The 115,343-nt window shown below is 59.4% G+C and carries 98 protein-coding genes and 1 pseudogene (1 of these 99 running past the window's edge); 68 read left to right on the top strand and 31 right to left on the bottom strand.

Annotated features, from left to right (window positions below):
• Positions 1–58: 58 nt before the first annotated feature.
• On the top strand, positions 59–1,270 hold the full coding sequence (gene fabB / locus VGC33_RS12110) for a beta-ketoacyl-ACP synthase I (protein ID WP_331121012.1): 1,212 nt from the start codon (positions 59–61) through the stop codon (positions 1,268–1,270).
• A gap of 167 nt (positions 1,271–1,437) precedes the next feature.
• Here the strand turns inward: fabB and flk are convergent, their stop codons facing one another.
• Positions 1,438–2,472: a flagella biosynthesis regulator Flk gene (flk, locus tag VGC33_RS12115; RefSeq protein WP_331121013.1), complete on the bottom strand. Its 1,035-nt coding sequence runs from the start codon at positions 2,470–2,472 to the stop codon at positions 1,438–1,440.
• 132 nt (positions 2,473–2,604) lie between these two features.
• Positions 2,605–3,507 (bottom strand): DMT family transporter, encoded by a 903-nt coding sequence (locus VGC33_RS12120; RefSeq protein ID WP_331121014.1) that lies wholly within the window; start codon positions 3,505–3,507, stop codon positions 2,605–2,607.
• Positions 3,508–3,726: 219 nt separating this feature from the next.
• Between VGC33_RS12120 and pdxB the strand changes: the two genes are divergently transcribed.
• The 14 genes from pdxB (at position 3,727) to hisP (ending at position 17,312) form a co-directional block, all read left to right on the top strand.
• The gene (gene pdxB / locus VGC33_RS12125) at positions 3,727–4,863 is read left to right on the top strand and encodes a 4-phosphoerythronate dehydrogenase PdxB (RefSeq protein ID WP_331121015.1); all 1,137 of its coding nucleotides are present in this window, start codon (positions 3,727–3,729) and stop codon (positions 4,861–4,863) included.
• A 205-nt stretch (positions 4,864–5,068) separates the two neighbouring features.
• Positions 5,069–6,079: an aspartate-semialdehyde dehydrogenase gene (locus VGC33_RS12130; protein WP_331121016.1), complete on the top strand. Its 1,011-nt coding sequence runs from the start codon at positions 5,069–5,071 to the stop codon at positions 6,077–6,079.
• Positions 6,079–6,900, top strand: a complete 822-nt coding sequence (gene truA, locus VGC33_RS12135) for a tRNA pseudouridine(38-40) synthase TruA (protein WP_331121017.1) — start codon at positions 6,079–6,081, stop codon at positions 6,898–6,900. The genes VGC33_RS12130 and truA overlap by 1 nt, the downstream gene beginning before the upstream one ends.
• A 40-nt stretch (positions 6,901–6,940) precedes the next feature.
• Complete coding sequence (locus tag VGC33_RS12140; RefSeq protein ID WP_331121018.1) at positions 6,941–7,594, top strand: DedA family protein; 654 nt, start codon at positions 6,941–6,943, stop codon at positions 7,592–7,594.
• 232 nt (positions 7,595–7,826) lie between these two features.
• The gene (gene accD, locus VGC33_RS12145; RefSeq protein WP_331121019.1) at positions 7,827–8,747 is read left to right on the top strand and encodes an acetyl-CoA carboxylase, carboxyltransferase subunit beta; all 921 of its coding nucleotides are present in this window, start codon (positions 7,827–7,829) and stop codon (positions 8,745–8,747) included.
• A gap of 11 nt (positions 8,748–8,758) precedes the next feature.
• Positions 8,759–10,027, top strand: a complete 1,269-nt coding sequence (gene folC / locus VGC33_RS12150; RefSeq protein ID WP_331121020.1) for a bifunctional tetrahydrofolate synthase/dihydrofolate synthase — start codon at positions 8,759–8,761, stop codon at positions 10,025–10,027.
• Positions 10,017–10,847, top strand: coding sequence for a cell division protein DedD (gene dedD, locus VGC33_RS12155; RefSeq protein ID WP_331121021.1), 831 nt, complete (start codon positions 10,017–10,019; stop codon positions 10,845–10,847). The genes folC and dedD overlap by 11 nt, the downstream gene beginning before the upstream one ends.
• A gap of 317 nt (positions 10,848–11,164) precedes the next feature.
• Positions 11,165–11,665, top strand: a complete 501-nt coding sequence (gene cvpA, locus VGC33_RS12160) for a colicin V production protein (RefSeq protein WP_331121022.1) — start codon at positions 11,165–11,167, stop codon at positions 11,663–11,665.
• Between the two features lie 21 nt (positions 11,666–11,686).
• Positions 11,687–13,204 (top strand): amidophosphoribosyltransferase, encoded by a 1,518-nt coding sequence (purF, locus tag VGC33_RS12165; RefSeq protein ID WP_331121023.1) that lies wholly within the window; start codon positions 11,687–11,689, stop codon positions 13,202–13,204.
• A gap of 131 nt (positions 13,205–13,335) precedes the next feature.
• Positions 13,336–13,914: a UbiX family flavin prenyltransferase gene (locus VGC33_RS12170; protein WP_331121024.1), complete on the top strand. Its 579-nt coding sequence runs from the start codon at positions 13,336–13,338 to the stop codon at positions 13,912–13,914.
• Between the two features lie 351 nt (positions 13,915–14,265).
• Complete coding sequence (gene argT, locus VGC33_RS12175) at positions 14,266–15,048, top strand: lysine/arginine/ornithine ABC transporter substrate-binding protein ArgT (RefSeq protein WP_331121025.1); 783 nt, start codon at positions 14,266–14,268, stop codon at positions 15,046–15,048.
• Between the two features lie 75 nt (positions 15,049–15,123).
• Positions 15,124–15,810, top strand: coding sequence for a histidine ABC transporter permease HisQ (locus tag VGC33_RS12180; RefSeq protein ID WP_331121026.1), 687 nt, complete (start codon positions 15,124–15,126; stop codon positions 15,808–15,810).
• Positions 15,807–16,514 carry an ABC transporter permease gene (locus VGC33_RS12185; RefSeq protein ID WP_331121027.1) on the top strand — a complete coding sequence of 236 codons (708 nt, stop codon included), beginning with the start codon at positions 15,807–15,809 and terminating at the stop codon, positions 16,512–16,514. The genes VGC33_RS12180 and VGC33_RS12185 overlap by 4 nt, the downstream gene beginning before the upstream one ends.
• A gap of 24 nt (positions 16,515–16,538) precedes the next feature.
• Positions 16,539–17,312: a histidine ABC transporter ATP-binding protein HisP gene (gene hisP / locus VGC33_RS12190; RefSeq protein ID WP_331121028.1), complete on the top strand. Its 774-nt coding sequence runs from the start codon at positions 16,539–16,541 to the stop codon at positions 17,310–17,312.
• Between the two features lie 1,063 nt (positions 17,313–18,375).
• On the opposite strand, the gene VGC33_RS12195 is transcribed toward hisP, so the two are convergent.
• Both VGC33_RS12195 and VGC33_RS12200 read right to left on the bottom strand, forming a co-directional pair.
• Positions 18,376–19,278, bottom strand: coding sequence for a TIGR01777 family oxidoreductase (locus tag VGC33_RS12195; RefSeq protein ID WP_331121029.1), 903 nt, complete (start codon positions 19,276–19,278; stop codon positions 18,376–18,378).
• Between the two features lie 184 nt (positions 19,279–19,462).
• Entirely contained in the window at positions 19,463–20,095 is a 633-nt protein-coding gene (locus VGC33_RS12200; protein WP_331121030.1) for a glutathione S-transferase N-terminal domain-containing protein, read from the bottom strand.
• A gap of 212 nt (positions 20,096–20,307) precedes the next feature.
• On the opposite strand from VGC33_RS12200, the gene yfcE reads away from it, so the two are divergent.
• Together yfcE and yfcD are read left to right on the top strand one after the other, a co-directional pair.
• Positions 20,308–20,859, top strand: coding sequence for a phosphodiesterase (yfcE, locus tag VGC33_RS12205; protein ID WP_331121031.1), 552 nt, complete (start codon positions 20,308–20,310; stop codon positions 20,857–20,859).
• A gap of 90 nt (positions 20,860–20,949) precedes the next feature.
• Positions 20,950–21,522 carry an NUDIX hydrolase YfcD gene (gene yfcD, locus VGC33_RS12210; RefSeq protein WP_331121032.1) on the top strand — a complete coding sequence of 191 codons (573 nt, stop codon included), beginning with the start codon at positions 20,950–20,952 and terminating at the stop codon, positions 21,520–21,522.
• A gap of 884 nt (positions 21,523–22,406) precedes the next feature.
• Here the strand turns inward: yfcD and pta are convergent.
• Both pta and ackA read right to left on the bottom strand, forming a co-directional pair.
• Positions 22,407–24,557, bottom strand: coding sequence for a phosphate acetyltransferase (gene pta, locus VGC33_RS12215; RefSeq protein WP_331121033.1), 2,151 nt, complete (start codon positions 24,555–24,557; stop codon positions 22,407–22,409).
• A 79-nt stretch (positions 24,558–24,636) separates the two neighbouring features.
• A complete protein-coding gene (gene ackA / locus VGC33_RS12220; RefSeq protein WP_331121034.1) occupies positions 24,637–25,839 on the bottom strand; it encodes an acetate kinase in 1,203 nt (400 codons plus the stop codon).
• Positions 25,840–26,212: 373 nt separating this feature from the next.
• Between ackA and yfbV the strand changes: the two genes are divergently transcribed.
• The 4 genes from yfbV (at position 26,213) to VGC33_RS12240 (ending at position 29,970) form a co-directional block, all read left to right on the top strand.
• On the top strand, positions 26,213–26,668 hold the full coding sequence (gene yfbV, locus VGC33_RS12225) for a terminus macrodomain insulation protein YfbV (protein WP_331121035.1): 456 nt from the start codon (positions 26,213–26,215) through the stop codon (positions 26,666–26,668).
• A 187-nt stretch (positions 26,669–26,855) separates the two neighbouring features.
• A complete protein-coding gene (locus VGC33_RS12230; RefSeq protein ID WP_331121117.1) occupies positions 26,856–27,350 on the top strand; it encodes a YfbU family protein in 495 nt (164 codons plus the stop codon).
• A 23-nt stretch (positions 27,351–27,373) separates the two neighbouring features.
• Positions 27,374–28,033 carry a sugar phosphatase gene (locus VGC33_RS12235; protein ID WP_331121036.1) on the top strand — a complete coding sequence of 220 codons (660 nt, stop codon included), beginning with the start codon at positions 27,374–27,376 and terminating at the stop codon, positions 28,031–28,033.
• A 104-nt stretch (positions 28,034–28,137) separates the two neighbouring features.
• The gene (locus tag VGC33_RS12240; protein WP_331121037.1) at positions 28,138–29,970 is read left to right on the top strand and encodes an SLC13 family permease; all 1,833 of its coding nucleotides are present in this window, start codon (positions 28,138–28,140) and stop codon (positions 29,968–29,970) included.
• A gap of 40 nt (positions 29,971–30,010) precedes the next feature.
• On the opposite strand, the gene yfbR is transcribed toward VGC33_RS12240, so the two are convergent.
• On the bottom strand, positions 30,011–30,610 hold the full coding sequence (yfbR, locus tag VGC33_RS12245) for a 5'-deoxynucleotidase (protein ID WP_331121038.1): 600 nt from the start codon (positions 30,608–30,610) through the stop codon (positions 30,011–30,013).
• A gap of 101 nt (positions 30,611–30,711) precedes the next feature.
• On the bottom strand, positions 30,712–31,926 hold the full coding sequence (locus VGC33_RS12250; RefSeq protein WP_331121118.1) for a pyridoxal phosphate-dependent aminotransferase: 1,215 nt from the start codon (positions 31,924–31,926) through the stop codon (positions 30,712–30,714).
• A 1,034-nt stretch (positions 31,927–32,960) separates the two neighbouring features.
• On the opposite strand from VGC33_RS12250, the gene lrhA reads away from it, so the two are divergent.
• From lrhA to VGC33_RS12400, 30 genes are all read left to right on the top strand, one after another.
• Positions 32,961–33,896 carry a transcriptional regulator LrhA gene (lrhA, locus tag VGC33_RS12255; protein WP_331121039.1) on the top strand — a complete coding sequence of 312 codons (936 nt, stop codon included), beginning with the start codon at positions 32,961–32,963 and terminating at the stop codon, positions 33,894–33,896.
• Positions 33,897–34,566: 670 nt separating this feature from the next.
• Positions 34,567–35,004 (top strand): NADH-quinone oxidoreductase subunit A, encoded by a 438-nt coding sequence (locus VGC33_RS12260; RefSeq protein ID WP_331121040.1) that lies wholly within the window; start codon positions 34,567–34,569, stop codon positions 35,002–35,004.
• Between the two features lie 15 nt (positions 35,005–35,019).
• On the top strand, positions 35,020–35,706 hold the full coding sequence (locus tag VGC33_RS12265; RefSeq protein ID WP_331121041.1) for a NuoB/complex I 20 kDa subunit family protein: 687 nt from the start codon (positions 35,020–35,022) through the stop codon (positions 35,704–35,706).
• A gap of 91 nt (positions 35,707–35,797) precedes the next feature.
• On the top strand, positions 35,798–37,597 hold the full coding sequence (nuoC, locus tag VGC33_RS12270; RefSeq protein WP_331121042.1) for an NADH-quinone oxidoreductase subunit C/D: 1,800 nt from the start codon (positions 35,798–35,800) through the stop codon (positions 37,595–37,597).
• Between the two features lie 2 nt (positions 37,598–37,599).
• Complete coding sequence (nuoE, locus tag VGC33_RS12275) at positions 37,600–38,136, top strand: NADH-quinone oxidoreductase subunit NuoE (protein WP_331121043.1); 537 nt, start codon at positions 37,600–37,602, stop codon at positions 38,134–38,136.
• Positions 38,133–39,482 carry an NADH-quinone oxidoreductase subunit NuoF gene (nuoF, locus tag VGC33_RS12280; protein ID WP_331121044.1) on the top strand — a complete coding sequence of 450 codons (1,350 nt, stop codon included), beginning with the start codon at positions 38,133–38,135 and terminating at the stop codon, positions 39,480–39,482. The genes nuoE and nuoF overlap by 4 nt, the downstream gene beginning before the upstream one ends.
• 108 nt (positions 39,483–39,590) lie before the next feature.
• Positions 39,591–42,320, top strand: a complete 2,730-nt coding sequence (gene nuoG / locus VGC33_RS12285) for an NADH-quinone oxidoreductase subunit NuoG (protein WP_331121045.1) — start codon at positions 39,591–39,593, stop codon at positions 42,318–42,320.
• Positions 42,317–43,294, top strand: coding sequence for an NADH-quinone oxidoreductase subunit NuoH (nuoH, locus tag VGC33_RS12290; RefSeq protein WP_331121046.1), 978 nt, complete (start codon positions 42,317–42,319; stop codon positions 43,292–43,294). The genes nuoG and nuoH overlap by 4 nt, the downstream gene beginning before the upstream one ends.
• A gap of 14 nt (positions 43,295–43,308) precedes the next feature.
• Positions 43,309–43,851 carry an NADH-quinone oxidoreductase subunit NuoI gene (gene nuoI / locus VGC33_RS12295; protein ID WP_331121047.1) on the top strand — a complete coding sequence of 181 codons (543 nt, stop codon included), beginning with the start codon at positions 43,309–43,311 and terminating at the stop codon, positions 43,849–43,851.
• Between the two features lie 10 nt (positions 43,852–43,861).
• Positions 43,862–44,422, top strand: a complete 561-nt coding sequence (gene nuoJ, locus VGC33_RS12300) for an NADH-quinone oxidoreductase subunit J (protein WP_331121048.1) — start codon at positions 43,862–43,864, stop codon at positions 44,420–44,422.
• Complete coding sequence (nuoK, locus tag VGC33_RS12305; protein WP_331121049.1) at positions 44,419–44,721, top strand: NADH-quinone oxidoreductase subunit NuoK; 303 nt, start codon at positions 44,419–44,421, stop codon at positions 44,719–44,721. The genes nuoJ and nuoK overlap by 4 nt, the downstream gene beginning before the upstream one ends.
• A complete protein-coding gene (gene nuoL, locus VGC33_RS12310; RefSeq protein ID WP_331121050.1) occupies positions 44,718–46,562 on the top strand; it encodes an NADH-quinone oxidoreductase subunit L in 1,845 nt (614 codons plus the stop codon). The genes nuoK and nuoL overlap by 4 nt, the downstream gene beginning before the upstream one ends.
• A gap of 112 nt (positions 46,563–46,674) precedes the next feature.
• Entirely contained in the window at positions 46,675–48,219 is a 1,545-nt protein-coding gene (nuoM, locus tag VGC33_RS12315) for an NADH-quinone oxidoreductase subunit M (RefSeq protein WP_331121051.1), read from the top strand.
• A 6-nt stretch (positions 48,220–48,225) separates the two neighbouring features.
• Positions 48,226–49,683 carry an NADH-quinone oxidoreductase subunit NuoN gene (nuoN, locus tag VGC33_RS12320; protein ID WP_331121052.1) on the top strand — a complete coding sequence of 486 codons (1,458 nt, stop codon included), beginning with the start codon at positions 48,226–48,228 and terminating at the stop codon, positions 49,681–49,683.
• A 229-nt stretch (positions 49,684–49,912) separates the two neighbouring features.
• The gene (locus VGC33_RS12325) at positions 49,913–51,847 is read left to right on the top strand and encodes an FTR1 family iron permease (RefSeq protein ID WP_331121053.1); all 1,935 of its coding nucleotides are present in this window, start codon (positions 49,913–49,915) and stop codon (positions 51,845–51,847) included.
• 94 nt (positions 51,848–51,941) lie between these two features.
• Positions 51,942–52,418 (top strand): iron transporter, encoded by a 477-nt coding sequence (locus tag VGC33_RS12330; RefSeq protein WP_414636926.1) that lies wholly within the window; start codon positions 51,942–51,944, stop codon positions 52,416–52,418.
• A 109-nt stretch (positions 52,419–52,527) separates the two neighbouring features.
• Complete coding sequence (locus tag VGC33_RS12335) at positions 52,528–53,919, top strand: Fe-S-containing protein (RefSeq protein WP_331121055.1); 1,392 nt, start codon at positions 52,528–52,530, stop codon at positions 53,917–53,919.
• Between the two features lie 3 nt (positions 53,920–53,922).
• Positions 53,923–55,212, top strand: a complete 1,290-nt coding sequence (locus tag VGC33_RS12340; protein ID WP_331121056.1) for an ABC transporter permease — start codon at positions 53,923–53,925, stop codon at positions 55,210–55,212.
• Positions 55,202–56,362, top strand: a complete 1,161-nt coding sequence (locus tag VGC33_RS12345) for an ABC transporter permease (protein WP_331121057.1) — start codon at positions 55,202–55,204, stop codon at positions 56,360–56,362. Before VGC33_RS12340 ends, VGC33_RS12345 begins: the two co-directional genes overlap by 11 nt.
• Positions 56,363–56,365: 3 nt before the next feature.
• Positions 56,366–57,091, top strand: coding sequence for an ABC transporter ATP-binding protein (locus VGC33_RS12350; RefSeq protein ID WP_331121058.1), 726 nt, complete (start codon positions 56,366–56,368; stop codon positions 57,089–57,091).
• Positions 57,069–57,572, top strand: coding sequence for a TlpA family protein disulfide reductase (locus tag VGC33_RS12355; protein ID WP_331121059.1), 504 nt, complete (start codon positions 57,069–57,071; stop codon positions 57,570–57,572). Before VGC33_RS12350 ends, VGC33_RS12355 begins: the two co-directional genes overlap by 23 nt.
• Entirely contained in the window at positions 57,569–57,907 is a 339-nt protein-coding gene (locus VGC33_RS12360; protein ID WP_414636925.1) for a c-type cytochrome, read from the top strand. Before VGC33_RS12355 ends, VGC33_RS12360 begins: the two co-directional genes overlap by 4 nt.
• Positions 57,908–58,002: 95 nt before the next feature.
• The gene (gene elaB, locus VGC33_RS12365) at positions 58,003–58,323 is read left to right on the top strand and encodes a stress response protein ElaB (protein ID WP_331121060.1); all 321 of its coding nucleotides are present in this window, start codon (positions 58,003–58,005) and stop codon (positions 58,321–58,323) included.
• A 189-nt stretch (positions 58,324–58,512) separates the two neighbouring features.
• A complete protein-coding gene (locus VGC33_RS12370) occupies positions 58,513–59,901 on the top strand; it encodes an isochorismate synthase (RefSeq protein ID WP_331121061.1) in 1,389 nt (462 codons plus the stop codon).
• A 158-nt stretch (positions 59,902–60,059) separates the two neighbouring features.
• Positions 60,060–61,739 carry a 2-succinyl-5-enolpyruvyl-6-hydroxy-3-cyclohexene-1-carboxylic-acid synthase gene (menD, locus tag VGC33_RS12375; protein ID WP_414636927.1) on the top strand — a complete coding sequence of 560 codons (1,680 nt, stop codon included), beginning with the start codon at positions 60,060–60,062 and terminating at the stop codon, positions 61,737–61,739.
• Positions 61,736–62,737: an alpha/beta fold hydrolase gene (locus tag VGC33_RS12380; protein ID WP_331121063.1), complete on the top strand. Its 1,002-nt coding sequence runs from the start codon at positions 61,736–61,738 to the stop codon at positions 62,735–62,737. Before menD ends, VGC33_RS12380 begins: the two co-directional genes overlap by 4 nt.
• 10 nt (positions 62,738–62,747) lie before the next feature.
• Positions 62,748–63,605 carry a 1,4-dihydroxy-2-naphthoyl-CoA synthase gene (gene menB, locus VGC33_RS12385; RefSeq protein ID WP_331121064.1) on the top strand — a complete coding sequence of 286 codons (858 nt, stop codon included), beginning with the start codon at positions 62,748–62,750 and terminating at the stop codon, positions 63,603–63,605.
• The gene (gene menC, locus VGC33_RS12390) at positions 63,605–64,624 is read left to right on the top strand and encodes an o-succinylbenzoate synthase (RefSeq protein ID WP_331121065.1); all 1,020 of its coding nucleotides are present in this window, start codon (positions 63,605–63,607) and stop codon (positions 64,622–64,624) included. The genes menB and menC overlap by 1 nt, the downstream gene beginning before the upstream one ends.
• A gap of 15 nt (positions 64,625–64,639) precedes the next feature.
• Positions 64,640–66,031, top strand: a complete 1,392-nt coding sequence (menE, locus tag VGC33_RS12395) for an o-succinylbenzoate--CoA ligase (RefSeq protein ID WP_331121066.1) — start codon at positions 64,640–64,642, stop codon at positions 66,029–66,031.
• Between the two features lie 64 nt (positions 66,032–66,095).
• Positions 66,096–67,370, top strand: a complete 1,275-nt coding sequence (locus VGC33_RS12400; protein WP_331121067.1) for a nicotinamide mononucleotide deamidase-related protein YfaY — start codon at positions 66,096–66,098, stop codon at positions 67,368–67,370.
• A gap of 119 nt (positions 67,371–67,489) precedes the next feature.
• Here the strand turns inward: VGC33_RS12400 and VGC33_RS12405 are convergent, their stop codons facing one another.
• The gene (locus tag VGC33_RS12405) at positions 67,490–68,389 is read right to left on the bottom strand and encodes a LysR family transcriptional regulator (RefSeq protein WP_331121068.1); all 900 of its coding nucleotides are present in this window, start codon (positions 68,387–68,389) and stop codon (positions 67,490–67,492) included.
• A gap of 113 nt (positions 68,390–68,502) precedes the next feature.
• Here VGC33_RS12405 and VGC33_RS12410 point away from each other — a divergent pair, with 113 nt between their 5' ends.
• Positions 68,503–69,708 (top strand): epoxide hydrolase family protein, encoded by a 1,206-nt coding sequence (locus tag VGC33_RS12410; RefSeq protein WP_331121069.1) that lies wholly within the window; start codon positions 68,503–68,505, stop codon positions 69,706–69,708.
• Between the two features lie 185 nt (positions 69,709–69,893).
• Here VGC33_RS12410 and VGC33_RS12415 read toward each other — a convergent pair whose 3' ends face one another.
• The 5 genes from VGC33_RS12415 to ubiG all read right to left on the bottom strand — a co-directional run bounded on the left by VGC33_RS12415 (position 69,894) and on the right by ubiG (position 76,546).
• Positions 69,894–71,399, bottom strand: coding sequence for an MFS transporter (locus VGC33_RS12415; protein WP_331121070.1), 1,506 nt, complete (start codon positions 71,397–71,399; stop codon positions 69,894–69,896).
• Positions 71,400–71,747: 348 nt separating this feature from the next.
• The gene (gene yfaE / locus VGC33_RS12420) at positions 71,748–71,996 is read right to left on the bottom strand and encodes a class I ribonucleotide reductase maintenance protein YfaE (protein WP_331121120.1); all 249 of its coding nucleotides are present in this window, start codon (positions 71,994–71,996) and stop codon (positions 71,748–71,750) included.
• A gap of 24 nt (positions 71,997–72,020) precedes the next feature.
• Positions 72,021–73,151: a class Ia ribonucleoside-diphosphate reductase subunit beta gene (gene nrdB, locus VGC33_RS12425; RefSeq protein ID WP_331121071.1), complete on the bottom strand. Its 1,131-nt coding sequence runs from the start codon at positions 73,149–73,151 to the stop codon at positions 72,021–72,023.
• Between the two features lie 49 nt (positions 73,152–73,200).
• Positions 73,201–75,486, bottom strand: a complete 2,286-nt coding sequence (gene nrdA / locus VGC33_RS12430) for a class 1a ribonucleoside-diphosphate reductase subunit alpha (RefSeq protein ID WP_331121072.1) — start codon at positions 75,484–75,486, stop codon at positions 73,201–73,203.
• A 316-nt stretch (positions 75,487–75,802) separates the two neighbouring features.
• Positions 75,803–76,546, bottom strand: coding sequence for a bifunctional 2-polyprenyl-6-hydroxyphenol methylase/3-demethylubiquinol 3-O-methyltransferase UbiG (gene ubiG, locus VGC33_RS12435; protein ID WP_331121121.1), 744 nt, complete (start codon positions 76,544–76,546; stop codon positions 75,803–75,805).
• A gap of 239 nt (positions 76,547–76,785) precedes the next feature.
• On the opposite strand from ubiG, the gene gyrA reads away from it, so the two are divergent.
• Together gyrA and rcsC are read left to right on the top strand one after the other, a co-directional pair.
• Positions 76,786–79,455: a DNA topoisomerase (ATP-hydrolyzing) subunit A gene (gyrA, locus tag VGC33_RS12440; RefSeq protein ID WP_331121073.1), complete on the top strand. Its 2,670-nt coding sequence runs from the start codon at positions 76,786–76,788 to the stop codon at positions 79,453–79,455.
• A 144-nt stretch (positions 79,456–79,599) separates the two neighbouring features.
• Positions 79,600–82,464, top strand: a complete 2,865-nt coding sequence (gene rcsC, locus VGC33_RS12445; protein ID WP_331121074.1) for a two-component system sensor histidine kinase RcsC — start codon at positions 79,600–79,602, stop codon at positions 82,462–82,464.
• A gap of 76 nt (positions 82,465–82,540) precedes the next feature.
• On the opposite strand, the gene rcsB is transcribed toward rcsC, so the two are convergent.
• The 4 genes from rcsB to VGC33_RS12465 all read right to left on the bottom strand — a co-directional run bounded on the left by rcsB (position 82,541) and on the right by VGC33_RS12465 (position 87,643).
• On the bottom strand, positions 82,541–83,191 hold the full coding sequence (rcsB, locus tag VGC33_RS12450) for a response regulator transcription factor RcsB (protein WP_331121075.1): 651 nt from the start codon (positions 83,189–83,191) through the stop codon (positions 82,541–82,543).
• Between the two features lie 8 nt (positions 83,192–83,199).
• Positions 83,200–85,911: a phosphotransferase RcsD gene (gene rcsD, locus VGC33_RS12455; protein ID WP_331121076.1), complete on the bottom strand. Its 2,712-nt coding sequence runs from the start codon at positions 85,909–85,911 to the stop codon at positions 83,200–83,202.
• A gap of 25 nt (positions 85,912–85,936) precedes the next feature.
• Positions 85,937–87,088: an MFS transporter gene (locus tag VGC33_RS12460; protein ID WP_331121077.1), complete on the bottom strand. Its 1,152-nt coding sequence runs from the start codon at positions 87,086–87,088 to the stop codon at positions 85,937–85,939.
• A 177-nt stretch (positions 87,089–87,265) separates the two neighbouring features.
• Positions 87,266–87,643: a DUF4186 domain-containing protein gene (locus VGC33_RS12465; protein ID WP_331121078.1), complete on the bottom strand. Its 378-nt coding sequence runs from the start codon at positions 87,641–87,643 to the stop codon at positions 87,266–87,268.
• Between the two features lie 781 nt (positions 87,644–88,424).
• On the opposite strand from VGC33_RS12465, the gene VGC33_RS12470 reads away from it, so the two are divergent.
• The 3 genes from VGC33_RS12470 to VGC33_RS12480 all read left to right on the top strand — a co-directional run bounded on the left by VGC33_RS12470 (position 88,425) and on the right by VGC33_RS12480 (position 92,573).
• Complete coding sequence (locus VGC33_RS12470) at positions 88,425–89,558, top strand: porin OmpC (protein ID WP_331121079.1); 1,134 nt, start codon at positions 88,425–88,427, stop codon at positions 89,556–89,558.
• 468 nt (positions 89,559–90,026) lie between these two features.
• Positions 90,027–91,142, top strand: coding sequence for a porin (locus VGC33_RS12475; protein ID WP_331121080.1), 1,116 nt, complete (start codon positions 90,027–90,029; stop codon positions 91,140–91,142).
• A 429-nt stretch (positions 91,143–91,571) separates the two neighbouring features.
• The gene (locus VGC33_RS12480) at positions 91,572–92,573 is read left to right on the top strand and encodes an ABC transporter substrate-binding protein (RefSeq protein ID WP_331121081.1); all 1,002 of its coding nucleotides are present in this window, start codon (positions 91,572–91,574) and stop codon (positions 92,571–92,573) included.
• An 11-nt stretch (positions 92,574–92,584) separates the two neighbouring features.
• On the opposite strand, the gene VGC33_RS12485 is transcribed toward VGC33_RS12480, so the two are convergent.
• The 4 genes from VGC33_RS12485 to VGC33_RS12500 form a co-directional block, all read right to left on the bottom strand.
• Positions 92,585–93,679 carry an iron-containing alcohol dehydrogenase family protein gene (locus tag VGC33_RS12485; protein ID WP_331121082.1) on the bottom strand — a complete coding sequence of 365 codons (1,095 nt, stop codon included), beginning with the start codon at positions 93,677–93,679 and terminating at the stop codon, positions 92,585–92,587.
• Positions 93,680–93,740: 61 nt separating this feature from the next.
• Positions 93,741–94,607, bottom strand: coding sequence for an ABC transporter permease (locus tag VGC33_RS12490; RefSeq protein ID WP_331121083.1), 867 nt, complete (start codon positions 94,605–94,607; stop codon positions 93,741–93,743).
• Between the two features lie 39 nt (positions 94,608–94,646).
• On the bottom strand, positions 94,647–95,495 hold the full coding sequence (locus tag VGC33_RS12495; RefSeq protein ID WP_331121084.1) for an ABC transporter ATP-binding protein: 849 nt from the start codon (positions 95,493–95,495) through the stop codon (positions 94,647–94,649).
• 32 nt (positions 95,496–95,527) lie between these two features.
• Positions 95,528–96,532 (bottom strand): ABC transporter substrate-binding protein, encoded by a 1,005-nt coding sequence (locus tag VGC33_RS12500; RefSeq protein ID WP_331121085.1) that lies wholly within the window; start codon positions 96,530–96,532, stop codon positions 95,528–95,530.
• A 292-nt stretch (positions 96,533–96,824) separates the two neighbouring features.
• On the opposite strand from VGC33_RS12500, the gene VGC33_RS12505 reads away from it, so the two are divergent.
• The 4 genes from VGC33_RS12505 to cbl all read left to right on the top strand — a co-directional run bounded on the left by VGC33_RS12505 (position 96,825) and on the right by cbl (position 100,711).
• Entirely contained in the window at positions 96,825–97,859 is a 1,035-nt protein-coding gene (locus VGC33_RS12505) for a malate/lactate/ureidoglycolate dehydrogenase (RefSeq protein WP_331121086.1), read from the top strand.
• 35 nt (positions 97,860–97,894) lie between these two features.
• A complete protein-coding gene (gene cuyA, locus VGC33_RS12510; protein ID WP_331121087.1) occupies positions 97,895–98,905 on the top strand; it encodes a D-cysteate sulfo-lyase in 1,011 nt (336 codons plus the stop codon).
• Positions 98,902–99,621, top strand: coding sequence for a cysteate racemase (gene cuyB, locus VGC33_RS12515; protein WP_331121088.1), 720 nt, complete (start codon positions 98,902–98,904; stop codon positions 99,619–99,621). Before cuyA ends, cuyB begins: the two co-directional genes overlap by 4 nt.
• A gap of 133 nt (positions 99,622–99,754) precedes the next feature.
• A complete protein-coding gene (gene cbl, locus VGC33_RS12520) occupies positions 99,755–100,711 on the top strand; it encodes an HTH-type transcriptional regulator Cbl (RefSeq protein ID WP_331121089.1) in 957 nt (318 codons plus the stop codon).
• Here the strand turns inward: cbl and VGC33_RS12525 are convergent.
• The 4 genes and pseudogenes from VGC33_RS12525 to VGC33_RS12540 all read right to left on the bottom strand — a co-directional run bounded on the left by VGC33_RS12525 (position 100,699) and on the right by VGC33_RS12540 (position 104,321).
• Positions 100,699–101,103 (bottom strand): type II toxin-antitoxin system VapC family toxin, encoded by a 405-nt coding sequence (locus VGC33_RS12525; protein ID WP_331121090.1) that lies wholly within the window; start codon positions 101,101–101,103, stop codon positions 100,699–100,701. The genes cbl and VGC33_RS12525 overlap by 13 nt on opposite strands.
• Positions 101,100–101,330: pseudogene (vapB, locus tag VGC33_RS12530) on the bottom strand (type II toxin-antitoxin system VapB family antitoxin). The gene VGC33_RS12525 and the pseudogene vapB overlap by 4 nt, the downstream one beginning before the upstream one ends.
• Positions 101,331–102,144: 814 nt before the next feature.
• Positions 102,145–103,314 (bottom strand): M20 peptidase aminoacylase family protein, encoded by a 1,170-nt coding sequence (locus VGC33_RS12535; protein WP_331121091.1) that lies wholly within the window; start codon positions 103,312–103,314, stop codon positions 102,145–102,147.
• 155 nt (positions 103,315–103,469) lie between these two features.
• Positions 103,470–104,321 (bottom strand): oxidoreductase, encoded by an 852-nt coding sequence (locus VGC33_RS12540; protein ID WP_331121092.1) that lies wholly within the window; start codon positions 104,319–104,321, stop codon positions 103,470–103,472.
• A 537-nt stretch (positions 104,322–104,858) separates the two neighbouring features.
• Here VGC33_RS12540 and VGC33_RS12545 point away from each other — a divergent pair.
• The gene (locus tag VGC33_RS12545; protein WP_331121093.1) at positions 104,859–106,142 is read left to right on the top strand and encodes an MFS transporter; all 1,284 of its coding nucleotides are present in this window, start codon (positions 104,859–104,861) and stop codon (positions 106,140–106,142) included.
• An 81-nt stretch (positions 106,143–106,223) separates the two neighbouring features.
• Here VGC33_RS12545 and VGC33_RS12550 read toward each other — a convergent pair whose 3' ends face one another.
• Positions 106,224–106,841, bottom strand: coding sequence for a hypothetical protein (locus VGC33_RS12550; RefSeq protein WP_331121094.1), 618 nt, complete (start codon positions 106,839–106,841; stop codon positions 106,224–106,226).
• A 283-nt stretch (positions 106,842–107,124) separates the two neighbouring features.
• Here VGC33_RS12550 and VGC33_RS12555 point away from each other — a divergent pair, with 283 nt between their 5' ends.
• From VGC33_RS12555 to VGC33_RS12580, 6 genes are all read left to right on the top strand, one after another.
• The gene (locus VGC33_RS12555) at positions 107,125–107,526 is read left to right on the top strand and encodes a YidH family protein (RefSeq protein ID WP_331121095.1); all 402 of its coding nucleotides are present in this window, start codon (positions 107,125–107,127) and stop codon (positions 107,524–107,526) included.
• On the top strand, positions 107,523–107,879 hold the full coding sequence (locus tag VGC33_RS12560; RefSeq protein WP_331121096.1) for a DUF202 domain-containing protein: 357 nt from the start codon (positions 107,523–107,525) through the stop codon (positions 107,877–107,879). Before VGC33_RS12555 ends, VGC33_RS12560 begins: the two co-directional genes overlap by 4 nt.
• 507 nt (positions 107,880–108,386) lie before the next feature.
• Positions 108,387–108,908 (top strand): sigma-70 family RNA polymerase sigma factor, encoded by a 522-nt coding sequence (locus VGC33_RS12565; RefSeq protein WP_331121097.1) that lies wholly within the window; start codon positions 108,387–108,389, stop codon positions 108,906–108,908.
• On the top strand, positions 108,905–109,687 hold the full coding sequence (locus tag VGC33_RS12570; protein WP_331121098.1) for an anti-sigma factor family protein: 783 nt from the start codon (positions 108,905–108,907) through the stop codon (positions 109,685–109,687). The genes VGC33_RS12565 and VGC33_RS12570 overlap by 4 nt, the downstream gene beginning before the upstream one ends.
• Before the next feature lie 321 nt (positions 109,688–110,008).
• On the top strand, positions 110,009–110,530 hold the full coding sequence (gene pagP, locus VGC33_RS12575) for a lipid IV(A) palmitoyltransferase PagP (RefSeq protein WP_331121122.1): 522 nt from the start codon (positions 110,009–110,011) through the stop codon (positions 110,528–110,530).
• A 197-nt stretch (positions 110,531–110,727) separates the two neighbouring features.
• Positions 110,728–110,955 carry a YgdI/YgdR family lipoprotein gene (locus VGC33_RS12580; protein WP_331121099.1) on the top strand — a complete coding sequence of 76 codons (228 nt, stop codon included), beginning with the start codon at positions 110,728–110,730 and terminating at the stop codon, positions 110,953–110,955.
• A 118-nt stretch (positions 110,956–111,073) separates the two neighbouring features.
• Here VGC33_RS12580 and VGC33_RS12585 read toward each other — a convergent pair whose 3' ends face one another.
• The 4 genes from VGC33_RS12585 to VGC33_RS12600 all read right to left on the bottom strand — a co-directional run.
• Entirely contained in the window at positions 111,074–111,904 is an 831-nt protein-coding gene (locus VGC33_RS12585; protein ID WP_331121100.1) for a helix-turn-helix domain-containing protein, read from the bottom strand.
• Between the two features lie 117 nt (positions 111,905–112,021).
• Entirely contained in the window at positions 112,022–112,441 is a 420-nt protein-coding gene (locus VGC33_RS12590) for a PTH2-like family protein (protein WP_331121101.1), read from the bottom strand.
• A gap of 225 nt (positions 112,442–112,666) precedes the next feature.
• Positions 112,667–114,256, bottom strand: coding sequence for a rhodanese-like domain-containing protein (locus tag VGC33_RS12595; RefSeq protein WP_331121102.1), 1,590 nt, complete (start codon positions 114,254–114,256; stop codon positions 112,667–112,669).
• Positions 114,257–114,287: 31 nt separating this feature from the next.
• Positions 114,288–115,343 carry the 3' portion of an LLM class flavin-dependent oxidoreductase gene (locus tag VGC33_RS12600; protein WP_331121103.1) on the bottom strand. 90 nt of this gene lie beyond the right edge of the window, so 1,056 of the gene's 1,146 nt are visible here — the last part of the coding sequence; the start codon falls outside the window, past its right edge — the gene reads right to left on this strand; the stop codon is at positions 114,288–114,290.

A 115,343-nucleotide genomic window follows, 5' to 3' on the forward strand; every position in this document is an offset into this window, starting at 1 on the left:
TACAACTGTACGCTAAAGTGCGTCACAGAATCTCATATATAAATACAAGAGGTATTAAATGAAACGTGCAGTGATTACCGGCCTGGGGATCTTATCGAGTATTGGTAATGACCAGAAAGAAGTCCTGGCATCTCTGCAACAAGGCCGCTCCGGAATCACGTTTTCCCAGGAATTAAAAGATTCCGGCATGCGCAGCCACGTTTGGGGCGATATTAAACTCGATACTACCGGGCTGATTGATCGTAAAATTGCGCGCTTCATGAGTGATGCTTCCATTTATGCTTATCTCTCCATGGAACAGGCAATCAAGGATGCCGGGTTAAGCCCGGAACAGGTTTCCAACGATCGCACCGGACTTATCGTCGGCTCCGGCGGCGGCTCGCCGCGCAACCAGGTCGCCGGCTCCGACGGCATGCGCGCGCGCGGCCTGCGCGGCGTTGGTCCCTATATGGTCACCAAGGCCATGGGGTCCGGCGTGTCCGCCTGCCTGGCGACGCCGTTCAAGATCCGCGGCGTCAACTATTCCATCAGTTCCGCCTGCTCCACCTCCGCGCACTGCATCGGCAACGCGGTGGAAATGATCCAGCTGGGCAAGCAGGACGTGGTGTTCGCCGGCGGCGGCGAGGAGCTGTGCTGGGAAATGGCCTGCGAGTTCGATGCCATGGGCGCGCTGTCCACCCATTATAATGAAACCCCGGCTAAAGCATCCCGCACCTATGACGTCAACCGCGACGGTTTTGTTATCGCCGGCGGCGGCGGTATCGTGGTGGTGGAAGAGCTGGAGCACGCGCTGGCCCGCGGCGCGCATATCTACGGTGAAATCATCGGCTACGGCGCCAACTCCGACGGCGCGGACATGGTGGCGCCATCCGGCGAAGGGGCCATCCGCTGCATGAAGATGGCGCTGAAAGACGTCGATACGCCTATCGATTACCTGAATGTGCACGGCACCTCCACGCCGGTGGGCGATGTGAAGGAACTCTGGGCCATCCGCGAAACCTTCGGCGACAGCCAGCCGGCGTTTTCCTCCACCAAGGCCATGACCGGCCATTCGCTCGGCGCGGCGGGGGTACATGAAACCATTTATACGCTGCTGATGCTGGAGCACAATTTCATCGCGCCGAGCATCAATATAGACCAGCTCGATCCGCAGGCCGAAGGCATGAACGTCATCACCGTCCCCACCGAGCGCAGGTTGACCACGGTCATGACCAACAGCTTCGGTTTCGGCGGCACCAACGCCACGCTGGTAATACGCAAATACGACTAAGCGGCTTAACGGGACGGTGAAACGGGTATAAACGTCTCCGTCATGCAGAGGCGCGCTTGCCGGCGCTCATCAGCCCCGAAGTACGGGTCTTCCCGAAGCGTTGATTTAAAACCATCCCGCCGGCTTATCCGGTCCGGGATGGTTTTTTTTGCGCGCGTCTTCCGGGTTTACATCAAAATCCAGATCAGCAGCAAGGCACCGGCCACGGCCAGCGCCACGATCCAGCGCGAGCGGGTGATCCTGGCCGCGGGGGTGATAGGCTCGGTTGCGATAAGCGGACTCATCGCCGGCTGCAGCAGCCGGGCGTCGGGAGTCTGGTGCTGGCTTTGCGTGCGGGCAAGGCGATAGATAAACAGGAATTGCATCACCGCGCCCACCTGCGCCGGCGTCAGCACGCTCTGGGGCGGTGCGTTGAAATGCTGCTGGCAGTATGCTTCTATCGCCTGCTGTTCCTCGCTGCTGGTCGGCTGTTTCAGGGTGGCCTGCACCGATGCGAGCGTAGGGGACGCTTGTTGCGACAGCGTCACGTGTCCCTGCAGGAATTGCATCAGCAGCTGGAAGTGGCGCGCCGGAATGGGATCGCCCGATTTCAGGCCCATCATGATCATCAGGCTTTGCCAGATTTCCGCCGGGGATTCGCCGGTCACCGCCGCCAGGCGGATGATTTGCTGGTTCAGGGCATGGTGCTCGGCCGGCAGCAGCGTGCGATCGGTAATGGGCGACTGCTGCGGCTGTGGAATATTCAGCTGGCCGTTTTGCAGTAACGCCACCACCTGCACCAGCTGCTCGGGGTTAAGCTGGCTTAACACGGTATGGCCATATTCCCGGCGGATAAAATCACTGACCGCCTGGCGGTTGTTGCCCTGGGGCAGCAGTTCGGTCAACTGCTGCATCAACTGGCGCCCGGCGTGGGTTTGCTGCGCCTGGTCCAGCCTGTTTTGCAGCAGCTGTTCGGCGGGCTGGAAATGACGCGCGGTCAGCTCGCCGTCATTGGCGATATTTAACTGGTGGCGCAACGCGGCCCAGATTTCGGGCGCTTTGCTGTTGCTCAACGCCATGATCTTGATAATCAGCCGTTCCAGGGCGGTACGCTGCGCCGTGGTCAGCGGCTTCTCGCCCTCTTGCCCTAAAGGTGCGCTGCCCGCGGTAGCCAGGGGCGGATCGCCCTGCAATGGTGTACCGGGGCCACTTACAGGTTGCATATGACTCATCCTTTAGCGTGAAGGGCGCTGTCGTCCAGCCCGGCCATAGCTTCGGCGCTATGACATCGTGCGCTCAGATCAACAATGCGGCGAATGATAACAAGCCGCCATGGCCTGCGGTAGCGTCTGGCGTCAGGAAGGCATTTTCTGCTCTTTACCCCGCCGGCGGATCAGGGGCGTGCGCAGCCGTTGTGCCAGTATCACTCCCAATAGTGTAATACCACCGCCGACGACGTGATAGCTGTGCAACTGTTCATGGAGAAAAAGTACCGCAATGGCGGCGGTAAACAACGGCGCCAGGTTCATGAAAATCGACGCGGTATTGGCCCCCAGCCTCATTACGCCCTGGATCCACAGATATGGCGCCACCAGGGACGCGGCGATGCCGGCGAACATCACCAGCGGAATATTGCGCGCCGTCAGACCAACATCCGGCGCCAGCAGGAACCCCGGCAGCAGGAGCAGCACGCCGAACGCCACCTGGATATAGAGCGATTGCCAGTTGGGCAGCGGTATCGCCCAGCGACGGGTCAGCACGCCGTACAAGGCGTAGGAGGCGGACGCGCCGATCATCATCAGCTCGCCGCCGCCCATCCCGTGGCTCAGCAGCGACCGGGGATGGCCCGCGCTGACCAGCCAGACCAGGCCGCCGAACGAGAGCAGAGTCCCCAGCAATACCCCGACCGTCGGCACGGCGCGCAGCAGCAGGATGCTGAACAATACCGTCAACAGCGGTATCAATGAATTCAATATCCCCATAAACAGCGCGCTCACGCTATGCGCGGCGTAATAAGCCAGGCTTTGGTATAATACCATGCCCAGCAGTCCCAGCACCAACAGGCGCCAGCCTTGGGCGCGCACGATACGCCGGTTGCGCAGCGCGCCGGGCAGGACAAACGGCGTCAGTATCACCAGGGCCACCAGCCAACGGTAAAATGAGATTGCCGCCGGATCGATGGCGCTGGCGGACATCTTGCTGACAATGGCGTTAACCGACCAAATCAGCACGGCCAGCAGGGGATAAAAAATAGTCATTCAGCGATCCTGTTGATGTCAATGCGCCATTATACGGAGCCAGCAGCGCGGTGACGGTAAATAATTTAAACAACGCATCCTAAACATAAGCGGGCAATATTAATACGGTATTAACAGGTTGTGCCAATCGCATGCGCGATAGCATTGGGATTTTCCCGCGTTCGGTGGCAAAATATTCCCCCTTTTTATCATGCGGGCCATTAGCCGCCGGAGTTGGATGTGAAAATCCTGGTCGATGAAAATATGCCCTATGCCCACCAATTATTCAGCCGGCTGGGCGAGGTCAGGCCGATCGCCGGGCGCCAGCTGTCGTCCGCCGCGCTTGCCGGCGCCGATGCGTTGATGGTGCGCTCGGTAACCAGGGTCGATGCCGGGCTATTGGCCGCAAGCGACGTGAAATTTGTCGGCACGGCGACCGCGGGCACCGACCATGTGGACCGCGCCTGGCTGGATGAGGCCGGTATCGCCTTCGCCGCCGCGCCGGGGTGCAACGCGGTGGCGGTGGTGGAATACGTGTTTTCTTCGCTGCTGATGCTGGCGGAGCGCGACGGCTTTTCCCTGCGGGATAAAACCGTCGGCATTATCGGCGTGGGCAATGTGGGTGGGCGGCTCGATCGTCGCCTCAAGGCGCTGGGCATCCGCACGCTGCTGTGCGATCCGCCCCGCGCCGATCGCGGCGATGGCGATGATTTTCATTCGTTGGCAACCCTGGTGCGCGAAGCGGACGTGCTGACGTTCCATACGCCGTTGAACAGGTCCGGCCCGTATCGCACCTGGCATCAGGTGGATGCGGATCTGCTGGCGGCGCTGCCCGGCGATCGTATTTTAATCAATGCCTGCCGCGGCGCGGTGGTGGACAATGCCGCGCTGCTGGACGCCCTGGAGCGGGGTAAAAAATTGCGCGCCGTGCTCGACGTGTGGGAACCGGAGCCGGCGCTGTCGCTGCCGCTGCTCGCGCGGGTCGATATCGGCACGCCGCATATTGCCGGTTATACGCTAGAAGGCAAGGCGCGCGGCACCACCCAGGTTTTCGAGGCCTATGGCGCCTTTCTCGGCTTGCCGCAGCGCGCGCCGCTCGGCGAGCTGCTGCCCCGTCCGTCCGTCGAGCGGATAGAATTGCACGGCCCGTTGGATGAGGCGATGCTCCGGCAATTGGTCCATCTGGTGTATGATGTGCGCCGCGATGACGCATCCCTGCGCCGGGTGGCGGCCATGCCGGGAGAATTCGACCGGCTGCGCAGGGGGTATCACGAGCGCCGCGAATGGTCCTCGCTGTGCGTGGCCTGCGATGACGCCGCGGCGGTGGCGGCTCTGCGCGACCTCGGCTTTAACGCCGTGGCGGCCGGCGCCCGTTAGACACCCGGCGGTATATACCCTAAATACTTCAAGTTGCAGGAAGGCGGCAACGCAGCGAATCCCCAGGAGCTTACTACGGTAAGTGACTGGGGTGAGCGAGGAAAGCCAACACACCTGCAACTTGAAGTATTTAGGGTATAACTCTTATTGCGCGGGCAGGCCCAGGCCTCCCCGCCCCGATGATGCATTGCTTTGGAGAGATGTTATGTCTGACGGCTGGAATATCGCCCTTTTGGGCGCAACAGGCGCGGTCGGTACGGCGCTGCTGGAGTTGTTACAGGAGCGGCAGTTCCCGGTGGGCGAGCTGTTTCCGCTGGCAAGCGACCGCGGCGCCGGTGAAACGCTGCGTTTTGACGGCAAAAGCATCCTGGTCACCGACGCGGCGCAGTTTGACTGGACCCAGGCGCAACTGGCCTTTTTTGTCGCCGGCGGCGCGGCGAGCGCCTTGTATGCGGAACCGGCCGCCGCCGCGGGCTGCGTGGTTATCGACTCCAGCGGCCTGTTTGCCCTGGAGCCGGACGTGCCGCTGGTGGTGCCCGGCGTCAACGATGCGGTGCTGGCGGATTATCGCAACCGCAGCCTGGTGGCGGTGGCCGACAGCCTGACCAGTCAACTGCTGCTGGCGGTGCGGCCGCTTACCGATCTGGCCGGCCTGACCCGGCTGCATGTCGTCAACCTGCTCAGCGCCTCGGGGCAGGGCAAGGCGGCGGTGGACGCGCTGGCGGGCCAGAGCGCCAGGCTGCTGAACGGCCTGCCCACCGAGCCGGGCTTCTTCAACCGTCAGCTGGCCTTTAATCTTCTGCCGCTGGTGGCGGATGAACTGGGCAGCGTCCAGGTTGAGCGACGCCTGGTGGATGAAGTGCGCAAGGTATTGCAGGACGAGGGATTGCCGATCGCGGTCAGCAGCGTCCAGACCCCGGTGTTTTACGGCCATGCCCAGATGGTGCATCTGGAAACCCAGCGGCCGATGGGGCCCGAGGAAGCGCGCGATGCGTTGACCGCGGGCGAAAGCATCAACGTCAGCGAGGAAGGGGAGTATCCCACCCAGGTCGAGGATGCGTCCGGACAGGCGCATCTCAGCGTCGGTTGCCTGCGCAACGACTACGGCATGCCGGATCTGCTGCAATTCTGGTCGGTGGCGGATAACGTGCGCTTCGGCGGCGCGCTGATGGCGTTGCAAACCGCGGAACTGCTGGTGGCGGAGTACTTTTATTAATGTCCCGGGATGTTTACGCCGGCCAAGCGGCAACGGCCAGGATTGCCTTGGGCATTGAGTATGACGGCAGCCGCTTTTACGGCTGGCAGCGACAGTCGGAAGTCGTCAGCGTTCAGTCCTGCCTGGAACAGGCCTTGTCCAAAGTGGCCAACGAGCCCATCGCGGTGCAGTGCGCCGGCCGCACCGACGCGGGCGTGCACGCCACCGGCCAGGTTGTGCATTTCGACACCAGCGCGCGGCGGGAAGACTCCGCCTGGACGCTGGGGGTTAACGCCAACCTGCCGCCGGACGTGGCGGTTCGCTGGGTGCGGAGCGTCGCGGATGAATTTCACGCGCGTTTTAGCGCCACGGCGCGTCGTTACCGCTATATTATCTATAATCATCCTTATCGCCCGGCGATTCTGTCCCGGGGCGTGACGCATTATTACCATCAGCTGGATGCGGATATCATGCAGCGGGCGGGACAATGCCTGCTGGGCGAGCATGATTTCACATCATTCCGCGCTTTGCAGTGCCAGTCGCGCACGCCCTGGCGTAATATGAAACACCTCACCGTCACGCGCTACGGCGCGTATATCGTGGTGGATATCAAGGCCAATGCGTTCCTGCACCATATGGTGCGTAATATCGTGGGCAGCCTGATGGAAATAGGCTGCGGCAACCGTCCTGCGGAATGGCTGGACGAATTACTGGCAGCGCGGGATCGCGCCCTGGCCGCCGCGACGGCCAGGGCTGAAGGACTTTATCTGGTGGCGGTGGACTACCCCGCACCGTTTGACTTGCCGTATCCTCCCATGGGACCGTTATTCCTGCTGGATTGATGGTACTGAACATAACATTGGCGTTGCCGGGATTCTGAACATGGAATTTATTAGATTCATTATTGATTTTATTTTGCATATTGATGTCCATCTGGCGGAACTGGTGGCCCAGTACGGCATCTGGGTGTACGCCATCCTGTTCTTGATTTTGTTTTGTGAAACCGGACTGGTGGTGACGCCCTTTTTGCCCGGTGACTCCCTGCTGTTTGTCGCCGGCGCCCTGGCGGCCTTGCCGACCAACAGCCTGGATGTGCATCTGATGGCGCTATTGATGGCCTGTGCGGCGATCCTGGGCGATGCGGTCAATTACACCATCGGGCGGCTGTTCGGTGAAAAACTGTTCAGCAATCCCAATTCCCGCATTTTCCGCCGCAGCTACCTGGACAAGACCCACCAGTTTTACGCGCGCCACGGCGGTAAAACCATTATTCTGGCCCGGTTTGTGCCGATTGTCAGGACCTTCGCGCCTTTCGTCGCCGGCATGGGGCATATGTCCTATCGCCATTTCGCCCTGTTCAATATTACCGGCGGCATAATCTGGGTCGTACTCTTCACCTATGCCGGTTATCTGTTCGGCGATCTGCCCGTGGTGCAGGAAAACTTGAAATTACTGATTGTCGCCATCATTTTGCTGTCTATCCTGCCCGGCGTGATTGAGGTCTGGCGCCACAGGCGCGCCGCCGCCCGCAGGTAAACGCACGGCATTTGCCGCGCCATGGCTGAATTGTGAGCAACGGGCAGAGTTTTCTATCCCAACTCGTTGGCGGTTATGGTTTAATGGGCGACATTTTCAATGACCCTTCCCCGCGCCGCCCAGGCGTGGGGAATCAGGCGACGGCAAGACAGCGGCGAGCGTCGTGCCGGCGCCGCGGTCAAGGTATGAATAGCGGACTGGCGCTTGCCAGGTTCAAACAGAAAGGTTATCGATGAGCTGGATTGAACGAATACTCAATAAGAGCACTATCACCCCGGCGCGCAGGGCGAATATCCCCGAAGGCGTATGGACCAAGTGTGATAGCTGCGGACAGGTACTCTACCGTGCCGAGCTTGAGCGCAACCTCGAGGTCTGCCCCAAATGCGATCATCATATGCGCATGACCGCCCGTGCCCGCCTGCATGCCTTTTTGGATAAAGGCAGCGAGGTGGAACTGGGCAGCGAACTGGAACCCCGGGATATCCTGAAGTTCAAGGACTCGAAAAAATACAAAGATCGCCTGGCGGCGGCGCAAAAAGCCACCGATGAAAAAGACGCCCTGGTGGTCATGAAAGGCACGATTTACGATATGCCGGTGGTCGTGGCCGCCTTTGAATTCGCCTTTATCGGTGGTTCCATGTCGTCGGTGGTCGGGGCGCGTTTCGTCCGCGCCGTCGAGCAATCGCTTGAAGACGAATGTCCGCTGGTCTGCTTCTCCGCCAGCGGCGGCGCCCGTATGCAGGAAGCGCTGCTGTCGTTGATGCAGATGGCGAAAACCAGCGCCGCACTGGCAAAACTGCGGGCGCGTCGCTTGCCCTATATTTCGGTGCTGACCGATCCGACCATGGGCGGCGTATCGGCGAGCCTGGCCATGCTCGGCGACCTGAACATCGCCGAACCCAAAGCCCTGATAGGCTTTGCCGGGCCGCGCGTCATCGAGCAAACGGTACGGGAAAAACTGCCGGCCGGATTCCAGCGCAGTGAATTCCTGTTGGAGAAAGGCGCCATCGACATGATCATCCGCCGGCCGGAGATGCGCCTGAAACTGGCGAGCCTGCTGGCCAAGATGACCGACCGGCCGCAGCCGGAGGCGATACATTCCCATGAAGCCAGGCCTGAGACGATCCCCGAAGAGCGTCCGGACGAGGTCTGAGGACGGGACGCATGGAAAACCTTATGAGTCCACAGGCCGCATCGCCCCTGGCGGCGTGGCTGTATTATCTTGAACGCCTGCACGCCAAGACCATCGATCTCGGCCTGGATCGGGTGGGCCGGGTGGCCGCCGATATGGGCCTGTTGCGCCCCGCGCCCCGGATTATCACCGTCGCCGGCACCAATGGCAAAGGCACCACCTGCCGTCTGATCGAGGCGGTGCTGCTGGCCGGGGGATATAGGGTCGGCGTCTACAGTTCTCCCCATCTGCTGCGCTATACCGAACGGGTGCGTGTCCAGGGCAATGAATTGCCCGAGGCGCGGCACAGCGCGGCCATGGCGGCGGTGGAAGCCGGGCGCGGCGCCACGTCCCTGAGTTATTTTGAATTCGGCACCCTGGCGGCTTTTTGGCTGTTTATGCAGGCGCAGCTGGATGTGGTGGTGCTTGAGGTCGGACTGGGCGGACGGCTGGACGCCACCAATATCGTCGATGCCGATGTGTCGGTCATCACCAGTATCGCCCTTGACCATACTGAACTGCTGGGACCGGATCGCGAGAGCATCGGCCGGGAAAAAGCCGGTATCCTGCGCGCCGGCCGGCCCGCGGTGGTCGGGGAACCGGATCGGCCCGCCTCGATCGACGACACGGCGCTCGCCGTGGGCGCGCAGCTGTACTGCCGCGATCGCGACTGGCATTTCAGCCTGGACGGCGATACCTGGAGCTGGCGCGACCCGCACTTGGCCCTGACCGGACTGCCGCTGCCGCTGATCCCGCTGGAAAACGCCGCCACCGCCCTCGCGGCGCTCAGGCGTTTTCCCCTGCAGGTCCCCGAACGGGCCATCCGCCAGGGGCTGGCCCAGGCGTCGCTGCCGGGCCGTTTCCAGGTGGTCGGCCAGCGGCCGTTGCGCATCCTCGACGTGGCGCATAATCCGCACGCGGCCGGATACCTGGCGCAACGGCTGGCAAAACAAAACATCCCGGGTAAAGTGCGCGCCGTCGTCGGCATGCTGGCGGACAAGGATATTGCCGGCACCCTGGCCTGCCTGCGCGGGCAGGTGGATGAATGGTATTGCGCCACCCTGCATGATGCGCGTGGCGCCAGCGCATCGCAGCTGGCGCTGCATCTTGATCATGCCCGCCGGTTTGACGACGTGGCCGCGGCCTGGCGCCAGGCGCTGGCCGATGCCGATGCCGACGACTGCGTGCTGGTTTTTGGTTCATTTCATACCGTGGCGCCGATCGTTGCGATAACAGACCCGGAGAAACAACGTGGCGAGTAAGTTTCAAAACCGCTTGGTGGGAACCATCATCATCGTTGCCCTGGGGGTTATCGTGCTGCCCGGACTGCTGGATGGCAAAAAAAAGCACTATCAGGACGAATTCGCCGCAATCCCACTGGTGCCCAAACCCGGTGACAGCGACGAGGCGGACGCCTCCCCGCAGGCTAACCAGGCCCTGCCCAGCCAGCCGCCGGAAGGGGCCGGAGCGGCGGTAGAGCAGGCAAACCAGGCGCCGGACGCGGACGACTCCGACACGCCGGATGCCCCGCAGCCAGCCGCGCCGCCGGTGAAGGCCGCGCCCAAGGCCGCGCCGCGCGAGCCGGTCAAAGCCGCACCGCCTAAACCGGTGGTGGCGCGCCAGGAGCCGGTAAAACCTGTCGCGCGACCTGAGCAAGCCAAACCGGCCGCCGCGCCCGCGCCGCGCGTGGAACCGGCCAAACCGGCCGCGAAACCCGAGGCGCGCGTGGAAATCACTGAGGCCAAACCCGTCGCGCCGCGCGCGGAAGCCGCCCCTGAAGCCAAACCGGTTGCCGCGCCCAAGCCGGCGGAAAAGGAAACCCCGGAACAGGCGCCACAGGGACAAGCCTGGGTGGTGCAGTTGGGCGCGCTGAAAAACGCGACCAAGGTAACGGAAATCGTCGGCAAGCTGCGCGCGTCCGGTTACCGGGTCTACACCGTACCGTCGACGCCGGTGGCGGGGCAGATCACGCGCATTTTCGTCGGACCGGACGCATCGAAGCAAAAGCTGCAAAGCTCGCTGCCTGAAATGAACCAGCTCAGCGGCCTGAGCGGCCAACTGCGAACGTACCAGACGCGATGATGTTTACCCTGGCACGCCAACAGGGAACGTAAAGCCGACGTGTTGAAGGGAAAGCGTGCCGATGGGGTCGAATCGGGCGTGGTTTTCCCGCCCGACCGAGCGCCCATGGCTCGCTAGGCCCGCTAACGCCGTGCTTGCAAAGGGTGTGTGAAAGGGAGAGCGCGCCATCGGCGGCCTATCTTCCTGCGGCGATTGGCTTTTTTTAATCGCCGTTATTTATTTAACTTTGGGCAGGAATTCCGCTGCGCAAACGTTTTCGTTTTCTGATAGAATTCGCCGCGAACCAGCTTCGGGGCGGATGACCAAGGGATGCATGCATGATCTGGGTTGATTACGTCATTATTGGCATCATTGTATTTTCTGCTCTGATAAGTCTGATTCGCGGGTTTATACGTGAAGCGTTATCATTAGTGACATGGGCATGTGCGTTTTTTGTCGCCAGCCACTATTATGTTTATCTCGCTGTCTATTTTACCCGCTTTGAAGATCAGCTGGTTCGTAACGGTATCGCGATTGCCTTGCTGTTCGTGGCTACCCTGATAGTCGGGGCAATCGTCAATTACGTGATTGGCTCTCTGGTGGAGCGGACCGGCTTATCCGGCACCGACCGCGTGTTGGGCGTCTGTTTCGGCGCACTCAGGGGCATACTGGTCGTCTCGGCCATGCTATTCTTCCTGGATACCTTCACCGGCTTCTCCCAGAGCGCGGACTGGCAACAGTCCCAGCTGATACCGCAGTTCAGCGGTATTATCAGATGGTTTTTCGACTATCTGCAAAACACGTCGAGTTTCTTACCCAAGCATTTAACGCTTCGGTAACGCTGATGAGGAAATGACACTATGTGCGGTATTGTCGGTATCGCCGGATTTATGCCGGTCAACCAGTCGATTTATGACGCGTTAACGGTGCTTCAGCACCGTGGGCAGGATGCCGCGGGCATCGTCACCATTGATGCATTGGATTGCTTTCGCCTGCGCAAAGCCAATGGCCTGGTGAAGGATGTATTTGAAGCACGGCACATGCAGCGTTTGCAGGGCAACATGGGCATCGGCCATGTGCGCTACCCCACCGCCGGCAGCTCCAGCGCCTCCGAAGCGCAACCCTTCTATGTCAATTCCCCGTTCGGCATCACCCTGGCGCATAATGGCAACCTGACCAACGCCCACGAACTGCGTAAAAAATTGTTCGAAAAGGGACGTCGCCATATCAATACCACGTCCGACTCGGAAATCCTGCTTAATATCCTGGCAAGCGAGCTGGACCGATTCCCGGATTATCCCCTGGAAGCCGACGATATTTTCGCGGCGGTCGCGGCCACCCATCAGCAGATCCGCGGCGCCTACGCCGTGGTCGGCATGGTTATCGGCCATGGCCTGATTGCCTTTCGCGATCCGAACGGCATCCGCCCCCTGGTTATCGGCAAACGCACCCTGGCCGACGGGCGCAACGAATACATGGTGGCCTCCGAAAGCGTGGCGCTTGATACCCTGGATTTCGAGTTCCTGCGCGATGTGGCGCCGGGCGAAGCGGTGTATATCACCGAGGCGGGCCAACTGTTCACCCGCCAGTGCGCCGAGAACCCGCAAAGCCATCCCTGCCTGTTCGAATATGTCTATTTCGCCCGTCCGGACTCGTTTATCGATAAAATTTCGGTCTACAGCGCCCGGGTACGCATGGGGCAAAAGCTGGGCGAAAAAATCGCCCGCGAATGGGAAGATCTCGACATCGACGTGGTTATCCCCATACCGGAAACCTCCTGCGATATCGCGCTGGAAATCGCCCGCATCCTCAACCTGCCCTATCGCCAGGGTTTTGTGAAAAACCGCTACGTGGGCCGCACCTTTATCATGCCCGGCCAGCAGGTGCGCCGCCAGTCGGTACGCCGCAAGCTCAATGCCAACCGCGCCGAGTTTCGTGATAAAAACGTGCTGCTGGTGGACGACTCCATCGTGCGCGGCACCACCTCCGAGCAGATCGTGGAAATGGCGCGCGAAGCCGGTGCGCGTAATGTCTACCTGGCTTCCGCCGCGCCGGAAATCCGCTTCCCCAACGTCTACGGCATCGATATGCCCAGCGCCACCGAGCTGATTGCCCACGGCCGCGAAGTGGACGAAATCCGCGCGCTGATTGGCGCCGACGCGCTGATTTTCCAGGATCTCGGCGATCTTGAGGCGGCGGTAAGGGAAGACAATCCCGATGTGGTACAATTTGAATCCTCGGTATTTAATGGTATCTACGTTACCAAGGACGTCGACCAGCGTTATCTCGACTATCTCGAATCGCTGCGCAACGACGACGTAAAAGCCGTCCAGCGGCAAACCGAGGTCGAAAACCTGGAGATGTATAACGAAGGGTGATCGGCGCGTTTCGCCCTCACACTCCGGCGGTTAAACGCTAGACGATATGCACCCGGGCGGTAACACGCGTCGGGTGTTTTTTATTATGGGCGGCGCTTATCAGCAAGGCGCGCGCGACAGGGAGAATCAACATGAAACGTCTGATAGTCGGCATTACCGGCGCCAGCGGCGCCATCTACGGCATAAGACTGTTGCAGGTGCTCAGGGCGGTAGAGGGCGTTGAAACTCATTTGGTGCTGAGTAACGCCGCGCGCCAGACGCTGGCGCTGGAAACCGACTACAGCGTGCGCGATTTGCAGGCAATGGCCGATGAATTCCATGATTGCCGCAATATTGCCGCCACCATCAGTTCAGGCTCATTCAACACCGCCGGCATGGTAATACTGCCCTGTTCAATGAAAACCCTGTCGGCCATCGTCAACAGCTACAGCGACAGCCTGCTGACGCGCGCGGCCGACGTGGTGCTAAAAGAGCGGCGCACCCTGGTGCTGGGAGTGCGCGAAACGCCGCTGCACCTGGGACATCTGCGGCTGATGACCGCCGCGGCGGAAATGGGCGCCGTCATCATGCCGCCGGTACCGGCGTTCTATCACCGTCCCGTTACCGTGCATGACATTATCGACCAGACCGTCAACCGGGTATTGGACCAGTTTGATATCGGGCTGCCGCAGGATTTGTTTCAGCGCTGGCAGGGCGCTAACCGAAGCTGAACATTTTGCCGGTTTTATTTGCCCGATGTGAACCGTACTGCATTTTCGGTGATGATTTACGCCTGGCGACGCGACCTGATGGCGCGTTCTGATAACATTGCACCAATAGTGATCATGCTATGTTTTTCCATGGTGCAGACGGGGCGTGTAGCGACCCCGGCAGCGGGTTCCAAGAACGAAAACCAGGCCGTATAGCCGGCGGTCTGGGTAGTAAACAGACAGGTCGGCCGGTTTTGTGCGCAGCTAGTCGGGCTATTGGCAACTTACGCTGAAATGGCACGAAAAGTGCAGCTCATTCCGCTGAAAACATCACGGTGTGTGCCTAATTAAAAATTATTCCGAGGGTAATGTATGAATAAGCTGGTTAAAGTCCTTCCTCTGGTATTTGCTCTGGCCGCTGCCGGCAGCGCGTTTGCCGCGGTGCCTAAAAATATTAAAATCGGCACCGATCCCACCTATGCGCCGTTCGAATCTAAAAATGCCAGCGGCGAACTGGTCGGTTTTGATATTGACATCGCCAAGGAGCTTTGCAAACGTATCCAGACGAAATGCACCTTTGTTGAAAGCGATTTCGACGCCCTGATTCCGTCGCTGAAAGCGAAAAAAATCGACGCCATTATTTCCTCGCTGTCCATTACTGAAAAACGCGAACAGGAAATCGACTTTACCGATAAACTCTACGCCGCCAACGCCCGTTTGATCGCCAAGGCCGGCACCACCATTACCCCGACCCTGGACGCCCTGAAGGGTAAACGCGTCGGCGTGCTGCAAGGTTCCACCCAGGAAGCCTATGCCAACGCCATGTGGGCGCCGAAAGGCATTGACGTGGTCGCTTACGCCAACCAGGACCTGATCTACGCCGATCTGGCCGCCGGCCGTGTCGACGCCGCGTTCCAGGATGAAGTGGCCGCCAGCGAAGGTTTCCTGAAACAGCCTGCCGGTAAAGGCTATGTCTTCGCCGGTCCGTCGGTGAAAGACGATAAATTCTTCGGCGTCGGCACCGGCATGGGCCTGCGTAAAGATGAAACCGATCTGAAGGCGGCGCTGAATAAAGCCTTTGCCGAAATGCGCAAAGACGGTACCTACGATAAATTCGCCAAGCAGTATTTTGATTTTGACGTGTACGGCGGCTAATCCTGTCACACTGTGTTTGCCCGCGCTTTGCGCGGGCGAATAGTTGTTATCCTCCGCCAGGACAGGATATGATCGATGCTTTATGGTTATTCGCAACTCATCATTAACGGCGCCCTGGTGACCCTTGAGCTGGCGCTTACGTCCGTGGTGCTCTCGGTAATCATCGGCCTTATCGGCGCCGGCGCAAAACTTTCCCGCAGCCGTACCCTGGCAGGCCTGTTTGACGGCTATACCACGCTGATTCGCGGCGTGCCGGATCTGGTGCTGATGCTGCTGATCTTCTACGGCCTGCAAATCGCCCTGAACAGCCTGACCGAAGCCATCGGCATGGAGCAAATCGATATCGACCCCATGGCCGCCGGCATCATCACCCTCGGTTTTATCTATGGCGCCTATTTTACTGAAACGTTTCGCGGCGCTTTTATGGCGGTGCCGCGCGGCCAGATCGAAGCGGCCACCGCGTTTGGTTTTTCCAGCGCGCAGATTTTCCGCCGTATTATGTTTCCGGCCATGATGCGATTCGCGCTGCCCGGCATCGGCAACAACTGGCAGGTTATCCTCAAGGCCACCGCCCTGGTCTCGCTGCTGGGCCTCAACGATGTGGTGAAGGCGACGCAGCTGGCCGGCAAGGGAACGTATCAACCCTTCTATTTCGCCATTGTGGCGGGAGTGGTCTATCTGATTTTCACCACCGCCTCCAACGGCGTGCTGTTATGGCTGACCCGGCGTTATTCCATGGGCGTTAAGAAGGCCGAGTTATGATAGAGATCCTGCGTCAATATGGACCGGCTTTGCTCTGGAGCGACGGTTATCGTTTTACCGGACTGGCGGTGACCCTGTGGCTGCTGGTTTCATCGGTGTTCATCGGTGGGGCGCTGGCGGTTTTGATGGCGGTGGCGCGCGTATCGCCGCGTCCCTGGGTGCGTTTTCCGGTCTGGTTGTTTACCTATATCTTTCGCGGCACGCCGCTGTATGTACAACTGTTGGTGTTCTATTCCGGTATGTACAGCCTTGAGATTGTGCGCGGTACCGATATGCTTAACGCGTTTTTTCGCAGCGGCCTGAATTGCACCATCCTGGCGCTGACGCTTAATACCTGCGCCTATACCACTGAAATCTTCGCCGGCGCCATTCGCGCGGTGCCTCATGGTGAAATCGAGGCGGCGCGGGCCTATGGATTCACCTGGTTTAAGCTGTATCGTTGCATCATTCTGCCCTCCGCATTGCGTACCGCCATCCCGGCCTACAGCAACGAGGTGATCCTGATGCTGCATTCCACCGCCCTGGCCTTTACCGCCACGGTTCCGGACGTGCTGAAGATTGCGCGCGATATCAACGCGGCGACCTACCAGCCGTTTTATGCCTTTGGTATCGCGGCGGTGATTTACCTGATGATCTCTTTTGTGCTGATAGGGCTGTTCCGCCAGGCCGAGAAGCGCTGGCTGCGCCATGTTAAACCGCAATAATCCCATTACGTGCAGGACATAACCATGCAAGATACCAAACTGTTGATTAAGGAACTGCATAAGCGCTACGGCGATCAGGAGGTTCTGAAAGGGGTTTCGCTGGAGGCGCGCGCGGGAGACGTGATAAGCATAATCGGCTCCTCCGGCTCGGGTAAAAGTACGTTTTTACGCTGTATTAATTTTCTTGAAAAACCGAGCGAAGGCTCGATAAGCGTTAACAATATCGATATCCATATGGTGCGCGATCGCGACGGGCAGCTGAAGGTGTTTGATAAAAAACAGCTGCAGCTGCTGCGTACCCGGCTGACCATGGTGTTCCAGCATTTCAATTTGTGGAGCCATATGACGGTGCTGGAAAACGTGATGGAGGCGCCGGTGCAGGTTTTGGGCTTAAGCAAGAGCGAGGCGCGCGAACGGGCGGTGCTGTATCTCGATAAGGTCGGCATTGACGAGCGCGCGCGGGCGAAATACCCGATCAATCTCTCCGGCGGGCAGCAGCAGCGGGTGTCCATCGCCCGGGCGCTGGCGATGGAACCGGATGTGCTGTTGTTTGATGAACCCACCTCCGCGCTGGATCCTGAACTGGTGGGGGAGGTGCTGCGTATTATGCAAAAGCTGGCGGAGGAGGGCAAAACCATGGTGGTGGTGACCCACGAGATGGAGTTTGCCCGCCATGTGTCCAATCACGTCATTTTCCTGCACCAGGGCGTGATCGAGGAAGAGGGGACGCCGGCCGAAGTGTTCGGCAACCCTAAAAGCACGCGTTTACAGCAGTTTTTATCCGGCGCGCTGAAATAGAATAAAGCCGAGCTTTCCCTCCTTTGGCTGGATCGTGGCCGGGTTGGCGGGATTTATTTTGCCTTGGTGGCGGTTTCGCTTGCCGTGCGTTCGGCGCTTTTATGTATTGCCTGGCACAGGCAAGCGACAAGGAGGTTCGCTGCGCCCGAACCTCCTTGACCTCCGGGCGTCCGGCAGATCGTGCGCCGCTGCGCGGTCCCCGGCAACGCCGCATCCCGGCATCTGGACCGCCCGGTTAGCGCTCCCGGCGCCACCGGGCTTTCGCCGCTCCCGGCGGCTCATCCAGCCGAGATGCGCGCCGCCGGCGCACTCAATGCCGGCACAAGGTCAACACCATCGTCTGCAAGAAAATAGATTTTTAGGGTCCTTACGGATATGTCCTTACCGGGTAATATTATCAGCGTTAATTTTAAGCCAAACGCTAAACGCTAAAAGCTAAAAGCTAAAAGCTAAAAGCTAAAAGCTAAAAGCTAATACCTTACGATTAAAGGCGAAAGGCTAACGGGTAACGGCAACAGCCCGAATAATCACTAATCACTAATCACTAATCACTAATCACTAATCATAACTTCGATGCTCAACCCTTATCCAAAGCAACAGCGCCGCTACCGCTCCATAATATGCAATGCCAACAGCGACATAGGTCCCGGCATAAAGCGCGCTGACGTTGCCTGTGACCCCGGCATGAGCCGCCGGGAGCGGCGAAAGGCCCGTTTGCGCCGGGAGCGCATAACGGGCCGATGCATAACGGGGGCATGGGCGGCGGAAGGCATCGCGTAGCGACGCGCGACCTGCCGGGCGCGGGGAAGTCAAGAAGGGGCTCGCGTGAGCCCCTTCTTGTCGCTTGCCGGCACCCGGCGCTACCTATATCAACCGAACGCACGGCAAGCGAAACCCTCACCGATCCGGCATAAACCCCACGACAAGCACCGGTCCTACATAAACCCCACCGTCCGCGAAACCCTCACCGATCCGGCATAAACCCCACGACAAGCACCGGTCCTACATAAACCCCACCGTCCGCGCACTCCCCGCCGATCCAGTCCAGGCGTGCCGGCGGGCATTATTCGTCTTTGGCGATATCGGCCAGGGCGTCTTTAAGTTCCTTATAAAGAAAGGTGAACCCGGCTTCCTCCAGGCGTTTCGGCACCGCCCGCTGACCGCCCAGCATCAGCGTGGCGCCTTCACCCATCATCAGCTTCACCGCCGCGGCCGGGGCGCGCATCAGCGCCGGGCGGTGCAGCGCTTCGCCCAGGGTGGCGGCAAACTGTTCATTATGCACCGGATAGGGCGCCACCAGATTGAAGGGGCCGTTCAGTCCGTCGGTGTTCAGCAAGAAGATCAGCGCATTCACCATATCGTCGATATGGATCCAGGACAGGAACTGGCGTCCATTGCCAATGGGGCCGCCCAGCCCCAGTTTAAACAGCGGCAGCAGTTTGCCCAGGATACCGCCGTCCGCCGCCAGCACCACGCCGGTGCGCGACAGGCAAACGCGCGTGCGCGGGCTTTGCGCGCTTAACGCCAGTTCTTCCCACCGTTGGCACAACGTATGGGTAAACTCGGGAACCGGCGGCTCGTCCTCGGTGACCAGAATCTGATCCTGGTTGCCGTAAAAGCCGGTTGCCGAACCGGAAATCAACACCTTGGGCGGATCGTCGCCCTGGCGTATCAGCTGGCTCAGGCGTTCGGTCACGTCCCAGCGGCTGTGGCAGAGGCGTTCCTTTTGTTCGTCGGTCCAGCGTTTATCGGCAATGGGCTCGCCCGCCAGATTGAATACCGCGTCAAACGCATCCAGGCTACCGCACGAGGTAAGCGTGGTCAGGGTGGTCACATGGGTACCCAGCTTTTGCTGGGCGCGCTGGGGATCGCGGGTCAGCACCGTGATCTGGTGCGACAGTGTCAGCAGCCTGGCTATCAGGTGCCGTCCAATAAGCCCGGTTCCGCCGGTAATCAAAATCTTCATTGTTGCCCTCGCTTCCCGCAATGCGCACGTCAGTAAACCCTCTGGTAACAAGCATAGGTCATTTTGCCGGGAAAATGAGTGAACCGCGCCCTTGAATTGACAATAAATTGACAATTGAAACGGCGATTGACGGGCGGCACGGGCGGGCGATATCGCGCTTCAACGGATGAAGCGCGACGGGTAATCAGTTCTTCTGCGTGGGTATCCGGTAGGCGCGCTCGACCGCGGGGCGGGCGTGAATGCTGTCGAACCAGCGCCGCACCGCCGGGAAATTCGCCAAATCGATATGCTGGCGCTCGTGGGAGACGACCCAGGGGTAGGTGGCGATATCAGCGATGCTGAAGCTGTCGCCGGCCATAAAGGCATGCCGCGCCAGTTGCCGGTTTAACACCCCGTACAGACGCACGGTTTCGAGCTGGTAGCGCTCGATGGCGTAAGGCACCGGCTTGGGCGCGTAATGGTTGAAATGGTGGTTCTGGCCAAGCATTGGGCCAAAACCCGCCATTTGCCAGAACAGCCATTGCAGCGTGGACTGGCGTTCGCGAAAATCCTGGCTGATAAGCTGGCCGGTTTTATCCGCCAGATAGAGCAAAATCGCCCCGGACTCGAACAGGCTAAGGGGGTCGCCGCCGTCGGCGGGCTGCCGGTCCACGATCGCCGGCATTTTGTTATTAGGCGAAATGGCGAGGAATTCCGGCGTGAACTGTTCGTTGGCGGAAATATTGATCGGAATGATGTGGTAAGGCAGGCCGGTTTCCTCCAGAAATATCGTTATCTTGTGGCCGTTGGGCGTGGGCGCGTAATAGAGATCGATCATAATTGCTCCTTGTGAATGCATAGCCGTGTGAACACTCTAAAACAAACCGCGGGTTAAAGCATCCGTCGCCAGCGACCGCCGGGTAAAACCCGCGAAGCGGCGCCAGGATCGCGCGTTAGCGCCTGGGAAGAATTAGGCACCCGGCGCCGTTACCGAATGCGGGAAGTTTGTTAAGCTTATTATGAAAAACTCATTAACCGGAGGATGATTCCATGAAACTGATGTTTGCCGCTGATATACACGGCTCGCTTTCCGCAACCCGCCGCGTGTTGGCCGCGTTCGACGCCAGCCGGGCGCCTTGGCTCGTTTTGCTGGGCGATTTGCTCTATCACGGCCCGCGCAACGCCCTGCCGGAGGAATATCAGCCGGCGGGGGTGGCGGAACTGCTGAACGGCTATGCCGATCGTATTATCGCGGTGCGCGGCAATTGCGACAGCGAGGTGGACCAGATGCTGTTAACCTTCCCCATCACCGCCCCCTGGCAACAGGTGCTGCTGGAAAATAGCAGGCTGTTTATTACCCACGGACACCTGTTCAATCCCGACGAACATCCCCCGCTGCGCCGCGGCGATGTGCTGGTTTACGGCCATACCCATATCCCGCAGGCCGAACGGGTAGGGGACATCTTTTGTTTTAATCCCGGGTCGGCCAGCATTCCCAAAGGCGGCTTCGCCGCGAGCTACGGCCTGCTTGAACAGGAAATATTACGGGTTGTGTCGTTGGAAACAAGCGAGACTATTGCGCAAGTGGCGATTAACCACTAAGTTATGACGGATCCACTCATGTAATTTTCATATTTTATTACCATTAAAATGCGCGGCTCTCCCGCGTCTCGTTAACAAGGGATTCGAAAGATGGTGGAACAGAGTCAGGCTGCCGGCGTGGAATGGGTTGACATCGTCAACGAAGAGAATGAAGTCATCGCCCAGGCCAGCCGCCAGCAGATGCGCGCCGAACGCCTCAGGCATCGCGCCAGCTACATTGTGGTCCATGATGGCATGGGGAAAATACTGGTGCAGCGCCGTACCGCCACCAAGGATTTCTACCCCGGTTATCTTGATGCCACCGCCGGCGGCGTGGTGCAAAGCGGTGAAAATATGCTCGATTCCGCCCGCAGGGAAGCGGAGGAAGAGCTGGGCATTGCCGGCGTACCCTTTGCCGAGCACGGGATGTTCTACTTTGAAAACGACCATTGCCGGGTGTGGGGCGCGTTGTTCAGCTGCGTCACACACGGTCCGTTCGCCCTTCAGGCCGAAGAGGTGGAGGCGGTTAACTGGCTGCGCCCGGAGGAAATCACCGCCCGCTGCGATGAATTTACCCCGGATTCACTTAAGGCGCTTTCGCTGTGGATAAGCCGCAACAATCAGCAAAGTCATGGCAAGCCGTTACCCCCCTCCGCCCCGGAACAAACAACCGCCGAACGGTAACGCTTAAGCGCTGTGCTCAAACTGTTGCGGTTTAATGGTTTTGACTATATTTTGATGTCGATGTTGCCTCGGGGGCGGTGGGTCGTGCGCCGCTGCGCGGTCCCCGGCATCACGCAGCCCGGCTTTTGGACCGCCCGGTTAGCGCTCCCAGCGTTTCCGGGCTTTCGCCGCGCCCGGCGGCTCTTCCAGTCGCGATGCGCGCCGCCGGCGCACTCTATGCCGGCACAGGGTCAACACCATCGTCTGTAGGCAAAATGGATTTTGTTTGGTTCTTAGCGGGATGAACGTACCGGGAAAAGTATCAGCGTTGATTTATCTTTAGGGCCAAGCCTGGCCTGAAGACCTCAGCTGCGCCCAACAACTTGTGTCTCGCCATGTCTGCAAGTCGCATCGCAATCCCGGATTTTCTCCCCTCAACAACCGCAACGCTATAGACAATAGCAATGCTATACACAACGTAAGACGGTATGCCCAGGCCGGTATTGACTGATATTCAGCAGGGATGTTGAAGTACCACGGCAGGGGATCAAATTAATTATCCCAGATTTGATGCTGGTACCTCAATAATAGGATAATCAAGTTTTCAGTCGATTAGGCAACCCTGAACACATTTAACATATCAGGATGTTTTTCAATCACCCGCGGAAGTTTCAGGCTACTCCCTCGCCGAGGCAACATAACCCCAACCACCAGCGAAACCCTCGCCCAGCCAGCATAAACCCCACCACCCGCCACAAACGCCCCCGAGCCGGGATAAATGCTACCGCAGACGCCCCCCGCCGAGGCGATTTGCAACCTATCGCAATCAAAATTTCCCCTTATTACAACAAAAAAACGCCGGCTTGCGCCGGCGTCATCATTACTGCTTCTACAGTCTTAACGGCTTACTTAGCAGTTTCAGCCTGCTTGGACTGGATGGCGGTCAGGGCGATGGTATAGACGATATCGTCCACCAGCGCGCCGCGCGACAGGTCGTTGACCGGCTTGCGCATGCCTTGCAGCATCGGCCCGATGGAGATCAGGTCGGCTGAACGCTGTACCGCTTTATAGGTGGTGTTGCCGGTGTTCAGATCCGGGAAGATGAACACGGTGGCTTTACCGGCAACCGGCGAATTCGGCGCCTTGGACAACGCCACGTCGGCCATGATGGCGGCGTCGTACTGCAACGGACCGTCAATCACCAGATCCGGACGTTTTTCCTTCGCCAAACGGGTGGCTTCACGCACTTTTTCCACGTCGCTGCCGGCGCCCGAGGTACCGGTAGAGTAGGAAATCATTGCCACACGCGGGTCGATGCCGAAGGCCGCGGCGGAATCGGCGGACTGAATGGCAATCTCGGCCAGCTGTTCCGCGGTCGGGTCCGGATTGATGGCGCAGTCGCCATACACCAGTACCTGTTCCGGCAACAGCATAAAGAACACCGAGGACACCAGCGAACTGCCCGGCGCGGTCTTGATCAACTGCAGCGGCGGACGGATGGTGTTGGCGGTGGTATGAACCGCCCCGGACACCAGGCCGTCAACTTCACCCTGTTCCAGCATCAGGGTACCCAGCACCACGTTGTCTTCCAACTGCTCGCGGGCCACCACTTCGGTCATGCCCTTGCTTTTGCGCAGCTCAACCAGGCGGGGAACATAACGTTCACGCGCCTCTTCCGGGTCGATAATCTCGATGCCTTTACCCAATTCCACGCCCTGCACGGCGGCAACGCGATGGATTTCGTCCGGATTACCCAACAGCACGCAATGGGCAATGCCGCGTTCGGCGCAGATGGCCGCCGCTTTCACGGTACGGGGTTCATCGCCTTCGGGCATCACGATACGCTTGCCGGCCTGGCGCGCCAGCTCGGTCAACTGGTAACGGAACGCCGGCGGCGACAGGCGACGCGAACGCTCGGAGCTGGCGGTCAGGGACTCGATCCAGTTGTTGTCGATATGGCCGGCAACATAGTTCTGCACTTTTTCCACCCGGCTATGGTCGTCAGCCGGCACTTCAAGGCTAAAGCCCTGCAGGCTGAGCGAGGTCTGCCAGGTATTGGTCGGCACGCGGAACATCGGCAGGCCGGTCTGGAAGGCGCGGTCGCACAGGCGTTGGATACGTTCGTCCACCTGATAACCGCCGGTCAGCAGTATGGCGCCCAGTTCCACGCCGTTCATGGCCGCCAGGCAGGCGGCAACCAGCACGTCGGGACGATCGGCCGACGTCACCAGCAGCGAACCCGGACGGAAATGCTCCAGCATGTTCGGCAGGCTGCGCGCGCAGAAGGTCACCGAACGCACGCGACGGGTCTGGATGTCGCCTTCGTTGATGATGGTGGCGCCCAAATGCCTGGCCATGTCGATGGCGCGCACGGCAATCAGGTCAAAACTCCAGGGTACGCAGCCCAATACCGGCAGCGGGCTGTTTTCAAACAGTTGCTTCGGATCGATATTGGCGACGCTGGCCTTGGGCGTATCGTCGAAAATTTCCGACAGGTCGGGGCGGGTGCGGCCCTGTTCATCCACCGGCGCGTTCAGCTTATTAACGATAACGCCGATGATGCTTTTATTCTTGCTGCCGCCGAAGCTGGAACGGGCCAGCTCGATACGTTCCTTCAACTGATCGGGCGAATCGTTGCCGAGCGAGAGCACAAACACGATTTCCGCGTTCAGCGTTTTGGCGATTTCGTAGTTCAGCGCATTGGCGAACTGATGTTTACGGGTCGGCACCAGGCCTTCCACCAATACCACTTCCGCATCTTTGGTATTGTCGTGATAACGGGCGATGATCTCTTCCATCAGCACGTCCTGCTGATTGGAACCCAGCAGCGACTCCACATAGCTCATGCGCAGGGGTTCGGCGGAGGGAATGGATGAGTTGGCGCGGATAATATTGGTGGTGGCGTCAAGACCGTCATCGCCGGCACGGGGCTGGGCGATCGGCTTGAACACGCTCAGGCGCACGCCTTTCTGCTCCATGGCGCGAATGACACCCAGGCTGATGCTTGTCAGGCCGACACTGGTGCCGGTTGGGATCAACATGATTGTACGGGACACGGCTAAACCTCTTTAAACGGTTGCTCGTTTATCTAACGAGTGTCCCGCCGGCGTTGCCCGGCGGAACGGGGAAATACTGTTACGCCGTCAGACGGGCGGCATCCTGGGCAATGACCAGTTCTTCGTTGGTGGTGATGACAATCGCCGGGCGGCTGGCGTCGGTGGTGATGACGCCGCTGTTGCCGAAGCGGGCCGCTTCGTTGCGCGCCGGGTCGATTTCAAAGCCCAGCAGCGAGAGTTTGCCCAGGGTCAGCTCGCGCACCTTGGCGGCGTTTTCGCCGATGCCGCCGGTAAAGATTACCGCGTCCAGGCGACCGTCCATCAGGGCGGTGTAGGAACCGATATATTTGGCCAGGCGATGGCAGAAGACATCCATGGCGCGCTTGGCTTCAGGCTTGGCGTCGTAGTTATCGATAACCCAACGCATATCGCTGGTGACGCCGGTCAGGCCCAGCAGGCCGGATTCCTTGGTCAGCAGTTTATCGATTTGTTCAACCGACATGCCCATGGCATTATGCAGGAAGAAAATAATGGCGGGATCAAGATCGCCGCTGCGGGTGCCCATGACCAGGCCTTCCAACGGGGTCAGGCCCATGGAGGTGTCGACGCTCTTGCCGTTGCGCACCGCGGTAACCGAACCGCCGTTGCCCAGATGGCAGGTGATCAGGTTGACGTCTTCCACCGGTTTATTCAGCATGCGCGCCGCTTCCTGCGTCACGAAATAATGGCTGGTGCCGTGGGCGCCGTAGCGGCGGATGCGATGTTCCGCATATAATGAATACGGCAGGGCGTACAGATACGATTCTTCCGGCATGGTCTGATGAAAAGCGGTATCGAACACGGCCACGTTTTTGTCGGCCAGTTTCGGAAATGCCTTGAGCGCTTCGTTGATGCCGATGATATGGGCCGGGTTATGCAGCGGCGCAAACGGGATGGAGTCCTTGATCGCTTGCAGCACATCGTCCGAGAGGAGAGCGGAGGCGGTATATTTTTCGCCAACGTTAACGACGCGATGGCCGATTGCGGTGAGCTGCGCTGATAATTCTGGTTTTTGAGCGAGAATTGTATTAACAATAAAGCTCAACGCTTCGCTGTGCGCGGCGCCGTTTCCTAACTCAGCTTCATGCTTGCCGCCGTCGATCTTCCATTTGATGCGCGCTTCCGGCAGGTTGAAACATTCCGCGAGGCCGGAGAGGTGTTCTTCACCGTTGGCTGCATCGATAATGGCAAATTTTAAGGATGAACTGCCACAGTTAAGAACCAGTACTAGCTTACTCGACATGGAAGTACCTATTTGTTGTGCATGGTTGTGCATGGTTAATAAATCATCAATCAGCTATAAAGCGTAGCGCATTACGCCGTTGAGATTTATGATTAACATCATGCCAAAGTGCGTTTTATTTGACATGAAATCGAAAACTGTTGAAGTTAAACATTTTTTTTGAAACATGTGTTTACTTATCGCGATCGATCGTGGCGACGTTAAACGGAATCCTGAAGCCCGGGCTGCATAAAGGGTGCGTAGGGGACAGCCACCAGGCGGCAATAAGGATAACGATTGCCGGTAGTAAAGACAAAATATATTTAAAAGTTATACAATTGATTGTGATTTTGCACAAAAATTTTAATTTTTATTCGTAAAGTTGAGGTCAGCTATGGCGACAATTCCTTCCGGTTCGGTCAGCTGGTACAAGATTTTCCAGCGCGGACAAGATTATATGAAAACCTGGCCGACCGAGAAACGCCTGGCGCCGCTTTTTCCTGAAAACCGCATGATTACCGCCACCCGCTTTGCCGTGCGCTATATGCCGGCGGTGGCGGTCTTCACCCTGACCTGGCAAATCGCCCTCGGCGGCCAACTGGGTCCGGCGGTCGCCACCGCCATATTCGCCTGCAGCCTGCCGATGCAGGGCCTCTGGTGGCTGGGCAAGCGCTCTGTTACCCCGCTGCCCCCCACGCACCTGCACTGGTTCCATGAAGTGCGCCACCAGCTTAACGAGGCCGGTCAGGCGCTGGCGCCTGTCGAAGGCGTTCCAACCTATCAAATGCTGGCCGACGTGCTCAAGCGCGCGTTTAAGCTGCTGGATAAAGCCTTTCTGGACGATTTATAGGCGTTATGTATCCGTTCATTATCCGTCCCGACGGGTAATGGACGGGCGATATTTCGCCACCTGCTGTCTTAAATCAAAAAAGCGCCGGCTTGCGGTACCGCCATCGTACGCATTATGCGATGCTACCGCCAGACAACTATAGGCGCCAGCGGGTCGGCGCCCACCGGCACATAATCAGGAGTGGATGATGGAGATGACGAACGCCCAGCGGTTGATTCTGTCCAACCAGTATAAAATGATGTCCCTGCTGGATCCGGACAACGGCGAGCGCTATCGCCGCCAGCAAACCATTGTCGAACGCGGCTACGGCCTGCAGATGCGCGAGCTGGACCGGGATTTCGGCCAGTTGAGCGAAGACGTTTGCCGCACCATTATCGATATCATGGAATTGCACCACGCGCTGCAGGTCTCCTGGTCGAACCTGAAGGAAAAACAGGATATCGACGAGCGGCGCCTGGCGTTTCTGGGCTTCGACGCCGCCACCGAAGCGCGTTACCTTGGTTATGTGCGCTTTATGGTCTTTACCGAGGGGCGCTACACCCACTTTGATTCCGGCAGCCATGGATTTAACGCCCAGACAAAGATGTGGGATAAATATCTGCGCATGCTGGCCGTCTGGCAATCCTGCCCGCGCCAATATCATCTCAGCGCGGTGGAAATTACGCAAATTATCAATGCCTGACGGCCTAACCCGGAGATATGCCTGTGCTGTGTAAAGGTTTTTTGTTTGACCTTGATGGAACGTTGATTGATTCATTGCCGGTGGTTGAATTAGCCTGGGGAAATTGGGCCAGGCGGCGGGGGGTATCCGTTGACGAGGTGCTTAACTTTATCCACGGCAAACAGGCTATCATGTCGTTGCGCCATTTTATGCCCGGCGAAAGCGAGGCGCGCATCCAGGCGGAATTCAGCGCGTTGGAAAAGTTCGAAGCGGAGTGCATCGACGGCGTGACGGCGTTGCCCGGCGCGGTGGCGCTGCTCAACCGGCTGAACACGCTCGACATTCCCTGGGCCATCGTGACCTCAGGGTCGATGCCGGTGGCCACCGCACGGCTGCGGGCCGGGCATCTGCCGCCGCCGGCGTGGCTTATCACCGCCGAACAGGTCGCCCGCGGCAAACCCCAGCCGGACGCTTACCTGCTGGGCGCGCAAAAACTGGGTTTTGCCCCGGCCGACTGCATCGTGGTTGAGGATGCCATCGCCGGTATTCAGGCCGGCCTGGCCGCCGGTTGCTCGGTTATCGCCGTCAATCCGCCGGCGGAAACGCCGCAAAAAGAGGCCATCGGCCTGCTGCTGACGTCCCTTGAACAGCTGCTGATTGAACGCGAAGGCCCGTCTGCGCGCGTGAGTCTTAGTCCCCACTGAAACAAATCCGTAAAATCAATAAATTAATGATTTAGCCCCGCCACCCCGGGGCTTTTTTATGGCATGATTTGCCCCAGAGACCGCCTTAATACCGGGAAAACGTTGTGAATAACGAACTCATCTGGGTACTGGCCCTGCTGTTGATCGCTATCTTTCTCTTTACCACCAACAAAGTGCGCATGGATGTGGTGGCGCTGCTGGTGATCATCGCCTTTGTCCTCAGCGGTACCCTGTCACTGCCTGAAGCCACCGCCGGCTTCAGCGATCCCAATGTCTTGCTGATTGCCGCTATGTTTGTGGTCGGCGAGGGATTGGTGCGCACCGGCATCGCCTACCAGGTCGGCGAGTGGCTGATGCGGGCGGCGGGCAATAGCGAAACCCGCATGCTGGTCCTGCTGATGGTGACCGTTGCCACCCTGGGCGCCATCATGAGCTCCACCGGCGTGGTGGCGATTTTTATCCCGGTGGTGCTCAACGTATCACAGCGCATGAAAATCTCTCCCAGCCGCCTGATGATGCCGCTGAGCTTCGCCGCCCTGATAAGCGGCATGATGTCGCTGGTGGCGACACCGCCCAATATGGTGGTCAACAGCGAGCTGGTGCGCGACGGCGCCGAGGGCTTCGGCTTTTTTGCCGTTACGCCGGTGGGCGTGGTGGTGCTGGTGCTGGGCATCGGCTATATGCTGGTGGCGCGCTACTGGCTGGGCGGCGGTGAAACCAGTCACGAGCGCGAGCAGTGGAAGCGCCGGACGTTTCGCGACCTGATTCGCGATTACCGTCTGACCGGCCGCGCGCGCCGTCTGGCCGTGCGGCCCGGCTCGCCGCTTATCGGCCAGCGCCTTGACGACCTCAGGCTGCGCGATCGCTATGGCGCCAACGTGGTCGGCATCGAACGCTGGCGTAAATTCCGCCGGGTGATGGTCAGCGCCGGCGGTAATACCGAGCTGCGCCAGCGCGATGTGCTGTTGATCGACATGTCCGCCTCCGAGGTGGATCTGCGGCAGTTTTGCGGCGAACAGCAACTGGAGCCGATGGTGCTGCGCGGCGAGTATTTCTCCGAACAGGCCAGGGATGTGGGCATGGCGGAAGTGAGCCTGATCCCCGATTCCGAATTGGTGGGCAAGACCCTGCGCCAGGTCGGCTTTCGCAGCCGGTATGGCGTTAACGTGGTGGGGATCCGCCGCAACGCCGAGGCGCTGGCCGGCAAGCTGATAGACGAGGAGCTCAGGCTTGGCGATATCCTGCTGGTGATCGGCGACTGGAAGCTGATTCGCCAACTGCAGTTAAAGAAAAACAATTTCATCGTGCTTAACCTGCCGGCCGAGGTGGACGACGTGGCGCCGGCGGTGAGCCAGGCGCCCCACGCGCTGTTCTGCCTGGCGCTGATGGTGGCGATGATGTTGACGGAGCAAATCCCCAATCCCATCGCCGCCCTTGTCGCGTGCGTGCTGATGGGCAAATTCCGCTGTATCGATATGGAAAGCGCCTATCGCGCCATTCACTGGCCGAGCCTGGTGCTGATCGTCGGCATGATGCCCTTCGCGCTGGCGCTGCAGAAAACCGGCGGCATTGACCTGGTGGTGCGGCTGCTGATGGATATTTCGGGCGGGGCGGGAGCGCATGTCATGCTGCTGAGCCTGTTTATCCTGTGCAGCACCATCGGCCTGTTTATTTCCAATACCGCCACCGCGGTGCTGATGGCGCCGATTGCGGTGGCCGCCGCCAACGAGATGGCGGTTTCGCCCTATCCCTTCGCCATGATTATCGCCATCGCCGCGTCCTCGGCATTCATGACCCCGGTCTCGTCGCCGGTCAATACGCTGGTGCTGGGGCCGGGCGGCTATCGGTTCGGGGATTTTGTCCGTATCGGCGTACCTTTTACCCTGCTGGTGATGGCGGTAAGCGTGGTGCTGGTGCCGCTACTCTTTCCCTTTTGATATGATGGCGTTCGCGGGCGAAACGGGCGGATGAGGCCGGCTAAAGCGGCGTGTCCTGGCTTATCTCGTCCAACGACAGGTTAAAGCTTGGCACGAACACCGTCATAAAGTATTCCATTTCCGGACTGTGGCGCTCCGCCAGGGTTTTTTCCAGGCGCGCCATCGCCATGGTAAATTCGTTATTGCCCGCCGAAAGCTCCTCGAGGCACTTCAGGTAGGCGCACAGGGTATCCGCCTGTTTGACGACGGCTTTCTCCTCGGGCAGGTAACAATCGTCGTCGAGCAGGACGCGGTAATCGTCCCGCAGCTCCGCGGGCAGCATGGCAATCAGCTTCTGTTGGGCGATTTTCTCGATATTTTTATATTCGTGGGCTATCTGCGGGTTAAAATATTTGATCGGCGTGGGCATATCGCCGGTCAGCACTTCGCTGGTGTCATGGTACATCGCAAGCAACGCGATGCGCTCCGGGTTAAGGGCGCCGCCGAACTTACGGTTTTTGATGACCGCCAGGGCATGGGCGACAAACGCCACCTGCAGGCTATGCTCGGAGACGTTTTCGGTGCGGACATTGCGCATCAGCGGCCAGCGGTTTATCAGTTTCAAACGGGAAAGATGGGCAAAAAAGTGGCTTTGCATCATGGTGCGCCCCTGCGGCAGGTGAATAGCGGCTCTATTGTGCGCACAGCCGGCAAAATATGCAAATCCGCCGGCTGAAGGCGAGGTAGGCTCGGCCCGCGCGGTTATTGATGATAATTCTGCAAAAAACGTCCGAATTTGCCGATGGCGGTTTCCAGCACGTCCACATGGGGCAGCGTTACGATGCGCAGGTGATCCGGCCACGGCCAGTTAAAGGCGCTGCCCTGGACCAGCAGCACTTTCTCCTGGAGCAGCAGGTCGAGCACCAGCTTCTGATCGTCGAGGATGTTGAAGCGCCGGGCGTCAATGCGGGGGAACATATACAGCGCGCCGCTGGGTTTGACGCAGGATACGCCGGGGATATCGTTGATAAGCGCCCAGGCGCGGTTGCGCTGTTCATAAAGCCGTCCGCCCGGGGCGATGAATTCGCTGATGCTCTGGTAGCCGCCGAGCGCGGTCTGGATGGCGTGCTGCATGGGCACATTGGCGCAAAGGCGCATCGACGCCAGCATTTCCAGGCCTTCGATATAGCCTTTGGCGTGTTTTTTCGGCCCGTTGAGCACCATCCAGCCCTGGCGGAAGCCGGCGACGCGATAGGTCTTGGACAGGCCGTTAAAGGTGACCGTCAGCAGGTCCGGCGCCAGCGCGGCGATGGAGTAATGCTGCGCCGCGTCGTAGAGGATTTTATCGTAGATTTCGTCGGAGAAGATGATGAGATTATGCTGGCGGGCGATTTCCACCAGCTCCAGCAACATCTCCTTACTGTATACCGCCCCGGTCGGGTTATTGGGGTTGATAATCACCAGGCCGCGGGTGCGCGGGGTGATTTTGCGGCGGATGTCGTCCAGATCGGGAAACCAGCCGGCTTCTTCATCGCACAGGTAATGTACGGCGCTGCCGCCGGAAAGGGAGACCGAGGCGGTCCACAGGGGATAATCCGGCGCGGGAATCAGCATTTCATCGCCGGTATTGAGCAGCGCCTGCATCGATTGCTGGATAAGCTCCGATACGCCGTTGCCGATAAAGACATCCTCGACGGTCAGATCAAGCATATTGCGCGCCTGATAGTGCTGTACAATCGCCTTGCGCGCCGAATAGAGGCCTTTGGAATCACAATAGCCCTGCGAAGTCGGCAGGTTGCGGATAACGTCCACCAGTACCTCTTCCGGCGCGTCGAAGCCGAAGGGGGCGGGGTTGCCGATATTCAGTTTCAGAACCTTGTTGCCCTCTTCCTCCAGGCGCTTGGCTTCTTTAAGCACCGGGCCCCGGATGTCATAACAAACGTTTTCCAGTTTGCTGGATTTTTCTACAGGTGAGATCACGATATTAGGCCTTATCACAGGTAAACGTATTCCGACCATGGAATGACGCACTCCGCCTAATGTACTCTTCCGGCCGGTTTTTTTGAAGGCTATCGGGCGGCCGGGTGACGAATGTTCGGGCGGAAAATAAGGAATGGTGGAAAATTTATTTTTTTGCATATTTTTTAGATGAAATCACTATCAAAACACCCACATGGAGCTTTTATCACACTTTAAAACTGCTGAATAACAGTTAATTTGCGATTTTTTGGGTATTTTTTATACTACTTGGGTACGATAAAGGTTACTCTGCTAAATGGAACAGCGTTGCGCCGCGGCCCGTCCCCCGGTCAAAAGGTTAGCTTAAACGAAGGTTTAAAACCGCCGTCCGCATTGGATCCCAAGCGGGCAGGAAAGTCAGCCTGTTTTGCCAGACCAGGGTCACATTTTTTCCCGAGGCAAAGTATTGCTACTTCATCGGCTTGTGAGCTTTTATCCAGAGAAAAATAAAGGTCACACTTTGATGCTTACAAATTATAGTTGTTTCGTTTATGGTAGCTATTTATGGTATACATTTAAGCGGGTGTACTTTTCGAAAGAGATTTATTTTGATCGTATAAACAATAGTTAAGAAAAATTTATGTTAATTATGGCGGTTGGGATAAAAAAATAGGACTTAACCGGTAATATCCAACATTTCTTTTAATAAGAGGGTTGGATCAAATTAATTACATTAAAGTTTTGGCATGTCATTCAAGTTTTCTAAGATTTTTTTAAGCGCTATGCAAATGATATCACTGCGAAATTTGGGGCTTTACCCAGGATGATGGCTGAATTTCGACAATCGGGGCTACCTTTTATATATGTTAGAGCTTTGTTTGATGAGTACGACTTCCCCTAAAGATTAAAGCATGTACCAGTTAACATAACGGCCGACGTAGCGTCGCTATGGTGTGAAGGGGATATGCTCAAAACAGATTTAGCTTGGAAATGTTTTTTTTGAACGCCAGGGTAGTAGTGTGTAAATAGAATACAAAAGTGAAGACAATATTATGACCAATGCAAATCGTCCAGTGCTCAATCTTGATCTTGATTTATTGAGAACGTTTGTTGCAGTCGCTGATCTAAACACCTTTGCGGCCGCAGCAGCATCAGTTTGTCGAACACAGTCGGCTGTCAGCCAGCAAATGCAACGATTAGAACAACTTGTCGGAAAAGAGTTGTTCGCCCGTCACGGCCGCAATAAGCTGTTGACCGAACACGGGATACAATTGCTCGGTTATGCCAGGAAGATCTTGCTTTACAATGACGAGGCATGTACCTCCTTGATGTACAGTAATATCCAGGGGGTCTTGACTATCGGCGCTTCCGACGACACCGCCGACTCGATCCTGCCTTACTTGCTGAGTCGGGTAACGCGGATCTATCCCAAACTGGCGATTGACGTTAACGTCAAGCGCAGCCCTTTGATGCAGGAAATGCTGACCAATGGCGAGGTGGATCTGGCAATTACCACGTTGACTAATCCAAATCATCCTTACGTTACGCTGCGTTCGTCGCCGACGTTATGGTTCTGTTCATCGGATTACCGTTTTATCCCGGGGGAAGTCATTCCGCTGGTGGTATCCGACGACCCCAGCCCGTTTCGCACCATGGCCATCGAGCAGCTTCAGGCAGCCGGCGTTTCCTGGCGTATTGCCTATACCGCCTCCACCCTGGCCGCCGTGCGCGCCGCGGTAAAGGCGGGATTGGGCATTACGGTGCGGCCGGTGGAGATGATGAGCCCCGACCTGAGGGTGCTGGGGCATAACGAAGGTCTGCCGGCGTTGCCGGATACCCAGTATGTGCTCTGCAAACATCCACAGTGCGAAAATGAACTGGCCATGGCTATCTTCAGCGCGGTACAGACCGGGAACGAGTCTTATAAACCGGACGTATCGCCCCCGGTCAAAGGGGAGGGGGAGAGTTATACGGTCAGTGATGAATAGCTGAGACAGTAGTCATGTTAAGCCTCTGAAAATAGGGGCTTAATTTTTAATAAGATCCTATTATGACGGTAACGGTTTTTTTAGTTGCCAAACCGCGTTTAAAACCCGCCATGTCTTTCCCCGACACCGCCTGGCGAACGTCCGCCGCGCCTTGTTGCCCGCGCCGGCAGCCTGATTATATTTTAGCCATGCCAGTTAAATCAAAACACTGTTTCTGATTACTTTTTTGCCTAATGGCGCACAGAATGTGCATCTTTTATTCTGATTAGTTGCAAAATTGTGCCCTGGATCAAATTTTGCCCTTACCGATAGCGAGGAATAACATGATTTCGCCTGAAAATGGTATAGTTATCTGCGGGCAATCCGGGTGTCATAGAATCCACCTATGTTATTTCCATGTTGCCTGCGCCTCGCACTGACTCGATTAAGCTGCGGGCGTGCGCATCAAATGTTAATTAGATATTAACTGTGTAAATTACTATGAAGTTTCTTTTGTCCAAGTTGACAAAAGGTTATGTAAAGGAGTAAAAACCCCACACAATGGCTGTGTATGCCGGCGGCAGCAGCGCGGTGAGGTTTTTTCCGCTCCTTCCCATAAATTGATGTGGTGAGTCGAACTGCCATTGACGAAGAGCAGGCTGCAAAATGCCACTTTTGATGAGCAAAGAAAATGTCAATAACCACTGAAGTTACCGCCCATTATTGGGCGTTCGCCGTATTCCTCGTTGGTGCCGTCGGCTTGTGCTGCTTTATGCTGCTGGGCGGATTCTTGTTAGGTGGCCGCGCGCATTCCCGATCAAAAAACGTGCCGTTCGAATCCGGTATCGATCCGGTGGGAACGGCCAGATTGCGTCTTTCGTCCAAATTTTACCTGGTGGCCATGTTTTTTGTCATTTTCGACGTGGAAGCCCTGTATTTATACGCCTGGTCGGTCTCCATCCGCGAAGTCGGCTGGGTCGGCTTCTTCGAGGCGGCGGTTTTTATTATTGTGTTGTTGGCGGGCCTGGTGTATCTGGTCCGCGTCGGCGCGCTGGATTGGACGCCCGAGCGTTCCCAGCGCCTGAAACGCGCGGGCCCGATCGCCGAAAATCAACGTCATCAGCAGTAACAGCGAGGCATAACCATGGATTACACCCTCACCCGTGTTGAGCCGGACGGTGAGAATGGCGGTGAAAACGACCGTTATCCCCTGCAAAAACAGGATATCGTCGCCGATCCCCTGGATGGGCACGTTAACCGCAGCGTTTTTCTCGGTACGTTGGAAAACGCGTTGCACAATGCGGTGAACTGGGGACGGGGCAACTCGTTGTGGCCCTATAACTTTGGCCTTTCCTGTTGTTACGTCGAAATGACCACCTCCTTTACCGCGGTGCACGACGTGGCGCGCTTCGGCTCGGAAGTTATCCGCGCCTCACCGCGCCAGGCGGACTTCATGGTGATTGCGGGCACGCCGTTTACCAAAATGGCGCCGGTCATCCAGCGACTCTATGATCAAATGCTCGAGCCGAAATGGGTTATCTCCATGGGCGCCTGCGCCAATTCCGGCGGTATGTACGATATTTATTCCGTGGTGCAGGGCGTGGACAAATTTTTGCCGGTCGATGTGTATATTCCCGGTTGCCCGCCCCGCCCGGAAGCCTACATCCAGGCGCTGCTGTTGCTGAAGGAATCCATCGGCAAGGAGCGTCGTCCGCTGTCATGGGTGGTGGGCGATCAGGGTGTGTATCGCGCCAATATGCAGTCGGAGCGCGAGCGTAAGCAGGGTGAGCGTATCGCGGTTACCAACCTGCGTTCCCCCGACGAGATTTGACGCGCGCGGCGATGTGGCGGTTGTCGTCCATAATCGGTTAACGCGCACAGTGGCATGACGCCGGCACTGCATTAATTTGGTGAAAAAAACTATGACAGAGTTGATGACGCAAAATCTCGCCCAGCCGGCCTGGCAGACACGGGATCATCTAGACGATCCGGTTATCGGCGAATTGCGTACCCGTTTTGGCGCCGAGGCGTTCACCGTCCAGCCCACCCGCACCGGCATTCCGGTGGTATGGGTTAAGCGCGAGCAGATCCTCGAGGTATTGACGTTTTTAAAAAAACTGCCGAAACCCTATGTGATGCTCTACGATCTGCACGGCGTGGACGAGCGCCTGCGCACCCATCGCCAGGGCTTGCCCGCCGCCGACTTTACCGTGTTTTATCACCTGATTTCCATCGACAGAAACCGGGATATCATGCTGAAGGTGGCGCTTATGGAAAGCGATTTCCACCTGCCCACCGTGACCAAGATTTTCCCCAACGCCAACTGGTATGAGCGCGAAACCTGGGAAATGTTCGGCATGACCTTCGACGGTCACCCGCATTTGACCCGGATCATGATGCCGCAGAGCTGGCAGGGCCATCCGTTGCGTAAAGACTATCCGGCGCGCGCCACCGAATTCGATCCCTATATGCTGACCAAGCAGAAAGAAGATCTGGAAATGGAAGGGCTGACGTTCAAGCCGGAAGACTGGGGCATGAAACGCGGGCGTGAAAATGAAGATTTCATGTTCCTTAACCTGGGGCCGAACCATCCGTCGGCGCATGGGGCCTTTCGCATCATTTTGCAGCTGGACGGCGAAGAGATCGTCGACTGCGTGCCTGATATCGGTTATCACCATCGCGGCGCGGAAAAAATGGGCGAGCGCCAGTCATGGCACAGCTATATTCCCTATACCGATCGGGTGGAATACCTCGGCGGCTGCGTCAATGAAATGCCCTATGTGCTGGCGGTGGAAAAACTGGCCGGCATCGTGGTGCCCGAGCGGGTCGAGGTGATCCGGGTCATGCTTTCCGAGCTGTTTCGCATTAACAGCCACCTGCTGTATATCAGCACCTATATTCAGGACGTCGGCGGCATGACGCCGGTATTCCTGGCGTTTACCGACCGGCAGAAAATTTATGACGTCGTCGAGGCCATTACCGGCTTTCGCATGCATCCGGCCTGGTTTCGCATCGGCGGCGTGGCGCACGACCTGCCGCGTGGCTGGGACGGGCTGCTGCGCGACTTCCTGAACTGGCTGCCCAAGCGCCTGGATTCCTATGTCAAGGCCGCGCTGCGCAACAGCGTGCTGCGCGGGCGGGCCGAGGGCGTGGCCGCGTACGGCGCCCAGGAAGCGCTGGACTGGGGCGTTACCGGCGCCGCGCTGCGCGCCACCGGCATTTCGTTTGACGTGCGTAAATGGCGTCCGTACTCCGGTTATGACAAATTTGATTTTGAAGTGCCGGTGGGCGACGGCGTCAGCGATTGCTACAGCCGCGTGATGCTGAAGGTCGAGGAGATGCGCCAGAGCCTGCGCATCCTGGAGCAGTGCCTGAACAATATGCCGGAAGGCCCGTTCAAGGCCGATCATCCGCTGACCACGCCGCCGCCGAAAGAACGCACCCTGCAGCATATCGAAACCCTGATTACCCATTTCCTCCAGGTCTCCTGGGGACCGGTAATGCCGGCCAACGAATCGTTCCAGATGATCGAGGCCACCAAGGGGATTAACAGTTATTACCTGACCAGCGATGGCAGCACCATGAGCTACCGGACCCGCATCCGCACCCCGAGTTTCCCGCATTTGCAGCAAATTCCCTCGGTGATACGCGGCAGCCTGGTATCGGATCTCATCGTCTATCTGGGCAGTATCGATTTTGTTATGTCAGATGTGGACCGCTAATTATGCATGAACATAAAGATACGCATGGGCACGACGCCGCGACGACCGGCGGGCAGGGAGACACCGCCGCCTTTGTGCTGAGCACCCTGGAGCGCGAAGCCATCGAGCATGAAATGCATCATTACGAAGATGCGCGCGCCGTCTCCATCGAAGCGCTGAAAATCGTGCAGAAGCAGCGCGGCTGGGTGCCGGACGGCGCCATCGCGGCGATTGCCGAGGTGCTTGGCATCCCGGGCAGCGATGTGGAGGGCGTGGCCACCTTTTACAGTTCGATTTACCGCCAGCCGGTCGGTCGCCATATCATCAAGTATTGCGACAGCGTGGTGTGCCATATCACCGGCTTCCAGGGCATCCAGGCGGCGCTGGAGCAGTCGCTGAACATCAAGCCGGGGCAGACCACCGGCGACGGGCGCTTTACCCTGCTGCCCACCTGCTGCCTGGGCAACTGCGACAAGGGGCCGACCATGATGATCGATGACGACACCCACGTTTATCTGACGCCGGAAGGCATCGGTCCGCTACTGGAGCAGTATCGATGATAAAACCGATTATACGCAGCGCCGAAATGCATCCGTTGACCTGGCGTCTGCGCGACGACGGCCAGCCGGTATGGCTTGACGACTATCGCGGCAAGAACGGCTACGCCGGCGCGGAAAAGGCGCTGAACGGCATGTCCCAGGACGATATCGTGTCCCTGGTCAAGGATTCCGGCCTGAAAGGGCGGGGCGGGGCGGGGTTTTCCACCGGCCTGAAATGGAGCCTGATGCCCAAGGATCCGGCCATGAATATCCGTTACCTGCTGTGCAACGCGGATGAAATGGAGCCGGGTACCTACAAAGACCGCCTGCTGATGGAGCAACTGCCCCATCTGCTGGTGGAAGGCATGCTGATCGCCGCCTTTGCCCTCAAGGCCTATCGCGGCTATATCTTCCTGCGCGGCGAATATATCGAGGCGGCGGCAAACCTGCGGCGCGCCATCGCCGAGGCCACCGAGGCCGGTTACCTGGGCAAGAATATCCTGGGCACCGGTTTTGATTTCGAGCTTATCGTGCATACCGGCGCCGGACGTTATATCTGCGGCGAGGAAACGGCGCTTATCAACTCCCTCGAAGGCCGCCGCGCCAATCCCCGCTCCAAGCCGCCGTTTCCGGCCACCGCCGGCGCCTGGGGCAAGCCGACCTGCGTCAACAACGTCGAAACCCTGTGCAACGTCCCGGCCATCCTTGAATACGGCGTGGACTGGTACAAGGGTATTGCGGCGGGCAAAAGCAACGATACCGGCACCAAGCTGATGGGCTTCTCCGGCCGGGTCAAGCATCCCGGCGTATGGGAACTGCCCTTCGGCATCACGGCGCGTGAAATTCTGGAAGACTACGCCGGCGGCATGCGCGACGGCCTGACGCTCAAGGCCTGGCAGCCGGGCGGCGCCGGCACCGACTTCCTGACCGGCGATCACCTGGACCTGCCGATGGACTTCGAGAATATCGGCAAGGCGGGCAGCCGCCTGGGCACGGCGCTGGCGATGGCGGTGGATAATGAAATCAATATGGTGTCCCTGACGCGCAACCTGGAAGAATTTTTCTCACGCGAGTCCTGCGGCTGGTGTACGCCCTGCCGCGACGGCCTGCCCTGGAGCGTGAAACTGCTGCGCGCCCTGGAAAACGGCGAGGGGCAGCCGGGGGATATAGAAACGCTGGAACAGCTGTGCCGGTTCCTCGGCCCGGGCAAGACCTTCTGCGCCCATGCGCCGGGCGCCGTCGAGCCGCTGCAGAGCGCGATAAAATATTTCCGGGAAGAATTTGAAGCGGGAATTGCAACGCAGCATATCGGTAATACCCGCGCTATCGCCGGTATCCAGCCAAACTTGCTGAAAGCGCGTTGGTAACCCTGCATCCGCGCCGGGGCCAGATAAGGCCGGGCGGATGTTATGCACCCGAGACGCATTTTGATTAACGCCCGCATCTTTTGCGGGCCCCACTTGAGCATGCTGACTATGGCTACCATTCATGTAGACGGCAAGGAATACGAGGTCAACGGGTCGGACAACCTGTTGCAGGCGTGCCTCACCCTCGGTCTCGATATTCCTTATTTTTGCTGGCACCCGGCGCTGGGCAGCGTCGGCGCTTGCCGCCAGTGCGCGGTCAAACAATATCAAAACGCCGAGGATACGCGCGGGCGTCTGGTCATGTCGTGCATGACGCCGGCGTCGGACGGCACCTTTATTTCCATCGACGATGAAGAGGCGCAGCAGTTCCGCAAAAGCGTGGTGGAGTGGCTGATGACCAACCATCCCCACGACTGTCCGGTGTGCGAGGAGGGCGGCAACTGCCATCTGCAGGACATGACGGTGATGACCGGCCAGAATTTCCGCCGCTACCGCTTTACCAAGCGCACCCACCGCAACCAGAACCTCGGCCCGTTTATCTCCCATGAGATGAACCGCTGCATCGCCTGCTACCGCTGCGTCCGCTACTATAAAGATTATGCCGACGGCACCGATCTCGGGGTCTATGGCGCCCATGACAACGTCTACTTCGGCCGTCCCGAAGACGGCGCGCTGGAAAGCGAATTCTCCGGCAACCTGGTGGAAGTGTGCCCGACCGGGGTCTTTACCGATAAAACCCATTCCGAGCGCTATAACCGCAAATGGGATATGCAGTTCGCGCCCAGCATTTGCCAGCAGTGCAGCGTGGGCTGCAATACCAGCCCCGGCGAGCGTTATGGCGAGCTGCGGCGTATTGAAAACCGCTTCAACGGCAGCGTGAACCATTACTTCCTGTGCGATCGCGGCCGATTTGGTTACGGCTACGTCAACCTTAAGGATCGTCCCCGCCATCCGCTGCAGCGCCGCGGCGATGACTGGATTTCCCTCAACGCCGAACAGGCGATGCAGGGCGCGGCCGATGCGCTGCGCCACGCCAGGAAGATGATCGGTATCGGCTCGCCGCGCGCCAGCGTGGAAAGTAATTTCGCCTTGCGCGAACTGGTGGGCGCCGCCAATTTCTATACCGGTATTGCCGCCCCCGAGCAGGCGCGGCTGGCCATGATGCTCGACGTGCTGCAACACAGCGGCGTGCATACCCCCTCGCTGCGTGAAATGGAAAGCTACGACGCGGTGCTGGTGCTGGGCGAGGATTTAACCCAGACCGGCGCGCGCATCGCCCTGGCGGTGCGTCAGGCGGTGAAGGGCAAGACCCGTGAAATGGCCGCGGCGCAAAAAGTCGCCGACTGGCAGATTGCCGCCATTCAGACCATCGGCCAGCATGCCCGCCATCCGCTGTTTGTCACCAGCGTCGATCGCACCAAGCTTGATGATATCGCCGCCTGGACCTACTGCGCGCCGGTTGAGGATCAGGCGCGCCTCGGCTTCGCCGTCGCCCACGCCCTGGACGACAGCGCGCCGGCGGTTGACGGCCTGGATGACGATTTGCGCGCCAGGATCGATGTGATTGTGCAGGCCCTGGCGGGCAGCCGCCGGCCGCTTATCGTGTCCGGCAGCAACGCCGGCAGCGAGGCGGTGATTGCCGCCGCCGCCAACGTCGCGCGGGCGCTGAAAGCCCGCGGCGCCGACGTCGGCATTACCTTCGTGGCCTCGAGCGCCAACAGCATGGGACTGGCGCTGATGGGCAGCGGTTCCCTGGATCAGGCGCTGGAGCAGCTTGAACAGGGCCTGGCCGACAGCGTAATCGTGCTGGAAAACGATCTTTACCGCCACGCGCCGGCCCGGCGGGTGGACGCGGCGCTGGCCAAGACCGTTAACCTTATCGTGCTGGATCATCAACGCACCGCCATCATGGATAAGGCTAACCTGATTCTGCCGGCGGCGAGCTTCGCGGAAAGCGACGGCACGCTTATCAACCAGGAAGGCCGCGCGCAGCGCTTCTTCCAGGTTTACGACCCGGCTTACTATGATGCCGACACCATTATGCTGGAGAGCTGGCGCTGGCTGCATTCGCTGCACTCCACCTACCTGGATCGGCATGTGGACTGGACCCAGTTCGATCATATCATCAGCGCCTGCGCCGAGGCGCTGCCGCAGCTGGCCGGCATTAAACAGGCCGCGCCGGACGCCGGTTTCCGCGTCAGCGGCCAGAAGCTGGCCCGCGAACCGCACCGCTACAGCGGCCGCACCGCGATGCGCGCCAACATCGACGTGCACGAGCCGCGCCAGCCCCAGGACAAGGACACCATGTTTGCGTTTTCCATGGAGGGCAACAGCAGTCCACAGGGCATCAGCAAGCAGGTGGCCTTCGCCTGGGCGCCGGGCTGGAATTCCCCACAGGCCTGGAATAAATTCCAGGCGGAAGTGGGCGGACACCTGCGTCATGGCGATCCCGGCGTGCGCCTGCTGGAAGCGGGCGAGGGCCGGATGGACTGGTTTACCGACGTGCCGGACGCCTATGTCGTCCCGGCCGACGGCCAATGGCGCGTGGCGCCTTATTATCATCTGTTCGGCAGCGAGGAGACCTCGCAGCGCTCGGCGGTGATTCAGGAACGCATGCCGCAGCCTTACGTGGCGGTTAGCCGTCACGACGCCGAACGCCTCGGCGTTAACAGCGGCACGCTGCTGGAATTCAGCTGCGCCGGGCAATCGCTGCGCCTGCCGGTCAGGTTCAGCGACGCCCTGGCGGCCGGCCAGGTGGGCCTGCCGTTGGGACTGCCGGGCATTCCGCCGGTATGGGTAGGACAACGCGTTGAAAACCTGCGGGAGGCCGCGTTATGAGTTGGTTAACATCGGACGTGATTGACATCATTCTGACGGTGCTGAAAGCGGTGGTGATCCTGCTGGTGGTGGTCACCTGCGGCGCGTACATGAGTTTTGCCGAACGCCGGCTGCTGGGCCTGTTCCAGAACCGCTACGGGCCCAACCGGGTCGGCTGGGGCGGCTCGCTCCAGCTTATAGCGGATATGCTGAAAATGTTCTTCAAGGAAGACTGGATCCCGCCGTTTTCCGATCGCATGATTTTCACCCTGGCGCCGGTCATCGCCTTTACCGCCCTGCTGGCGTCCTTTACCGTTATCCCGGTCAGCCCGACCTGGGTGGTCTCGGATCTGAATATCGGCGTGCTGTTCTTCCTGATGATGGCGGGCCTGGCGGTATACGCGGTGCTGTTCGCCGGCTGGTCGAGCAATAATAAATACTCGCTGCTCGGCGCCATGCGCGCCTCGGCGCAAACGCTGAGCTACGAGGTGTTCCTGGGCTTGTCCCTGATGGGCGTGGTGGCGCGCGCGGGATCGTTCAGCCTGGGGGATATCGTTGCCTCCCAGGCCCATCTGTGGAATATCATTCCGCAGTTCTTCGGTTTCGCCACCTTTGTGCTGGCGGGCATCGCGGTCTGCCACCGCCATCCGTTCGACCAGCCGGAAGCGGAGCAGGAACTGGCCGACGGCTACCATATCGAATATTCGGGCATGAAGTTCGGCCTGTTTTTTGTCGGCGAATATATCGGTATCGTCACGGTGTCGGCCCTGATCGTCACGCTGTTTTTCGGCGGCTGGCAGGGGCCGTTTTTACCGCCGTTTATCTGGTTCGCCATTAAAACCGCCTTCTTTATGATGATGTTTATCCTGATCCGCGCGGCGCTGCCCCGTCCGCGTTATGACCAGGTAATGTCGTTCGGCTGGACAATCTGCCTGCCGTTAACGCTGCTGAACCTGTTGGCCACGGCGGCGGTCATTTTGTACAACGCTCAATGAGGGGTGAATAAACCATGACGTTAAAAGAGTTAGTGTATGGTGCCGGCACCCAGTTGCGCAGTATCTGGATGATCGGCATGCAGGCGTTCAGCAAACGCGAAACGCTGATGTATCCCGATGTGCCGGTCAACACGGCGCCGCGTTTTCGCGGCCGCATCGTGCTGACGCGCGACCCCGACGGCGAAGAGCGCTGCGTGGCCTGTAACCTGTGCGCGGTGGCCTGCCCGGTATCCTGCATCTCCTTGCAAAAGGCTGAAACCGCGGACGGCCGCTGGTATCCGGAATTCTTCCGCATCAATTTCTCGCGCTGTATTTTCTGCGGCCTGTGCGAAGAGGCCTGCCCGACCACGGCAATCCAGCTGACCCCGGATTTTGAAATGGGCGAGTACCGGCGCCAGGATCTGGTGTATGAAAAAGAAAATCTGCTGATTTCAGGGCCGGGCAAGTATCCGGAATATAATTTTTACCGCATGGCCGGTATGGCGATCGGTGGGAAAGATAAGGGCGAAGCGGAAAACGAAGCCAAACCCATCGACGTTAAAGGTTTGCTGCCCTAAGGAGTTAAGCATGGAAGTCGCTTTTTATTTGTCCGGTCTGGTGGCGATACTGGCAACCCTGCGGGTTATCACCCATACCCATCCGGTGCACGCATTGCTTTACCTGATAGTCTCGCTGCTGGCCATCGCCTGCGTGTTTTTTTCGCTCGGGGCGTATTTTGCCGGCGCGCTGGAAATCATCGTCTACGCCGGCGCCATCATGGTGCTGTTTGTGTTTGTGGTGATGATGCTGAACCTCGGCGCCGCCGACGCGCGGCGCGAGCGCGATTGGCTTACCCCGTCGGCCTGGGTCGGGCCGGGGGTGCTGTCGCTGCTGCTGCTGGCGGTACTTATCCGGGCGATTTACGGCGTGCCGGATCATGGCATCACCGGTGAGGTGATAAGCGCCAAGGCGGTGGGTATTGCCTTGTTCGGACCCTATGTGCTGGCGGTGGAGCTGGCGTCCATGCTGCTGCTGGCCGGGCTGGTGGTGGCGTTCCATCTCGGGCGCGAAGACCGGGAGGGTGATGTGGCGCCCAAAGGACCCAAGTTGCCCGACGCCATAAGAAGAAAACCGGAGGAACAGGCATGATCCCGTTAACGCACGGTCTCGTTTTAGCCGCCATTCTGTTCGTACTGGGTTTGACGGGCATGCTGATCCGCCGCAACCTGCTGTTTATGCTGCTGGGGCTTGAAATCATGATTAACGCCTCCGCCCTGGCGTTTATCGTTGCCGGCAGTTACTGGGGACAGGCCGACGGGCAGGTGATGTATATCCTGGCCATCAGTCTCGGCGCGGCCGAGGCCAGCATCGGCCTGGCGCTGCTGCTGCAACTGCATCGCCGCCGCCAATCCCTGAATATCGATAACGTCAGCGAGATGCACGGATGAACCTACTTTATTTAACCATTGTGTTTCCCCTGGTGGGGTATCTGCTGCTGGCGTTTTCACGGGGACGCTGGTCGGAAAACCTGTCGGCCCTGGTGGGCGTCGGCGCCATCGCGCTGGCCGCGTTGACCACCGCCTGGGTGGCGGTTGATTACCTCGGCTCGCGGGAAAGCGCGGCGGCGGTATTCAACCAGCCGCTGTGGACCTGGATGACGGTGGGCAATTTCCATATCGCCTTTACCCTGACGCTGGACGGGCTGGCATTGACCATGCTGTCGGTGGTGACCGGGGTGGGTTTCCTGATCCATCTGTTCGCCTCCTGGTATATGCGCGGCGAAGAGGGATACTCGCGCTTTTTTGCCTATACCAATCTGTTTATCGCCAGCATGGTGCTGCTGGTGCTGGCCGATAACCTGTTGCTGATGTATCTCGGCTGGGAAGGGGTGGGACTTTGCAGCTACCTGCTGATCGGTTTCTATTATAAAGAATCGAAAAACGGCGCGGCGGCGATGAAAGCCTTTATCGTCACCCGGGTGGGCGACGTGCTGCTGGCGTTTGCCCTGTTTATCCTGTACTCGGAACTCGGCACGCTGAATTTCCGCGAACTGATGGTATTGGCGCCGCAGCATCTGGCGGTGGGCTCCACGGCCATCACCTGGGCGACGTTGATGCTGCTTGGCGGCGCGGTGGGCAAATCGGCGCAGCTGCCGCTGCAAACCTGGCTGGCGGACGCCATGGCCGGCCCGACCCCGGTGTCGGCGCTGATCCATGCCGCCACCATGGTTACCGCCGGGGTGTACCTGATTGCGCGTACCCATGGGCTGTTCCTGATGGCGCCCGAGGTATTGCACCTGGTGGGCATCGTCGGCGCCCTGACGCTGGTACTGGCCGGTTTCGCCGCGCTGGTGCAGACCGATATCAAGCGGGTGCTGGCCTATTCCACCATGAGCCAGATAGGCTACATGTTCCTGGCGCTGGGCGTGCAGGCCTGGGATGCGGCCATTTTCCACTTGATGACCCATGCGTTCTTCAAGGCGCTGCTGTTCCTCTCCTCCGGCTCGGTTATCCTCGCATGCCACCACGAGCAGAATATCTTCAAGATGGGCGGGCTGCGCAAGTCCATCCCGCTGGTCTATATCTGCTTCCTGGTGGGCGGCGCGGCCCTGGCGGCGCTGCCCATCGTCACCGCCGGTTTCTACAGTAAAGATGAAATCCTGTGGGGGGCGCTGGCCAACGGTCATTTCAACCTGATGCTGGCCGGGCTGGTGGGCGCGTTGCTCACCTCGCTCTACACTTTCCGCATGATCTTTATCGTCTTTCACGGCAAAGAGCAGATCAAGGCCCATGCCGGCAAAGGCATCAGCCATCATTTGCCCCTGCTGGTGCTGTTGGTGCTGTCCACCTTTATCGGCGCGCTGATTACGCCGCCGCTGGCCGGCGTGCTGCCGGACAGCCATTTGGGCGAAGAGGGCAAACTGACCCTTGAAATCGTCTCGGGCGTGGTGGTGGTGTTCGGCATCCTGATTGCCGCCGGACTGTATCTCGGCAAACGCCGCCTGGTGCGCGCCGTGGCCGCCAGCGGCCCGGGACGGTTTCTCACCGTCTGGTGGTTTAACGCCTGGGGCTTTGACTGGCTGTATGACAAGGTGTTCGTCAAACCGTACCTGGGCATCGCCCGGCTGCTGCAAAGCGACCCGCTGGACAGACTGATGAGCGTGCCGGCGGTGCTGGCGCGATGGTCAGGACATGGGCTGACGCTGAGCGAGAACGGCCAGCTGCGCTGGTATGCGGCATCAATGAGTTTGGGCGCCGTGATTGTGGTGGCGCTGTTGGTCTTCGTTTAAACGGCGACGGCGTTAAATGACACGCGCGGGGCGGGAAGAACACCGGCATTATGTCTTTTCCCGCCCGTAGGTAAGTTTTCAGGTTTTTTTCAATTTAGGGATGCACAACGCCATGTTACTACCCTGGCTAATACTTTTCCCCTTCATTGGCGGTCTGCTGTGTTGGCAATGCGAGCGCTTCGGTACCAAGGTGCCGCGCTGGATAGCCTTGATCGCCATGGGGCTGACGCTGGCGCTCTCCCTGCAGCTGTGGCTGCAGGGCGGGTATTCACTGGTTTCGGCCCAGGGCCTGCCGCAGTGGCAATCCGAATTCACGCTGCCGTGGATACCGCGTTTCGGTATTTCGTTCCACCTGGCGCTGGACGGCCTGTCCCTGCTGATGGTGGTGCTGACCGGCCTGCTGGGCGTGCTGGCCATTCTGTGTTCATGGCGTGAAATCCAGCGTTACCAAGGCTTTTTCCATCTTAACCTGCTGTGGATCCTCGGCGGCGTTATCGGCGTGTTCCTGGCCATCGACATGTTCCTGTTTTTCTTCTTCTGGGAAATGATGCTGGTGCCGATGTACTTCCTGATTGCCTTGTGGGGCCATAAGGCGTCCGACGGCAAGACCCGCATCACCGCCGCCACCAAGTTCTTTATCTATACCCAGTCCAGCGGGCTGGTGATGCTGGTGGCTATCCTGGCGCTGGTGCTGGTGCATTTCCATGCCACCGACGTCTGGACCTTTAACTACGAAGATCTGCTGCATACCCCGATGTCGTCGCTGGTGCAGTATCTGCTGATGCTGGGCTTCTTCATCGCCTTCGCGGTGAAGATGCCGGTGGTGCCGCTGCACGGCTGGCTGCCGGACGCCCATAGCCAGGCGCCGACCGCCGGTTCGGTCGACCTGGCGGGCATTCTGCTGAAAACCGCCGCCTACGGCATGTTGCGCTTTTGCCTGCCGCTGTTCCCCGAGGCGTCCCACCAGTTTGCCCCTATCGCCATGTGGCTGGGCGTGGTGGGCATTTTCTACGGTGCCTGGATGGCGTTTGCCCAGACCGATATCAAGCGCCTGATCGCCTATACCAGCGTCTCCCATATGGGGTTTGTGCTGATTGCCATCTATACCGGCAGCCAGCTGGCCTATCAGGGCGCGGTAGTGCAGATGATCGCCCACGGCCTGTCCGCCGCCGGGATGTTTATCATCTGCGGACAGCTGTATGAGCGCCTGCATACCCGCGATATGCGCCAGATGGGCGGTTTGTGGGGGCGGATAAAATTCATTCCCGCCCTGTCGCTGTTTTTCGCGGTGGCGACGCTTGGCATGCCGGGTACCGGCAACTTCGTCGGCGAGTTCCTGATCCTGTTCGGCAGTTTCCCGGTGGTGCCGTTGATTACGGTGATTTCCACCTTCGGCCTGGTGTTTGCCTCGGTGTATTCGTTGATTATGATCCAGCGTGCTTATTACGGTCCGGCAAAATCGCAGGAACCCTTGCCGGGGATGTCGATGCGCGAGCTGTTGATCATCATGCTGCTGGTGGTGCTGCTGGTATTGCTGGGCTTTTTCCCGCAGGCGGTGCTGCAAACCTCGGACGCGGCGATGACCAACGTTCAGCACTGGTTCGCGTTAAACGAAGCAGGTTCAGCTGTTTCAACTATTTCAACAACAAGGCCGTAACTCGCCATGACACTAACTCCTCAACAACTGATCGCGCTGTTACCGCTGTTGATCGTCGGATTGACGGTGGTGGTTGTGATGCTGTGCATTGCGTGGCGACGCAACCACTTTGTCAATGCCACCCTGACCGTCATCGGCCTGAACCTGGCTCTGCTGTCGCTGTTTTTCGTCGGCCAGGCCGGCCCGATGGACGTAACGCCGCTTATCCGCGCCGACGGCTATTCGATATTCTATACCGCGCTGGTTCTGGCGGCGAGCCTGGCCACCAGCACCTTTGCCTATCCGTGGCTTGCGGGCTACCCGGGCAATCGCGATGAATTTTACCTGCTGGTGCTGATAGCCGCCATGGGCGGCATCCTGCTGGCCGGCGCCAATCATCTGGCCTCGATGTTCCTGGGGATTGAGCTGATATCCCTGCCGCTGTTCGGTCTGATTGGCTATGCCTACCGGCAAAAACGCTCGCTGGAAGCCAGCCTGAAATACACCCTGTTGTCGGCCGCCGCCTCGTCGTTCCTGCTGTTCGGTATGGCGCTGGTCTATGCCGACACCGGCGCCCTGGGATTTGGCGAGCTGGGACGCCGGCTGGACGACGCCATGCTGCACCAGCCGCTGCTGCTGGCGGGCCTGGGCATGATGATTGTCGGCCTGGGCTTTAAGCTGTCGCTGGTGCCGTTCCACCTGTGGACGCCGGATGTGTACCAGGGCGCGCCCGCGCCGGTGTCCACCTTTCTGGCCACCGCCAGCAAGGTGGCGATTTTCGCCGTGCTGATGCGCCTGTTCCTGTATACCCCGGTGGTGGATAGCAACGCGCTGCGCCTGGCGCTTGCCATTATCGCCTTCTGCTCCATCATGTTCGGCAACCTGATGGCCATCGGCCAGACCAATATCAAACGCCTGCTGGGGTATTCCTCCATTGCCCACCTGGGCTACCTGACGGTGGGGCTGATTGCGGTACAGGCCCATCAACTGGCCATGGAGGCGGTGGGCGTTTACCTGGCGGGCTACCTGTTCAGCAGCCTGGGCGCCTTCGGCGTGGTCAGCCTGATGTCCAGCCCCTACAGCGGACCGGATGCCGACTCGCTGTTTTCCTATCGCGGCCTGTTCTGGCACAAGCCGATTTTATCGGCGGTGATGACGGTGATGATGCTGTCGCTGGCCGGCATTCCGATGACCCTGGGTTTTATCGGTAAATTTTATATCATGGCCGCCGGCGTCGGCGCGCATCTGTGGTGGCTTACCGGCACGGTGGTGCTCGGCAGCGCCATCGGCCTGTTTTACTATCTGCGCGTGATGGTCAGCCTCTATCTTAGTCCGCCGGAAAGATTGCGCCGCGATACGCCGGGGAACTGGGCGCTTACCGCCGGCGGGGTGGTGGTGCTGATCTCTTCCCTGCTGGTGCTGCTGCTGGGCATCTTCCCGCAGCCGCTGATCTCCCTGGTCAGGCTGGCGCAGCCCTTGATGTAATACGGCAGTCAGGGCGGCCGGCCCCACGCGCCGCCCGCTGCCGCACGACGCTGGCAGGCCGCGTCGCCGCGCGCCGGCCGGCCCGGGAGCGCCTTGGCCGGTCGCGGCGACGCGATCGTGTTTGCGAAATAGTTCTCGTTAAAAAATGCTTTATTGACCCCCGTCATTGTTTCTCAATGCCATTCGGTGATAATGAAAATAACTCTCATTGACGTTTGGCGTTGGTTCGATGTTCACTTCCTTTGTTAAATACCTTCTCTGTCTGGTCGTCTTCTCCCTTGGCATCACTTGCGCCTGGGCGGCCGATGATTATCAAACCTGGGTCGCCGATATCCAGGGACGTCTGGACACCACCGCGCAGCTGTATCAAAAACAGCAGAATGATGCGGCGCGGCGCGAGGTGCAAATGGCCTATTTCGAGGTATTTGAAAATCTGGAAGGACCTATCCGCATCAATTTTTCTCTGCAAAAAAGTTACCAGATGGAAAGCGAGTTCGGCGAAATCCGCCAGATGATCGCTGATGGCCAGCCGTTGTCCGCGGTACAGGAAAAGATCAACACCCTTAAAAAGGACCTGCAGGACGTCCTGCCGTCGCTGACCGCCGGACATCAGCTGGTGGCGGGCGCGCGCAGCAGCGTGGAGGGCAACGGGCAGATTGCCCTGTACTGGCAGCAAAAATTCAGTTTTATCGACGATACCCTGGCCAACGCTATCTCCCAGTATCAACAGGGGCAGTTTGCCGCCGCCAGCCAAAGCGTGCAGCAGGCCTATTTTGAAGGCTTCAAGAATTCCGATCTGGAAACCGCGGTACGTACCAACCGTTCCTCCCAGCAGGCGGCGGACATCAGCCGGCAGTTCAGCGACCTGGTCACGCTCGCCAACCAGCCGGATCAGATGAACGCGGTGGCCTATGCCGATACCACCCTATTGCAGACCATTGAAGATTTGCTGCCGGGATTGCCCACCACCCGTCCAGATCAGCCGGTTACGGCGCCGGTCGCCGCCGCCACAGGGGGCGCGGATGCCGCGCCCGATGCCAATTGGGCCCAGGTCAGCCAGGATATCAACTCCGCCGTCGCCGCCGCCATTGCCCAATACGGCACGGGTCAGTCGAAAGAGGGCATGCTGGCCATCCAGGACGCCTATTTTGACCATTTTGAAGCCAGCGGCATGGAAAACAAAATCGGCTCGCGCGATACGGCGTTCAAAACCGAAATGGAAGGTTATTTCACCCGACTGGTCAGCCTGATGAAAGCCGGCCGGCCGGTCGCCGAGCTTCAGCAGCAGGCCGACGCGCTGGGCCAGAATCTGACCAAAGCGGTCGGCATGCTCGGCCAGGGCGGCGAAACCCGCTGGACACTGCTGGTATACAGTTTGCTTATCATTGTGCGCGAAGGGCTGGAGGCATTGTTAATCGTCGCGGCCATCGTGGCTTATCTGGTCAAGAACAACCGCCGGGACAAGCTGCCGGTTATTCGCCAATCGGTATGGGTAGCCTTGCTGGCGAGCGTGGTTACCGCGGCGCTGTTCCAATGGCTGTTCACCAATTCCGGCGCCAATCGGGAACTGTTGGAAGGGGGCACCATGATGGTTGCGGTCATCACCCTGTTCTGCATGAGCTATTGGCTGCTGTCAAAGGTGGAGGCGCGGCAGTGGAAAGCCTACCTGGAAGGTAAGCTCGGCGCCTCGCTAACCAGCGGATCCCTGGCGGGGCTATGGTTCACCAGTTTCCTGGCGGTGTATCGCGAAGGGGCGGAAACGGTGTTGTTTTATGCCGCCCTGGTGGGCGACGCCAATTCACTGGGCGGTCATTTATCCATCCTGGCCGGGTTCCTGATAGGCTGCGTGATCCTGCTGCTGGCCTATCTGTTGATGCGATTTACGGTGGTCAAACTGCCGCTCAAGCCGTTTTTTATGTTTACCGGCGGTTTTATGTATTTGATGGCGTTTGTCTTCGCCGGCAATGGGGTATTGGAGTTGATTGAGGGGAAATTATTCGAACCCACGTTATTAAAGGGCATTCCTCAAATCAGCTGGCTGGGGATTTATCCTTATCTGGAAACTCTGCTGCCGCAGGTCGTGTTGGTATTGGCCGCGCTGGTCGCCCTGTGGGCAATGCGTCGTGGCGCCGGTAGCGCGGTGCCCAAACGGGAAGCATTGTAAGCAATTTATAATAAAGCAATTTTATTGATGACTGAGGATGATGTTAATGAAGATAAATACCACCCTGACGGCCGCGCTGGTTGTCGCAGGCGCCATGAGCGCGCACGTGGCGTTTGCCGCGGAGCACCCGGCCGGCGAAGAAATTACCATGAACGGTATGCAGATTGCTGCGGTCTATCTGCAGCCTATCGAAATGGAACCCCGCGGCATGGGTTTGCCGGCCGCCAAGGCGGACGTACACCTGGAAGCGGATATTCACGCCGTGCAGGGCAATAAAAACGGTTTCGGCGCCGGTGAATGGATGCCGTACCTGACCATTGCCTACAGCCTGGTCAATACCGATACCGGCGCCAAGCAGGACGGCACCTTTATGGCGATGGTCGCCAGCGACGGCCCGCACTATGGCCAGAACGTGAAAATGATGGGCGTGGGTAACTATAAAGTCACCTTCCACATCGATCCGCCGCCCAAAGCGGGCCTGTACCGCCATACCGATCAGGAAACGGGCGTAGGCCCGTGGTGGAAGCCGTTTGACGCGACCTATACCTTCAAATATGTCGGCCTGAAATAAGCCCGGCGCGCCACGATTGCCCGGCGGTCGTGGCGACATTTTACACCGTCGCAATGGTCTGCCGTCGCACGGCATGACGAAGAGATACCGGTTTTACTGAGTAGGCGTTATGAATTATTTTTTTGTTACCGCTTTACAGGCTTTCCTGCCGGTAGCACTGCTATGTGGACTACACTGGTCGCGTCGCCCCGCGCCGACGTTGCGGGCGCTGGTATGGCTCAATGTGCTGGCCTTGGCCGCCGGCACGCTGACCGGTCTGTATTTGCCCGCCGCGCAACCTACTCAATTGACGCTGACCGCGCTGCAGTTGGCGGGTCTGGCGTTGTTTTTAGCCAGCCAATTTTCGGTTTCCGTGCGCGTGGGCTACTGCTGGCAGGTGCTGCTGGTGGCCGGCGCCGCGCTTCATTGGGCGGGCGATCCCAATCTGAGCGCGCTGTCCCCGACCGGTGTTATCAACACCGACTTATTACTTAACCTCAGCGCGGTGGTACTGGCCCTGGCGCTGCTGGTCCTGATCGCGTCGCTGACCGCCATGGCGGCGCGCCGGCTGCCCGCCTGGCGCTGGCCGCTGCTGACGGCCCTGGCGTTATTGCTGTGGCTGCCGCTGTGCGGCCAGGCGCTGCTGCTGATGATGAAACTGGACATGCTGGGACTGACCAAGCCGCGGCTCAGTTTCGTCGCCCAGGTCACCAACCACAACCCGTGGCTCAATTACCTGGCCGCGGCTGCGATGGCCTGCCTGCTGGCGGGCCTGACGCCGCCGTTGCTGAAGCTGCGCGGCGAATATCGCCGCCAGGATCTGCCGATACCCAGGCGCAAGGCGATTGCGCGCTATCGCGGCGCCCGGCGCACCGCCGCCACGCTTCTGGCCGCGCTGCTGATCGTGGTGGCCGGTCAGCTGTACTGGGATTTGGTGGCCTCGCAGCCGCCGCGTTTATCGGCGGCGGCGCCGGTGACCCTGGGGGCCGACGGACTGGTGCACATTCCGCTCGAACAGGTGCGCGACGGCAAACTGCACCGGTTTGTCTGGGTCGCGGACGACGGCAAGGCGGTGCGTTTCCTGGTGATTAACCGCTATCCCGGCCGCCTGCGTCTGGGCGTGGTGTTCGACGCCTGCCTGCTCTGCGGCGATCAGGGATATGTGATGGACGGCAACCAGGTGGTGTGCGTGGCCTGCGGCGTGCATATCTTTATTCCTTCCATCGGCAAGGCCGGCGGCTGTAATCCCATTCCCATCGATAACTGGCGTAACGACGACAAAGAGTTGACCATCGGTAAACCGGCGCTGGCCGCCGGGGTAAATTATTTTACCGCCATCATGACGCTGCACGTTAACGACCCGGTGGACGGCGCCGCGCTGACCAACATCCAGGCCGAATATAAATACAGCTATGGCGGCAAGATGTATTTTTTCAGCAGCGAAGCCAACTACAACCGTTTTCGCGCGCAGCCCACGCAGTTTGTGGCGGCGGCGACCGGCGACGCTGCGGGGGGGGAATAGCCTATGTTGTGGCGTATGTTGTTACAGTCATGGCGTAAAAATATCCGCCGCAAATCCCTGGCGGTGCTGACGGTTTTCCTGGCGGCGGGGCTTATCTCGGCGCTATTGGCGGTGTCTATCGACATCGGCGACAAAATGGCCCGCGAACTGAAATCCTATGGCGCCAATATTTTAATCGAGCCGGCGGGGCAGGCGGCGCTGCCTCAGCTGTTCGGCCAGCGCGGCGCGCCTTTGTCCGGTCAGGATCTGCTCGACCAATCCGAGCTGCCCAGCATCAAGGATATCTTTTGGCGCAACAATATCGTCGGGTTTGCCCCTCTGCTGAACGGCGAAGTCACGGTGAACGGCGTGACGGTGCCGGTGTTGGGCACTTTTTTTTCCCAGGCGGTCGACGTGCCGGATGAACCGGATTTTCACACCGGCCAGCGCATCATCAGCCCTTACTGGCGGGTTAACGGCGCTTATCCGGCCGAACCGCAGGCGCCCGGCGAGGCGGCGCAGGCGCTTATCGGCCAGCAGTTGGCGCAGCGCAGCGGGTGGAAAATCGGCGACAGCCTGGTGCTTGAGGGTGCCCACGGCCGGCAAAGCGTACGTATCAGCGGCGTACTTGCCAGCGGTGGTGATGAAGAAGGGCGGCTGGTGATGCCGCTTGCGGTGGTGCAGCGGCTGATGGGACTGCCGGGCAAAGTGCAGGCGGTGCGGGTGTCGGCCTTGACGGTGCCGGAAAACGACCTGTCGCGCCGGGCGCGGGATAACCTCGAAGGGCTATCGGCCGAAGAGTACGATCGCTGGTATTGCACGGCGTTCGTGTCCTCCATCGCCCATCAGCTGGAAGAAGCCATCTCCGGCTCGGCGGTGCATCCGATTTGGCAGGTGGCGGCATCCGAAGGCGTGGTAATTGAAAAAATCCAGCTGCTGCTGGCGGTGGTGACCCTGGCGGCGCTGGCCGCCTCGGCCATGGGTATCGCCTCGCTGATGACCAGCACCATTATGGAGCGCGCACGCGAAATCGGCCTGATGAAGGCCCTCGGCGCGCGCCAGTGGCAAATCATGCTGTTGTTTTACCTGGAAGCGGTAATGAGCGGCGCCCTGGGCGGCCTTCTCGGCTGCGTTGCCGGCTGGGGACTGGCCAAGGCCATCGGCCTGATGCTGTTCGGCGTGCCGTTGAGTTTTGCCTGGGTGGTGGTGCCGTGCGTGATGGTGATCGCCATGCTTATCGCGGTTATCGGCACCTGGTTCCCGGCGCGCCGCATCGCCAAACTGTACCCGGTGGAGGTGCTGTATGGCAATTGACATCGCCGCCGGTCGCAAGGCCGGCCGGCTGGATAATATGTTCTGGCTGCTGGTGGTGCGCGCGCTGCGGCTACGCATGCAGCGGGTTGCGGTGGTCTTTGCCGCGCTGACCGTCGGCGCGGCCATCGTCACCGCCATGGCGTCGGTCTATTTTGATATCAATGCCAAGATGAGCCAGGAACTGCGTACCTTCGGCGCCAATTTTTATATTGGTCCCGGCCACGGCAACAGCCTGCCGGACGGGGTATTGCAGCCGATTATCGACGGCGCGCCCAAAGGCCTGATATCCGCCTCAAGTCCTTATCTGTACGGCATGGCGCGCACCGAACTGGCCAAAGTGGCGTTGATGGGCGTATGGTTCGAATCCTTGCAGCAGCTGGTGCCCTATTGGCAGGTTACCGGCGATTGGATCGGGGTCAGCTTCGACTCCCGCCATGCCATGATAGGCACCAAGCTTGCCGCCAATCTGCACGTGAAACTGGGCGATACCCTGGTGTTGGTGGACGGCAACCAGCGGCAGAGCCTGCAAATCAAAGGCATCGTCGAGGCCGGCGACGCCAGCGACAATATGCTGATCGTCAATCTGGACCTGGCGCAGAAATGGCTGCATCAGCCGGGTGAAATCAGCAACGCCATGCTCAGCGTCAACAACGACCTTGGCCAGGTGGATGCCTTCGCCGCCCGCTTGCAGCGCCAGCATCCCGAGCTGGACGTGCGACCGATCCTGAAGGTCTCCGCCTCGGAAGGCCAGGTGCTGACCAAAATCAAAGGGCTGATGGGACTGGTGTCGGCGGTGATCCTGATTTTGTCATCGCTGTGCGTCAATACCACCCTGATGGCCATCGTCGGCGAGCGCTCGCGCGAGTTTGCCCTGCAAAAAGCGCTGGGCGCCAGCGCCGGGGACATCAGCCGGCAAATGCTGGCGGAAACCGGCATCATCGCCCTGGCGGCGGTGCTGGCGGGCAGCGTGCTCGGCTTTATACTGGCGCAGGTACTGGGACATGCGGTGTTCAACGCCGCCATTGCCCTGCGCGCCCCTGTTTTCCCACTGACGCTGGCATTATCCCTGCTGGTGGCGGCGGTGGCGGCCATCGTGCCGGTAAGGCGCGCGCTGCGCGTCGAACCGGCGCTGGTCCTGAAAGGAGAATAAACCATGGCTTCACCTATCCGGTTGATACAACCGCAGCCCGCGGCGGAATATGTGATTGAGACCCGCAGCCTGTACAAACGTTTCGGCAAGGTCACGGCGCTGGATGATATCAATATCCGCATCCGCCGCGGTGAGTTCGTCGCCTTTATGGGCGCGTCCGGCTCCGGCAAGACCACGCTGATGAATATCCTTACCTGCCTGGATACCGTTAGCGAAGGCCAGGTGCTGCTGGACGGCGTCGACGCCGCCGCCCTTGACGAGGAGGGGCGGCGCAATTTCCGCGCCGATAAAATCGGCCTGGTGTTCCAGCAGTTTCATCTGATCCCCTTCCTGACCGCGCTGGAAAACGTCATGCTGGCCCAGTACTACCATAGCGTGGTGGATGAAAGCGCCGCCCGCGCCGTGCTCGACCGGGTCGGCCTGGGCGAGCGCGTCGGCCATCTGCCCAGCCAGCTTTCCGGCGGGGAACAGCAGCGGGTTTGCATTGCCCGTGCGTTGGTCAACGAGCCGCCGGTGATTTTCGCCGATGAGCCGACCGGCAATCTGGATGAGGAAAATGAGCAGCGGGTGCTGGATTTGCTGACCGACCTGCACCGGCAGGGTCGCACCATCGTCATGGTCACCCATAACCCCGAATTGGGCCGCTTCGCCGATCGCATTATCCGTTTACAGCACGGCAAATTTCTGGGCGAAGAGAGGATTCATCATGAACTGGCATCCCGTGGTTAAGATTTTTTGCGCGCTGGCGCTGCTTACCGCGCTGGCGGGTTGTAAAGAACAGCAGGTCGCCGTCGGCGCGCCGGCGCCGGCGCTCGCCGCGTTCGATCTGAACGGCCGGCCCGCGGCGCTCGGTCAATGGCGCGGCAAGCCGGTGTACCTGACCTTTTGGTCTTCTGACTGCGGCGGCTGCGCGCTTGAGATGAAACTGCTGCAAAAACTCTCCGACGCTTACGGCGACCGGCTGGTGGTGGTGGCGGTGAACACCGATCCGCAGCAGACCGATATCACGGCCTTCCTGGGCGCGCTGCACATCCGTTATCCGGTGGTGCGCGACCAGTTGGGCATTACCCGTGAACGATACCAGGTGGTCGGCACGCCGACGTCGTATCTGCTCAGCGCCGGGGGCACCGTGCTGGAGGCATACCAGGGCGTGCGGGGCGAGCCGGCCCTGACCGCGATGTTCCGGGACGCGCAACAGGATAAATCATGAAGACGCTCATGCTGGGATTATTATTGATCTGCGCCAGCGGCACGGCGCTGGCGGATGCCGCGGCCGGGGCGCAAAAGTATGGCCAGGGCTGCGCCGATTGCCATGGGCGCAAGGCCGACCGGGCGGCGTTCGGCAAGGCGCCCCCGCTGATAACGCTGAGCCGCGAACAGCTGGTGAGCGCGCTGACCGACCGGCGTGACGGCAAGATTGCCACCAGCGGCGCGGAACAGCGGGCCAAGACCGGGCTGTCCGACGACGATATCCAGGGACTGGCGGACTATATTCGCTCGCTTAGCCCGCAGGCGGGCGCCGCCGCGCCTAAGGTAGCGAATTGATTTTAGGAATGATCCGCCTGTAATTGTTCGCCAGGGCGTGACATTTATGACTATAGTTAGGATGACGGTCTTTCATTAAAACACGGAGAACAACTATGGCAACGCCGACAGATCCTATCCAACCGCATGAAACTCATGTTGATGATGACGTGCAGTTGCTGTCCGAGACGCTGGAAGAAGTGCTGGCCTATTCCGGCGACAAAGCGGATCAGAAATATGTTGAGCTGAAGACCCGTGCCGAAGCGGCACTGGAAGATGTTAAAAACCGCATCAGCCATGCGTCCGATAATTATTATTACCGGGCCAAACAGGCTGTTTACCGCGCGGACGACTATGTGCAGGAAAATCCCTGGCACGGTGTCGGCATCGGGGCGTCGGTCGGCCTGGTGTTCGGGTTGCTGCTGGCCCGCCGCTGAGGTTTTCCGTTGTATTTGCCCGGCTGGCGGCTCCCTCCAGCCGGTGTTTCACGCCGCGCGCGCGCTTTGATGAACAAGTCATGCTATTCACCACGTCATTAATCATACTTAATTGCGCTAACCTTTCGTATTTGCCGTCGCAAACCGTATAATCCATACTCTTGATTAGGTTTTGGGGTAGGGGTATCTATGCTGATGTTACTCAACTCGGCGCTGCAACAGCGTATTGATGCGGGCATCGCCGACAGGCCCGGCATACAGCAGATCACGCTACCCTGGACCCCCGGCGGCCATGTGCCGATGCTCGACTGGCTGCATGACGCCACGCTTTATCCCCAATTTTACTGGCAGCATCGCGACGGCGCGCAGGAAGCGGCGGCCAGCGGCGGCCTGCTGATCTTCGATCGCCTGAGCAAGGCGCAGGATTTTCTGGCGGCCCATAGCCCGGCCTGGCCGGAACTGCGCCTGTGGGGCATTAATGCCTTCGGTAGTGAAGATGATAACGGCGAGGATGGCGAGGATGAAAATGGCTGCGGCAACGACGATACGCCTGATGACGGCGCCGCCGAGCCGGAAAGCTGCCTGTTCTTGCCGCGCCTGACCTGGGAACGCGATGGGCAATCACACCGGCTGGTGCTGAACCTGGCAAGCGATGCTTCCCTGCGCGATGACGCCGCGCAGTGCCTTGCCTGGCTGCGGCAGGCCGCCCCCGCCATGCCCCTTATGCCCTGGTCGGCGCAGCCGCACGAAGAGGTGCATCAGCCGGAACACGCCTGCTGGCGTGAAATGATATCCCAGGCATTGGCCGCCGTCGGCCAGGGCGCATTAACCAAAGTGGTGCTGGCGCGCCGCACCCGGCTGGGCTTCAGGGGCCATCTTAACCCGCACGCCCTGATGGCGGCCAGCCGGCGGGTCAATCACGACTGCTATCACTATATGCTGGCCTGGTCGGCGCAGAGCTCGTTTTTAGGCTCAAGCCCCGAGCGGCTTTATCTGCGGCGCGGGGAGCGGCTGGATACCGAGGCTTTGGCCGGCACGGTCGCCAGCCAAAGCCCCTCGGCCAACGCCGGGCAACTGGCGCGCTGGCTGATGAACGATGATAAAAACCAGCGTGAAAACCTGCTGGTGGTCGACGATATCTGCCAGCGGCTACAGGCGGCGGTGGACACCTTCGACGTCATGCCGCCGGAAATCGTGCGGCTGCGCACCGTGCAGCATTTGCGCCGCGCCATTACCGCCCGCCTGAACAGCCGGGATGATGCCCGCTGTCTGTCCATGCTGCAGCCCACCGCCGCGGTGGCGGGGTTGCCGCGCGACGCCGCCCGGGCCTTTATCGCCCGCCATGAGCCGTTTGACCGGCAATGGTATGCGGGGTCGGCCGGTTATCTCTCGCGCGAGCGCACGGAATTCTGCGTTTCACTGCGCTGCGCGCTGGTAGAGCGGCAATCGCTTTGGCTTTATGCCGGGGCCGGCATCGTCGAGGGATCGGATGCGGATCGGGAATGGCAGGAAGTGAATAACAAGGCCGCCGGGCTGAGAACCCTGTTTACCGGCGATAAGGCCGCCGCGCCGAATTAAGGGGATCCGTGTCTATATCAATATCCCGCGGCCGAAACGAAATATAATGCCGGAGCCGCTATCGAACGGCATCCGCGCCGCCGGGGTTATCGTCGATAACGCAAGGGTCGCACCGCGTACTGACAGAAGGTTCCATGACTACATCCGTTGTGCCAGACATGTCTTCACAGTTTAACCGGCGCTGGGCCAGGCTATTGCTGGAAACCCTCACCCGCCATGGGGTGGGGCATATTTGCATTGCGCCCGGCTCCCGTTCCACCCCCTTGACCCTGGCGGCGGCGGAACATCCGTCCATCCTGTGCCACACCCATTTCGACGAACGCGGATTGGGGCATCTGGCCCTGGGCCTGGCCAAGGCGACGCGCCGGCCGGTGGCGGTTATCGTCACCTCCGGCACCGCGGCGGCCAATTTGTATCCGGCGGTGATCGAAGCCAGCCTGACCGGGGAGAAGCTTATCATGCTGACCGCCGACCGGCCGCCGGAGCTTATCGACTGCGGCGCCAACCAGGCCATCCGCCAGCCGGGCCTGTTTGCCGGTTTTTCCGCCCAGCGCGTGGATTTGCCGCGTCCGACGCCGGATATCCCGGCGCGCTGGCTGGTTTCCACCCTGGATCGGGCGCTGGCGGATCCGGCGCCGGGCGCGGTGCATATCAACTGCCCGTTCGCCGAACCGCTCTACGGCCCCGACGACAATGGCGACGATGCCTGGTCGCGCACGCTCGGCGACTGGTGGCAAGACGCCTGCCCCTGGCTGCGGCTGCCGCTTCCCGCCGCGCCCGCCGCCCAGCCGGACTGGGCGCGGCAGCGCGCGCGTAAAGGCGTGGTGATTGCCGGGCGCATTCCCTGCGAGCAGGGCGCCCGGCTGGCGGCATGGGCGGCCATGCTCGGCTGGCCGCTGATTGGCGATGTGCTATCGCAAACCGGCCAGCCACTGCCGTATGCCGATCTCTGGCTGGCCCATCCCGACGCGCGACAGGTGCTGAACCAGGCCGAGCTGGTGGTCCAGTTCGGAAGCGGCCTGACCGGTAAACGGTTGCTGCAATGGCAGGAACAGTGCCGGCCGGCGGAGTACTGGCTGGTTGATCCGCTGCCGGGCCGTCTCGATCCGGCCCATCACCGGGGAAGGCGCATCGCGGCCGCCATCGGCCCGTGGCTTGACGATCACCCGCCGCGGGCACAGGCCCCATGGGCGCCTGAACTGGCCGGACTGGCTTCGCTGGCGCGCGACCGCATCCGCGCGGCGCTTGCCGACGGACTGGGCGAGGCCCAGTTAGCCTGCCATCTTGAGAATCTGCTGCCCGAGGGCGGCGCGCTGTTCCTGGGCAATAGCCTGACCATACGACTGGTGGACGCGTTGGCGCAACTGCCGGCGGGTTATCCGGTGTACGGCAACCGCGGCGCCAGCGGCATCGACGGCCTGCTGGCCACCGCCGCCGGGGTGCAGCGCGCCGGCGACCGGCCGCTGCTGGCGCTGGTGGGCGACCTGTCGGCGCTGTACGACCTGAATGCCCTGGCGCTGTTTCGCCACACGACGGCGCCGGTGGTGATCGTGGTTATCAATAATAACGGCGGCCAGATATTTTCATTATTGCCGACGCCGGAAACGGTACGCGAGCAATTTTACGTGATGCCGCAGCAGGTGGATTTTCGCCACGCGGCGGCGCTGTTCGGCCTGGATTACGCGCGGCCGGAAAACGCCGGAGAATTACGCGACTGCGTCAATCTCGCCTGGCGCCGGCCGGGGGGCGGGGCGGCCACCTTGCTGGAGCTGCGGGTCCGGCCCCAGGAGGGCGCGGACGTCTTTCGCCAACTGGTGGCGGGGATGGACAGGCCATGAACCGGAACGTCCCTGTGCCGGATAATGCCGCCGGCACGCGGGCCGTTGCCCTGGAGCAGGGCGCCGGTTGGACGGCGCACAGCCTGCGCCGGGGCGATCCCGGCCGGCCGTGGCTGGTATGGCTGCACGGCCTGCTGGGCAGCGGCGACGATTGGTCGCCGGTATTGCCTTATTTTAGCGACTGGTCCCAGGCCACGCTTAACCTGCCGGGGCATGGCCGCACCCACCGCCCCGGCGCGGCAAATTCCGCGCGGCAAGGCGGCGCGTCGGCGCGCCCGCTGCGCCGCGAACCGGCGGTCGCGGACGGCGTCCCGGTCCAGGCGGCGCCGGCAGCGATGGCCGGCCTGGATTTCGCCGGGGTATCCGCCGGCCTTTCCCATACGCTGGCCGCGTTGGGCATCACCCGCTATATTCTTATCGGTTATTCCCTGGGCGGGCGCATTGCGCTCTACCATGCCTGCTTGGGCCACGGCGCCGCGCGCGCTGACGCAAGCGCGGCCGGCCCGGGAGGTCGGCATGGCGCCGCGGGGCCGGAGGGGCTGCTCGGCCTGTTTGTCGAAGGCGCCCATCCGGGCCTGTCGACCCGGCCCGAACGCGACGATCGCCTGCGCCATGATAGCCATTGGGCGCAGCGCTTTCGCCGCGAGCCGATTGCCGCGGTATTGGAAGACTGGTACCGCCAGCCGGTGTTCGGCGATTTATCCGACGACGCGCGCCGGGCGCTGGTTGCGCTGCGCGCCGCCAACCACGGCCCGGCGGTCGCCGGCATGCTCCAGGCCACGTCGCTGGCGCTTCAGCCCGATCTGGCGGCGCGGTTATCCGCGCTTGAGCTGCCGTTCGGGTATTTATGCGGATCGCAAGACGATAAATTTACCGCCCTGGCCCGCCGGGCGGCGTTTCCCCTGGCTCTGGTGTCCGGCGCCGGTCACAACGCCCACCGGGCCAATCCACCGGACTTTGCCGGTCAACTGCTTACCCTGCTAGCCCCGTTTCATTAAAGGAATGTTTATGCTTAAACCCAGCGAAGACCAGTGGTACGCCCCTATCGATTGGCGCGATTGCAGCGGCGATTTCGAGGACATACGCTACCATAAGTCCACCGACGGCATTGCCCGGATCACCATTAACCGCCCCCAGGTGCGCAACGCGTTCCGGCCGCTGACGGTAAAAGAAATGATCCAGGCCATGGCCGACGCCCGTTACGACGAAGGTATCGGCGTGATTATCCTGACCGGCGAAGGGGATAAGGCATTCTGTTCCGGCGGCGACCAGAAGGTGCGCGGCGACTACGGTGGTTATAAAGACGACAGCGGCGTGCATCATCTTAACGTGCTGGACTTCCAGCGCCAGATCCGCACCTGCCCGAAACCGGTGGTGGCGATGGTGGCGGGTTTCGCCATCGGCGGCGGCCATGTGCTGCATATGATGTGCGATCTGACCCTGGCGGCGGACAATGCGGTATTCGGCCAGACCGGCCCTAAGGTCGGTTCGTTCGACGGCGGCTGGGGCGCGGCCTATATGGCGCGGATCGTCGGCCAGAAAAAAGCCCGGGAAATCTGGTTTCTCTGCCGTCAGTACGATGCGCGGCAGGCGCTGGATATGGGCCTGGTCAATACCGTGGTGCCGTTGGCGGATCTGGAGAAAGAAACCGTGCGCTGGTGCCGGGAAATGCTGCAAAACAGCCCGATGGCGCTGCGCTGCCTGAAGGCGGCGCTGAATGCCGACTGCGACGGCCAGGCGGGGCTACAGGAGCTGGCGGGCAACGCCACCATGCTGTTTTATATGACGGAAGAGGGGCAGGAAGGGCGCAATGCGTTCGTCGAGAAACGCCGGCCCGACTTCAGTAAATTCAAGCGGAACCCCTGATGCGCCGCGCCACGATCTACCGTTATAGCCTGCCGATGGAGGCCGGCGTGGTGCTGCGCAACCAGCGCCTGAAAAGCCGTGACGGCCTGGTGGTGCGCCTGGAGCGCGACGGCCGTTATGGCGAAGGCGAAATCGCGCCGCTGCCGGGTTTCAGCCGCGAAACGCTGGCCGAGGCGGACGCGTCGGCGCAGGCTGCGCTGCGGCGCTGGGTCAACGGCGAAGACCCGCAGGAGGACGGCGGCGAACTGATATTCGCCTCCGCCTCCGCGGACGCGCCGGCGCCGCCGTCGGTGGCTTTCGGCATCAGCATGGCCCTGGCCGAGCTGGAGGGGGTTCTGCCTGACGCCACGCCTTATCGCACCGTGCCCCTATGCACCGGCGATCCCGATATGCTGATCCCTATGCTGGCGGCGCTGCCGGGCAGGAAGATTGCCAAGGTCAAGGTCGGCATGTATGAAGCGATCCGCGATGGCCTGATGGTCAATCTGCTGCTGGACGCGGTGCCGGACCTGCATTTGCGCCTGGATGCCAATCGGGCCTGGACACCGGCCAAGGCCGCGGGCTTTGCCCGCTATCTTAACCCGTCCCATATCGCCCGTATCGATTTTCTGGAAGAACCCTGCGCCACCCCCGCGCAATCACTGGCCTTCGCCCGGGACACCGGCATCGCCATTGCCTGGGACGAAAGCCTGCGCGAGCCGGGGTTCAATCTGTTCGCCCAGCCGGGTGTGGCGGCGGCGGTCATCAAACCCATGCTTACCGGCAGCCTGGCGCTTTGCCGCGCGCGGGTTGCCCAGGCGCACCGGGCGGGAATGGCGGCGGTCATCAGCTCCTCCGTTGAGTCCAGCCTGGGACTGACGCAGCTCGCGCGCCTGGCGGCCTGGCTAACGCCCGAGGTCCAGCCCGGCCTCGATACCCTGATGCTTATGCGCTCGCAGCTGATCCGCCCCTGGCCCGGCAGCCCGCTGCCGTTATTGACCGCCGGGCAATTAGCCCAAACCCGACTGGAGCCGGCTTAACATGAAGAAGCAGCCATGATAACGTTTGCCACCTGGCCCTGGCAGCATTGGGCGCGGCAGACGCCGCACAGTATCGCCCTGCGCGTGGACGACGCCGACTGGAGCTGGCGCAACCTGGTGATGCGCGTGGACCAATTGGCCGCCGACTGGCAGCGGGCGGGCGTCTTTGTGGGCTGCGGGGTGGCGCTGCGGGGTAAAAACAGCCTGGAGCTGCTGCTGGCCTATCTTGCCGCGCTGCAGTGCGGGGCGCGCGTCCTGCCGCTCAATCCGCTGCTGCCGGCGCAACCGCTGGCGGAGCGGCTGGCCACCCTGAACATAGAGTTCGGCTGGTGCGGGCGCGGCTTGCCCTGGCCAGGAAACATCGCGACGTTAACGATAAACGATGCCGCCGTCGCCGTCGCGCCGCACCTGTCATGGCAGGTCAACCGCCTGGCGACCCTGACCCTGACCTCAGGCTCCAGCGGCCTGCCCAAGGCGGCGGCCCACACCTACGCCGCGCACCTGGCCAGCGCCGCGGGCGTGACCCGGTTAATGGCTTTCCAGCACCGCCACCGCTGGCTGCTGTCGCTGCCGCTGTACCACGTTTCCGGCCAGGGTATCGTCTGGCGCGCCCTGGCGGTGGGCGCCACGCTTTCCCTGGCCCCGGACCAGCCGCTTGAACAGGCGCTGGCCGGATGCACCCACGCCTCGCTGGTGCCGACGCAGCTCTGGCGGCTGCTGCAAGACGACCCCGCGCAGCTCAGCCTGCGGGATGTGCTGCTGGGCGGCGCGATGATCCCGCCGGAACTGACGCGCAGGGCGGAAGCGCTCGGCGTGCGCTGCTGGTGCGGCTACGGCCTGACGGAGTTCGCCTCCACCGTCTGCGCCAAGCGCGCCGATGACTCGGGCGGCGTCGGCTTGCCCCTGGAGGGCCGCGAACTGCGGCTGGTGGACGGCGAGGTATGGCTGCGCGGCAGCAGCATGGCGTCGGGCTACTGGCAGCAGGGGCGGCTGATGCGGCTTGCCGATAGCGACGGCTGGTTTCATACCCGCGACGCCGGCCGGTTTGTCGACGGCGAACTGCATATCAGCGGCCGGCTGGATAATGTCTTTTTTTGCGGCGGCGAGGGCGTGCAGCCGGAGGATATCGAACGTATCCTGGGCGCGCACCCCGCCGTGCGCCAGTCGTTCGTGGTACCGGTGGATGACGGGGAATTCGGCCAGCGGCCGGTGGCGGTGCTGGACGCCGACGCGCCCTTTACCGAACTGCGCGCCTGGCTGGAGCCTCAATTGGCGCCATGGCAGCGGCCGGTGGCCTACCTTTCACTGGGCCAGGTGCTGCCCGACCGGCTATCCACCGGCGGCATAAAAATCGCGCGCGGCCAGCTTACCCGTCTGGCGCAGACGCATTTCGCGTTAAATCCCTAAAGAAAGGTTGTGTTTGTCGGTCCGGCTTTCTAAAGTGGCGGTATGAAGATGACAGGAGAGAAGTATGCTTAGGGTAGAAATGCTGTGCACCGGTGACGAAGTGCTGCATGGACAGATTCTCGATACCAATGCGGCTTGGCTTGCGAACTATTTGTTTGAGCAGGGGTTGCCGATGAGTGCGCGCATGACCGTGGGCGATAATCTCTCCGCCCTGGTGGCGGCGCTTACCGAGCGTAGCCTGCGCGCCGATATCATGATTGTCAACGGCGGCCTGGGGCCGACCAGCGACGACCTCAGCGCGCTGGCCGCCGCCACCGCCACCGGCGAGGAGCTGGTTGAGCATCCCGAATGGCTGGCGAAGATCCAGGCCTTTTTTGCCGAGCGCGGCCGGGTGATGGCGCCGAGCAACCGTAAGCAGGCCCAGATCCCCGCCAATGCCGAGATGATCGATAATCCGGTGGGCACCGCCTGCGGTTTTGCCCTGCAGCTCAACCGCTGCCTGATGTTTTTTACACCCGGCGTGCCGTCGGAGTTCAAGGTGATGGTCGAGCAGCAAATCGTGCCGCGCCTGCGCGAGCGGTTTGATCTGCCGGACCCGCCGCTGTGCCTGCGCCTGACCACCTTTGGCCGCGCCGAAAGCGAGCTGGCGAGCCAGCTTGACGACATGACGCTGCCGGAAGAGGTGGTGCTTGGCTACCGATCCTCCATGCCGATTATCGAATTGAAACTGACCGGCCCGGCCCATGAGCGCGACGCTATGGAACTGGCCTGGCAACAGGTCCGCGCGGTGGCCGGTGAAAGCGCCATTTTTGAAGGAACCGAGGATTTGCCGACCCAACTGGCGCAGCGCCTGCGGCAGCGCCCGCTGACCCTGGCGATCGGCGAACGGTTCACCGCCGGCCTGCTGACCTGGCAATGCCAGAGCGCGGGCATGCCGGTGCGCGGCGGCGAGTGGATAGACGCGCCGGGCATCGGCACCGAGGCGGTCTCTTCAGCCGACGGCGCCATAAGCGCCTCGAATCCCGCCCCGGCCGATGGCGAGCAGCCGCTCCTGCGACAGCTGGCGCAACAGGCGCAAGGGCTGGCGCAAAGGCACGGCGCCGATCTGGCGCTGGTGGTGGGCAATATGGAGCAGGATAATATCAGCCTGGCGCTGCACACGCCGGACGGCGGTTACGCGCAAACCGTGGTCTTTGCGGTAAGCATCCAGCGCCACGGCCTGAAAACCCGCCAGGAAATGGTGTCGCTGATGGCGCTGAATATGCTCAGGCGCTGGCTCAACGGCTGGCCGGTCTACGGCGAACACGGCTGGATACGCGTCGCCGAAACCCTGGCGTAAGCGCCGCGGGCGATAATCGGCATAACAGCGGGCCTCCGATCTGAAATGCGCATGACGTTAACGCCGGGATAGGGATACCCCGCTGCAATCCCGTTGGGCGGTTCAAGGCGTGGATTCAATCACGGTTGCGCAGGTGATGCGCACAGCCGCCCAACGAGGTAGTCGACGAAGCAACGCACCCGGGCCGGTGTATGCGCGCCGCCCACGAATACCGCATGGACCTCCTCACCATCGCCGGGGTTAAACGCTTCGAGGATAGGCACGAGCCTGCCTGCCTGGACAGCGTCTTCCACCGTCTCGGCGCAAACACGCGCGATCCCGATCCCTTCGAGGGCCAGCTGGCCTTCCGTATCGCCATTATTCGTTTCCACGCAGCCCTTGATCGGCAATGAATAATCGCGGCCGTCTTTGCGAAACGGCCACGTCGGCGCGGCTCGTTTGAAGTTGAAGCCAATACAATCGTGATGGTAGAGATCCTCCGGAACCGCCGGCGTGCCTCGACGTGCGAGATAGCCCGGAGACGCCACGATGACCTTATGGGTGGCGCCAAGCCGGCGGGCGGTAAGAAGTCCGTCGGGCAGCGGCCCCAGCCGTACCGCAACGTCCGCCTGGCCCGCGGCAATGTCCACGACGGCGTCGGTGGCGATGATTTCCAGCAGGATGCCGGGGTATTGCTGAATGAACTCGCGAAGAAGCGGTACGACGAACATTTTTCCGTACTGAAGCGAAAGGCAGATACGCAGGCGCCCCTTGGGGGAACTCTGATCCGCAATAGACTGCTCGGTTTCCCTCAGATCCGCAATGATCCGCCGGGCGGACGACAGATAAGTCACGCCCTCGGGCGTGAGTATCAGCGAACGCGTGGTTCGCAGCAGCAGGCGAACGCCAAGCCGAGCTTCGATGCGGTCAATGACCCGCGCTATTGAAGAAGGCGCCGCCTTTAGCCGGCGTCCAGCCGCCGAAAAACTACCTTCCTCGGCGACGAGCACGAAGATTTCCAGATCGCCGGCCAGAGCCATAAACACCACCTGTGCGTATAACGCAAAAGAATTGAGCAAATTCATAGCATAGACGAGCGCATTGCGAGCGTCTATCTTTGCATAAGAGTGTGCAATGCATTGAAACCGTGTCGATGCGGTTTGACGATCAACGCTATCTCAATTTTTATGCAACGTACGGCACCCATGAGGAGAAAATGATGGTTTCGCCTTACCAGATAAACATTCCTGAGCAGCGGCTCGCCGCGATCAGGGCAAAAGTCGAAGGGTATGACTGGAATTTGCTTGCGGATGCGGGAGGGTGGTCGGCGGGCGTCGGCATCGGCGACCTCAAACGGCTCGTCGCCTACTGGCGGGACAGCTATAAGTGGCGCGAGGTGGAGCGGCGCATCAACCAGCTCCCCAACTTCACGACGGTGATCGAAGGCGAGCATATCCATTTCGTCCATGTGAAGGGCGACGGGTCCAAGCCCCCCGTGCTCCTCCTCCACGGCTGGCCGGGCTCGTATCTTGAGTTCGAGCGGCTGCTGGCGCCTCTTGCCGCCGATGGGCACGATGTCGTCGTTCCCTCGCTCCCAGGTTTTGCCTTCTCGAACCCCATCACCGGCGTCATCGGGCCATGCCGGTCGGCCGATCTCATGCATGGGCTGATGACGCGCTTGTTCGGCCAGACACGCTACCTCGTCCAGGGCGGCGATTGGGGTGCGCATATCGCCAGCTGGATGGCGTACGCGCGGCCGGACGCAATGCTCGGTTTCCATATCAATATGGTGAGTATCTTCGCCGGGGATAGCGTTCCCACCACGTCCGAGGAAAAGGATTTGTTCTCCCGCCGCGACGCGATCCTCGATTGGGAGACGGGCTATAATCACGAGCAGGAGACGCGCCCGCAGACACTGGGCGTCGCGATGGCCGACAGCCCGGTCGGCGCGGCCGGCTGGATTCTCGAAAAATTTGGTAAATGGTCGGATTTGCCGACGACGGCTGACGGCGGTCCGGACATCTGGAGCAAATACTCGGAAGAGGAATTGCTCACCAATATCATGCTTTATATCGCGACGCCGGCGGCGGTCACGGCAATGTGGATTTACCATGGCAAGCGCCAGGAAGGCGCGGATCGGTTCCCGGCCGGAACCCGCATCCAGGCGCCGATGGGCGTCGCGGCGTTTCCCGATCCCGTCTTTCTGCCGACGCCGCGCTCGTTTGCCGAAAAGACCTACAATATTGTGCACTGGACGGACATGGAGAGGGGCGGCCATTTCGCCGCGCTGGAAGAGCCGGAGCTGATGTTGGCGGACCTGCGCGCCTTCATCGCCAAGGTGTCGGGAACGCAGTGCTAATGAGGTCCGAAATCGCCGTTTGCGAGACGCGCCCCACTTACGGCACAGGGCTTCAATGCCAGGCGCCGTCCCGATCGGATCGGCGCCGCCGCAACGGGGGCAAAACGTCTCGGCCAGCTCCAGATCGGTAGCGTGAGCGTCCTCGTGCGCGCCCATTACCTGCCGCTCTTTTCCCGGCCGGGTTTTTACGACCGCACGCTGCTGGACGCGGTGACAGCCGCAAAATCCTCCGCGTCCACATCATAACCCGACGGTTCCCAGCGAATCGTCAATAGCGCCGCCAGCCCGGCCAGCGGCGCGATGGCAATCACCCAGAATACGCCGGTATTCAGCAATGCCGCCAAGACCGGAAACAGGAACAACGAAACCGTGGAGCTGGCGCGCATCAGCGTCTGGTTGAAACCGACGCCCACGCCGCGTAGCGAGGTCGGATAACTTAACGACGCGAAGGTCATGCTGTGCGAACCGGGGCCGATACCCTGGCCGAACAAAAACAACGCCAGCATGCCGATGGCAAGTCCGGCGTGCAGCCCGTCCGCCGGCCGTCCAATCAGCCCCAGGCCGACCAGCGCCGCCAGTTGGAACGCATAGCCCAGCACCGTCATGTTCCACGCGCCGAAGCGCGGCACCCAGCGCACCGCAATCAGCCCGCCGACAAACGCGAACAGCAGGTTCAGCGCCAGCGACGCCAGGATGGTGGTCAGCATGGACTGCGCCAGGAAACTGCTGATGATAACCGGCAGGCCGAAAGCCACGGCGTTATAGGCAAAAGACGAGGCCACGGCGATAATCGTCGCCAATACGGTGCGCTTGAGGTAAATGCCTTTCAGCAGTTGGCCGTAGTTGCTAAAGCTTGCCCGGCGCGCGGGCGCGGCCGGCGCATGCCGGCCGGCGTTGGCCGCCACCTGGGCGTTAATGCCATAGGAGCGCCGCAGGATGCGCGCGGCGCCGGCCAGATCGCCCTGGTTGGCCGCCCATACCGGCGACTCGCTCATATAACGGCTGCGGATGGCGATGATAAACAAGGCCGGCACCGCGCCGAATCCCAGGATCAGACGCCACAGCCAATCGGTATACCCGGCGGGCAAAACGCCGTAAAGCACCAGCACCAGCAAATATGACACGCTGATGGCGGCATACCAGGTTGGGCACCACATGGCGATGCTGGCCGCTTTATTGCCCCGGCCCCGCAACCGGGAAAATTCCGCCAGGAAGGCCATGGCCACCGGCAAATCGATGCCGACGCCCAGGCCCATGACGAAGCGCGCCCCGGCCAGCACCCATTCATTGGGAGCAAAGGCGCAGGCCAGCGCGGCGATGACAAAAAAGAACATATCCGCCATAAACACCCGGTAGCGGCCTATTTTATCGGTCAGGTAACCGCCGAAAAACGCGCCGACGATAGCGCCGAAGGTGATGGCCGAGGCCACCATGCCGGCGCCGGCGGGCGTCAGGTGAAATTCGCGGGTAATGTCTTTTATTCCAAACGCCAGCGCGCCCAGATCGTAGGCATCAAGAAACACGCCGCCCAGCGCAATGCCGATGATGATCCCGGCATGATTGCGTTGTTGGCTGCCGGCGTTGACCAGGCGGGAGACATCGGCGGCGCTGTTGATGAAAAGCGCATCGCCGGCCGGCGCGTTATCGGCGTCAAGCGTCGCGACGTGGGCGTTAGTCAGGAGTTGAGACATGGATGGCTTGCTTATTAAAGAAAGGTAAAATGTAGGGGCAGCATAACCAGCGCTCGGCCGCAGGGAAAGGCCAAAAAGTTATATCTTAATGCCAAATAACAGGTTGCACGCCGATGGTGCGGCCCCATAAATAATCTGTCCGGCGGGTTCTCCGCCCTGGTCAACACATGTATATCGTTAATGTCGGCCAAGACGTTATAGATCATCAGAAATTGTCTGAGGGATATGTTACCGGTGGCCTCATATTTTCGCGGGGTGCTGTTAGGCACAGCTGATAAGGCGGCGAGCGCGTCGATGGACAGCTTGCGCGCTTTGCGCCTTTTTTTCAGGGTTGGCGGAGCAGTATAATTACAGTTCCAGCTCGATATCCTCAACCGGCAGGCAGCAGCAGGGCAGGATCTCGCCGGGCTGGATAAACGCCAGCGGGGTGTGGTGGTAGCGCACCTGTCCCCGCGCCAGGCGCAGGCGGCAGGCGCCGCAATAACCGGAACGGCACTGGGATTCCACCGGCACCTGATGGGCTTCCAGCGCGTCCAGCAGCGAGCCGTGGCGGCTCTCGCAGGTCAGCCGCGCGCCGTCAAGACGCAGCGTAATCATCGGCAAGGGCGTGGACACGGCGGTTTACAGCTCGAAGTCGCTGAGATCGCCGGCGTTGACCTCGGAGTCAATCTGGCCGACCAGGTACGAGCTGACCTCCACCTCCTGCGGCGCCACCTGGACGTTATCAGACACCAGCCAGGTATTGATCCAGGGGATGGGGTTGGAACGGGTGGCAAATGGCAGCTCAAGGCCCACCGCCTGCATGCGGATATTGGTAATATAATCCACATACTGGCACAGGATATCTTTGTTCAGTCCGATCATCGAGCCGTCGCGAAACAGATAGCTGGCCCACTCTTTTTCCTGCTCCGCCGCCAGTACGAACAGGTCATAGCAATCCTGCTGGCATTCTTTGGCGATCTCGGCCATTTCCGGGTCGTCCTCGCCGGAACGCAGCAGGTTCAGCATATGCTGGGTGCCGGTCAGGTGCAGCGCCTCGTCGCGGGCTATAAGGCGGATGATCTTGGCGTTGCCCTCCATCAGCTCGCGCTCGGCAAAGGCAAAGGAGCAGGCAAAACTGACGTAGAAACGCACCGCCTCCAGGGCGTTGACGCTCATCAGGCACAGATACAGCTTTTTCTTCAGCTCCCGCAGGCTGACCGTCACTTCCCGACCGTTCACCTGATGGGTGCCCACCCCGAGCAGATGGTAATACCCGGTCAGCTCGATCAGATCGTCGTAATAACCCGAGATATCCTTGGCCCGTTTGAGGATCTCCTCATTAGTGACGATATCATCGAACACCAGCGACGGGTCGTTGACGATATTGCGGATAATATGGGTATAGGAGCGTGAATGAATGGTTTCCGAAAAGGCCCAGGTCTCCACCCAGGTCTCCAGTTCGGGAATGGAGATAAGCGGCAGCAGCGCCACGTTGGGGCTGCGTCCCTGGATCGAGTCGAGCAGGGTCTGGTATTTCAGGTTGCTGATGAAAATATGCTTTTCATGCTCCGGCAGCGCCTGGAAATCGATGCGATCGCGAGATACGTCCACTTCTTCGGGCCGCCAGAAGAACGACAGCTGTTTTTCAATCAGTTTTTCGAAGATATCGTATTTTTGCTGGTCGTAACGCGCCACGTTGACATTCTGGCCGAAAAACATCGGCTCGAGCAACTGGTTGTTTTTGTTCTGTGAAAATGTGGTATAGGCCATGGTCTCTCCCGTTACCCACGGACGGCGCCGGCGCCGCCCGCGGCCAGTGTTAAATCTTACAGGCGCCGCTTTCGCAATCATCCGTCTCGGCCGCGGCCTGCATATCTTCCTGCGCGTCTTCCGCGCCATCACGGGTATTTTGGTAATACAGCGTCTTGACGCCGAATTTATACGCGGTCAGCAAATCTTTCAGCAACTGTTTCATCGGCACCTTCCCGGCGGGAAAACGCGACGGATCGTAATTGGTATTGGACGAAATCGCCTGATCGATGAATTTCTGCATCACCCCCACCAGATGCAGGTAACCGTCGTTGTTCGGCATTTCCCACAGCAGCTCATAGGCGTCCTTCAGCCGGTTGGACTCCGGCACCACCTGGCGCAGGATACCGTCCTTGGACGCCTTGATGCTGACATAGCCGCGCGGCGGCTCGATGCCGTTGGTGGCGTTGGAAATCTGCGACGACGTCTCCGAAGGCATCAGCGCCGACAGGGTCGAGTTACGCAGGCCGTGCCGCTGAATATCGGCGCGCAGGGTTTCCCAGTCATAATGCAGCGGCTCGCTGCATATGGCGTCGAGGTCTTTTTTATAGGTGTCGATAGGCAGGATGCCCTGGGAGTAGGTGGTTTCATTAAACCACGGACAGGCCCCGCGTTCTTGCGCCAGCTCGTTGGACGCCTTCAGCAGATAATACTGGATGGCTTCGAAGGTGCGGTGCGTCAGGTTATTGGCGCTGCCGTCGGAATAGCGCACGCCGTTCTTCGCCAGATAATAGGCGTAGTTGATCACCCCCACGCCCAGCGTGCGGCGGCCCATGGCGCCGCGCTGCGCGGCCGGTATCGGGTAGTCCTGGTAATCAAGCAGGGCGTCGAGGGCGCGCACCGCCAGGGTCGCCAGCTCCTGCAGGTCGTCCAGGCTGTCCAGCACGCCCAGGTTGAACGCCGACAGGGTACACAGCGCGATTTCACCGCTTTCGTCGTTAACGTCTTCCAGCGGCTTGGTCGGCAAGGCGATTTCCAGGCACAGGTTGGACTGGCGGATCGGCGCCACGGAAGCGTCGAACGGACTGTGGGTATTGCAATGGTCCACGTGCTGGATATAGATGCGGCCGGTGGAGGCGCGCTCCTGCATCATCAATGAAAACAGATCAACCGCCTTGACGCGCTGCTTGCGGATGCTGTCGTCCCGCTCATAGCGGGTATACAGCCGCTCGAACTCTTCCTGATCGGCAAAAAAGGCGTCGTACAGTCCCGGCACGTCGGAGGGGCTGAACAGGGTGATGTCCTCGCCCTTGACCAGGCGCTGATACATCAGCTTGTTGATCTGGACGCCGTAATCCATATGCCGCACGCGGTTGCCTTCCACCCCGCGGTTATTCTTCAACACCAGCAGGCTTTCCACCTCGAGATGCCACATCGGGTAAAACAGCGTGGCCGCGCCGCCGCGCACGCCGCCCTGGGAGCAGGACTTCACCGCGGTCTGGAAATGTTTATAAAACGGCACGCAGCCGGTATGGAAGGCTTCGCCGCCGCGGATCGGGCTGCCCAGCGCCCGGATACGGCCCGCGTTGATGCCGATGCCGGCGCGCTGGGACACATATTTCACGATGGCGCTGGAGGTGGCGTTAATGGAATCCAGGCTGTCGCCGCATTCAATCAGCACGCATGAGCTGAACTGGCGGGTCGGGGTGCGTACGCCGGACATGATGGGCGTGGGCAGCGAGATCTTGAAGGTGGATATGGCGTCGTAGAACCGCTTGACATAGTCCAGGCGGGTGGCGCGGTCATAGCCGGAGAACAGGCAGGCCGCCACCAGAATATACAGGAACTGCGCGCTTTCGTAGATCTGGCCGCTGACCCGGTTTTGCACCAGGTATTTACCTTCCAGCTGCTTCACCGCCGCGTAGGAAAAATTCATATCGCGCCAGTGGTCGATAAAACCGTCCATGCGCGCAAACTCGTCGGCGCTGTAATCCTCCAGCAGATGGCGGTCGTATTTGCCCATCTCCACCAGCCGGGTCACGTGATCGTAAAGCTTTGGCGGCTCAAACTGGCCGTAGGCTTTTTTACGCAGGTGGAATACCGCCAGGCGGGCGGCCAGGTATTGATAGTCCGGGGCATCGCGGGAGATCAAATCCGCCGCCGCCTTGATAATGGTTTCATGGATATCGGCGGTTTTGATGCCGTCGTAGAACTGGATATGGGATCGCAGCTCGACCTGGGAAACCGAGACGTTTTCCAGGCCTTTCGCCGCCCAGTCGATGACGCGGTGGATTTTGTCGAGGTTGATTTTTTCTTTAGTGCCGTCGCGTTTTGTTACAAGCAGACTCTGGTTCATAAGCCGCAATACCTGTCCGTGTGACCCCGTGCGTTACGCTCGCGCAAACGCGGAAATAGTGTTTTCCTTGGCGGTGAAACACTATATGTAGGGTTTTTCGTTAATTTGATAACAAGATAGTGACAAAACGCACTCATTGCAAGGGACTAAAACACCCGTTTTTGTGGATAACATGGGGGTGAAATGTTAACGGATTCGTTAAAGCGCTATTTCACCGGCGCTTAGCGCATGTCAATCGCGGCGAACAAAAAATTCAAATTGGGATTATTTGGCGTTTTATTAAACGAGGGGTAACGATTTACGCTACCCCCGCCGGTCAAACCGGGCGCCGCGTATGCAACATATAATTTACATCGACGTTGCCGCCAAGGGAAAACCTGTCGCGCAGCGGATTATAATGCAGCCCGATGATATGGCGCTCGCGCAGGGAAGTGCTTTCCAGCCAGGTCATCAATTCCGCCGGCTTGATAAATTTCCTGATGTCATGGGTGCCGCGCGGCACCATGCGCAGCAGGTACTCGGCGCCGACGATGGCCATTAGCCAGGACTTGGGGTTGCGGTTCAGGGTGGAGAAAAACACATCGCCGCCGGGTTTCACCAGCCGGGCGCAGGCGCGCACGATCGAGGCCGGGTCGGGCACGTGCTCCAGCATTTCCATGCAGGTGACCACATCGTAACCCTCCGGGTTGGCGGCGGCGTGATCCTCCACCGTTTGCTGGATGTAATCGATCTTGATACCGGTTTCCAACGCATGCAGCCGCGCCACCGCCAGCGGCTCGGTGCCCATGTCCAGGCCGGTGGCCCGCGCGCCTTCCCGCGCCATGCTTTCCGTCAGGATGCCGCCGCCGCAGCCGACGTCCAGCACGGTTTTGCCGAACAGGCCGCCGGCGCGTCCCAGGATATAGTCCAGGCGCAGCGGATTAATCCGGTGCAACGGCTTGAACTCGCCTTCCAGATCCCACCAACGCGAGGCGACGGCGTCAAATTTGGCAATTTCCTGCTGGTCGACATTGTCGTGGCGCGCCACGTCCCGAGTATTGCTGCTGACTTGCGGATTCATCACGCTCGCTCCCTTATCGCGTTGGTATTTGCGTTCACACAGGTGTTTCCCGGGTTTCATCTCCCCGCCTGCGGCAAGTATACCGCTAACCTCGCAACTGACCAGCGGCATTACCGGGGGAATCGCCGGCGCGCAGGTGCCCGGCCGCCGACTATTTTCCCTGAATCACCGATTTATGGTATACTTTGGCACCTTCAAATCCGGGTAGATGCATCAATTAGTAGAGGGATAGCGGCTGCATGAGCGACCTTGCCAGAGAAATAACACCGGTCAACATCGAAGAAGAGATGAAACGCTCTTATCTGGATTATGCCATGTCCGTCATTATCGGACGTGCGCTGCCGGATGTACGTGATGGACTGAAGCCGGTACACCGCCGCGTTTTATTCGCGATGAGCGTGCTTGGTAATGACTGGAATAAACCTTACAAAAAATCGGCCCGTGTGGTCGGGGACGTTATCGGTAAATATCACCCCCATGGTGATTCCGCGGTCTACGACACCATCGTGCGTATGGCCCAGCCGTTCTCGCTGCGTTACATGCTGGTGGATGGCCAGGGTAACTTCGGTTCCGTCGACGGCGACTCCGCCGCGGCGATGCGTTATACCGAAATCCGCATGTCGAAAATCGCCCATGAATTATTGGCGGACCTCGAAAAAGACACCGTGGACTATGTGCCGAACTACGACGGCACCGAGCAGATCCCCGAGGTCATGCCCACCAAGGTTCCCAACCTGCTGATCAATGGTTCCTCCGGTATCGCGGTCGGCATGGCCACCAATATTCCGCCGCATAACCTCACCGAGGTGATAAACGGCTGCCTGGCGTTTATCGACGATGAAAATATCAGCGTCGAAGGGCTGATGGAACACATTCCGGGGCCGGACTTCCCCACCGCCGCCATTATCAACGGCCGGCGCGGCATTGAAGACGCCTACCGCACCGGACGCGGCAAAATCCTGATCCGCGCCCGCGCGGAAGTGGAAGCGGACGCCAAAAGCGGCCGCGAAACCATTATCGTGCATGAAATTCCCTATCAGGTGAACAAAGCCCGCCTGATCGAGAAGATTGCCGAACTGGTCAAGGACAAACGTATCGAGGGCATTAGCGCCCTGCGCGACGAATCCGATAAAGACGGCATGCGCATCGTGATCGAAATCAAGCGCGACGCGGTGGGCGAGGTGGTGTTGAACAACCTCTACTCGCAGACGCAGCTGCAGGTGTCGTTCGGCATCAATATGGTGGCGCTGCACCAGGGCCAGCCGAAGATCATGGCCCTGAAGGATATCTTGTCCGCCTTTGTGCGCCACCGCCGTGAAGTGGTAACCCGCCGTACCATTTTTGAGCTGCGCAAGGCGCGCGACCGCGCCCATATCCTCGAAGCGCTGGCCGTGGCGCTGGCCAATATCGATCCGATCATCGAGCTAATCCGCAACGCGCAAAGCCCGGCGGAAGCCAAGGCCGGGCTGGTGGCCCGTTCCTGGGAGCTGGGCACCGTGGCGGCGATGCTCGAACGCGCCGGCGACGACGCCGCGCGGCCCGAATGGCTGGAGCCGGAGTACGGCATCCGCGACGGCCGGTATTACCTGACCGAGCAGCAGGCCCAGGCGATCCTGGATTTACGTCTGCAAAAGCTGACCGGCCTGGAGCACGAGAGGCTGCTCGACGAGTATAAAGAGCTGCTGGAACAGATCGCGGAACTGATTATCATCCTGGAAAACCCCGATCGGCTGATGGAAGTGATTCGCGAAGAGCTCAACGCGATGAAGGAACAGTACAACGACGCCCGCCGTACTGAAATCACCGCCAACACCTCCGATATCAACATCGAGGATCTGATCAACCAGGAAGACGTGGTGGTGACCCTGTCCCACCAGGGTTATGTCAAATACCAGCCCTTGACCGACTACGAAGCCCAACGGCGCGGCGGCAAAGGCAAATCGGCGGCGCGCATCAAGGAAGAGGACTTTATCGACCGGCTGCTGGTGGCCAACACCCATGACACCATCCTGCTGTTCTCCAGCCGTGGCCGCCTTTACTGGATGAAGGTGTACCAACTGCCGGAAGCCAGCCGCGGCGCCCGCGGCCGGCCGATCGTCAATCTGCTGCCCCTTGAGCCGAATGAACGCATCACCGCCATCCTGCCGGTGCGGGAATATGAGGAAGGCCGCCACGTGTTTATGGCGACCGCCAGCGGCACGGTGAAAAAGACCGCGCTGACCGAATTCAGCCGACCGCGCAGCGCCGGCATTATCGCCGTCAACCTCAACGAGGGCGATGAGCTGATAGGCGTCGATCTGACCGACGGCCAGAATGAAGTCATGCTGTTTTCCGCCTATGGTAAAGTGGTGCGCTTCCCGGAAGGGCAGGTGCGCTCGATGGGCCGTACCGCCACCGGCGTGCGCGGCATCAATCTGGCCGAGAAGGATCGGGTGGTGTCGCTTATCGTGCCGCGCGGCGACGGGCCGATTTTGACCGTTACCCAGCATGGCTACGGCAAACGCACCGCCCAGGCGGAATACCCCACCAAATCCCGTGCCACCCTCGGGGTGATCTCGATTAAGGTGAGCGAGCGCAACGGCGAGGTGGTCGGCGCGGTGCAGGTGACCGATACCGATCAGATCATGATGATCACCGATGCCGGCACGCTGGTGCGCACCCGGGTGTCCGAAGTCAGCATCGTCGGACGCAATACCCAGGGCGTTACGCTTATCCGCACCGCTGAAAACGAGCATGTGGTCGGGCTGCAGCGCGTGGCCGAGCCGGTTGACGATGAAGAGCTTGACAGCGTCGAAGGTCTGGCCGAAGGTGACGAGATCGAAGACGCCGTTATTGATGACCTCGACGACGAGGATACCGGCGTTGAAGACGATGACCAGGCGAACGGAGACGACGAACCCGACGCCTGATTGCCGCCGCCCGATGCCAGCAGAGCGTCGGGCAGCCAGATCGCCCCGAAAAGCCAGCCGTCGCGCTGGCTTTTTTTATTGGGGGCCGGTAGTGTAACGCCATTCGCTGGCCTCTGATTAAAATATGACCGGAACGTAACTTTTTTGAAATACTTCACATCATTTCGCACAACGGTAAAAATATCCCGCTATCTGTTTCGCACCCTGGCGCTATTGCTTTGGGCGCTGGGCGCCTTGCTGTCGGCTTTTTACATTATCAGCCAACTGCACCAGCGGGAATCCGACCTGCGCCAGGAGTATTACACCAGCTTTGCCCAGGCCCAGGCGTATATCAGCCGGGCCACTTCCATTATTCGGGAAATCAAATATGTGGCGGAGAACCGGCTCAACGCCGGATCGTCGACAATGGAAACGCTTAACGGCGTGTTTGCCGGCAAGACCGGCAAGCCCGACATGCTACCGCTGTATCCCAATACCGACTGTCGCCGCGCCGACGCCGATGCCGATTACCATAATGCCGTTGACTCCCTGAGTTATTTTCTCAGCTACTGGAAAGACAGCTTTTCCGATGCCTACGATCTTAACCGGGTGTTTTATATCAACGGCGAGAACCTCTGCATGGCTGATTTCAACTTTCGCGGCGCGGCGGCATCAATGCCGAAAAGCCTGCAGGAGCAGGTGATTAAATACCGCAACGCGCGGCAAAACGATCGCCAGAACGACCTGTATTGGGTGGTGCCGGGCGCGCGCGGCGGCAGCGGGAATTTTTACCTGCTGACCCCCATTTATATCGCCAATAAGCTACAGGCATTGCTGGGCGTTGAAATGAGCATCCGGCTGGAGGATTTTTCCACCGCCAGCAGCCTGCCTATCGGCATTACCCTGCTGGATGCGGGCAATATGCCGGTGATGTCCCTGTCGGAGGGGGAGCGCAAAGCCTCGGCGCTTAACAATTATCCGTCGCCGGCCAGCTATTACGGTTATACCGATGGCTATAAAAACCTGGTGATGAAAAAAAACCTGGCGCCCTCGTCACTGAGCATTGTTTATTCACTGGCGGTGAACCAGGTGGTGGAAAATTTCAAGCCGCTGATCTTTAACGCCCTGCTGCTCAATGTCCTGTCGGCCACCCTGCTGTTTATGCTGGCATGGTTGTTTGAGCGCCGGATGTTTTCCCCGGCACAGAAAAATGCCCTGCAGCTGGAGGAGAACGAGCAGTTCAATCGTAAAATTGTCGCCTCCGCGCCGGTGGGTATTTGCATCCTGCGCATCAGCGACGGCGCTAACCTGATAAGCAACGAGCTGGCGCATAATTATCTCAGTCTGCTGACCTTTGAGGATCGGCAACGCATTATCCACATCATCTGCGGCCAGCAGGTCAATTTTGTCGATGTGATGACCAGCAATAACAATAACCTGCAAATCAGCTTTGTGCATTCGCGCTATCGCAACGAGAATGTCGCCATCTGCGTGCTGGTGGATATCAGCGCCCGGGTAAGGATGGAGGAGTCCCTGCAGGAAATGGCGGCGGCGGCGGAGCAGACCAGCCAGGCGAAATCAATGTTCCTGGCAACGGTCAGCCATGAATTGCGCACGCCGCTGTACGGGATCATCGGCAATCTGGATTTGATCAAGACCAAGGCGCTGCCCGACGGCGTCGATCGCCTGGTGATGGCGATGGACAACTCTTCCGCGCTGTTGCTCAGTATTATCAGCGATATCCTCGACTTCTCGAAAATAGAATCCGAGCAGTTGAAAATCGAGCCGCGCGGATTTTCCCCACGCGAAGTGGTCAGCCATATTGCCGGCAATTATCTGTCGCTGGTGGTGAAAAAACGTCTGGGCCTCTACTGTTTTATCGACCCCGACGTGCCGCTCAACCTGCGCGGCGACCCGGTGCGCCTGCAGCAGGTATTGTCGAACCTGCTGAACAATGCGATTAAATTTACCCACAGCGGCTGTCTGGTGGTCCGTGTTTATCGCGACGCTGATTACCTGTTGTTCCAGATCCGCGATACCGGGGTGGGCATCCAGCAGCGTGAACTGCTGCGGCTGTTCGACCCCTTTGTGCAACTGGGCAGCGGCGGGCAGCAGCAGTCCCACGGCACCGGGCTGGGGCTGGCTATCTGCGAAAAACTGGTCAACCTGATGGACGGCGATATCGACGTCGAGTCCGAGACCGGGTTGGGCAGCCAGTTTACCATCCGGCTGCCGCTGTACCAGGCAAGCTACGCGCCACAGGTGCTGAGCAGCGACCTGTACGGGCGCGTCTGCTGGCTGCATGTGCGCAACGCGGCCCTGGAGGTCTACCTGACCCGCCTGCTGGGCGCGGAAGGCATGATGGTCAAGCGCCATACCTGGCAGGATATTGACCACGAATCGGTGTTTATCACCGACGACGACGACGCGCCGGCCTGCCGCCCACGCGCCTGGATCCGTTTTATGGTCAACCATATCGGCCCGGCGCAGGAAATGTCGGACGGCGAATGGTGGTTAAGCACCGCCTTCGCGGACGCGCTGCCGCTGCTGCTGCTGAAAATATGCCGCGGCGACCAGGCGACGGCGCAGGCGTTGCCCGCGCCGTCGGCCATGGCGCCGACCGCCGGCGACCTCAATAACGATATCCGCATTCTGGTGGTGGACGATCATCCGATCAACCGCCGGCTGCTGGCGGACCAGCTTGAATCGCTGGGCTATCAGGTGATTACCGCCAACGATGGGGTGGACGCTCTGGGCACACTGCAAAAACAATCGGTGGATATCATCCTTACCGATGTCAATATGCCTAATATGGACGGCTATCAACTGACCCGGCGGTTGCGTGGCCAGGGTGTCCAACTGCCGGTGATCGGCGTGACCGCCAACGCCCTGGCGGAGGAAAAACAACGCTGCCTGGATGCTGGCATGGACAGCTGTTTGTCCAAACCGGTAACCTTAAGCGTGCTGCAGCCGGCACTGGCGCATTTCAGCCAGCAGACCCGCCAGCAATCCCCGGCCGATGCCGGTTGAATATTCGGGGACAGGTTGTGGGGGGAAGGCTATCCGATGGACGGCGCAACGCGCCGCCCATCGCCTGGGAAGGGGGTTATTCTTTGTCCACCGGCGCCATGCTGACCGACGACAGGTAGTTGAGCAGCGCGATGTCATTTTCCACGCCCAGTTTCAGCATGGCTGATTTTTTCTGGCTGCTGATGGTCTTGATACTGCGATTGAGCTTTTTAGCGATTTCCGTGACCAGAAACCCTTCGGCGAACAGCCGCAGCACTTCGCTTTCTTTCGGGGACAGCCGCTTATCGCCATATCCGCCGGCGCTGATGCGCTCCAGCAGTTTAGCCACGCTGTCCGGGGTATATTTTTTTCCCTTTTGCAAGGAGGCCAGCGCCTTGGGCAGGTCGGTGGGCGCCCCCTGCTTGAGGACGATACCGTCGATATCCAGTTCCAGCACCGCGCTTAATATGGCCGGGTTGTTATTCATGGTCAGCACGATAATCGCCAGGTGGGGATAGTGGCGCTTGATATATTTGATGAGGGTAATGCCGTCGCCGTATTTCTCGCCGGGCATGGAGAGATCGGTGACCAGAACGTTGGCATCCAGTTTGCTCAGGCTGTTGATTAAGGAGGTGGAGTCTTCGAATTCACCGACAACTTTGACCCACTCAATGGATTCCAGGGATTTGCGGATGCCGAACAGGACGATCGGATGGTCATCGGCAATGATGACGTTCAGATTATTCATAATGTTGACTACCTTGCATGCTGTAGCAGTTTAATAACAAAAGCATCAATTTGGTGGATATCGTTGCCGATTTTAGTTTTATCATTTTGGATAGCAGCTTGTTTTATATGTTGTTCCAGGGTTTCACACAACAGCTTGCCCGAAACCAGGTTCAGCATGGCAAAGACGCCTTTGAGGCGGTGCGCGGTCTGGGCCAGAGCGCTCAGGTCGCCGCTCTCGGCTTCAGTATACAGCCTCTTGACGTCATCGGGTACTGTATCGGCAAATAGCGCGAAATAGTCGCTGGAATAGAGCTGATCCAGCGCCGCATTTTCCTCGGCCGGGGCCTCGATTTCCGCGTCCCGGCAGGTATCCGTCTGGGCCAGCCTCAGTTCCATCAACTGTAGCAGCGCCTCAAGCAACGGGCCGCTCAGATTATAATTAACCCGCAGACGATACGGCGAGAGATGGGCGATCGCCGGTTCGGCGCCGTGCAGCAATAGGGCGAAATCCTCCAGGCGATTGCTATCGTCGGTCAGCAACAGGTCATGCTCCTGGACCAGATGATGCTCATCGGGATACAGGCATTCCGCTCCCCACTGGGTCAGCATGGCATTGACAATGCTGCGCGCTTCCTCATTGGCGATATCCAGCAGCGCCAGCGTGCCGTCCAGGATTTTTTCCGGCTCCTCCCCGGCGTCGCCGCTTGCCGCCGGCGGCAGCTGTAGCCTGACCCGATAACGGGTGCCGATGCCGGCTTTACTATGGATATCCAGGCTGCCGCCCAGCTGTTTACACAGCCTCGAGCACAGGAACCAGGCCAGGGCCGACCCGCGCTGGTAATGATCTTCCTGCGCGCGGCTGACGAACGGCTGGTGCAGGTTCGCCAGTTCCTCCGGGCTGATGCCGCTGCCGGTATCGCTGATGGTGCACAGAAGTATATCGGAACGGGACGGATCCTGATCGATGGATAAGACGATTTTGCCGTACTGGGTACTGATAATGCTATAGTCCAGCAACAGTGAAATGATTTTTTTCACCGCCAGCGCGTCGCCCGTGTGTCTCAGGTTTAACGGCAAGTGATAGTGATGATACAGGCTCAGGCCTTTTTGCCGCACGGCCGGCAAACGCGCCACCAATAAGGCGTCGATAAGTTCCGGCAGCGAAAAGTCAACGAGAGACGGCTGCCAGTCCTGAATTTCCAGCGCCGTCAGCAGGCGCAGGTTATCAAACAGCGCCGCCAGACGAGTAGACTCGCTTTTCAGGTCCGCCAGGCAGCGTGCGCGATCGTCGTCGGTCACGGCGTGCAGCAGGGCATCGGTTAATTGGTTAATCATCAGCAACGGCCGGCTTAACTCATCCTGGAAATTGGTGAGAATGGCGCGCCGGGCCTGATGGTTTTTCGCCAGCTCCTGCTGCGCCTGCTGCAGTCTTTTGTTCACCAGCACCTCTTTATCATGATCCAGCAACTGGAACAGATAGGTTTCCGGGGAAAGCTGGCTTTTGAACATGCGGATTTCGTACACTTCGTTATTGACCGTCGCCTGGATAACACCCTGGTGGCTTTCAGCCAGGTTGGCGATTTTTTGCAGGCTGAGGTGGGGCAGCAGGTGATCGCCAATCTTGTTGCTGGCGACCAGGCTGTTATCGCTGAAATTGTACACCAGCAGCCCCAAGGGCAGGTTGGCTATCACTTCCTCGCTCAGGATGCGGTGGGATTTCAGCGCCTGCGCCATATTCTCGCGCGGCCGCAGGAAATGCTGGCGCACCAGGTAAATTCCCAGCAGCGAAAGCGCAATCATCAGCAGGTCGATGGCAACCGGCCAGATATTGCTGCGCAGCAGATCCACGGTCAGGTTGCCCAGCGGCACGTGGTACACCAGATTCAGCGGGGCATTGGCGAACCGGGCGCTGATGGCAAGCGCCGATCCGGTTATCACGCTGGTCACCGGCTGCGCGTTATCCCGCTCGTCGTCCGCGTCGCCGTCAGGCCCGTCGGCGGCGACCAGAGAGAAATTGGCGCGCGCCATGTTAAGCGGGATGAGATCGTTTACCGGCAGGTCAAAGGCGACGATGGTGGCCAGATGCCCCGGCTGGTTGATGATAATCCGCTGGGTAAAGTAGTAGTCGTTTTGGAAACGATATTTGCGCAGCGGCGAAAAGCTTTCGCGTTCGTCCAGGATATTGGCCTGTTGCAGCATTTCCGTCCGGCGGGATTTTACCAGGACGCTGATATTGCTGTCCTCGAAACGCGGCGCAATATCGCGCAGCGGCTGTGTGGAAATCAGGGTCAGGCTGTTGTCGACGCCGTTGAGATAAAATAAGGAGTAATTGTTGTTCTCCGCGCCCCACAGGATATCCAGGTACTGCGACATCCTCACCGCCGTGGCCAGGGTGGCGCTTTCATGAGCGCCGAAGATCAGGCCGTCGGTTTTTTTATGGTTCTTTTCGATGAAGTACACATCGGGACGCAAACGCGTTTCGTGGATATCCCCAAGCGGAAGGGCGGCCGCGCCGCCGCCGGATGATTCATCGTATAAGCGATCGGCGACGAAACGATAGGTATCGATACGTTTTTGCAGCGCCAGGGTAAGGGTGGACATGCTGTGTTTTTTTTCAACGATATACGCGTTGATGGTATGAAAACCAAACAGCCATAACGACAGCAGCAATAATAAAATAAACACCAGCAGACCGCGGGTCAACGCGGCCGAGGTCAGGGTCAGGTTCTTAATTTGCATGTGTGTTTTTTATCACCGGCTTTCTTTAGCGGGTCACCCGGCGCGCGCTCAGGGTGACCACCAGAAGTAACAATGCGACGCAGCCGAACGCGGCGAACAGGCTGGTCAAATGGGCAATAAAGCCAATCAGCGCCGGGCCGGCCAGGATACCGGCGTAACCAACGCCGGAAATGGCCGCCAGCGCAAGGTTCGGCGGCATATCCGTTTGCCGGCCCACGACGCTGAACAGCAGGGGAACCAGGTTGGAGGCGCCCAGTCCCACCAGCATGAAACCCAGCAGCGTCACCAGCGGCTGGTCGACGAAAATGGCCAGCCACAGGCCGGCCGAGGCGCACAGGCTACCGGCCGCCAGGGTGCGATAGCGGCCGATGGCGTTAATCAGCCGGTCGCCGTTCAGGCGGCCGAAGGTCATGGCAATGGAAAACAACACATATCCCAGGCCGCCCCTGGCGCTGTCGACGCCGCGCTCGACGGTCAGGAACAGGGCGCTCCAGTCAAGCATGGCGCCTTCCGCCAGGAACAGGATAAAGCATAGCAGCCCGATAAACATGACCTTGCCGCGCGGGCGCACGAACAACGGGCCGGGATCGTTTTCCGGCGGTTGGGACAGCAGATCGCCGGCCGCGTACAACAGCAAGATCGCCATCAGCAGAACGGCGGCGGCGGTCGACCAGAACGGCGTACAGCCAAGCCACAGCAGGATGCTGACCAAACCGGCGCCGGTTATGCCGCCGATGCTGAAAAACCCGTGAAATCCCGACATCATGGCCCGGCCGCCGGCTTTTTCCACCGTCACCGCCTGTATATTCATGCTGATGTCCATGGCGCCGAGCGCCATGCCGAACAGCAGCAGCGACGCGCCAAGCGATACCGGGGCGGGCGCCAGCGCCAGCGCCGGCAGCGTCAGGCAAAGCAGCAGGCCGGCGCCGCAAATCACCCGCCGGCAGCCAAGCCTGGCGGCCAGCGGCGCCGCCAGCGGCATGGCCAGCAGCGAACCGATGCCCAGGCACAGCAGTAGCATGCCGAGGGCGGCGTCATCAATATCCAGACGCTGTTTGGCAAAGGGCACCAGCGGCGCCCAGGCCGACATGCCGAAGCCGGCGATAAAAAAAACGATACGGGTGGCGATGCGTACCGGCAGGCCGGTGTGCTGGTGCGTACTGCAAGTCGTGGTCATTGAGCTTCCCGGATATCCCGCCTGGCCTATACCCGTCCACTTCAAGCCGCAGGTGCGTTGGCCGCGCCCGCTCACCCCGGTCACATAGTAATCTATGCTGCCGGGGTGAGCGGGCGTGCCGCCTTCCTGCAACTCGAAGCATGGCGGGTTTGAAATAATAAAAAACCGTCATAAGCGTTATACAGGGCCATCGCCGCCGCCCCGTCGCTCAAGCCATAATGCTATCATCCGCACAATGTATTCCTGCTGCGCTTCGTCCAATGCCCGTCCCCTGGCGATGCCGTGCCATTTTTCCAGGCATCCCCGGCAGCAGGTGGCGGTGGCGTGCTGGGCGACAAACACCGGATGGCCGCGCCAGGGCGTCTGTTTACCGTCTTTGGCCGGCAGCGCCGGCGCCAGCCGGGCGCTGATAAATTCCCGCGCATGGCCAAGCACCACCGCCGTGCCTTTGTTACGCAGATAGGCCAGGTCTTTTTCATTGAGCCGGAACCCGGACCGGAAAGCGGACCGCTGCAAGCGATGCCAAACGATGTCGAGATCCTGGTATTGCGGCATGTGGTCTCCTGCTGCCCATCGGCGCTACCCTAGACGGTCATTCGTCGTCAGTCATTGCCCGGAAAATGACGGCATAAAGTGTAGCATGTTAAGCACCGGATAACGAATTGCGCTGTGCCCGGCGGGGTTATCCCGGGGCCGGATCGACGCGCGCTGCGGGGAAAAATAAATCGCTTTTAATGTGATCACTATCGTATTTTAATATATTCATTTTTTTAATGTAATAAACAAATAACCCGTCGCCCCTTTATTAAGCTGATGTTTATAAATAGACATTTTGCCGTAAATAGCGATTTCAGGCCGCGGTGTTTTATTTTCTAACATTTATTAATGAATATTAATATTTTTACTACCCGCAAAAAAAAGCCGGTCATGGAACCGGCGAGGGAAAACACATCAATGATGAGAGTAACAATGAAAATTAATGATGATAGTATCATTAATAATAATGCAAAAAAAAACCGCGTTTTGCCACAAAGTGCTATATAGACTATTAATTTTTATCTTATTGAATTTAATGATAAAAAAATAAATGCTCGGCTAAATGACCGTTGCCTCCTTGCCGCGGTGCCGATAATTGAATTTTGATTAAGTTCACCAGCGGCAACATGTTTAAATATAAGCTTTGCATTTTGAAACATTGTAAGCTACTTGGTATCATTTTACCGCTAGTATAAAATTGCAATTAACGCAAAATGAAATGGTTTATCGCTGCTTAATATCTCTTTTAAGCACCTCAAACAAGGGTGGCCAAAGATAATAACTATTCGAGGATAAAAGAATGAAACTTTACGTTCTGTCCCTACTTCCTGCCTTAATGGTCGCCGCGTCGGCCGGCGCGGCGGAAATCTACAATAAAGACGGCAATAAACTCGATTTTTACGGATCGCTCCATGGCTTGCACTATTTTTCCGATAATGATGGCAGCGATGGCGACAAGACCTACACCCGTCTTGGCTTTAAGGGCGAAACCCAGATCAACGATCGGCTCACCGGCTACGGCCAGTGGGAATATGAAATCAAGGCCAACAACAGCGAGGGTAGCGATGCCGAGGACGGAAACCATACCCGCTATGGTTTCGCCGGCTTGAAATTCGACGACGCCGGCTCCTTTGACTACGGCCGCAACAACGGAGTGCTCTACGATGTTGCCGCTTTCACCGATATGCAGCCCGAGTTCGACGGATCCACCTATGGCGCCGACCAATTTTTATTCCAGCGTACCAGCGGCGTGGCGACCTATCGTAATGAAAACTTCTTTGGCCTGGTGGATGGGTTAAAATTCGCGCTGCAGTATCAGGGCAAGAACGGCTCTCCTGAAGAATCCGGCAACGGGCGCGACGTGTTGGGACAAAACGGCGAAGGCTACGGCATGTCCTTAAGCTACGATCTCGGTATGGGCGTCAGCGCGGCGGGCGCATTCTTTAACTCCAAACGCACCGACGATCAAAACGGCGCCCGCACCTATGAGAACATCATGGGACACGGCGACCGGGCGGAAGGGTATTCCGGCGGGTTGAAATACGATGCCAACCAGGTTTACGTGGCGGTCATGTTTACCCAATCCTATAACGCCGCGCCGTTCGGCTCCAGTAACTCCACCCTTTACGGTTACGCCAATAAAGCGCAAAGCTTTGAAGCGTACGCGGACTACAAGTTCGACTTCGGCCTGGTGCCGTTTGTCGGTTATAACCAGACCCATGGCAAGGATCTGGGCACCGGTGGCGACGGCAATACTTACCAAGGCGAGAATTTGGTGAAATTTGTCGATTTAGGCACCAGTTATTACTTCAATAAAAATCTTTCCACCTATGTGGATTATAAAATCAACCTGCTGGACGACAACCGGTTTACCGATGCCGCCGGGATCAATACCGATGACGTGGTGGCGGTAGGCCTGGTTTATCAGTTCTGACAATCAACACGGGAGAGGGTTGCGCATAACCTCTTCCGTTTTTTGCCCGTTTCATCCCGCCCGCATGATTAAACCTAAATTAAACAACTTAAGATAAACAGGCTAATAATAGCTTTGCAGCAAAGGAATTTACCTATCAACAATACTCTTGTAATTAATTTAGATTTCCCAATCGATCGCTAATCTCAAATAAGATATATATTTTTAACTATATGATTTTTAACTATTATAAAATAAATCCTCGCTTTATCGATCGCCTTTGCTTCAGGTAAAAATAAACCTAACCCTATTTAACCTTTATTTAATTTGCTGCTTTAATATCCAATTCTGTCAGTTGAATAGCAAAATCCGGTTAGGTATTATCGCGACTCTTGGCAAACGTCATTTTTTTGCGGGCTATTCTGCCTGCTGGACATTTTTTGGTGCAACTGGCAGTGGCGTAATAATTTATACACAGAGGAAATTATAATGAAACTACATCTTAAATATTCCCTGATACCGGCATTGGTTTTTACCGCCGGCGGGGCATACGCGGCTGAGATCTACAATAAGGAAGGCCACAAGCTGGAGTTAAACGGTACCTTGGCGGGAGTGCATTATTTCAAGAGTGACAATTCAAACTCCGATCAATCCTATATGCGCCTCGGCTTTCTGGGTGAAACGCAAATCAACAGTCAACTGACCGGTTATGCCCAGTGGCAGCATCAGGCGCAGCTGGACAGGGGCGAAAAGGACGAGGCCCGTGAAAGCACCACGCGTTTGGGCTTCGTCGGGCTAAAGTTCGCTCACTACGGCTCCTTTGATTATGGCCGTAACTGGGGCGTTCTCTATGATGTGCTCTCCTATACCGACAAACTGCCAGAGTTCGGCGGCGATGCCTTCGGGGTGGACGACTACATGTCCCAGCGGGCGAGTAACCTGGCCACCTATCGCAATAAAGGCTTTTTCGGCCTGGTGGATGGTCTGGACGTGGCGCTGCAGTACCAGGGGGTCAACACGCCGGGCAAAAAGGACAGCAAGGGCCGCGCTGACCACGCGGCCAACGGCAGCGGGTACGGCATGTCGATTGAATATGACCTGGGCCGGGGTTTTAAAGCCGCGGGCGCGTTCAGCAGCTCTGGCCGCAGCGACGGCCAGAAAAAAATGGAATACGGCAGCGGCGACGGCAGGGTTAACGCCTATTCGGGGGCGCTAAAATATAGCGACAAAAACCTGTATCTGGCGATGATGTATACCCAAAGCTACAATCTGGCGCAGTTTGGTGACTTCAAGAAAAGCGAAAGCGACAAGATCAGCGGATTTGCCCATAAGGCGCAAACCCTGGAAATGGTGGCGCAGTATCTGTTTGATTTCAGCCTGACCCCGTCACTGGCCTACATCCAGACCATGGCCAGCGATATAGAGAAATACGGCCGCCAGGATTTGAGAAAATATATCGATATTGGCGCCGCCTATAATTTCAATAAAAACATGGCGGCCCATATCGATTACAAAATCAACCTGCTGTCTGGCAATACCTTTACCGACCGCGCGCAGATCAAACGGGATAATACCGCGGCGGTGGGGTTGACGTATCAGTTCTGACCGGGAGTCATAACGCCGGCGGCAGGGCGGCGGGTTGCCGTTTTGCCCGCCTTCCGCCGGGCGGGACATCGCCTCCCCACCTGATGCCGGGCTAGCGGTGCCGCGAGCGAATCAGCGATTTTTTGCGGGTTTCTTTAACCGCCATAACCAACGAAAATACTGCGATGCCGAGCAATACGGCGATGAGAATCAAGTTCTGCATTGTCTTTGCCCTCATTCAGACGTAAAAAAAGCGACTTTATCGGAATCCATTCAGGCCGGCTATCGGAGCATTCTGTTTAATGGCTGAAAAAACAACGACAAGATTGAAGCGCATCCACTATTCTACAAAGGTGGCGCGGTTGGCTCCCTATCGTCAACCCATGTCCGCCCGCACCCTCCGGGGAATCGGTTTTCAGTTGCCCCATCATGGCTTAAGGGAAATGATTTATGAGATTATCTGCGTTATTCCGTTGTGCGGCGCTCGGCGCGGCCGTCGTGCTGGCGGCGTCAATCCCCGCCTTTACCGCCCAGGCGGCTCCCGCGCCCGCCAAGGTGACCTTTGTCCAGGAGTGGCCGGTGGCGGACGGCTTTTGGATCCCCTGGACGCTGGGAAAGGCCAAGGGCTTTTATCTTGAGGAAGGGATCGATCTGAATATCGTTGCGCCGCCGACGGTTGCCGATACCATGAAATTCCTCGGCACCGGCCGCGCCGACGTGGCGTTTACCACGGTGATGGATATCATTTTCGCCAAGGAGCAGGGCGCTCCGGTCATCGCCATCGGCCGTTACGGCAGCGGCAATAACTGGGGGATTTTTACCCCGCAGGGCAAGCCGGTGAGCGTCGCCGGACTCAAGGGAAAAAAAATCGGCATTTATAATGACGCCTGGACCAAGGCGCAGCTGTCGCTGGTGTTGAAAAGCGCCGGTTTGACCCTTGACGACGTGCAGACGGTCGCCGCCGCGGATGATACCGTACCGCTGCTGCTGCAAAATCGGGTGGATGCCACCACCGGCATTACCAACGCCGAAGGAACGGAAATTGCCGTCACCACCGGGAAAAAACCGGAATACCTGGCGGCCACGGCGCACGGTGTGCCCGATACGCCGATCTTCATGTTTGCCGGCAACCAGCAGTGGCTAACTAAAAATCCTCAGCTGGCCAAGGCCTTTATGCGCGCCACCGCCAAAAGCATCCGCTATGCCATCGAGCACCCTGACGAAGGCACCGCGGCCTTTGCCGCCCAATACAGCAAAGCCTACGATCCCGCCTTTGTGAAACAGCAGTGGCAGGATACCATGGCGATACTGGGCACGCCGGGCAAGGATCAGCTCAGGCTTGACGACAGCGCATGGAGCGCTTTGCTGAGCGCCATTACGGACGTTGGCATCGTTAAGCAAACGCTTCCCGCCGCCCAGTACTACACCAACGACTACCTGCCGCAGGAATAGGCCGGCCGGGGTCAGTCCCATTCGGCGGTTTTCGCCAGCGCCCGCTCTATGCGCTCCGTGCCCAGCGCAAAAGGCAGCCGCGCGGCGTTATCCGCCGAAATTTTCACCCCCAGCGCGATTTGCTTAATCCGCTGTTCAACCGACTCGGTGACGCCAAGCCGACGCAGGGTGAGCGGTGTCGAGAACGACGTCAACAGCCGTATCAAATGAGTCTGCGCCTGGGGTCCGTCCGGCCGGTCATCGTCCAGATTGGACTGCACCACCAGCCCGAAGCCCACCAGTTCGCCATGCAAAAAGCCACTGTGCAGATCGGCATGATAGGTCATGCTGTTATGCACGGCGTGCGCTACGCCGATGCGCGGGAATTCATCTCGCATGCTGTTGGCCATGCCGGCCAGGGCTATAACCGCGTCCAGCACCCTGGCCAGCACCGGCGTGGCAAGGCCGGCCTCGTTATCGGCCAGCGCCCGCGCGCCCGACTGTTCAAAAATATCCAGCGCCAGTTTTGCCGCCTGCGCCTTAAGCACCAGCGACAGGCTGCTGTCGTCCCGGCGCAGGTAAGGCTCGAACTCATACCACTTGGCCAGCGCGTCCACGATGCCGGCCTTCAGGTAACGCACCGGCGTGGCGGCGATAATCTCGCTGTCCACCAGTACCCATTCCGGGGTGCGTTGCAACGGCATGGAGTTCAGATGACCGCCGGCCTCGGTGTATAACACCGAAATAGGCGACCAGGCGGCGCAGGTGGCGGCAATGGTGGGCACGGTGATAAGCGGCAACTGCCCGCAGGATTCGGCGATGCCTTTGGCCGTATCCAGCACTTTGCCGCCGCCGATGCCGATAACCAGCCTGATGTCCTGGGCCTGCGCCTGGGCGCTGAAGGCGGCAATGGTGGCGCGGGTGCATTCCCCTGCTAAAAAATAGCGCTGGAAACCGATGCCGTGGGCGCTGAAACTGGCCTCCAGGGCCGGCTGCGTCGCCTGCCAGGCGCGGGGGCTGGTAATAATCATCACCCGTTCGCGCGTTATGGGCGCGACATAGTCGCCAATGCGTTTAATCAGTCCCGCCTCGTTAAGGTAATTCTGGGGTGCTTTAACCACAATCACGATATGTCTCTCCTATCCAGCCGACCCGGCCGGTGTGGGTATATAGGGTGGATGCCCCGCGCTATTTCTGCATGCCCCAACGCTTGACGGTGACGCGCTCGAGGGTGGTGAAAATCAGGCCTTCCACCAGTAAGCCGATAATGATCACCGAAATCAGCCCGGCAAAAACCCGATCGGTGAAGAGTTCGTTGCGGTTCTGGAAAATATACCAGCCCAGGCCTCCCTTGCCGCTCGACGCGCCAAACACCAGCTCGGCGGCAATGAGGGTGCGCCAGGCAAAGGCCCAGCCGATTTTCAGCCCCGACAGGATCGAGGGCAGGGCGGCGGGGATCAGAATATGCCAGACGTACCTGAGGCCGCGCAGTCCGTAATTGCGGCCGGTCATGCGCAGCGTGTCGGAAACGCCGAGAAAACCGGTATAGGTATTCACCGCCATCGGCCACATTACCGAATGCGCCAGCACAAAAATCAGGCTGTTTTCCCCCAGGCCGAACCACAGCAGGGCCAGCGGCAGCAGGGCGATGGCGGGCAGGGGATTAAACATCGAGGTCAGGGTGCTTAATATATCCCGTCCCAGACGGGTCGACACCGCCAGCGAGCTTAACGCCAACGCCAGCACGGTGCCGATGGCGTAGCCTTTGACCAGGGTTCCCAGCGACAGGCTAATCTTGGTCGGCAGTTCGCCGCTGGCCATATCCTGGGCAAAAGCGGTAAAGGTCTGGATAAAGCCGGGCAACAGCAGATCGTTGTTTTGCCAACGGGCGGCGGTTTCCCACAGCGCTATCAGCACCAGCAGAATGGCCGACTTGCGCAACCAGGCGAGGTTCCACAGCCGGGTGGTCCAGGGCAGCGGCGTTGCCAGGCTTTGTTCGGCAATCGGCGGCAGATCCAGCTGATACTCGGGCCGTATCGGGGGATTTTTAGTCATGGTCTATATTCCTGGCAGGGTAGCGGGGGTCAACCGGGTTCATCGCGCGCCGCCGACCACTTTAAACCGTGGTTTGGCCGCGATGTCGCGATGGGCCGCCTGCGGATCGCTGAACAACAGGTCGTGGATGCGCAGCGCGGCCTGCTGGAACTCGCCGCCGCCAAAATCGTTAATGCCGAACTGGTGGCTGTTCATCTCGGCGCGCACCCGTCCGGGATGGGGGGACAGCAGCAGAATGCGGCTACCGACCACCAGCGCTTCCTCGATGGAATGGGTAACAAACAGCAGGGTAAAACGGACCTCCTCCCACAGCGCCAGCAGCTCCTCCTGCATTTTGCGCCGGGTCAGGGCATCGAGGGCGGCGAAGGGTTCGTCCATCAACAGTACCTTCGGCTCCATCGCCAGCGCCCGCGCAATGGCCACCCGCTGCTTCATGCCGCCCGACAGGGTATGGGGATAGGCATCGGCAAACGCCGTCAGTCCCACTTTGTCGATAAAATAGCGGGCGCGGTCGCGCGCCTCGGGACGACGCGCCTTGCCGCTCGCCAGCAGCGGGAACATCACGTTTTCCAGCACGGTTTTCCACGGCGGCAGCTGATCGAACTCCTGAAACACCATCAGCCGGTCGGGACCGGGTTGCGTGACGCGCTCGCCGTCGAGCAGGATACTGCCGCTGACCGCCGGCATAAATCCGCCGACGGCCTTCAGCAGGCTCGATTTGCCGCAGCCCGACGGCCCGAGCAGCACAAAGCGGTCGGCCGGGAAGACATCAAAACTGACATCATGGGTGGCGCGCACCACGCGCTGGCGCGTGCGGTATTCCAGATTTAATGCGCCAACCCGTAACAGCGGCGCGTTATCCGCGGCCTGCTGAATATGTAATGTCATGGCAGGATTTCCTTTTAATCGCAAGCCCGGACTCAACTGCCGGGCAGGGCGTAGGCTTCGGGGAAGAAATAGTCTTTCCACGAAGCGGCGCTGTTTTTCAGAATGCCCAGTTCATGCAGTTTCTCCGCGTAAACAAAGGTTTTCTGCGGCGCGATGGTAAAATCGTTTTCCGGATCGTTGACGATTTTCTCGATGAGCTCAAGCGGCAGATGGGACTGTTCCACGCGGATATAGGTTTTGGCCGCCGCGTTTTTATCGGCTTTGATGATCTGCTCCGCCTCGGCCAGGGCGTCAAAAAACGCCTTGTAGGTTTTCGGGTTTTCGTCATGGAATTTTTCGGTGGCGTACAGCAGGTTAAAGGTGCCTTTGCCGCCCAGCACATCATAGGAACTCAGGATCTTGTGAATATTGGCATGTTCCAGCGCCTGGTACTGAAACGGCGGACTGGAAAAATGGGCGGTAATTTCCGCGCCGCCCGAAATAAGCGCGCTGGTCGCATCGGGGTGGGGCAGGCTCAGGGTTATGCTGTCGTATTTCTTATATTCCGCGTTGCCGAACAGGCGCGCGGTCTCGATTTGCAGGGTGCGGGATTGAAAACCCACCCCGGCGGCGGGGACGGCTATCCGGTCTTTATCGCTCAGGTCGCTGACGCTTTTCACCGCCGGATTATTGCTCAGCAGGTAATTGGGCATGGATCCGAGGGCGGCCACCGCCTTGACGTTTTGCTTACCGCGGGTGCGATCCCACACGGTCAGCGCCGGCGGCACCCCGGCGGAGGCGACGTCAAGCGCGCCGGTGAGCAAGGCTTCGTTCATCGCGGTGGCGCCGGAGATGCTGTGCCAGTCTACTTTGATATCCAGGCCCTGTTCCTTGCCGTGTTTTTCAATCAGCTTTTGATCGCGCACCACATCCAGGATCAGATAGCCGATGCCGAACTGCTGCGCGATGCTGATGGTGCCCTCGGCCCGCGCCGGGACGCTGCCCAGGAAAATACCGCAGGCGGCGACGATACCGATGCTTTTAAACAAACCATTCATTAATGTTATCCCAGAATAAAGAAGAAGGTCATTAGCAGCATCATAAAGCGTTGCGCCTCGAATTGTTAAATCGTTTTTTGGAATAAATTAGAAGCAGATGTATATGCGTTATTTAACTTTGCTTAGTCTATTTACGGCAATAAGAGTAAAGGGGATAAAGTCATTTATCGTCTATCTATAGTTAATTCTTGTCTTTGGGCGGAAAGTTCTTCGGCGATATAGTGGCGTCATTCATTCAGGCTTCATTTTATTGCCATTAATAGGGCGTCGCCACACGCCAGGAGAATAAGCCGTGCCGATTTTCCAGCATTCTTTTTTAAGACAATATGTCGCCGCCCGGCTGACGGATATCAAGGTGGCGCCGGACGTGGCCGCCATGGTGGCGGATAACCTGGTGGATGCCTGCCTGAAGGGGCACGATTCCCACGGCGTGACCATGTTGCCGCGTTATATTGCCGCCATTGCGGAAGGCGGACTGCGACCCGACGCGCGCGCCACCGTTACCCTGGACGCCGGCGCCGTGCTGTCGTTTAACGGCGGCCAGGGTTTCGGCCAGGTGGTGGGCCGGCAGGCGATGGACGCCGGCATACGGCGAGCCGGCGAGTACGGCGTCGCGGTTATCGGCCTGGCCGACGCCCACCATCTGGGACGCATCGGCGCCTGGGCGGAACAGGCGGCGCGGGCCGGTCTGGTCTCGATTCACTTCGCCAATGTCAACAGCCGTTCGCCGGTAATGCCCTGGCAGGGAAGGGAGCCGCGCCTGGGCACCAACCCCTTTTGCGTCGGCATTCCGGTGGCGGGGGGCGGTCATCCGGTTGTCCTGGATTTCGCCACCAGCATTATCGCCGGCAATAAGGCGCGACTGGCCTGGAATGCCGGCCAGCCGCTGGCGCCGGGATGTATCGTCGATGATAAAGGCCAGCCCGCCGTCGACCCGCGCTGGCTGATGACCGAGCCTTTCGGCGCGCTGCTGCCCTTTGGGCAACATAAGGGATCCGGCCTGTCGGTGGTCTGTTCGCTCCTGGGGGCGGCGCTGACCGGCGGCATGACCGAGCGGCACGACAACCGGGACAAACAGCGCATCCTCAACAGTATGCTGTCGATCGTTATCGACCCGGAAAAACTGGGCGGCGCGGACAACTATCAACAGGAAATCGCCGGGTTACTCGATTGGGTGCGCAGTTCCCGCGACGATGACGCCTTATTATTGCCCGGCGACGCCGAGCAGGAAAAATACCAACAACGCCTGGCACAAGGTATCTTTATCGACGATACCAGTTGGCGGCAACTGGCGGCGCTTGAGGCACCCGGCGTCGCGACACTCTGATTTTTCATTCTCGCTCTTAATCCAGGAAAAATATTATGCATTTGGCCCGTTTTCCCCGTGTGACCCTGGGACAGTTTCCCACCCCGTTGGAAGCGTTACCCAATTTAAGCCGCTACCTCGGCGGTCCGACCCTGTATATCAAACGCGACGACAACACCGGCCTGGCGAGCGGCGGCAACAAAACGCGCAAACTGGAGTTCCTGCTGGCCGATGCCGTGCGCCAGCAGGCCGATGTGGTGATAACCCAGGGGGCGACCCAATCCAATCATGTGCGCCAGACTATTGCCGGCGCCGCCAAACTCGGGCTGAAAACCCAGGTGTTGCTGGAAAAGCGGGTGGAACGGTTCGGCGAGGATTACCAGCGCTCCGGTAATATCCTGCTCGACGACCTGCTAGGCGGCGTTATCGTCGAGCATTTGCCGGCCGGCACCGATATGCAGGCGGCCATGGAACGGCTGGCCGACACCCTGCGCGCCCAGGGCCACCGGCCGTACGTGATCCCGGGCGGCGGCTCCAACCCCATCGGCGCGCTGGGCTACGTGGCCTGTGCCGAGGAACTGCTCTATCAGTCAAGCCAACAGCGGCTGCGCATTGATACTATCGTCCACGCCACCGGCAGCACCGGCACCCAGGCGGGACTGGTCAGCGGCCTGGAAGCCAGCAACAGCGGCATTCCGGTGCTGGGTATCAGCGTGCGCGCCCCTAAAGCCAAACAGGAAGAAAATGTCTACGCGCTGGCCGCGCGCACCTGGCAACTGCTCGGGGCGCGCGGCGAACTGCCGCGCGATCGCATTGAGGTTAACAGCGACTACGTGGGGGAAGGATATGGCCTGCCCACCGACGGCACACTGGAAGCCCTGCGGCTGCTGGCGCAGCTCGAGGGCATCCTGCTCGACCCGGTCTATACCGGCAAGGGCATGGCGGGGCTTATCGACCTGGTCCGCCAGGGGCGGTTCAAACAGGGTGAGAACGTGGTCTTTATCCATACCGGCGGATCCGCGGGGCTGTTCGGCTATCGCCAGTTGCTGGAGCAGTCGCGGCAATGAGCGGTTTTCTGCTGGGGATCCTGGGTGGGATGGGCCCGTTGGCCACCGTCGACCTGATGGAGAAAATCATCGGACAAACGCCCGCGCAAAGCGATCAGCAGCATGCGCCGGTGGTGGCCTGGAACGTACCGCAAATCGCCGACCGGCAGCAGGCGCTGGCCGGTACCGGCCCGTCGCCGTTGCCGCAGATGCTGCGCGGCGTGCAGCAGCTTAACCGGGCCGGCGCCAGCCATATCCTGATCGCCTGCAATACCGCCCACCATTGGTATGGCGAACTTGCGGCGGCCAGCCGCGCGCCGCTGCTGCATATCGCCGACGCCACCCTGGACAGCCTGCGCCCGCAACGGGGCGAACGTATTGGGTTAATCGCCACCCAGGGCACACTGGACGCCGGCTGGTTCCAGCAGCGTATCGCCGCGCTGGGCGGCGATACGCTGGCGCCGTCGCCGTGGGAAATGCGGGAGTGGTTTGTGCCCGGCTGCTACGCGGTAAAACGCGGCGATCTGCGCGGCGGCGGCGAACTGTTGTCTCGTCTGGCCGAGGCGCTGACGGCGCGCGGCGCCGCGCGTTTGATCCTGGCCTGCACCGAGGTGCCGCCCGCATTTGCCGCCATCGATTCACCCTGGCGGAAGGTCAGCGTTGACCCGACGCTGGCGCTGGCCGGGGCCGCCGCGCGGCTGTGGCTGGCGCACCGCGACGGCGGCGGATTGACTTAGCGGCTTAAGGCAAAAGCTTAGCTAAGTTTTGGCTTAGTCTAAAAAACTATAAGCTACCGTTTTTTCTTATTTGTCCCTTTAGCTATAACTCGGTATGAATATAGCCATATTAAAGATAAAGGAGGGGCGTCGCGTGAACTTTCAGCAACTACGTATTATTCGGGAATCCGCCCGGTGCAATTATAACCTGACTGACGTGGCCAGCATGTTATTCACCTCCCAGTCCGGCGTCAGCCGTCATATTCGTGAGCTGGAAGAAGAGTTGGGCGTGGAAATTTTTATCCGGCGCGGCAAGCGTTTAATCGGCATGACCGAACCGGGCAAGGCCCTGCTGGTGGTGGCGGAACGTATATTAAGCGACGCCAATAATATTCGGCGCATCGCCGATGTGTTTGCCAATAATGATTCCGGCGAACTTTCCATCGTCACCACCCACACCCAGGCGCGCTACAGTCTGCCTGCGATTATCAAGGAGTTCCGCGCGCTGTATCCACGCGTGCGCCTGGTGCTGAACCAAGGCAGCCCCGAGGAGATCGTCTCCATGCTACAGTCCGGCGAAGCGGATGTGGGTATCGCCAGCGAGAAGCTTATGGGCGAAGATCAGCTGGCGGCGTTTCCCTATTACCGCTGGCATCATGCGGTACTGGTGCCGGAAGGCCATCCGCTGACGCAGGCGGGCGAAATAACGCTTGAAACCCTCAGTGAATATCCGCTGGTCACCTACCGGCGCGGCATAACCGGCCGCTCCAGACTGGATGTGGCTTTCCAGGCCGCCGGGCTAAAACCGGAAGTGGTGCTCAGCGCCCAGGATTCCGATGTCATCAAGACCTATGTCGAACTCGGGCTGGGCGTCGGCCTGCTGGCGGACATGTCCTACAATCGCGAACGCGACACCGGCCTGGTCAGCATCAACGCCGAGCATTTATTCGAGGCCAGCACCGTATGGCTGGGCGTCAAACGCGGCCAGCTGCAGCGCAAATACGCCTGGCGCTTTATCCAGCTTTGCAACCCTCAACTGTCCCTGACCGAAATTGAGGAGCAGGTGCTCTCGCCCCATGCCCTCGAGACCGCGCTCGACTACCAGATATAACCCCGGATAAATTCACCCCCGGGCGCCTCGCCCGGCCGCCCCAGGACGGCGCCGGCCGCCAGGGCATGGCCGGCAATGGCGGCGTCGTTATTGCCTATTGGTGTACCGGCGGCCGCCAGTGCGATGTTGATGTCGGTGGTGACGTCCACCGCGGCCCGATCCCAGGCCAGCACCGCATCGAGACGCTGGCAAAACGCCTCGACCAGGCGGGTGTGGTGCGGCGAGGCCTTTTTGCCGATGGCGCCGAAGCGCATCTCGGCATAGGTGATGGCCGACACCGCAATACGGTGATTATCTTCGACGCGCTGATCCAAACGGACAATCACCGCCGCCGGCTGCTCGCGCATGATAAACGAGCAGATATTGGTGTCCAGCATGTAAGTTTGGCTCATAACTCAAAACGTCCTTCATCAGAGATCACGTCCTGACGCTCGGCCAAAAAGTCGGCATCAGCTTTCTCCTAATGCAGGAATGAGCCCCAGGTGGGTTTCACCGGGCGCAAAATCAGCGTGTCGCCCTCGCGTTTGATCTGCAGCTCCTTGACGCCGTCAAAATCCATGTCCCGCGGCAACCGAATGGCCTGGTTATTACCATTTTGAAAAATTGATACCGTGCGCATATAAACACTCCTTAGAATTGAAATGATGTTTTAATTTTATGATAACACCTAGTTCTAACATCTGTGTACCTATGCATATGCTAGTATCGGCTTTGCTGGGATTTATATATAGGCTAGCAAATGTCTTTAGTGCATATTTTTCCCGAAGATCCGATTTGTGTCGTTGCCGGAAGTACTTTTGCAGACAGAGTGACATGCCTGTGGAAATGATTGCTCTCCAGACTGATATGGACCATTGAGCGTGGTGTTCATTATAGAGCTAACACGACATGGCTAATTCGTCATTTTAAAACGATTTGAGCACGGCGACAGGCTGTATATTCAAGCTCAGCAGATCTGGTTGATCCTTGTTGCTTTTATTGAAAGCAGCAAGATTTAGGGCATAGAGGGAAAAATATCAACGCTATATTATAGCGACCTGGCTTTGCGTATGGGCGGGGAAGAGCCTGGTGCTGTCCGAAAATAACGATATTGAGCAAGACCAAAGAGCTGTTTTTGAGGAAGACTGGTACAGCATACGGGTGCCCACAACGGGAATGTTGCGCTCTGTCTGGGAAGACAAGCAAGCGTGAAACTGTTTTTAGCAGGCAGGGCATTCCGATCCGCCCTGCCTTTCAGGGTAAAAGAAGAAGAGTTGAACTGTCAGAACCCAATGTCATCACGGTTTGCCCGTCACTTACGATACGAACAAATTCCCCTCGGGCCAACACTTTTAATATCTTATGAATGCCACTGCCACCGCGCTTCAATATTGCTAGACCACATCAGCTAATGCAGACGTATTGAAGGAAGAGTGGGCCGATGGGGGCGGCGGTTAATCCACCGATTCAACTTGTGCGGTGGTTTGAGCCAGCGCCAGCGCGGACAGCGCCTCATCGGCCAGACGGGCGAAATAGGCCGCCGCCGGAAAAATCGCCTGCTCGTCGGGATTAAAACGGGGATGGTGCAGACCGAACTCGCTGGCCGAACCGATGCTGACAAACGTCCCCGGCACCTGCTGCAAATACAGCGAAAAATCCTCCCCGCCCATTTGCAGCTCCGCCTCCTGTACCTGATAGCCGGCATCGGCGGCCACCCGCTGGCTGAAATCAGCCCAAACCGGCGTATTCACCACCGCCGGCGGTCCCGGAAACCACGACAGCGACGCCTCGGCGCCCATGGCGCTGGCCACCCCGTCAATCACCCGTGTCAGGATATCCGGCACTTTCTCCCGCACTTTCACGTTATGCGTGCGCACGGTCCCTTCCAGCTCAACCGTTTGCGGCAGTACGTTCCAGGTATTACCGCCCTGGATACGCGTCACGCTCACCACCAGCGATTCCAGCGAACTGAAATTACGGCTCGGCAGGGTTTGCAGTGCGTTCACGATCTGGCTGGCGGTCACGATGGTATCGATACCCTGCTCGGGTTTAGCCGCATGGGCGCCTTTGCCGGTCACCGTTATCTGGAAACGGTCGATATGGGCATAAAACGCGCCGCGCCGGGTGGCGAAAGTGCCCACCGGCAGCTCGGGCGCGTTATGCATGCCGAAGATCGCCGACACATTTTCCAGCGCCCCGGCGTCAATCAGATGGCAGGCGCCGTTGAAATTCTCTTCCGCCGGCTGGAACAGTATCCGAACCTTGCCGGGCAGGGAGGCTTCACGCGCCTTTAACAACAACGCCGCGCCCAGCATCACCGAGGTATGGACATCGTGGCCGCAGGCGTGCATCACGCCAGGTTGGCGCGAACTGAACGGCACGCCGGTAAGTTCCTCGATGGGCAAGGCGTCAATATCCGCGCGCAGGGCGATGAGCGGCGAGGATGGCCGGCCGATTTCGGCCACTACCCCGGTTTTCAGCCCCAACGGTAAAATCCGGATGCCCGCGTCGGTCAGCCAGCGGGTGATTTTTTCCGTCGTGGCAAATTCATGATTGGATAATTCCGGATGGGCGTGCAGTTCGCGTCGACAGCTAATCAATTTTTCAGCAATATTGCCAGACATAGGGCATTACCCTTTCGTTAGATAAAAAGATCAGATAAAAAATTATCTTAGCGGGTAATGTTAAATCGCAGTAAATACTGTTCGGTTATATTACATAGCCATCGGGTCTGATGACCGGCAGGGGGCCGTTGCCGGCCCACCCTTATTTCCGGGGTTTATTCGTCTTTGGGAAAATCAGCGCCGCGCGTCACATCGGCCCAGCCGTCGAAATCCCGCTGCAGGAGCTTGATTTTTTTATAGGCGTTTTCAAGCGCGGGATTGCCCAGCAGCAAACGCAACGGCGGTTGCTTGGCTTCCACCGCTTTGACGATGGCCTTGACGGCGCGCACCGGATCGCCCGCCTGCTTGCCGCTGTTATCGCGACTGGCGCGAGCGCGCACATGCGCGGTCTCGGCATAATCGGCAATGGTCTGCGGCGCCTCGTCGGCCGAACGGCCGGCCCAGTCGGTGCGAAACGGCCCCGGCTCGACTATCAGCACCTTGATACCCAGCGGCTCCACTTCCTGCGCCAGCGACTCGGAAAGCGCTTCCACCGCGAACTTAGTGGCATGGTAAAAACTCAGCGAAGGGAAGGTGGTGATGCCGCCTATCGACGAAATATTGACCACGGTGCCGCCGCGCTGCTTACGCATGGCCGGCAGAGTGGCCCGGGTCATGGCGGTCAGGCCCCAGACGTTGATATCGAACATCCGGCGCACATCGTCCAAATTGCTTTCCTCGAACGAACCGAAGTAACCGATACCGGCATTGTTCACCAGCACATCGATACGGCCGAACTTCTCAAGCGCGGCGCTCACGGCGGCATCCACCTGCTCCTGCCGGGTGACGTCCAGGGTTAACACCAGCGCATGATCCTCATGGCCGGCGATCAGGTCCTTCACCTGGTCCGGATTACGCGCGGTAACCACCGTCGGGTAACCCAGCGACAGTGTATAACCGGCCAGCTCGCGGCCGAAGCCCGTGGAACAGCCGGTAATAAACCATACGGGTTTCTCTTGTTGTGTCATCTTATTCTCCAGGGTGTACAGGATAATGAACCTTATCGCTCTGTGGCAATAAAGCATCTGGTTAGCATAGTGTAATACCACGGCCCGGGTTGCAACCGACGGAAAATGCTTAACACGGCGCATTGCCCGCGCGTAAGCGCGGATAGCCATTCAGTCCATGCCATTAATAAAGGATGGCGGGCATGTAAACACGATGTTAAAAAATAAATAAAAGTCCGCTAAATCCGGCCGAAATACTGCAAAGCAGCTATCACATCTCCCCTTTTACCCTATTTTTTCCGCCGCCGCCACCGTCCCGATGTCAAAGAAATTTGTCCATATTGGGGCAAAAATTATTTTTAAATCTCAAAAAAAGTGCTGTAACAAAGCTATAACCTCAAGATTATGTGAGGTTAATCACGCCAAAACACTAAATGCAATCATATACTCCGCCGTAAATAGAAACACTATTTCAATTTAAATGAATTTAAGTTTCTTTTTAAATCTTACAAAGTTTCATTCTCAATAACCGCAACGCTTTCTCTGGGATGGTACGACATGAGGATAATAAAAAATTTACGTTGGTATATGATCGGGATGGTGATGCTTGCCACCGTGCTTAACTACCTGGCGCGAAATTCGCTGGCGGTAGCGGCCCCGACCATCATGGAGCAAATGCACTTTAGCGTGCAGCAATATTCTTATATCGATGCCATCTTTAAAGGCTGTTACACCCTGACGCAGCCCGTGGCGGGCTACATCCTGGACCTGCTGGGCACGAAGCTTGGCTATCTGCTGTTCGCCATTGCCTGGGCGGTGCTGAATATGGCCCATGCCTTCGCCGGTAGCTGGGTGGCGCTGGGTATTCTGCGCGGCGCGCTGGGCATGGCGGAAGCGGCGGTCATTCCGGCGGGCCTCAAGGCCTCGTCAGAATGGTTCCCGGCCAAGGAACGCCCGGTTGCCGTGGGCTGGTTCAACGCCGGCGCCGCTATCGGCGGGGTATTGGCGCCGCCGCTGGTGGCCTGGGCCATCATGGTGCACAGCTGGAACTTTGCGTTTCTGTTGACCGGCGGGGTCAGTTTGATTTGGGCTGTGGGTTGGTACAAATTATACAATACGCCGGATAAGCACAAAAATATCTCCACCGAAGAACGTGACTATATTTATGCCGGCCAGGAAACTCGCCATCACAGCAGCAATACGCAAAAGGTACCGGTAAGCCAGTTACTCAAGGATAGCCAATTCTGGGGTATCGCCATTCCGCGCTTTCTCGCCGAGCCGGCCTGGGGCACGATAAATGCCTGGGTACCGTTATTTTTATGGAAAGTCTACGGTTTTGATTTGAAGCATATCGCCATGTTTGCCTGGATGCCGCTGCTGTTCGCCGATGTGGGCTGTATCCTCGGCGGCTATATGCCGGGCTTTTTCCAGAAACATTTTGGCGTTACGCTTATCGTATCACGCAAGCTGGTGGTGACCGTCGGCGCGCTGTGCATGATTGGCCCGGGGCTTATCGGCTTATACCATAGCCCGTATTTCGCCATCGCCATGCTGTGCTTCGGTGGTTTTGCCCATCAGACGCTGTCCGGCGCGCTGATTACGCTCTCCTCGGATCTCTTCGGGCGCAATGAAGTCGCCACCGCCAACGGCCTGACCGGCATGATAGGCTGGGGCGGATCGACCTTGTTCACCCTGGTGGTCGGCGCATTGGTGGGCATTATCGGCTTCTCGCCGCTGTTCCTGATGCTGTCGATATTTGAAATTACCGCCATGATTATCGTCTGGACCGTGGTAAAGGGGCGTCCTGATAAAACAACGCTGGAACCAACCCCCGCGGTTTAACGGCGGTTGATATCGCGGGGCGTGCGCCACGACCCGCGGGGAAAAAATAACGTCCCGCGCCGCTATCCGGCCGGGACGTTTTTATTTTCCATGACCGCTCACACAGGGCATGCAGCTCCAAAAGGGATTGTGCTGCGCCGATTTTTCCGTATAGGGCGGCGGCGGTTCGTCATAGGGCAAGCGGGGATCGCCGTCTTTCGTTTTCCCGGGCAGCGCGGGAAAATGCACCGGCCTTCCCGGCCGCGTGGCCGTATTCGACCCCGGAGAAAGGCGCGCGCCGCCGCGTGCGTCGACAGCGGCTTTAACCCTCCCCAGCCGGGATTTATCGGCGGTACTCCCCTTCTTCGGCGCCTGATAGCGCGGATAGGTGTCGGTCGGATTGCCTGATGTCTTGGCACCGGCTGCGGACGCCTTGGCCACCCCCTTTGCGGCGCCGGCATCATCCGCCCCCCGGCTGGAGCCAATCTTCACGGAAGGGGAAAAAGCCTGGGGGATGTTTTGCACCGGTTGCGCCAGGGGAATGGCGGTGGAATTGATTGATGTGTATCCAAGACCGCCCTGTGGGATGGCCGAATGATATGGCCAGGCGCTGTGAGCGGAAGCGAAACGCGCGTTAATCTCCCTCCGGTCGATATAGTGTGGATCATAGGTTGACGAATGCTCGCATCGATTGCGCGAGTTCCAATAGTTATTATTCATTAAAATAGTACTCCGGTCATGTGATCAACTGGTGCGGATCGCTACAAAAAAGAATGGGGTCAAACTACAATTATGAAATACATGACTTAAATAACGGTGTAATAACGTCGATTGCGCAAGGGCGGCGCCGGTCAATGTGTTATTGCCCCGCGCGTCGATAGGGGATAAGGCGGGGGTAAACCGTCGCTTCAGATTCCGGCCGGTTTGGGCTATCTTAAGCTTGGCGAATTCACCACTCTTTTACCGCCGGCGCGGCGCTGACGCGCGCCGGTTACAGGCCGCAATGGACAATCAAACCGATAATCAAGCGCATCCGGACAAGCCCGCCGCCCAAGGCGGCGGACGCTGGTGGCAGCAGGGGAAACCGCCGGATTACCGTTTTTCGCTGGCCAACGAGCGCACTTTTCTGGCCTGGATACGCACGGCGCTGGCGTTTCTGGCGGGGGCGGTGGGCATCAGTCAGTTCGCGCCGGGCCTGGGAACGCATCAGGTGCGCGCGGGCCTGGCGGTGCTGTTGTCCGTGATGGCGGCAAGCCTTGGCATCATGGCGTACCGGCGTTGGGCGGCCAGTGAGCTGGCCATGCGCACCGGCGCGTCGCTGCCGCATACCCCGCTGCTGTTGATGATGGCGCTGTTCGTGGCGGCCGTGGCCCTGGCGTTGACCGCGCTTATCCTGCTGTCATGACCGGACCTCGATTGCGCGGCGCCGACAGGCCCGCTCCGCCGGACCCCGGCCTGCAGCCAGAGCGCACCTGCCTGGCATGGTCGCGCACCGCTTTTGTCGCCGCCGTTAACGCCTTACTGCTGCTGCGCGGGGCGACGATGGGCGGCAATCGGCTAATGCTGGCCGGCGGCGTGTTATGCTTGATCCTGGCGGGGATGATGTGGCTGTGGGGATATGGCCGGCTAACGCTTGACAAGCCCCGGCGCACGGCCTTTGGGCAGGGCCGCTGGATAATGGCGCTGACCGCGCTTATCCTGGTTTCGATCAGTGCATTGACCGCGCTGTCGGCCCTGAATGTGTTTAATGGGGGATAATAACCCTCCCCACTATGGAACTGTGATATTTATCACTGAACTATATTAAGAGTAATCTTAATATGCACCCCATCCTTTACAGAGCTAACGCCTTGGCCCCAGGCCATGAGCGCCGGAGATAAGCGCCGGAAAGGATAACGTCATTTTCTGACGGCCCCGGCTAACGGGGCTTTTTTTCTCAGAAAAGCGCATCGGCTACTTACCTCCTCGCAAGAGGGAGTACAGCAAAGGTTGTCGGTGCGCTTCTTTGTCCTTGTTTTCCTCGCCGGTCAGGCATACATAAACGAAACAAAACCGATAATAATCACGGCGAGCGCCGCGAGAAAAGTGATGTCGTTGGTTTGCATAAGTTGCCTCCCTTTTACCTGTACTCATTGTGGCCTTTACCCGGGTAAACGAGTGTGACTGATGAAACATTTTGCCCAATGAACAGTCATAATTTTATTAACGGGTGGCGCGTCGGTGTATATCCTGTTCCGGCGGGCGCCATGCGATAAAAGGATGCTGATGACCATGTCCGGACTGACCGATCGCCAGATCAGAGAGGTGTTGCCGCAGCTGCGCCGCTTTGCCCTATGGCTGACGCGCGATTCCGCCGGGGCTGACGATTTGGTTCAGTCGGGCCTTGAGAAGGCGTTAACCGCCTATGGGGATCTGCGGCATGAAGACAACCTGCGGGTTTGGCTATTCTCTATCCTCTACCGCCAGTTTATCGACGGGGAGCGACGTAAAAAACGCTATTCACGTATTTTATCGCTGTTTAAAGGCGAGGAAGAATATGCCGCCTCGCCGGAGGAGCTGGCGCTGACCGATGCCATGCTGACGGGGTTCGCCGCGCTGCCCACCGAACAGCGGGCCGTCCTGCTGCTGGTCGGCGTCGAGGGCTTGCGTTATAAAGAGGTGGCCGAGACCTTGAACATCCCCCTTGGCACCGTGATGTCGCGGCTATCGCGCGCGCGCAGGCAATTGCACGATTTGGCGGAAGGCCCCGCCGCGCCCGTGAAGCCATCGTTAAGGAGACTAAAATGACGACCCGGACGCCCACTGAAAACGATCTGCTGGCCTATGTGGACCGCCAGCTCGATGAGACGCAGCGCCGGTGGGTCGAGCATTACCTGGCCCAACATCCGGCGGCGGCGAAAACGGTCGCCGGATGGCAAACCGATACCCAGCGGCTGCGGATCGCCTTGACCCGCGCCGCAGACGTGGCGCCGGCGTCGGATCGAGCGCCCCCTTATCTGCAGCCGCAGGCGATACGCCGTCGGATTCAGTCCCGGCGCCAGACGCGCCTGGCGCTGGCCTTTACGCTGCTGTTTTCCCTGGGCGCGGGCGGTATTGCCGGCTGGCAGTTCCATGATATGGCGATGGGGCGCCGTGCCCTGCCGATGGAGGACGCGGTGCGCGCCTACCAGCTGTTCAGCCAGGATAAAACGCCGGTCTTGGATATGGTGGCCGATAATCGCGACGCGATGAACAACTGGCTCAGCCGCTATTTTATCAACGGCGCCTCGCCGCCTGATCTTGACGCCTATGGCTTCACCCTGGTTGGCGGTCGCCTGATGGCGACGGAAAGCGGCCCGTCGGCGTTAATCGTTTATCAGGATCGCCAGGGGACAAGGGTCACCTATTATATCCGCCCGCACGGCCCGGTCGGCATGAAAAGCGGCAAGCGCGAGACCCGCAGCCTGCTGGCGCAGTACTGGAGCGATAATCAATACAATTACGCCATGGTCAGTCCTTTAAATAACAGCAGCACCGCGCCGGTGCAAAACGCCGTCGCCACCTATACCGCCGCCCGCAGTTTATAAGCGGGTTGGCGCGCCCCGCCATCGGTTGGCCGATGGCGGATAAAAAAACCGCTGCCAGGTTAATTAGTTTTTAACTTTGTTTAACTAATGTTTATGGTGGTTGTGGCATAACGTGCGCTGCAAGAATTTCGCCTTAACTGATCCCCTGGGTTACCGGTATATGATCCAGGCGGCATAATTATGGTGTTGGTAATAATTGTTGGTGACAATTGTTGGTGGTAATTGTTGCTGCGGGTATTGCCATCAGGGAGTGATCATGTGACGTTGTTATATAAATGGGCGGCGGTTCCGATACTGTTGCTGGGGCAACTGCCCGACGCGCTGGCATCAACCGCCACGCCGGACCCCGGGCCAGCGCAGGATAAAACCCTGTGGGAAACCTTCGGCGGTAATATGCGCAAAACATGGCGTGACTCCCCTGGACAGGATATTTATTTGCCGGCGATAACCTGGCATAACCGCTATTTTTATGATGACGAACATCTGCGGCGTTATAATGAAAAACCCTGGGGCCTGGGATACGGAATTTCACGGCTGGACGAACGGGATAATTGGCACGGGCTGTATGCCATGGCCTTCAAAGACTCTTTTGATCGCTGGGAACCTTTCGCCGGCTATGCCTGGGAATCGCAATGGCGGCCCCTGGCCGATAATGATTTCAGGCTGGGCGCCGGCTTTACCCTGGGGGTAACGGCCCGGCATAACTGGCATTATTATCCCGTCCCCGCCGTGCTGCCGCTGGCGTCGCTAAGTTACCGGCATATCACCTTCCAGGGCACCTATATCCCGGGTACGCGCAACAACGGCAATGTATTATTCGCCTGGCTGCGCTGGCGCATTTAACCGACGGCGCCCGCTGTGTTACCCGGCCACCTGGATAGAAACCGTCGAGAGGCAAAACCGCTTAGCCAAGCCGGGCGCGCGCCCGGGGTTAACGCGAATGACATAAACAGAACTAAACAGTACTAAAGGTGCGCTCCGACTTGCGGCCTGGTTTGTCTGTGCTAAACATATATTAGGCCTAACAAAAGGAGTTCGTTATGAAAAAAAGCTTATATGTTTTATCCGCATGCGTGTTAACGCTGATGCTGGCGGGTTGCGCCGATAACAATTATGCCATGCATACCAATGACGGACGCACTATCGTCAGCGAAGGCAAACCCAAGGTTGACGATCAGACCGGCATGATAAGCTATAAAGATGCTAATGGGACCGAACAGCAGATCAATCGCAGCGACGTTAAGGAGATGATGGAAATCAAGCACTGATGCTTAACGTTGGCAGCGGAAAAAACCCCATTTTACTGGGGTTTTTTTATGGCCGCGCCATCAGTAAGCGGAATCCATGGTGGATAAGCACAGAAAAAGCAGTCGAGCGCGTGAGACTTTATTTCTTGGACCCGCGCAGGGCCTTTTGATACTGGCCGGGCGTAATCCCCATAAAGCGCCGGAACCAGCGGTTGAAATGGGCCTGGTCGGCAAAGCCGGATAATATTCCGGCCTGGCTGAGCGTACAGTTATTTCTTAGCAGCGTGATGGCATACCGCACCCGCGCCTGACGCTGATAGGCATGGGGCGTCATGCCGTATTGGCGCTCAAAGGCACGAAACAGGCGAAACTGCGTAATACCGGCTTGCAAAGCGATATCCATCAGGCTGACATGGTCGCCCAGATGTTCGTCCAAAAACTCCCGCGCCCTGCGCACCGCCGAAAGCTCGGGGCCGCCGGCCGGCAGCTTGGCGGCGTCCTTGACGTAGCGCGTCATCAGGGTGTTGGAAAACGCCATATAAGCCCGATCGCGATATAACTGCGAACCCTGGGTTTCCGAGCTGCGGTGCAGCGCATACAACATAGCGGTAAGTTCGGGGTCCTTGATAATGGGCCCCGAAATCGACAAGGAATGCCTGGCGCCGCGTTCGTCAACCTGTTGACGCAGGTTTTCAATATCGACATACAGCGTGCGCAGGCTCCATCCCCGCGACGTGACCGGCCAACCCGCATGCGGCTCATCGGCATCAATAGCGTACAGATCGCCGCGTCGCGCGATAAATTCATTACCCCGCGTGCGGATGCGGATATTGCCTTCGGTCAGCAGGGCGAAGCAGGCCGTGTCATGGGTATGCACGTCATAAGAAAAATCCACAAAGGTGCCGCGCAGCAGCTCGGCCCCCAGGTCGGGCGACCGCCATACATTGACGTCGGATGGGTTAAACGGCATGGAAACATCCTCTGGGGCCAGGGTGCGCGGGCGCTTATAAGGTTACATCAATCCGAACCGCCAGGGCAACGGCTTGCGGCTTCGCCTGCGACCCCACGGCATTTAGCCGGACGATTATCACAGCAGCCCGAGTTTAGCCACGATTTTACTGATGGGTTTGCGCTCGCCGATCAGGGCGACGCCAACATATTGCAGCTCTTCGGTGACCACCTGGGCAACCGCCTGCTGGAAAGCGGCGTAATCGGTGGTCTGCTGGCCCTGGACGGGAAAATCAATGATATCGCAGCCCGATCCGGCGCCTTTGCCCCGGATGACGGAAAGCGTGGCCCGATCGGCCGCCAGCACGGTGATGCCGATGGGAATAAGGCCGGGATGCTCGCACCCGCTGGCATCAACCAGCGGCGGGCCGACCAATGCCGGATGGCGCTGGCCGACGGTAAGGGCGATAACGGCGGCGGCGTTTGCCGCCCGTCCCGCCGGCAGTTCGCTGTCGATGATGATAACGCAGCGCTCGGGGGTGTTTGTTGCGACTGACATGCCTGATACTCCATGAAACAAAAATTCCCGTCCATGATAAGGCGACGCGTCGCCGCCGTCTTGAACGCTATTGCATGGCTATTGGCGCTGGCAGAGGGTATGGACACGGGCGCAAGGTATTCGCGGCGGCGCAGATAACCCCGAAGGCCGGCGAGGTCAATCGGCAAGCGCCCTGGTTGGGTTAAAAGCCTGTCGCGGCGGCGGGCGGCGCGACGGGCATGTTGCTTAGCGGCGGATGTTGAAATGCGCGACGGCGGGGTCGGCCACCTGGCGCGGTAGATCCGCCTCCCAGGCCAGATAGGCGGCGCTGGCGGCGGCGTTGCCGTCATGGCGGTCATGTACCCAGAACAGGTAGTCAATCTGCTGGGCGGCGGGAGGATCCTGCGGGCTGCTTTGCACCGTCAGGCCGGCGGCCCGCCAATCCTGCGGCGAGCCGGACACGCGTTTGGCATCGTAACCGGCGGCGATTAAATCGCGCGCCACACCCTCGGCCAGCGGCCCCTGCCCGGCAAAGACCAGTATCCCGGCGGCGGTATCCGCCACGGCGGGCAGGGCATCGGTAAGCCGCGAACGGTTTACCCAGCGCGCCCCGGCGGGATGAGCGAGGCGATAATCCCAACTGCGATCGGCGCTCAGCGCCAGCGCGCCGGCCGCCAGCCGTCGGCTGGCCTCGTGCGCGTCGATAACCGGCACCGACGGCAACGATTGCGGCGACGACGCGACCGGGCGGGCATCCGCCGCGTCGAACCCCGGCAACACCACGGCGTCCCAGCCCAGCTGCAGCAGCCAGTGGGCGGTGGTGGTGGCCCGTATGCCGTCGTTATCATTGAGCACAATGCGCGCGTTACGCGTGCCCGCCCACTTATCCAGCGATTGTACCAACTGTCCGCCCGGCGCCCAGCGGGCACCGGCCCGGTGGCCGCGCAGATATTCGTCATGGTTGCGCACATCAAACAGATAGGTGGTGCGCTGCGGATCCGACTGCCATTGCCCGAGCGTGGCGGCGTCGATAACCCGCACGCCATAGCGTTGCGCCAGCGCGGCCGCCCGCTCGGCGGACGACTGTTGCGCCCGTTTGCTCAGCGGCGGGAAGTAGCGGGCATCATCCCGTACCGTTGCCAGATCGGCCAGCCGCCATCCCTGGGTGCCGCCGGACAATGCCACCACTTTATTGGGTACCCCGGCATTGATCAGGGTTTGCGCGCCGATAATGCCGCGGGTGCGGCCGGCACAGGAGACCACCACCAGGGTTTCGGGCGACGGCACCAGATCGTCGAACCGATAGAGCAGTTCGGCGCTGGGCACGGCGATGGCGCTCGGCACGTGGAAGCGGTCGTATTCCTCCACCGTGCGGCTGTCCAGCAGGATGTAATCCTCTTGTCGTTCAATCAGGCGCGCCAGTTCATCCGGGGTAATATCCGGGGTATGCAGCAGGTGTTCGACGAACTCGGCAAAAGCCTTATAAGGCACGTTGACGCCCTTGAACAGCGGCTGGCCGCCGTGTTCCCAGGCCGATACCCCGCCGGAAAGGAAATAAAGCCGGTCATAACCCAGGGCGGATAAGCGCGCGATGGCCCGCGCGGTCACGTCGGCCTCGTCGCCAAGCAGAACCACGCGCGTGCCGGCGCGGGGCACCAGCGGGGGCAGGGCGGTTTCCAGCAGGCTGTAGGGAACGTTAACCGCCAAAAGCGGGTGGCCTTCGCCGTAAAGGCCTTCTTCACGGATATCGATAAACGCCAGCTCTTCGCCATCGTTCAGCCAGTCCAGCAGAGCGGGCAGCGTAACGGGCCGCCCGCCGTCATCTTGTAAAGTCATAAGTGCATCGCCTGTCTTGAGTAATAACGCGTTAAATACGCAGGCCCGCCTGCTTGAGCAGCGGCATGATCCGTTGGCCGAAATAGGCCAGCTCGGGTTGATAATCGACAAAACACAGCTGTAGCCCGTCACAGCCGATTGCCTTGAGGCGGATAATGTTTTCGGTTATCTGCTCCGGCGTGCCGACCAGCTGGATATTGCCGCCGACAATGCGCTCGTTGCGCTGGTGGCCGCGCCAGGAGCGGCTGTCGCCGGTGGCATGGGTATGGAAAAACCCTTCCAGCGCATCATGGTCGGCCTGCTCGATAATCGCCTGATAGACCGCCTGCGCCTCGGCCTCGGTATCGCGCGCGATGATAAGCGGGTTGACCAGGATGCGTACGTCGCGGTTGATAGCGCGCGCCGCCTCCCTGACCTGGCGGGTGATATCCGGCAGCGCGCCGATCGCCGCCTCGAAGGACGCGCCGGCCGGGCTGGTCACGAAGATAAGGTCAGCCTGGCGCACCGCATGGGCGATACCGGCCGCCGAACTGGTGGCGCTCACCATGACGGGGCGGCCGAAACGGGGCTTTGGCGTCACGAACGCCTGGTTCAGCTCCCATTGCTCGCTGTGGTAATCCAGGTTGTCCGTGCCGGTCCAGAGCTGCTGGAGCAGCGAGACATATTCGCCGGCAAGGGTATAGCGATGGTCATGGCCGGGCTGTTGCTGGCCGAACATGGCCCATTCGTCTTTACGAAAGCCGGTGACGACGTTCAGGCCCCAACGGCCCCCCGAGATATGATCAAGCGTCGCGCCGAACTTGGCCAGATGCAGCGGGTGCCAGGGGCCATAGAATATATGCACCGTGGAAATCAGCAGGATGCGTTCGGTAATGGCCGCGAGAGCCGCCGCGGTCATCAGGGTGTCGAGCGCGGTTTCACGGTAGCGGATCTCGCCGCCGAATCCGCCCTTTGACAGCCAGTGCGCCGGCCCGAACACCAGTTCAAAACCCAGTGCCTCGGCCTGGCGCGTGAGCGCGGCGTTGTAGTCAAACGTCCAGTCGGTGCCCCTGGGATAGGTCGATATGGTCCAGCCGCCGTTGTGGAT

The organism is Acerihabitans sp. (assembly GCF_036398755.1).
Taxonomy (GTDB): domain Bacteria; phylum Pseudomonadota; class Gammaproteobacteria; order Enterobacterales; family Enterobacteriaceae; genus Acerihabitans.

Bases quoted from the DNA above. Each gene is read 5' to 3' on its own strand.
- nuoF (WP_331121044.1), top strand. From the start codon at position 38,133: ATGATAAAACCGATTATACGCAGCGCCGAAATGCATCCGTTGACCTGG.
- VGC33_RS12495 (WP_331121084.1), bottom strand. From the start codon at position 95,495: ATGACATTACATATTCAGCAGGCCGCGGATAACGCGCCGCTGTTACGG.
- VGC33_RS12325 (WP_331121053.1), top strand. From the start codon at position 49,913: ATGTTCACTTCCTTTGTTAAATACCTTCTCTGTCTGGTCGTCTTCTCC.
- fabB (WP_331121012.1), top strand. From the start codon at position 59: ATGAAACGTGCAGTGATTACCGGCCTGGGGATCTTATCGAGTATTGGT.
- VGC33_RS12355 (WP_331121059.1), top strand. From the start codon at position 57,069: ATGAACTGGCATCCCGTGGTTAAGATTTTTTGCGCGCTGGCGCTGCTT.
- VGC33_RS12500 (WP_331121085.1), bottom strand. From the start codon at position 96,532: ATGAATGGTTTGTTTAAAAGCATCGGTATCGTCGCCGCCTGCGGTATT.
- ubiG (WP_331121121.1), bottom strand. From the start codon at position 76,546: ATGAATCCGCAAGTCAGCAGCAATACTCGGGACGTGGCGCGCCACGAC.
- VGC33_RS12540 (WP_331121092.1), bottom strand. From the start codon at position 104,321: ATGACACAACAAGAGAAACCCGTATGGTTTATTACCGGCTGTTCCACG.
- argT (WP_331121025.1), top strand. From the start codon at position 14,266: ATGAATAAGCTGGTTAAAGTCCTTCCTCTGGTATTTGCTCTGGCCGCT.
- VGC33_RS12260 (WP_331121040.1), top strand. From the start codon at position 34,567: ATGTCAATAACCACTGAAGTTACCGCCCATTATTGGGCGTTCGCCGTA.
- nuoM (WP_331121051.1), top strand. From the start codon at position 46,675: ATGTTACTACCCTGGCTAATACTTTTCCCCTTCATTGGCGGTCTGCTG.
- nuoC (WP_331121042.1), top strand. From the start codon at position 35,798: ATGACAGAGTTGATGACGCAAAATCTCGCCCAGCCGGCCTGGCAGACA.
- gyrA (WP_331121073.1), top strand. From the start codon at position 76,786: ATGAGCGACCTTGCCAGAGAAATAACACCGGTCAACATCGAAGAAGAG.
- nuoH (WP_331121046.1), top strand. From the start codon at position 42,317: ATGAGTTGGTTAACATCGGACGTGATTGACATCATTCTGACGGTGCTG.
- VGC33_RS12490 (WP_331121083.1), bottom strand. From the start codon at position 94,607: ATGACTAAAAATCCCCCGATACGGCCCGAGTATCAGCTGGATCTGCCG.
- VGC33_RS12555 (WP_331121095.1), top strand. From the start codon at position 107,125: ATGGACAATCAAACCGATAATCAAGCGCATCCGGACAAGCCCGCCGCC.
- VGC33_RS12360 (WP_414636925.1), top strand. From the start codon at position 57,569: ATGAAGACGCTCATGCTGGGATTATTATTGATCTGCGCCAGCGGCACG.
- cuyA (WP_331121087.1), top strand. From the start codon at position 97,895: ATGCATTTGGCCCGTTTTCCCCGTGTGACCCTGGGACAGTTTCCCACC.
- menB (WP_331121064.1), top strand. From the start codon at position 62,748: ATGCTTAAACCCAGCGAAGACCAGTGGTACGCCCCTATCGATTGGCGC.
- rcsD (WP_331121076.1), bottom strand. From the start codon at position 85,911: ATGCAAATTAAGAACCTGACCCTGACCTCGGCCGCGTTGACCCGCGGT.
- VGC33_RS12140 (WP_331121018.1), top strand. From the start codon at position 6,941: ATGGAATTTATTAGATTCATTATTGATTTTATTTTGCATATTGATGTC.
- VGC33_RS12525 (WP_331121090.1), bottom strand. From the start codon at position 101,103: ATGAGCCAAACTTACATGCTGGACACCAATATCTGCTCGTTTATCATG.
- VGC33_RS12415 (WP_331121070.1), bottom strand. From the start codon at position 71,399: ATGTCTCAACTCCTGACTAACGCCCACGTCGCGACGCTTGACGCCGAT.
- VGC33_RS12585 (WP_331121100.1), bottom strand. From the start codon at position 111,904: ATGCCGTTTAACCCATCCGACGTCAATGTATGGCGGTCGCCCGACCTG.
- VGC33_RS12570 (WP_331121098.1), top strand. From the start codon at position 108,905: ATGACGACCCGGACGCCCACTGAAAACGATCTGCTGGCCTATGTGGAC.
- purF (WP_331121023.1), top strand. From the start codon at position 11,687: ATGTGCGGTATTGTCGGTATCGCCGGATTTATGCCGGTCAACCAGTCG.
- yfcD (WP_331121032.1), top strand. From the start codon at position 20,950: ATGGTGGAACAGAGTCAGGCTGCCGGCGTGGAATGGGTTGACATCGTC.
- cvpA (WP_331121022.1), top strand. From the start codon at position 11,165: ATGATCTGGGTTGATTACGTCATTATTGGCATCATTGTATTTTCTGCT.
- VGC33_RS12230 (WP_331121117.1), top strand. From the start codon at position 26,856: ATGGAGATGACGAACGCCCAGCGGTTGATTCTGTCCAACCAGTATAAA.
- folC (WP_331121020.1), top strand. From the start codon at position 8,759: ATGGAAAACCTTATGAGTCCACAGGCCGCATCGCCCCTGGCGGCGTGG.
- nrdA (WP_331121072.1), bottom strand. From the start codon at position 75,486: ATGAACCAGAGTCTGCTTGTAACAAAACGCGACGGCACTAAAGAAAAA.
- nuoI (WP_331121047.1), top strand. From the start codon at position 43,309: ATGACGTTAAAAGAGTTAGTGTATGGTGCCGGCACCCAGTTGCGCAGT.
- VGC33_RS12460 (WP_331121077.1), bottom strand. From the start codon at position 87,088: ATGACCACGACTTGCAGTACGCACCAGCACACCGGCCTGCCGGTACGC.
- accD (WP_331121019.1), top strand. From the start codon at position 7,827: ATGAGCTGGATTGAACGAATACTCAATAAGAGCACTATCACCCCGGCG.
- VGC33_RS12185 (WP_331121027.1), top strand. From the start codon at position 15,807: ATGATAGAGATCCTGCGTCAATATGGACCGGCTTTGCTCTGGAGCGAC.
- VGC33_RS12400 (WP_331121067.1), top strand. From the start codon at position 66,096: ATGCTTAGGGTAGAAATGCTGTGCACCGGTGACGAAGTGCTGCATGGA.
- lrhA (WP_331121039.1), top strand. From the start codon at position 32,961: ATGACCAATGCAAATCGTCCAGTGCTCAATCTTGATCTTGATTTATTG.
- yfbV (WP_331121035.1), top strand. From the start codon at position 26,213: ATGGCGACAATTCCTTCCGGTTCGGTCAGCTGGTACAAGATTTTCCAG.
- VGC33_RS12550 (WP_331121094.1), bottom strand. From the start codon at position 106,841: ATGAATAATAACTATTGGAACTCGCGCAATCGATGCGAGCATTCGTCA.
- nuoK (WP_331121049.1), top strand. From the start codon at position 44,419: ATGATCCCGTTAACGCACGGTCTCGTTTTAGCCGCCATTCTGTTCGTA.
- VGC33_RS12345 (WP_331121057.1), top strand. From the start codon at position 55,202: ATGGCAATTGACATCGCCGCCGGTCGCAAGGCCGGCCGGCTGGATAAT.
- menD (WP_414636927.1), top strand. From the start codon at position 60,060: ATGTCTTCACAGTTTAACCGGCGCTGGGCCAGGCTATTGCTGGAAACC.
- VGC33_RS12465 (WP_331121078.1), bottom strand. From the start codon at position 87,643: ATGCCGCAATACCAGGATCTCGACATCGTTTGGCATCGCTTGCAGCGG.
- VGC33_RS12560 (WP_331121096.1), top strand. From the start codon at position 107,523: ATGACCGGACCTCGATTGCGCGGCGCCGACAGGCCCGCTCCGCCGGAC.
- nuoN (WP_331121052.1), top strand. From the start codon at position 48,226: ATGACACTAACTCCTCAACAACTGATCGCGCTGTTACCGCTGTTGATC.
- menE (WP_331121066.1), top strand. From the start codon at position 64,640: ATGATAACGTTTGCCACCTGGCCCTGGCAGCATTGGGCGCGGCAGACG.
- VGC33_RS12200 (WP_331121030.1), bottom strand. From the start codon at position 20,095: ATGATCGATCTCTATTACGCGCCCACGCCCAACGGCCACAAGATAACG.
- VGC33_RS12470 (WP_331121079.1), top strand. From the start codon at position 88,425: ATGAAACTTTACGTTCTGTCCCTACTTCCTGCCTTAATGGTCGCCGCG.
- VGC33_RS12130 (WP_331121016.1), top strand. From the start codon at position 5,069: ATGTCTGACGGCTGGAATATCGCCCTTTTGGGCGCAACAGGCGCGGTC.
- ackA (WP_331121034.1), bottom strand. From the start codon at position 25,839: ATGTCGAGTAAGCTAGTACTGGTTCTTAACTGTGGCAGTTCATCCTTA.
- VGC33_RS12340 (WP_331121056.1), top strand. From the start codon at position 53,923: ATGTTGTGGCGTATGTTGTTACAGTCATGGCGTAAAAATATCCGCCGC.
- nuoL (WP_331121050.1), top strand. From the start codon at position 44,718: ATGAACCTACTTTATTTAACCATTGTGTTTCCCCTGGTGGGGTATCTG.
- VGC33_RS12330 (WP_414636926.1), top strand. From the start codon at position 51,942: ATGAGCGCGCACGTGGCGTTTGCCGCGGAGCACCCGGCCGGCGAAGAA.
- VGC33_RS12565 (WP_331121097.1), top strand. From the start codon at position 108,387: ATGACCATGTCCGGACTGACCGATCGCCAGATCAGAGAGGTGTTGCCG.
- nuoJ (WP_331121048.1), top strand. From the start codon at position 43,862: ATGGAAGTCGCTTTTTATTTGTCCGGTCTGGTGGCGATACTGGCAACC.
- menC (WP_331121065.1), top strand. From the start codon at position 63,605: ATGCGCCGCGCCACGATCTACCGTTATAGCCTGCCGATGGAGGCCGGC.
- yfcE (WP_331121031.1), top strand. From the start codon at position 20,308: ATGAAACTGATGTTTGCCGCTGATATACACGGCTCGCTTTCCGCAACC.
- VGC33_RS12195 (WP_331121029.1), bottom strand. From the start codon at position 19,278: ATGAAGATTTTGATTACCGGCGGAACCGGGCTTATTGGACGGCACCTG.
- VGC33_RS12535 (WP_331121091.1), bottom strand. From the start codon at position 103,314: ATGTCTGGCAATATTGCTGAAAAATTGATTAGCTGTCGACGCGAACTG.
- VGC33_RS12545 (WP_331121093.1), top strand. From the start codon at position 104,859: ATGAGGATAATAAAAAATTTACGTTGGTATATGATCGGGATGGTGATG.
- VGC33_RS12265 (WP_331121041.1), top strand. From the start codon at position 35,020: ATGGATTACACCCTCACCCGTGTTGAGCCGGACGGTGAGAATGGCGGT.
- cuyB (WP_331121088.1), top strand. From the start codon at position 98,902: ATGAGCGGTTTTCTGCTGGGGATCCTGGGTGGGATGGGCCCGTTGGCC.
- VGC33_RS12480 (WP_331121081.1), top strand. From the start codon at position 91,572: ATGAGATTATCTGCGTTATTCCGTTGTGCGGCGCTCGGCGCGGCCGTC.
- VGC33_RS12590 (WP_331121101.1), bottom strand. From the start codon at position 112,441: ATGTCAGTCGCAACAAACACCCCCGAGCGCTGCGTTATCATCATCGAC.
- VGC33_RS12120 (WP_331121014.1), bottom strand. From the start codon at position 3,507: ATGACTATTTTTTATCCCCTGCTGGCCGTGCTGATTTGGTCGGTTAAC.
- rcsB (WP_331121075.1), bottom strand. From the start codon at position 83,191: ATGAATAATCTGAACGTCATCATTGCCGATGACCATCCGATCGTCCTG.
- VGC33_RS12335 (WP_331121055.1), top strand. From the start codon at position 52,528: ATGAATTATTTTTTTGTTACCGCTTTACAGGCTTTCCTGCCGGTAGCA.
- hisP (WP_331121028.1), top strand. From the start codon at position 16,539: ATGCAAGATACCAAACTGTTGATTAAGGAACTGCATAAGCGCTACGGC.
- VGC33_RS12475 (WP_331121080.1), top strand. From the start codon at position 90,027: ATGAAACTACATCTTAAATATTCCCTGATACCGGCATTGGTTTTTACC.
- yfaE (WP_331121120.1), bottom strand. From the start codon at position 71,996: ATGATTACGCTGCGTCTTGACGGCGCGCGGCTGACCTGCGAGAGCCGC.
- VGC33_RS12580 (WP_331121099.1), top strand. From the start codon at position 110,728: ATGAAAAAAAGCTTATATGTTTTATCCGCATGCGTGTTAACGCTGATG.
- elaB (WP_331121060.1), top strand. From the start codon at position 58,003: ATGGCAACGCCGACAGATCCTATCCAACCGCATGAAACTCATGTTGAT.
- VGC33_RS12180 (WP_331121026.1), top strand. From the start codon at position 15,124: ATGCTTTATGGTTATTCGCAACTCATCATTAACGGCGCCCTGGTGACC.
- VGC33_RS12405 (WP_331121068.1), bottom strand. From the start codon at position 68,389: ATGGCTCTGGCCGGCGATCTGGAAATCTTCGTGCTCGTCGCCGAGGAA.
- truA (WP_331121017.1), top strand. From the start codon at position 6,079: ATGTCCCGGGATGTTTACGCCGGCCAAGCGGCAACGGCCAGGATTGCC.
- VGC33_RS12380 (WP_331121063.1), top strand. From the start codon at position 61,736: ATGAACCGGAACGTCCCTGTGCCGGATAATGCCGCCGGCACGCGGGCC.
- VGC33_RS12350 (WP_331121058.1), top strand. From the start codon at position 56,366: ATGGCTTCACCTATCCGGTTGATACAACCGCAGCCCGCGGCGGAATAT.
- yfbR (WP_331121038.1), bottom strand. From the start codon at position 30,610: ATGATGCAAAGCCACTTTTTTGCCCATCTTTCCCGTTTGAAACTGATA.
- VGC33_RS12595 (WP_331121102.1), bottom strand. From the start codon at position 114,256: ATGACTTTACAAGATGACGGCGGGCGGCCCGTTACGCTGCCCGCTCTG.
- VGC33_RS12370 (WP_331121061.1), top strand. From the start codon at position 58,513: ATGCTGATGTTACTCAACTCGGCGCTGCAACAGCGTATTGATGCGGGC.
- nuoE (WP_331121043.1), top strand. From the start codon at position 37,600: ATGCATGAACATAAAGATACGCATGGGCACGACGCCGCGACGACCGGC.
- VGC33_RS12170 (WP_331121024.1), top strand. From the start codon at position 13,336: ATGAAACGTCTGATAGTCGGCATTACCGGCGCCAGCGGCGCCATCTAC.
- flk (WP_331121013.1), bottom strand. From the start codon at position 2,472: ATGCAACCTGTAAGTGGCCCCGGTACACCATTGCAGGGCGATCCGCCC.
- nuoG (WP_331121045.1), top strand. From the start codon at position 39,591: ATGGCTACCATTCATGTAGACGGCAAGGAATACGAGGTCAACGGGTCG.
- VGC33_RS12410 (WP_331121069.1), top strand. From the start codon at position 68,503: ATGCGGTTTGACGATCAACGCTATCTCAATTTTTATGCAACGTACGGC.
- nrdB (WP_331121071.1), bottom strand. From the start codon at position 73,151: ATGGCCTATACCACATTTTCACAGAACAAAAACAACCAGTTGCTCGAG.